108 protein-coding genes, 1 tRNA gene, 1 pseudogene and 1 riboswitch (2 of these 111 running past the window's edge) are annotated in these 113,615 nt (G+C 64.6%); of the genes and pseudogenes, 44 read left to right on the top strand and 66 right to left on the bottom strand.

Annotation, left to right across the window (positions count from 1 at the left end; translation table 11 throughout):
- Positions 1-746: the 3' portion of a flavin-containing monooxygenase gene (locus JN280_RS19935; protein WP_202304472.1), read on the top strand. It extends 463 nt beyond the left edge of the window; only the last 746 of its 1,209 coding nucleotides appear in the window; its start codon lies beyond the left edge, outside the window; its stop codon occupies positions 744-746.
- A 138-nt stretch (positions 747-884) separates the two neighbouring features.
- Positions 885-1,805 carry a bile acid:sodium symporter family protein gene (locus JN280_RS19930; protein ID WP_202304471.1) on the top strand — a complete coding sequence of 307 codons (921 nt, stop codon included), beginning with the start codon at positions 885-887 and terminating at the stop codon, positions 1,803-1,805.
- A 465-nt stretch (positions 1,806-2,270) separates the two neighbouring features.
- On the opposite strand, the gene JN280_RS19925 is transcribed toward JN280_RS19930, so the two are convergent.
- Together JN280_RS19925 and JN280_RS19920 are read right to left on the bottom strand one after the other, a co-directional pair.
- Positions 2,271-2,798: an invasion associated locus B family protein gene (locus tag JN280_RS19925; RefSeq protein WP_202304470.1), complete on the bottom strand. Its 528-nt coding sequence runs from the start codon at positions 2,796-2,798 to the stop codon at positions 2,271-2,273.
- A gap of 526 nt (positions 2,799-3,324) precedes the next feature.
- A complete protein-coding gene (locus tag JN280_RS19920; protein WP_202304469.1) occupies positions 3,325-10,371 on the bottom strand; it encodes an autotransporter outer membrane beta-barrel domain-containing protein in 7,047 nt (2,348 codons plus the stop codon).
- Between the two features lie 299 nt (positions 10,372-10,670).
- Between JN280_RS19920 and JN280_RS19915 the strand changes: the two genes are divergently transcribed.
- Positions 10,671-11,540, top strand: a complete 870-nt coding sequence (locus JN280_RS19915) for a helix-turn-helix transcriptional regulator (protein ID WP_202304468.1) — start codon at positions 10,671-10,673, stop codon at positions 11,538-11,540.
- 390 nt (positions 11,541-11,930) lie between these two features.
- On the opposite strand, the gene JN280_RS19910 is transcribed toward JN280_RS19915, so the two are convergent.
- The 8 genes and pseudogenes from JN280_RS19910 to napE form a co-directional block, all read right to left on the bottom strand.
- Positions 11,931-12,224: a YciI family protein gene (locus JN280_RS19910; RefSeq protein ID WP_202304467.1), complete on the bottom strand. Its 294-nt coding sequence runs from the start codon at positions 12,222-12,224 to the stop codon at positions 11,931-11,933.
- A gap of 13 nt (positions 12,225-12,237) precedes the next feature.
- Positions 12,238-12,819 (bottom strand): TetR/AcrR family transcriptional regulator, encoded by a 582-nt coding sequence (locus JN280_RS19905; RefSeq protein ID WP_202304466.1) that lies wholly within the window; start codon positions 12,817-12,819, stop codon positions 12,238-12,240.
- 339 nt (positions 12,820-13,158) lie between these two features.
- Positions 13,159-13,875 (bottom strand): cytochrome c3 family protein, encoded by a 717-nt coding sequence (locus JN280_RS19900; protein ID WP_202304464.1) that lies wholly within the window; start codon positions 13,873-13,875, stop codon positions 13,159-13,161.
- 4 nt (positions 13,876-13,879) lie between these two features.
- Positions 13,880-14,383 (bottom strand): nitrate reductase cytochrome c-type subunit, encoded by a 504-nt coding sequence (locus tag JN280_RS19895; RefSeq protein WP_202304463.1) that lies wholly within the window; start codon positions 14,381-14,383, stop codon positions 13,880-13,882.
- Positions 14,353-16,817 (bottom strand): annotated as a pseudogene (napA, locus tag JN280_RS19890) (periplasmic nitrate reductase subunit alpha). The gene JN280_RS19895 and the pseudogene napA overlap by 31 nt, the downstream one beginning before the upstream one ends.
- Entirely contained in the window at positions 16,814-17,080 is a 267-nt protein-coding gene (locus tag JN280_RS19885; RefSeq protein WP_202304462.1) for a chaperone NapD, read from the bottom strand. The pseudogene napA and the gene JN280_RS19885 overlap by 4 nt, the downstream one beginning before the upstream one ends.
- Entirely contained in the window at positions 17,073-17,576 is a 504-nt protein-coding gene (napF, locus tag JN280_RS19880) for a ferredoxin-type protein NapF (RefSeq protein ID WP_202304461.1), read from the bottom strand. The genes JN280_RS19885 and napF overlap by 8 nt, the downstream gene beginning before the upstream one ends.
- Before the next feature lie 4 nt (positions 17,577-17,580).
- Positions 17,581-17,772, bottom strand: coding sequence for a periplasmic nitrate reductase, NapE protein (napE, locus tag JN280_RS19875; RefSeq protein ID WP_202304460.1), 192 nt, complete (start codon positions 17,770-17,772; stop codon positions 17,581-17,583).
- A 539-nt stretch (positions 17,773-18,311) separates the two neighbouring features.
- Between napE and JN280_RS19870 the strand changes: the two genes are divergently transcribed.
- On the top strand, positions 18,312-19,073 hold the full coding sequence (locus JN280_RS19870) for a carbonic anhydrase (RefSeq protein WP_202304459.1): 762 nt from the start codon (positions 18,312-18,314) through the stop codon (positions 19,071-19,073).
- A 61-nt stretch (positions 19,074-19,134) separates the two neighbouring features.
- On the opposite strand, the gene hutC is transcribed toward JN280_RS19870, so the two are convergent.
- The 10 genes from hutC to JN280_RS19820 form a co-directional block, all read right to left on the bottom strand.
- Positions 19,135-19,902, bottom strand: a complete 768-nt coding sequence (gene hutC, locus JN280_RS19865) for a histidine utilization repressor (protein ID WP_244741775.1) — start codon at positions 19,900-19,902, stop codon at positions 19,135-19,137.
- Entirely contained in the window at positions 19,899-20,918 is a 1,020-nt protein-coding gene (locus JN280_RS19860) for a zinc-dependent alcohol dehydrogenase (protein ID WP_202304458.1), read from the bottom strand. Before JN280_RS19860 ends, hutC begins: the two co-directional genes overlap by 4 nt.
- Positions 20,919-21,272: 354 nt before the next feature.
- A complete protein-coding gene (gene hisD / locus JN280_RS19855) occupies positions 21,273-22,595 on the bottom strand; it encodes a histidinol dehydrogenase (RefSeq protein WP_202304457.1) in 1,323 nt (440 codons plus the stop codon).
- Between the two features lie 41 nt (positions 22,596-22,636).
- On the bottom strand, positions 22,637-23,437 hold the full coding sequence (locus JN280_RS19850; protein WP_202304456.1) for an ABC transporter permease: 801 nt from the start codon (positions 23,435-23,437) through the stop codon (positions 22,637-22,639).
- A complete protein-coding gene (locus tag JN280_RS19845) occupies positions 23,434-24,378 on the bottom strand; it encodes an ABC transporter permease (protein WP_202304454.1) in 945 nt (314 codons plus the stop codon). The genes JN280_RS19850 and JN280_RS19845 overlap by 4 nt, the downstream gene beginning before the upstream one ends.
- Before the next feature lie 68 nt (positions 24,379-24,446).
- Positions 24,447-25,562 (bottom strand): ABC transporter substrate-binding protein, encoded by a 1,116-nt coding sequence (locus tag JN280_RS19840; RefSeq protein ID WP_202304453.1) that lies wholly within the window; start codon positions 25,560-25,562, stop codon positions 24,447-24,449.
- 26 nt (positions 25,563-25,588) lie between these two features.
- Positions 25,589-26,767 carry an ABC transporter ATP-binding protein gene (locus JN280_RS19835; protein ID WP_202314906.1) on the bottom strand — a complete coding sequence of 393 codons (1,179 nt, stop codon included), beginning with the start codon at positions 26,765-26,767 and terminating at the stop codon, positions 25,589-25,591.
- A 78-nt stretch (positions 26,768-26,845) separates the two neighbouring features.
- Positions 26,846-27,619: an SDR family NAD(P)-dependent oxidoreductase gene (locus JN280_RS19830; protein ID WP_202304451.1), complete on the bottom strand. Its 774-nt coding sequence runs from the start codon at positions 27,617-27,619 to the stop codon at positions 26,846-26,848.
- Between the two features lie 129 nt (positions 27,620-27,748).
- Entirely contained in the window at positions 27,749-28,123 is a 375-nt protein-coding gene (locus tag JN280_RS19825) for an Atu4866 domain-containing protein (protein WP_202304448.1), read from the bottom strand.
- A 40-nt stretch (positions 28,124-28,163) separates the two neighbouring features.
- A complete protein-coding gene (locus JN280_RS19820) occupies positions 28,164-28,307 on the bottom strand; it encodes a hypothetical protein (protein ID WP_202304446.1) in 144 nt (47 codons plus the stop codon).
- Between the two features lie 220 nt (positions 28,308-28,527).
- Here JN280_RS19820 and JN280_RS19815 point away from each other — a divergent pair, with 220 nt between their 5' ends.
- Positions 28,528-29,430, top strand: coding sequence for an AraC family transcriptional regulator (locus JN280_RS19815; protein ID WP_202304444.1), 903 nt, complete (start codon positions 28,528-28,530; stop codon positions 29,428-29,430).
- Positions 29,431-29,579: 149 nt separating this feature from the next.
- Here JN280_RS19815 and JN280_RS19810 read toward each other — a convergent pair whose 3' ends face one another.
- Entirely contained in the window at positions 29,580-30,326 is a 747-nt protein-coding gene (locus tag JN280_RS19810; RefSeq protein ID WP_202314905.1) for an SDR family NAD(P)-dependent oxidoreductase, read from the bottom strand.
- 95 nt (positions 30,327-30,421) lie between these two features.
- Here JN280_RS19810 and JN280_RS19805 point away from each other — a divergent pair, with 95 nt between their 5' ends.
- Complete coding sequence (locus JN280_RS19805) at positions 30,422-31,030, top strand: TetR/AcrR family transcriptional regulator (protein WP_202304442.1); 609 nt, start codon at positions 30,422-30,424, stop codon at positions 31,028-31,030.
- Here JN280_RS19805 and JN280_RS19800 read toward each other — a convergent pair.
- Positions 31,014-31,724: a nitroreductase gene (locus tag JN280_RS19800; RefSeq protein ID WP_202304440.1), complete on the bottom strand. Its 711-nt coding sequence runs from the start codon at positions 31,722-31,724 to the stop codon at positions 31,014-31,016. The genes JN280_RS19805 and JN280_RS19800 overlap by 17 nt on opposite strands.
- 222 nt (positions 31,725-31,946) lie before the next feature.
- Here JN280_RS19800 and JN280_RS19795 point away from each other — a divergent pair, with 222 nt between their 5' ends.
- From JN280_RS19795 to JN280_RS19775, 5 genes are all read left to right on the top strand, one after another.
- Entirely contained in the window at positions 31,947-32,489 is a 543-nt protein-coding gene (locus tag JN280_RS19795; protein ID WP_202314904.1) for a helix-turn-helix domain-containing protein, read from the top strand.
- A gap of 46 nt (positions 32,490-32,535) precedes the next feature.
- Positions 32,536-34,986 (top strand): GcvT family protein, encoded by a 2,451-nt coding sequence (locus JN280_RS19790; RefSeq protein ID WP_202304437.1) that lies wholly within the window; start codon positions 32,536-32,538, stop codon positions 34,984-34,986.
- A gap of 228 nt (positions 34,987-35,214) precedes the next feature.
- The gene (locus JN280_RS19785; RefSeq protein WP_202304435.1) at positions 35,215-36,165 is read left to right on the top strand and encodes an IS110 family transposase; all 951 of its coding nucleotides are present in this window, start codon (positions 35,215-35,217) and stop codon (positions 36,163-36,165) included.
- 232 nt (positions 36,166-36,397) lie between these two features.
- Positions 36,398-37,579, top strand: coding sequence for a pyridoxal phosphate-dependent aminotransferase (locus tag JN280_RS19780; protein WP_202304434.1), 1,182 nt, complete (start codon positions 36,398-36,400; stop codon positions 37,577-37,579).
- Entirely contained in the window at positions 37,576-40,020 is a 2,445-nt protein-coding gene (locus JN280_RS19775; protein WP_202304433.1) for a GcvT family protein, read from the top strand. The genes JN280_RS19780 and JN280_RS19775 overlap by 4 nt, the downstream gene beginning before the upstream one ends.
- Positions 40,021-40,023: 3 nt before the next feature.
- Here the strand turns inward: JN280_RS19775 and JN280_RS19770 are convergent, their stop codons facing one another.
- Complete coding sequence (locus JN280_RS19770) at positions 40,024-40,827, bottom strand: creatininase family protein (protein ID WP_202304432.1); 804 nt, start codon at positions 40,825-40,827, stop codon at positions 40,024-40,026.
- A 135-nt stretch (positions 40,828-40,962) separates the two neighbouring features.
- On the opposite strand from JN280_RS19770, the gene JN280_RS19765 reads away from it, so the two are divergent.
- From JN280_RS19765 to JN280_RS19730, 8 genes are all read left to right on the top strand, one after another.
- Positions 40,963-41,199, top strand: a complete 237-nt coding sequence (locus JN280_RS19765; RefSeq protein WP_202304431.1) for a hypothetical protein — start codon at positions 40,963-40,965, stop codon at positions 41,197-41,199.
- 219 nt (positions 41,200-41,418) lie between these two features.
- Positions 41,419-42,423 carry an ABC transporter substrate-binding protein gene (locus JN280_RS19760; protein WP_202304430.1) on the top strand — a complete coding sequence of 335 codons (1,005 nt, stop codon included), beginning with the start codon at positions 41,419-41,421 and terminating at the stop codon, positions 42,421-42,423.
- A 40-nt stretch (positions 42,424-42,463) separates the two neighbouring features.
- A complete protein-coding gene (locus tag JN280_RS19755) occupies positions 42,464-43,246 on the top strand; it encodes an ABC transporter ATP-binding protein (RefSeq protein ID WP_446720784.1) in 783 nt (260 codons plus the stop codon).
- Positions 43,243-44,100 carry an ABC transporter permease gene (locus JN280_RS19750; RefSeq protein WP_202304428.1) on the top strand — a complete coding sequence of 286 codons (858 nt, stop codon included), beginning with the start codon at positions 43,243-43,245 and terminating at the stop codon, positions 44,098-44,100. The genes JN280_RS19755 and JN280_RS19750 overlap by 4 nt, the downstream gene beginning before the upstream one ends.
- 348 nt (positions 44,101-44,448) lie before the next feature.
- Positions 44,449-45,759 (top strand): cytosine deaminase, encoded by a 1,311-nt coding sequence (locus JN280_RS19745; protein ID WP_202304427.1) that lies wholly within the window; start codon positions 44,449-44,451, stop codon positions 45,757-45,759.
- 2 nt (positions 45,760-45,761) lie between these two features.
- Positions 45,762-47,165, top strand: coding sequence for an FAD-binding oxidoreductase (locus JN280_RS19740; RefSeq protein WP_202314903.1), 1,404 nt, complete (start codon positions 45,762-45,764; stop codon positions 47,163-47,165).
- Positions 47,166-47,221: 56 nt separating this feature from the next.
- Positions 47,222-47,803 (top strand): NAD(P)H-dependent oxidoreductase, encoded by a 582-nt coding sequence (locus tag JN280_RS19735; RefSeq protein ID WP_202304426.1) that lies wholly within the window; start codon positions 47,222-47,224, stop codon positions 47,801-47,803.
- On the top strand, positions 47,803-48,390 hold the full coding sequence (locus JN280_RS19730; protein ID WP_202304425.1) for an NAD(P)H-dependent oxidoreductase: 588 nt from the start codon (positions 47,803-47,805) through the stop codon (positions 48,388-48,390). The genes JN280_RS19735 and JN280_RS19730 overlap by 1 nt, the downstream gene beginning before the upstream one ends.
- A gap of 99 nt (positions 48,391-48,489) precedes the next feature.
- Here JN280_RS19730 and JN280_RS19725 read toward each other — a convergent pair whose 3' ends face one another.
- On the bottom strand, positions 48,490-49,695 hold the full coding sequence (locus JN280_RS19725; RefSeq protein WP_202304423.1) for a winged helix-turn-helix domain-containing protein: 1,206 nt from the start codon (positions 49,693-49,695) through the stop codon (positions 48,490-48,492).
- Between the two features lie 219 nt (positions 49,696-49,914).
- Positions 49,915-50,061: riboswitch (FMN riboswitch) on the top strand.
- A 78-nt stretch (positions 50,062-50,139) separates the two neighbouring features.
- Between JN280_RS19725 and JN280_RS19720 the strand changes: the two genes are divergently transcribed.
- A complete protein-coding gene (locus JN280_RS19720) occupies positions 50,140-50,613 on the top strand; it encodes a 6,7-dimethyl-8-ribityllumazine synthase (RefSeq protein ID WP_202304421.1) in 474 nt (157 codons plus the stop codon).
- 123 nt (positions 50,614-50,736) lie between these two features.
- Here the strand turns inward: JN280_RS19720 and JN280_RS19715 are convergent, their stop codons facing one another.
- The gene (locus JN280_RS19715) at positions 50,737-53,013 is read right to left on the bottom strand and encodes a beta strand repeat-containing protein (RefSeq protein ID WP_202304419.1); all 2,277 of its coding nucleotides are present in this window, start codon (positions 53,011-53,013) and stop codon (positions 50,737-50,739) included.
- A 1,234-nt stretch (positions 53,014-54,247) separates the two neighbouring features.
- On the opposite strand from JN280_RS19715, the gene JN280_RS19710 reads away from it, so the two are divergent.
- Entirely contained in the window at positions 54,248-54,730 is a 483-nt protein-coding gene (locus JN280_RS19710) for a hypothetical protein (RefSeq protein ID WP_202304417.1), read from the top strand.
- Between the two features lie 121 nt (positions 54,731-54,851).
- On the opposite strand, the gene JN280_RS19705 is transcribed toward JN280_RS19710, so the two are convergent.
- A complete protein-coding gene (locus tag JN280_RS19705; RefSeq protein WP_202304415.1) occupies positions 54,852-55,196 on the bottom strand; it encodes a YgiW/YdeI family stress tolerance OB fold protein in 345 nt (114 codons plus the stop codon).
- Between the two features lie 119 nt (positions 55,197-55,315).
- On the opposite strand from JN280_RS19705, the gene JN280_RS19700 reads away from it, so the two are divergent.
- Both JN280_RS19700 and JN280_RS19695 read left to right on the top strand, forming a co-directional pair.
- Positions 55,316-55,516, top strand: coding sequence for a hypothetical protein (locus tag JN280_RS19700; protein WP_202304413.1), 201 nt, complete (start codon positions 55,316-55,318; stop codon positions 55,514-55,516).
- Complete coding sequence (locus tag JN280_RS19695; RefSeq protein WP_202304411.1) at positions 55,513-55,713, top strand: hypothetical protein; 201 nt, start codon at positions 55,513-55,515, stop codon at positions 55,711-55,713. Before JN280_RS19700 ends, JN280_RS19695 begins: the two co-directional genes overlap by 4 nt.
- Before the next feature lie 825 nt (positions 55,714-56,538).
- Here the strand turns inward: JN280_RS19695 and JN280_RS19690 are convergent.
- The 3 genes from JN280_RS19690 to JN280_RS19680 form a co-directional block, all read right to left on the bottom strand.
- Positions 56,539-56,829: a hypothetical protein gene (locus JN280_RS19690; RefSeq protein WP_244741771.1), complete on the bottom strand. Its 291-nt coding sequence runs from the start codon at positions 56,827-56,829 to the stop codon at positions 56,539-56,541.
- A gap of 225 nt (positions 56,830-57,054) precedes the next feature.
- A tRNA-Lys gene (locus tag JN280_RS19685) sits at positions 57,055-57,130 on the bottom strand.
- A gap of 99 nt (positions 57,131-57,229) precedes the next feature.
- On the bottom strand, positions 57,230-58,147 hold the full coding sequence (locus tag JN280_RS19680) for a PhzF family phenazine biosynthesis protein (RefSeq protein WP_202304409.1): 918 nt from the start codon (positions 58,145-58,147) through the stop codon (positions 57,230-57,232).
- 126 nt (positions 58,148-58,273) lie between these two features.
- Between JN280_RS19680 and JN280_RS19675 the strand changes: the two genes are divergently transcribed.
- Genes JN280_RS19675 through JN280_RS19665 form a run of 3 tightly spaced genes read left to right on the top strand, consistent with a single transcriptional unit; the run spans position 58,274 to position 61,490 of the window.
- Positions 58,274-59,569: an efflux RND transporter periplasmic adaptor subunit gene (locus JN280_RS19675; protein WP_202304407.1), complete on the top strand. Its 1,296-nt coding sequence runs from the start codon at positions 58,274-58,276 to the stop codon at positions 59,567-59,569.
- Positions 59,569-60,279 carry an ABC transporter ATP-binding protein gene (locus JN280_RS19670; RefSeq protein WP_202304405.1) on the top strand — a complete coding sequence of 237 codons (711 nt, stop codon included), beginning with the start codon at positions 59,569-59,571 and terminating at the stop codon, positions 60,277-60,279. Before JN280_RS19675 ends, JN280_RS19670 begins: the two co-directional genes overlap by 1 nt.
- Positions 60,279-61,490: an ABC transporter permease gene (locus tag JN280_RS19665; RefSeq protein WP_202304403.1), complete on the top strand. Its 1,212-nt coding sequence runs from the start codon at positions 60,279-60,281 to the stop codon at positions 61,488-61,490. Before JN280_RS19670 ends, JN280_RS19665 begins: the two co-directional genes overlap by 1 nt.
- Before the next feature lie 262 nt (positions 61,491-61,752).
- On the opposite strand, the gene JN280_RS19660 is transcribed toward JN280_RS19665, so the two are convergent.
- The 3 genes from JN280_RS19660 to JN280_RS19650 form a co-directional block, all read right to left on the bottom strand.
- Positions 61,753-63,012: a cation:proton antiporter gene (locus tag JN280_RS19660; protein ID WP_202304401.1), complete on the bottom strand. Its 1,260-nt coding sequence runs from the start codon at positions 63,010-63,012 to the stop codon at positions 61,753-61,755.
- Between the two features lie 387 nt (positions 63,013-63,399).
- Complete coding sequence (locus JN280_RS19655) at positions 63,400-64,119, bottom strand: hypothetical protein (protein WP_202304399.1); 720 nt, start codon at positions 64,117-64,119, stop codon at positions 63,400-63,402.
- Positions 64,120-64,134: 15 nt separating this feature from the next.
- On the bottom strand, positions 64,135-65,247 hold the full coding sequence (locus tag JN280_RS19650) for an endonuclease/exonuclease/phosphatase family protein (RefSeq protein WP_202304397.1): 1,113 nt from the start codon (positions 65,245-65,247) through the stop codon (positions 64,135-64,137).
- A 162-nt stretch (positions 65,248-65,409) separates the two neighbouring features.
- Between JN280_RS19650 and JN280_RS19645 the strand changes: the two genes are divergently transcribed.
- On the top strand, positions 65,410-66,045 hold the full coding sequence (locus tag JN280_RS19645; RefSeq protein WP_244741768.1) for a BA14K family protein: 636 nt from the start codon (positions 65,410-65,412) through the stop codon (positions 66,043-66,045).
- Between the two features lie 187 nt (positions 66,046-66,232).
- On the top strand, positions 66,233-66,526 hold the full coding sequence (locus JN280_RS19640) for a PilZ domain-containing protein (RefSeq protein ID WP_202304395.1): 294 nt from the start codon (positions 66,233-66,235) through the stop codon (positions 66,524-66,526).
- A gap of 239 nt (positions 66,527-66,765) precedes the next feature.
- Here the strand turns inward: JN280_RS19640 and ilvC are convergent, their stop codons facing one another.
- From ilvC to JN280_RS19610, 6 genes are all read right to left on the bottom strand, one after another.
- The gene (gene ilvC / locus JN280_RS19635; RefSeq protein WP_446720668.1) at positions 66,766-67,872 is read right to left on the bottom strand and encodes a ketol-acid reductoisomerase; all 1,107 of its coding nucleotides are present in this window, start codon (positions 67,870-67,872) and stop codon (positions 66,766-66,768) included.
- Entirely contained in the window at positions 67,808-68,434 is a 627-nt protein-coding gene (locus JN280_RS19630) for a TetR/AcrR family transcriptional regulator (protein ID WP_202314901.1), read from the bottom strand. Before JN280_RS19630 ends, ilvC begins: the two co-directional genes overlap by 65 nt.
- 427 nt (positions 68,435-68,861) lie before the next feature.
- Positions 68,862-69,173, bottom strand: a complete 312-nt coding sequence (locus tag JN280_RS19625; protein WP_202304391.1) for a potassium channel family protein — start codon at positions 69,171-69,173, stop codon at positions 68,862-68,864.
- A gap of 474 nt (positions 69,174-69,647) precedes the next feature.
- Complete coding sequence (locus JN280_RS19620) at positions 69,648-70,058, bottom strand: hypothetical protein (RefSeq protein ID WP_202304389.1); 411 nt, start codon at positions 70,056-70,058, stop codon at positions 69,648-69,650.
- Between the two features lie 183 nt (positions 70,059-70,241).
- The gene (locus JN280_RS19615) at positions 70,242-72,176 is read right to left on the bottom strand and encodes a potassium transporter Kup (protein ID WP_202304387.1); all 1,935 of its coding nucleotides are present in this window, start codon (positions 72,174-72,176) and stop codon (positions 70,242-70,244) included.
- A gap of 252 nt (positions 72,177-72,428) precedes the next feature.
- On the bottom strand, positions 72,429-73,403 hold the full coding sequence (locus tag JN280_RS19610; protein ID WP_202304385.1) for an AraC-like ligand-binding domain-containing protein: 975 nt from the start codon (positions 73,401-73,403) through the stop codon (positions 72,429-72,431).
- 154 nt (positions 73,404-73,557) lie between these two features.
- Between JN280_RS19610 and JN280_RS19605 the strand changes: the two genes are divergently transcribed.
- Both JN280_RS19605 and JN280_RS19600 read left to right on the top strand, forming a co-directional pair.
- A complete protein-coding gene (locus JN280_RS19605; protein WP_202304383.1) occupies positions 73,558-74,619 on the top strand; it encodes a carbon-nitrogen hydrolase family protein in 1,062 nt (353 codons plus the stop codon).
- Entirely contained in the window at positions 74,619-75,677 is a 1,059-nt protein-coding gene (locus tag JN280_RS19600; RefSeq protein ID WP_202304381.1) for a phenylacetaldoxime dehydratase family protein, read from the top strand. Before JN280_RS19605 ends, JN280_RS19600 begins: the two co-directional genes overlap by 1 nt.
- A 51-nt stretch (positions 75,678-75,728) precedes the next feature.
- On the opposite strand, the gene JN280_RS19595 is transcribed toward JN280_RS19600, so the two are convergent.
- Complete coding sequence (locus JN280_RS19595; protein WP_202304379.1) at positions 75,729-76,469, bottom strand: pyridoxine 5'-phosphate synthase; 741 nt, start codon at positions 76,467-76,469, stop codon at positions 75,729-75,731.
- 118 nt (positions 76,470-76,587) lie between these two features.
- On the opposite strand from JN280_RS19595, the gene JN280_RS19590 reads away from it, so the two are divergent.
- Positions 76,588-76,983, top strand: a complete 396-nt coding sequence (locus tag JN280_RS19590) for an STAS/SEC14 domain-containing protein (RefSeq protein ID WP_202304377.1) — start codon at positions 76,588-76,590, stop codon at positions 76,981-76,983.
- Here the strand turns inward: JN280_RS19590 and JN280_RS19585 are convergent, their stop codons facing one another.
- The 3 genes from JN280_RS19585 to JN280_RS19575 all read right to left on the bottom strand — a co-directional run bounded on the left by JN280_RS19585 (position 76,984) and on the right by JN280_RS19575 (position 80,046).
- Positions 76,984-78,111, bottom strand: coding sequence for an ATP-dependent DNA helicase (locus JN280_RS19585; protein WP_202304375.1), 1,128 nt, complete (start codon positions 78,109-78,111; stop codon positions 76,984-76,986). It lies immediately after the preceding gene.
- Between the two features lie 174 nt (positions 78,112-78,285).
- Positions 78,286-79,203, bottom strand: a complete 918-nt coding sequence (gene sigJ / locus JN280_RS19580) for an RNA polymerase sigma factor SigJ (protein WP_244741763.1) — start codon at positions 79,201-79,203, stop codon at positions 78,286-78,288.
- Between the two features lie 231 nt (positions 79,204-79,434).
- The gene (locus JN280_RS19575; protein WP_202304373.1) at positions 79,435-80,046 is read right to left on the bottom strand and encodes a TetR/AcrR family transcriptional regulator; all 612 of its coding nucleotides are present in this window, start codon (positions 80,044-80,046) and stop codon (positions 79,435-79,437) included.
- A gap of 151 nt (positions 80,047-80,197) precedes the next feature.
- On the opposite strand from JN280_RS19575, the gene JN280_RS19570 reads away from it, so the two are divergent.
- A complete protein-coding gene (locus JN280_RS19570; RefSeq protein WP_202304371.1) occupies positions 80,198-80,740 on the top strand; it encodes an anthrone oxygenase family protein in 543 nt (180 codons plus the stop codon).
- On the opposite strand, the gene JN280_RS19565 is transcribed toward JN280_RS19570, so the two are convergent.
- The 10 genes from JN280_RS19565 to JN280_RS19520 all read right to left on the bottom strand — a co-directional run bounded on the left by JN280_RS19565 (position 80,720) and on the right by JN280_RS19520 (position 88,713).
- Positions 80,720-81,097, bottom strand: a complete 378-nt coding sequence (locus tag JN280_RS19565; protein ID WP_202304369.1) for a nitrile hydratase accessory protein — start codon at positions 81,095-81,097, stop codon at positions 80,720-80,722. The two genes, JN280_RS19570 and JN280_RS19565, sit on opposite strands and share 21 nt — an antisense overlap.
- A complete protein-coding gene (nthB, locus tag JN280_RS19560) occupies positions 81,084-81,743 on the bottom strand; it encodes a nitrile hydratase subunit beta (protein WP_202304368.1) in 660 nt (219 codons plus the stop codon). Before nthB ends, JN280_RS19565 begins: the two co-directional genes overlap by 14 nt.
- Positions 81,740-82,357 (bottom strand): nitrile hydratase subunit alpha, encoded by a 618-nt coding sequence (gene nthA, locus JN280_RS19555; protein ID WP_202314899.1) that lies wholly within the window; start codon positions 82,355-82,357, stop codon positions 81,740-81,742. Before nthA ends, nthB begins: the two co-directional genes overlap by 4 nt.
- Positions 82,358-82,396: 39 nt before the next feature.
- On the bottom strand, positions 82,397-82,993 hold the full coding sequence (locus JN280_RS19550) for a LysE family translocator (RefSeq protein WP_202304367.1): 597 nt from the start codon (positions 82,991-82,993) through the stop codon (positions 82,397-82,399).
- 232 nt (positions 82,994-83,225) lie between these two features.
- The gene (ilvN, locus tag JN280_RS19545) at positions 83,226-83,798 is read right to left on the bottom strand and encodes an acetolactate synthase small subunit (protein ID WP_202304366.1); all 573 of its coding nucleotides are present in this window, start codon (positions 83,796-83,798) and stop codon (positions 83,226-83,228) included.
- A 36-nt stretch (positions 83,799-83,834) separates the two neighbouring features.
- Complete coding sequence (locus tag JN280_RS19540; RefSeq protein WP_202304359.1) at positions 83,835-84,230, bottom strand: type II toxin-antitoxin system VapC family toxin; 396 nt, start codon at positions 84,228-84,230, stop codon at positions 83,835-83,837.
- The gene (locus tag JN280_RS19535) at positions 84,214-84,558 is read right to left on the bottom strand and encodes an AbrB/MazE/SpoVT family DNA-binding domain-containing protein (protein ID WP_202304358.1); all 345 of its coding nucleotides are present in this window, start codon (positions 84,556-84,558) and stop codon (positions 84,214-84,216) included. Before JN280_RS19535 ends, JN280_RS19540 begins: the two co-directional genes overlap by 17 nt.
- Before the next feature lie 7 nt (positions 84,559-84,565).
- Positions 84,566-86,347, bottom strand: coding sequence for an acetolactate synthase 3 large subunit (locus JN280_RS19530; protein ID WP_202304357.1), 1,782 nt, complete (start codon positions 86,345-86,347; stop codon positions 84,566-84,568).
- 221 nt (positions 86,348-86,568) lie between these two features.
- Positions 86,569-87,372, bottom strand: a complete 804-nt coding sequence (locus JN280_RS19525; protein ID WP_202304356.1) for a hypothetical protein — start codon at positions 87,370-87,372, stop codon at positions 86,569-86,571.
- A 6-nt stretch (positions 87,373-87,378) separates the two neighbouring features.
- Positions 87,379-88,713: an AAA family ATPase gene (locus JN280_RS19520; protein ID WP_202304355.1), complete on the bottom strand. Its 1,335-nt coding sequence runs from the start codon at positions 88,711-88,713 to the stop codon at positions 87,379-87,381.
- A gap of 288 nt (positions 88,714-89,001) precedes the next feature.
- On the opposite strand from JN280_RS19520, the gene JN280_RS19515 reads away from it, so the two are divergent.
- Together JN280_RS19515 and JN280_RS19510 are read left to right on the top strand one after the other, a co-directional pair.
- Entirely contained in the window at positions 89,002-90,804 is a 1,803-nt protein-coding gene (locus JN280_RS19515; protein ID WP_202304354.1) for an NAD(P)/FAD-dependent oxidoreductase, read from the top strand.
- 206 nt (positions 90,805-91,010) lie between these two features.
- Entirely contained in the window at positions 91,011-92,780 is a 1,770-nt protein-coding gene (locus JN280_RS19510) for a hypothetical protein (RefSeq protein ID WP_202304353.1), read from the top strand.
- On the opposite strand, the gene JN280_RS19505 is transcribed toward JN280_RS19510, so the two are convergent.
- Both JN280_RS19505 and JN280_RS19500 read right to left on the bottom strand, forming a co-directional pair.
- Entirely contained in the window at positions 92,777-93,082 is a 306-nt protein-coding gene (locus JN280_RS19505; protein WP_202304352.1) for a hypothetical protein, read from the bottom strand. The genes JN280_RS19510 and JN280_RS19505 overlap by 4 nt on opposite strands.
- The gene (locus JN280_RS19500; protein WP_202304350.1) at positions 93,079-93,654 is read right to left on the bottom strand and encodes a helix-turn-helix domain-containing protein; all 576 of its coding nucleotides are present in this window, start codon (positions 93,652-93,654) and stop codon (positions 93,079-93,081) included. The genes JN280_RS19505 and JN280_RS19500 overlap by 4 nt, the downstream gene beginning before the upstream one ends.
- 152 nt (positions 93,655-93,806) lie before the next feature.
- On the opposite strand from JN280_RS19500, the gene JN280_RS19495 reads away from it, so the two are divergent.
- Positions 93,807-95,657, top strand: a complete 1,851-nt coding sequence (locus tag JN280_RS19495; RefSeq protein ID WP_202304348.1) for an ATP-binding protein — start codon at positions 93,807-93,809, stop codon at positions 95,655-95,657.
- A gap of 136 nt (positions 95,658-95,793) precedes the next feature.
- Here the strand turns inward: JN280_RS19495 and JN280_RS19490 are convergent, their stop codons facing one another.
- Together JN280_RS19490 and miaA are read right to left on the bottom strand one after the other, a co-directional pair.
- Positions 95,794-96,585, bottom strand: coding sequence for a GGDEF domain-containing protein (locus JN280_RS19490; RefSeq protein ID WP_202304346.1), 792 nt, complete (start codon positions 96,583-96,585; stop codon positions 95,794-95,796).
- 116 nt (positions 96,586-96,701) lie between these two features.
- On the bottom strand, positions 96,702-97,616 hold the full coding sequence (gene miaA / locus JN280_RS19485) for a tRNA (adenosine(37)-N6)-dimethylallyltransferase MiaA (RefSeq protein ID WP_202314404.1): 915 nt from the start codon (positions 97,614-97,616) through the stop codon (positions 96,702-96,704).
- On the opposite strand from miaA, the gene serB reads away from it, so the two are divergent.
- Both serB and JN280_RS19475 read left to right on the top strand, forming a co-directional pair.
- Entirely contained in the window at positions 97,615-98,502 is an 888-nt protein-coding gene (gene serB / locus JN280_RS19480) for a phosphoserine phosphatase SerB (protein WP_202314403.1), read from the top strand. The two genes, miaA and serB, sit on opposite strands and share 2 nt — an antisense overlap.
- Entirely contained in the window at positions 98,499-99,074 is a 576-nt protein-coding gene (locus JN280_RS19475) for a GNAT family N-acetyltransferase (protein WP_202314401.1), read from the top strand. The genes serB and JN280_RS19475 overlap by 4 nt, the downstream gene beginning before the upstream one ends.
- A 16-nt stretch (positions 99,075-99,090) precedes the next feature.
- Here the strand turns inward: JN280_RS19475 and JN280_RS19470 are convergent, their stop codons facing one another.
- The 9 genes from JN280_RS19470 to JN280_RS19430 all read right to left on the bottom strand — a co-directional run bounded on the left by JN280_RS19470 (position 99,091) and on the right by JN280_RS19430 (position 106,516).
- Positions 99,091-99,354: a pilus assembly protein HicB gene (locus JN280_RS19470; RefSeq protein WP_202314399.1), complete on the bottom strand. Its 264-nt coding sequence runs from the start codon at positions 99,352-99,354 to the stop codon at positions 99,091-99,093.
- Positions 99,351-99,704, bottom strand: coding sequence for a PIN domain-containing protein (locus JN280_RS19465; RefSeq protein WP_244743441.1), 354 nt, complete (start codon positions 99,702-99,704; stop codon positions 99,351-99,353). The genes JN280_RS19470 and JN280_RS19465 overlap by 4 nt, the downstream gene beginning before the upstream one ends.
- A 61-nt stretch (positions 99,705-99,765) precedes the next feature.
- Positions 99,766-101,274, bottom strand: a complete 1,509-nt coding sequence (locus tag JN280_RS19460) for a DegQ family serine endoprotease (protein WP_202314397.1) — start codon at positions 101,272-101,274, stop codon at positions 99,766-99,768.
- A 118-nt stretch (positions 101,275-101,392) separates the two neighbouring features.
- On the bottom strand, positions 101,393-101,578 hold the full coding sequence (locus tag JN280_RS19455) for a DUF2065 domain-containing protein (protein WP_202314396.1): 186 nt from the start codon (positions 101,576-101,578) through the stop codon (positions 101,393-101,395).
- 8 nt (positions 101,579-101,586) lie between these two features.
- Positions 101,587-102,528 carry a protease modulator HflC gene (gene hflC, locus JN280_RS19450; RefSeq protein ID WP_202314395.1) on the bottom strand — a complete coding sequence of 314 codons (942 nt, stop codon included), beginning with the start codon at positions 102,526-102,528 and terminating at the stop codon, positions 101,587-101,589.
- Positions 102,528-103,622 carry an FtsH protease activity modulator HflK gene (gene hflK, locus JN280_RS19445; protein ID WP_202314897.1) on the bottom strand — a complete coding sequence of 365 codons (1,095 nt, stop codon included), beginning with the start codon at positions 103,620-103,622 and terminating at the stop codon, positions 102,528-102,530. Before hflK ends, hflC begins: the two co-directional genes overlap by 1 nt.
- Before the next feature lie 152 nt (positions 103,623-103,774).
- On the bottom strand, positions 103,775-104,296 hold the full coding sequence (locus JN280_RS19440; protein WP_202314394.1) for a dihydrofolate reductase: 522 nt from the start codon (positions 104,294-104,296) through the stop codon (positions 103,775-103,777).
- Positions 104,296-105,381, bottom strand: a complete 1,086-nt coding sequence (locus JN280_RS19435; RefSeq protein WP_446720667.1) for a DUF4424 domain-containing protein — start codon at positions 105,379-105,381, stop codon at positions 104,296-104,298. The genes JN280_RS19440 and JN280_RS19435 overlap by 1 nt, the downstream gene beginning before the upstream one ends.
- A gap of 322 nt (positions 105,382-105,703) precedes the next feature.
- A complete protein-coding gene (locus tag JN280_RS19430) occupies positions 105,704-106,516 on the bottom strand; it encodes an IS5 family transposase (RefSeq protein ID WP_202310785.1) in 813 nt (270 codons plus the stop codon).
- Between the two features lie 301 nt (positions 106,517-106,817).
- Here JN280_RS19430 and JN280_RS19425 point away from each other — a divergent pair, with 301 nt between their 5' ends.
- The 7 genes from JN280_RS19425 (at position 106,818) to JN280_RS19395 (ending at position 112,520) form a co-directional block, all read left to right on the top strand.
- Entirely contained in the window at positions 106,818-107,033 is a 216-nt protein-coding gene (locus JN280_RS19425) for a hypothetical protein (RefSeq protein ID WP_202314393.1), read from the top strand.
- A 202-nt stretch (positions 107,034-107,235) separates the two neighbouring features.
- Complete coding sequence (locus tag JN280_RS19420; RefSeq protein WP_202314392.1) at positions 107,236-108,027, top strand: magnesium transporter; 792 nt, start codon at positions 107,236-107,238, stop codon at positions 108,025-108,027.
- A 337-nt stretch (positions 108,028-108,364) separates the two neighbouring features.
- The gene (locus tag JN280_RS19415; RefSeq protein WP_202314391.1) at positions 108,365-108,838 is read left to right on the top strand and encodes a pyridoxamine 5'-phosphate oxidase family protein; all 474 of its coding nucleotides are present in this window, start codon (positions 108,365-108,367) and stop codon (positions 108,836-108,838) included.
- A gap of 325 nt (positions 108,839-109,163) precedes the next feature.
- A complete protein-coding gene (locus tag JN280_RS19410; RefSeq protein ID WP_202314389.1) occupies positions 109,164-110,675 on the top strand; it encodes a PAS domain-containing sensor histidine kinase in 1,512 nt (503 codons plus the stop codon).
- On the top strand, positions 110,668-111,321 hold the full coding sequence (gene fixJ / locus JN280_RS19405; RefSeq protein WP_202314895.1) for a response regulator FixJ: 654 nt from the start codon (positions 110,668-110,670) through the stop codon (positions 111,319-111,321). The genes JN280_RS19410 and fixJ overlap by 8 nt, the downstream gene beginning before the upstream one ends.
- A gap of 328 nt (positions 111,322-111,649) precedes the next feature.
- Positions 111,650-111,793, top strand: a complete 144-nt coding sequence (locus JN280_RS19400; protein ID WP_202314387.1) for a hypothetical protein — start codon at positions 111,650-111,652, stop codon at positions 111,791-111,793.
- Between the two features lie 88 nt (positions 111,794-111,881).
- Entirely contained in the window at positions 111,882-112,520 is a 639-nt protein-coding gene (locus JN280_RS19395; RefSeq protein ID WP_202314385.1) for a helix-turn-helix domain-containing protein, read from the top strand.
- 356 nt (positions 112,521-112,876) lie between these two features.
- Here the strand turns inward: JN280_RS19395 and JN280_RS19390 are convergent, their stop codons facing one another.
- A protein-coding gene (locus JN280_RS19390; RefSeq protein ID WP_202314383.1) for a universal stress protein crosses the window boundary here: on the bottom strand, positions 112,877-113,615 show its 3' portion. It continues 89 nt past the right edge of the window; 739 of the gene's 828 nt are visible here — the last part of the coding sequence; its start codon lies off the right edge, out of view — the gene reads right to left on this strand; it ends in the stop codon at positions 112,877-112,879.

Raw genomic sequence — 113,615 nt, 5'->3', positions numbered from 1 at the left:
GCCTGGAAACCAAGGACCGCGTTTGTGAGGCGGACCGCGTGGTTGTCGCGGCGGCAAGCTATCAGAAGCCGCGCCTGCCGGCCTTGGCCAACGATCTGGACCCGCAGGTTTTCCAGATGCACTCGCACGAATACCGTAACCCCGCCCAGCTTCCGAACGGCCCGGTGCTGCTGGTCGGCGCCGGCAACTCGGGCGCCGAGATCGCAATGGACCTGGCCAAGACGCACAAGGTCTATTTGTCCGGACGTGACGTCGGCCACATTCCGTTCGATCCCGTCGGCTTCCTTGGACGAAAACTGCTGGTTCGCCTCGTCATTCGCGGACTGTTTCATCGCATTCTGACGATGCGGACGCCGATGGGGCGCAAGTTCCGCTCCAGGATGCACGGTCACGGCATGCCGCTGATCCGGACACGGCCGGGTCAGCTGAAGCGCGCCGGGGTGCGGCGGATCGGGAAAATCGCCCGGATCAGAGACGGCAAGGCGGTCGCCGACGACGGCGCAGAAGTCGCTTTTGCGAGCGTGATCTGGTGCACCGGCTTCGATCCCGGCTTCGACTGGATCGACCTGCCGGTCCTGGACGGGCGCGGCGACCCTCGCCACCGGTTCGGCAAATCAACCGACGTGGCTGGGCTGTATTTCGCCGGGCTTCATTTCCAATATGCAGTGTCCTCGCCGTTGGTCTCAGGCGTCGGGCGCGACGCCCGCCGTGTCGTGGGCTGGATTGACGCTGCAAGAAATGGCTGATGCCGCGCCTCCCGGAGTCCCCGCTGAAACAAGCGTGGGCGATGGCGGCCACGATCGCGCGCCAGCGCCGCAAGCGCTTCCACCCCTCGCAAGTCGCGAACAGCCGGCTCCGCCCCCGCGCATTCAAAGGTGAAAGACATGGAATCGATCGATCAGGCTCTGTTCAACTTCAGCCCAAGGGCCGGGCTGGCCGTCGCTGTCATGGTTGGTTTTCTGGTCTTTGCCGTGGCGCTGGACCTGACCTGGGACCAGTTCCGCAGGGTTCTCAAGAGCCCCAGGGCGCCCGGCGTCGGACTGGCTGCCCAGTACCTCGTCCTGCCGGCGGCCGCCTCCGGCATCGGCATGCTGATGGCGGCGACGCCAAGCATCGCGCTCGGCTTGCTGCTCGTGTCCTGCTGTCCCGCCGGGGCGCTGTCGAACTACCTGACCGGAGTGGCGCGAGGGAGCGTGGCCACCTCGGTCAGCATGACGGCGATCTCCACATTGTTCAGCATCGTCGTCACACCCCTCTTGTTCGCGTTCTGGGCCTCGATGAACCCCGAGACCCGGGCGATGATCGAACGGATCGAAATCGAGCCGGTACGGGTGGTCATGGTGCTGCTCATCATGCTGATTGTCCCGGTCGCGGCGGGCATGATCATCCGCGCCAAGAGTCCCGCGACCACCGACAATATCCGGCATTGGGTACGCCGCATCGCCGGTCTTGTATTCGCCGTCGTTGTGGCGATTCTGCTGCTGGGCAACATGAGCGTCCTCGGCAGCTTCGCCAGCATCGCGCTCCCCCCGGTTCTCGTCACCTTCACCGTTGCCGTCTTGTTGGGCTGGGGTCTCGCTCGTGCTTCGGGCCTTGTGGCCGCCGACCGTCGGGCAGTCACCCTCGAAGTCGCGTTCCAGAACGTCGCGCTCGCGATCGGCCTGGCCGTCGCGTTCTTCCCCGAGCTGGCTGGCGTCGCAATCACGTCCATTCTCTGGGGCGTCGTCCACCTCACGGTAGGCTTTGCCATCGCGGCGATGTGGATGCGCATGCCCGTCGCCGACAATCCGCAGGCGGCGGAATGATCGCCCCCCGGTGTCGAAGAGGCCCAGAATACGGACGACAGCAGCTTCCGCACGAAGCTGTGGGGCGGGAATCTAGGCAACGAGTTCAGGATCGAGGGCGAGACCGATCGAGTTCGCTGGTCCGCGCATGGCCCCGCGGTCACCGCCTCGGAAGACTGTTCATTGCGCCCGAGCAGCCTGCGTCCGGGTGACTGACGCGGGCTGATTGCCAGCGCCTGTTCGGCGCGGCAGTGCAGACGCCGCGGCTCAGCAACTGACAAACGACCGCTTTGGGGATCGTCAGGTACGCGCCGGAATGACCGCTATTGGCGCGAAGCCGACATTTCGAATCGGCGGCGCGAACTTCTGCTTCCAGGCTCACAACGAGCCCTTTTCCCAATTCGGCTTGGCTGGCCGAAATGCCGAGTCGATATCCGTCCACGTTGTCAGCCGCGACCGCCGAGATGGCCAGCCAGCCCCCGCCCCCTAAGCCCCGACCAGCACCTTCAACCGATCCAGCGCCGCAGCCAGCCCCTTCAACGATACCGACAAGGCCACGTCCTTCTGGTCGAGGCTCTTGACGGTGACCTTGAGCGTCGTGCCTGCGCGCAGCGGCGCGGCAGCCTTGGCGTCGAAGCTGAGGGGCACAAGGCAGCCGGCGGGCAGGCAGGTGGAGAAAGGCAGCGGCTTGCCGGCTGCACCATCGTCGACCTGAAGCGTTGCGCCGGCGGCGAGTTGCAGGCCGAAGGGCAGGACGAGATTGCCCGCGACGCCACCCTCCTGCCCCTTGCCCAATTCGATCGCCAGCAAGCGCTGCCCGTTCTGCTGCGACTGCTGATGGGAAACCGCGCAGACCGGCTTCGGCGTCGCCTGGCAGGAGAGCTCCCAATCCTCATAGGTTTCCTTCAGCGAGGAGGCACCGCCCGGCAGGCCGGCTTCCTGGGCTACGGCCGACGCGCAAAGCGCCATGAGGGCGGCAGCGGTCACCGCACAAATCCTTGATGAACCCGACATCGGCCATAACCCCCTTTGTCGTGGAGCGCCGCGCGTGCCTTCGACGCGATAATGACGCCCTATCCGTTTGAAACGACGCGTCGGCCCGAAAACCGATGCCGATCTTCGGGCCGACGCATCTGCAACAATTGCCCGACCGCGATGCCGCAGGCAAGCGTTCCGATCCGGCAAGGCTGTGGAGACAGGGCCGGACCGGAGAGAAGGCATCATGCCAACGGCATTCCAGGGCATCTCAAACTCCGAGGGCGCGACGTCGAGGAGCGATTTTTGTGGCGTTTGCGCCGCTCCTCATCTGCCTGCCCGTCCTCCGCAGCAGCTGCGCTGCAGCTGCGGAGGGTGGACCGGCATCTCTCCCCGTGAAGGACGGGGAGAAGACAGAAGGCCGCAGCCGCTGACCCAATCGCCGGCGCGGCCCCTCCGGGCCGCTTGGCTTTCGCGCTACCGCATCGGCCCGAAATCGTACTCGGAAAGCACGGGCGTGGATCGCGCGGTCGCGCTCCAACGGTCGATGTTGCGGCCGTTGGCATCAGAAGTGGAAACCGACCCGCGCGCTGGCGGTCTGGCTCAGATAGGAATCACCGATGTCGGCGGTATATCCGGCCTTCACGTCGAAGCGGTTGCCGCTGTAGAGCTGCAGGCCGAGGTCGATCCGGCCGAGCACCTCCGGCGCCTCCAGGAAATCGGTGAAGGTTCCGCTGTCGACGGTTTCGTTGACGAAGCGGCCGTCGATCGTGCGGTTGTTGTCCGGCAGGTAGCTGACGCCGAAGGCGGCGTAGGGCCTGAGCGTCGTCTGCGGGTCCAGATCGACACGGCCGCCGAACTCCACCATCATCGAAAGCGCGACATTGGTCCTGCTGCTGCTGCCGAGATCCAGCGCATAGAGGGGAGAGCCCGTTTCCTGCACTCCCGGCATATGCGAATAGACCACGTCGAGATCGCCATAGGGCCGGATGTACCAGTCGTCGAAGGTGAACTGGTAGGCGGCGCGCAGCCGCGCGCCGGCGAGCAGGATGCTGGGATCGCTCTCCAGCGGCGCGATGAATGCAGGCAGATTGACCTGGCGGCTGACATCGTACGAGCCTTGGGCCAGCGCCACCGAACCGGCGAACAGCCAGGGGCCGGCCGTGTGCTTCAGCGCGATGGAGCCGTCGAAGGTCTGGCCGTCGCCGAAGGAGCCGCCATCCATCGTCGCCGAGGTGGTTCCATAGGCGAAGGAGCCGCCGAGAAACCAGTCTGGCGCAACCTCGTACTGGCCGCCGATGCGGTAGCTGGTGGTCGTGACGTCATAGCCCTGAACTTCGCCCGTCGCGTCCTGATCGCTCCAGCGGCCGGAGACGCTCAGCCAGAGGCAGGTGTCTTCCTCGAGCTGCACCTTCTGGTCGACGAAGACCGGGCAACTCATCGACGAGCCGAGAATGGTGCCCGCCGAATTGGCCAGGGCCATTGCCTGCGCATAGATATCCTTGCTCGAATATTCGTCGAGGGCGGCCGCATAGTCCTGCGCTCCATCGATGTGGGACAGGGTGGCGAAATGCCTGGCGAAGGCGGGGTCGGCGGCGTCCCACTTCCGGCCGAAGTGATCGGCGAGCGTCGCCTGGCTGGCGGTCAGGGAAACCCCGTCCGCCTTGAAGTTCGCGTGCGGCGTGATGACCAGTTGGTTGCCGGATTGCGCGGCATCCCACCGGAACAGCAGCGAATCCAATGCGTCGGCCGTGGTGTCGAGATCTCCTGATGTCGCCACGGCGAGCGAGCCGGGCAGAAGGGTCACCGCCGTCGGCACGACGAGGCCGTCGATGGAGGCGTAACCGTCGACCTTGAGGTGGCTGGCGGTGGCGTTGAGGGAATCGACGGTCACGCCGAGCCGGCCGTCACCGGTCTGGATGAAATCGCCGGTGACACTGGTGACACGCAGCTCGCCCGGCATCCCGACATTCACGGTGCCGCTGTTGCGAAGCGTTCCATCCATCACGGCGCCGGCGTGATAGGTACCGCGATTGTGCATGGTCACCGAGGGTCCGGACGCCGCCTTCAGGGCGAAGGCGGCGCTCGTGGCCGCGGAGACGGCACCCGAATCGGTCGAGCCATAGATCGAGCCGGTGATCGTGCCCTTGTTGGCAATGGTCACTGTCCCAGAAGCTGTCCCGGAAGTGGCCATGACGGCCGTGCCATCCGTTCCGTCCACTGTGGTGACAGTCCCGCTTACGGTGAGCTCATTGGACGAGCCGCCATCGAACCAAATGCCGGCGGCGCCGGCGCCACTCCCGCCGGTTACGGTGCCATCCACCTTGACGATGATCTGCCCGTTCGTCCCGTAACCCTGGCTTTGCGCGAAAACGCCGATGCCGTTCTCACCGGTAGCCGACACCGTGCTACCCACGTCCACCCACGCTGTGACGGCACCGCCGCTCCCGCAAGTTCCGATACAGACCTCGCGATAAGCTGCGTTGGAGGAGCCGGCAAACATCGAGTCGTCGTCGATGACCAGCCCGCCGCCGCCGCCGATCGACTGCGCCAGGATGCCGACCGCGCCTGCGCCGCTCACGGCAACGCTGCCACCGCCGCCGGCATAGACGTATACGAGGTCTCCGCCGCTTCCGCTTCCCTGATTCAGGCCCAGGTTGACCCCGTCCCAGGAGGTCGTCAGCGCAGGACTATCGTTGCTCGCATCCGCCACGCGAACGAGACCGCCGCCGCCGCCGATCGACTGCGCGACAATGCCATGCGCCGCGATACCATTGGTGACGACTGTGACGTTGGTGGCGAAGACTTGTACGGTTCCGCCGTCACCGCTCCCCGCCGTGCTGCCGAGTTCTGTCGTCACGGTCCCCGCGCTCGGCTGAACGGTCACGAGGCCGCCGCCGCCGCCGATCGACTGCGCCAGGATGCCGAAGGCGAAATCGCCGCCCGTCGAGATGTCGAGCGTGTTGTCGACGCTGAAGTAATTCTCCTCGAGCGTCACGTCGCCGCCGTCGCCACCCACGGCCGAACTGCCGCCCGCGGTAAGGGACAGCATCTGGTCGGACATCAGGAACGAGGGAATGAAGAGGCTGCTGCCCGCGCCCGCGATGCCGCCGCCGCCGCCGACCGATTGCAGGACGATGCCGTCGGCCGCGTCGCCCGTGGTGGTGATATGGGTGCCGCCGGCGTTTCCGTAATTCAGCGTCACCAACTGACCGTCGCCGCCCCCGCCGCCGCTGCCGCCATCGGAACCGCCCACGGACATCAGGCCCGCCGCACTGTCGGAGCCGTCGGCGCCCATCCCGCCGCCGCCGCCGATGCTCTGCGCGACCACTGCCGCCGCCGCGTAGCCGGCGGTGCCGATGGCCGTATCGCCCTCACTCAGATTGACGGTCACCTGGCCGCCGTCACCACCGGCGCCACCGCTGCCCCCCAGGGCCACGTCGGCGTTGATGGTGATCTCGGGGATCCCGCCCGTGCCGCTTGCGGCGGCAGTGCCGCCCTTGCCACCACCGCCGCCGATCGACTGCGCAACGATGCCGTTGGCCCAGTCGCCGGCCGTCGCGATGGCCGCGGAAAGGTCGACAGAAACGGTGCCGCCGATGCCGCCAGCGCCGCCCGAGCCGCCTATCGTAAGCGAGAAAGTGGCGTCGACCGTCGGAAGGGATTGATCATCGCCGCTGAAATAGTTCTTAAGGAAGCCGGCAACCTCGCTCGTCCCCTCGCGCGCAGCAAGGCCGGGAACGATCGGATTGTCTGCCGACGCATCGGCACCGGCCGAGCCGCTGAGCCCGCCGCCGCCGCCAATCGACTGCGCCAGCACGCCGGTCGCGTCGCCGCCATGGGTCGCGATGGGGGCCGCCACGGTGACCGAAACGTTGTCGCCTGCGCCGCCGCCAGCGCCGGTGGTGCCCATCTCGATGTTCAGGCTGGGCTTGTAGTCCTGGCCGCCTGCCGTGAAGCTCTGGGCAACGCTGAGGGAGCCACCCTGGGATGAGCCGCCACCGCCACCGACCGACAGCGCCGCAATGCCGATTGCGCCCGAGCCATAGGTCGTGATGCCGTTTCCGGCAAAGAGATAGGCATCCACCTCGTCGCCATCGCCGCCGCTCCCACCGCTCGAGCCCTGGACAACGCCGATTGACGTGCTGGTGCCGGTGCCGAAGGACTGCGTATTGCCGCTGCCATAACCGGCATCGCCGCCGCCGCCGCCGATCGATTGCGCCGTCACGCCGTTCGCATAGTCGCCATAGGTGACGATGGTGGTCGCGGCACTGCCGGCCGGATCCTGCGAGGGGGTACCATCCGACGCGATCGTGCCACCGAGCACCACCAGCACCTCACCGCCATTGCCGGCGACGCCGCCATCGCCACCCGTCGCGAAGGTTGCCGTGACGGCGAGCGACGTGGCGTTCTCGGGCGTGTAGTCATATCCAATCACGGTGGCGAGCGCAGAGGCATTGCCACCGACGCCACCGCCGCCGCCGACGCTCTGCACCAGCACGGCCGTGGAGCCCTGGCCGCTGGTGGCGATCGCGCTGCCGTCCGACAGGGCGAACTGAGCCGTCCCGCCAACGCCGCCGCCGCCGCCCGTCCCGCCGACCGCAGAGCCCGCGGCAACACCGACCTGGACATCCTCCGACACCGGAATCGCAAGCGCGACCGCCTCCGCCAGCGCCGAGCCGCCGAACCCGCCGCCGCCGCCGATGCTCTGCACCACGACGCCGTAGCTGTTGACCGGAAGCGTGTTGCAGTACGACGACGAGGTGCAGGAACCTTGTCCCGTCGCGATCAGGCTGCCGCCCGAAACGGTAGCTGCCGCCGTGTAGGCGCGGCCGCCGTCGCCGCCGCTGCCGCCGACCGAGATCGCGTACGCGACGCCCGGGCCAACCGCGCCGGACAACGCCTGGCCGCCGACGCCGCCACCGCCACCGATCGACTGCACCAAAAGGCCGGCCGACGTCGACCCGCTGGTCACGATCGTCGTTCCGTCAGCGCTGATCGTGGCATCGCCGCCGACGCCGCCGCTGCCGCCGCTGCCGCCGATGGCGACCGTCTTGAAGAGCCCGTCGCTGCTGGCGTTGCCGGCGTTGCCGCCGCCGCCGCCGATCGACTGCATTAGGACGGCCGCCGAGGCGTCGCCCTCCGTGACGATCTGCGTGCCAGTGCCGAGCGTTGCCGTGACCGTCCCGCCGTCGCCGCCGGCGCCGCCGCTGCCGCCCACGCTGACCAAGATGCTCGAGGCACCGCCGCCGTCACCGCCGCCACCGCCGATGGACTGGCCCATTACCCCGGTCGCGGAGATGCCGGTCGTCAGGATGCTGCCGCCGTCCGACGTGAAGGTGACGCTGTTGCCGTCGGCAGCAAGCGGATTGGTGTCGGCGTTGCCGCCGACCGAGTCGAACAGGCCGCTGGCCTGTCCGCCGGCACCGCCGCTGCCGCCGATCGATTGCAGCAGGATGCCCTGCGCATTCGATCCACTGGTGGCGATCGAGCCGCTGTTCGTCACACTGACGGCGCCGACGCTACCACCGGCACCGCCTGTCCCGCCGCCGCTGTGAAAGATGGACCACACAGAGCCCCCTGTTCCGCCCGCGCCCGCGAGCGATTGAGCAAGGATGCCGCGGGCAGTCGCTCCGGCCGTGGTGATCGCGCCGTCGTTCTCCACAGTCACGTTGCCACCGGCACCGCCGGAGCCACCGTCGCCGCCGGTGCTGGTGTCCTCGCCGTTGGCGGTGCCGGCATTGCCGCCGGCACCGGCGACGCTCTGTGCCAGGATTCCAATCGAATCGGCACCCTGCGTGGTGATCGATGAGGCGCTGTCGAGCGTAACCGTCACGGCGCCGCCGTTGCCGCCGTTGCCGCCTCCTCCGCCCTTCGCGCTGTTACTGCCGGTGACCGAGCCTCCCTCCGCGCCTGTCCCTCCGATGGACTGAGCGACGATGCCTGGCGAAGAGGTAGCCCCGTTTGTGGCAATCGAGGCGGCCGTCAGCGCGATAGTGATGTCGCCGGCCGATCCGCCGGAACCTGCGATGCCGCCGCTGTTCGTGCCACCGGATCCGGCATGAAAGAAGCCGCCCAACCCTCCGTTGCCGCCGAGGCTGGCGACATTAATACCGGGCGAGCTGTCGCCCGCCGTCGTAACCGTGACGAGGTTCTGCCCGGTGCCGCCAAGCGTGACGGTGGCCTGCCCGTAGACCACGCCGCCATTGCCGCCATTGCCGGCGTCCTGGTCGTTTGAGAGGGCATTGTCGGAGCCGCCGTTACCGCCGTCGCCACCCAACAGGAACATCTGGATCGCTGCGGACTGATCGCCAGTGGTCGATACCGTGACCGGCTGCGACTGCGCACCGACCGTGATGGAGCCTGCGCCGAGGACATGCCCGGCATAGCCGGCGTTTTCCTCGCCATGAGTATCGCTGTATTCGCAGTCCTTGCCGTCCTGGCAGCCGCCGGCCCCGCCGGCACCGGATTGGAGCAGCGCGAAGATGCCGGGCAGCAGGTCGCCGGTGGTAACCACACTCGCATCCGTGACCGATATCTGGGCAGGCCCGCCGGCCGCCGCGCCGTTGCCGCCGCTGTAGTGCTTGCCGCCAGCTCCCGCTGCGCCGTCGCCGCCGATGACCGCCGCCAGGACGCCGGCGCTGTACGGCGCACTGGAGCTTGGCGGCGTGTCGCTCACATTGACGGTAACATCGCCGCCCTCAGTGAGCGTGACCGACGCCGAACCGCCGCTGCCGCCGGTACCGCCGGCGCCGTCGTCGTTGCTGCCACCATTGCCGCCCTGGGAAAGCGCCTGGAGACCGTAGACGCCGTTGTTGATGCTCCCGACATCCTGCCAGGTCCAGGTGACGTCCACCGCCGCCGAGTTGACGATCGAGGCCGTGCCCGCGGACCCGCCCTGTTCGCTGGGGCCAGCGTCGCCACCGAGCGAAACCGCCTGGATGCCGGCAAAACCCTGCTGCCCGGACATCGTGGCGGTGATCGCGCCGCTGTTGGTGACCGCCGCACCGGTGGAGGCTCCAAGCGATGTGCCTCCCTGGTCCGTTGCCCGGATGGCGGCGCCGCCCCATGCCTGAACACCCGAAAGGTTCATGTCGATCGCGGCGGAGTTTGTGAGGGTGACACCGCTCTCGGAGGAGCCGCCGACATCGGCCGCCTGCAGCACGTAGATGCCGAAAATATAGTTGTCGACCCCCGTCGCAGTGCCCGGTGTAAGGCCGATCGCACCCTGATTGGAGATGGTCATTCCGTAGGTGTCGCCGTTGCTGACCTGCCCTAAGAAGACCCCATTGGCAGTAGCTGACAAGGCAGCGATGCCCCAGGCCCCGGCGGGTTCCGATGACGATATTATGTTTATGCCGCCCAAATTCGTGACGGTCATGCTCTGCTTTTGAATGACGCTGTCAAACGGTTCAACGACGCTGACCGGGGAGGTATAGGTTCCCGCTGGTATGTTGCAGCCATAGACGTTGTTCTGGACGCTGCAGTAGTTTTCCTGCGCCAGGGTCTGGCCGGGAAGCGCGAACCAGGCCGCGGTGCCGAGCAGGCCGGTGACCAGGCTCCCCAGAACCGCGGACTGCCGTCCAGCCGTCGCCGGCCGGCCGGCCTGCACGGGCCTTGCCGCTCCGGGATCGCACCTTTCGTTGGATGCCGTTCTGGAACGCGCCTCCGCTTTCCGCCGCAACGGCGATCCGGTTGTCGAGCGGCAATACGAGCTGCGCTTCATCATTTGCTCACGTCCCATTGGTCCGGCTCAGCAACGCGTGTTCCTTGTGCCGGGTAGCGGACAAGAAACTGCCGCCTCCGGTTGCAAAGGAGCATTGCGTTCGCAGCGCCCATTCGTAAGATCGCTTCAACCGAATGGATAAGGGTATCCACCATTCGAGGTAGGCCAAATTGACCGGAAGGTAGATGACAGTTCTCCAGCCGCCTATTACCCCGAAGGGTAAGATCGCCGACGAAGCGCTCAGCCAGGAGATCATCCGTCTCTATGAAAACGAGCCTGATCTGCGCGAACTGCCGCGGCTGCTGTTCGACGGCGTCGGCCGGCTCGTCGACGCCGAGGTCGTCGCCTATGCCGAATTCCATCCCCCGAGTCGCGACCTCCGCGCCCTGGTCTCGGTGGGCGATGATCCCGAGGCGAGAGCAAGGAGCATGGCGGCCTTCAGCCGCCATGCGCACACGCATCCTTTCTGGCAGGGCGATCCCGGCTTCTTCGGCGAGAAGGCGCTGCGCGAATCGGATTTCTTCGACGAGGAGACCTATCTCGGCCTGCCCATGGCCAGGGAAGTGTTCCTGCCCTCAGGCGCGCGCCGCATCATCTCGATCGTGATCGAGAACGAGGGCTATGTGGTCAGGCTGTCCGGCTACCGGCTATTGGGCCGGCCGGCCTTCAGCGACGAGGAGCGTGACCGTCTCGAAGCATTCCGCCCGCATATCCTGCGTGCCTACCGGCATGCCCAGCAACGGACCCTTGCGAAACTCAAGCCGGGCGATCGCCTGCGCTTTGCGTTTCCCGAATTGACGGGCCGGCAGGTCGAGGTCGCAGCGTGGCTTGCGGAGGGAAAGTCGAACGAGGATATAGCGGCGATCCTCGATGTCGGCATCGACACCGTCAAGGCGCATGTCAAGGCGCTCTACAGCAAGCTGGGCGCGGAGGGCCGGCTGGCAGTGGCCGTCATTGCCCATACCATCCCGCCCTTTACCCGGCTTCCGCCGCTGTGGAAACTGACGACGGAGGCATGGGGCACGCGGCCGAAGGCCGAGCAGCCTGCGGAATGAGACTGTGAGACGGATGATTTGCTCGGAGTTATGGCAGCGAGATCGGCGTCCCCGACGACCTCGAAGCCGTGTTGTCCCTACCACGAGAGTAACGCCAAAAAACTTTTCGCTTCAGTTGGATAAGGGATTCGGCGACGCCGCGAAAAGCCCCTCATCCGCCTGCCCGTCCTCCGCAGCAGCTGCTGCGGAGGACGGGCAGGCGGATGAGGGGCAGCGCGGCGGCGTCCGGCGACGATACCCTGCGCTTCCTACGCGCCATCGGTTCAACAATCATCGGATGGCGTCTTAAGCTCAGCTACGTGCAATCCGGGCGCCTCAATCCAGCGCCATGACCCTTCGCCGGCAGTCCGCCATGCGCCGGACGACCATCCGGACCGGGAGCGGTCGAACTCATACCGTCGCTTTCAGGAAATCCAACGCGGCAACGGTGCGCTTGGGATCGATCTCGTAGGTTTCGGCCGTCACGATCCTCCGCTCGACGAAAGGATCGGCGGAGATGCGCGCGTCGTGATCCTCCCGGCTTTCTCCCTGGGCGAGAATGGCGCCTCCGGCGGCAGGCTGCAGCGAGCCGACGCAGAGAAACGCACCATCGGCAAAGCCCTGCGCTATCCAGTCATTGTGCGCCGCCATGAATTCTGGCGCGGCAGCGCGATTCTCCGCAAATTTCAGGAAGGTGACAAACATGGGCGCTCCTTGGTCAGTTGGATGAGGAAATATCCGGCAACGTCGCCAGCCAATGCTCGATGCCGGCCACCTCGCTGCGGATGAAGGTTTCGTCGCGGAAAGCCGTAGCCATGACCGCCACCCCTTGCGACCTCGACAAGAGATGCAGCGCCAGCGCCTCCGCCCTGTCACCGGCACCAAGCGCCTGGAATTGCCCGGCGAGCCAATCGCGGAACAGCCCGAAGATATCGGAAGCACGGTCCTGTGCTGCATGATCGAGCTTGGCGAGTTCGGAACAGAGGGTGCCGACCGGGCAGCCAAAGGCCATGATCTTCGCCTGGTTGGCGATCAGCATATGGGCGAAGCTCAGGATGCGCTCGCGCGGCCCGTCGCCATCGGCCTCCCAGCCGTCGAGCATGGCGCGCGTGCATTCCATGCGACGCACGATCACCGCATCCAGTATGTCATCCTTGGTCTTGAAATGATGATAGAAATTGCCGCGCGAAATGCCCACGGCGGCCGCGATGTCGGCAAAGGACGTGGCCTCGAAGCCGCCTTCGTAAAAGAGTGCGTCCGCCTTTTCGACGATCAGTTCGCGAGTGGATGGCGCCGGCATGTCAGGTCAATTGTCCCCAGCATTCCGCTTTGACGATTTGTCTTTACGCAATTCCGGACGCAAGACCGCTGCGCGCTCTTGCTGGAATTGCCCCTGGATGGCGGAACACCACTAGGACAATTGACCTAGTTTGTCAAAGCCTCGCATTGGCGCTGCCCTGCTGGCCGCATTTCCGGCTACGCCGGAACCACGCCTGGCGCGTTTGCGCAATTCGCTTCAAGCGCCAGCTTAAGGGCCGCCGCGGGTTCGCGAGCACTCCGCTATCGACGAGGCTCACAAAGGGCTGGGCCTGTCGCCATCCGGCCGGCACCTGCGAGGGAACATCACACGGGTAACGCTTCAATCGAACGCCATGACTTGCGCCGGCAGGCCCGCATGCGCCGCCCTGACGAAACTGTCGAGCGCGTCGATCGCCGAGGATTGCGGCAGCGTCTCGCCCTGCAATTCGGGCGGCACCTGCCAGCCCGGCGGAATGCCCTGCATATTGGGCAGCTCATGGGCGATGCCCTTGTGGCAGTCTATGCAGGTCGCCTTTCCCGTCAGCAGGTAGCGCGTATGGATCTCGGCCGCGCGCTCGGTCTGGCGCGTGAGGTCCATGGCCACCGACGAGTGGCAGTTGCGGCATTCGAGGCTGTCATTGGCCTTCAGCCGCGCCCATTCGTGCTGGGCGAGCTCCAGCCGCTTGTCCAGGAATTTGCGGCGGGTATCGATGGTGCCGAAGATCTTGCCCCAGACCTCCTTGGACGCCTGCATCTTTCGGGCGATCTTGTCGGTCCAGTCGTGGGGCACGTGGCAATCGGGGCATGAGGCGCGAACGCCGGAACGATTGGCGAAATGTATGGTGTGGGTGAGCTCCTGATAGACGTTGTCACGCATCTCGTGGCATGACGTGCAGAACGCCTCGGTGTTGGTGACCTCCAGCGCGGTGTTGAAAGCGCCCCAGAACATCACGCCGCCGACGAACCCTCCGAGCGTCAGGAAGCCGAGGCTCAGCGTCGCGGCCGGCGTGCTTATGATGCGCCAGGCCCAGAGCAACCACTTCTTCAATCGCTGCATGGGCCTACTCGCTGCCGGCGGGCTTCACGCCCAGTTCGCTCATGTCCTTGAAGCGGTTCTCGACCAGGGGCTGGACCTGCGCCTGAGGCACATGGCACTCGGTGCAGAAATACCGGCGCGGCGAGACGTCGGCGAGCATCTGGCCGTCCCGCGTCATGAAATGCGTGACGCTGATCATCGGCGCGCCCGAACTCTGCGTGAATTCGCGCTTGTGGCAGGACAGGCAGCGATTGGTGTTGACCGATAGCTGGTAACCTTCGATCGAATGCGGGATGACCGGTGGCTGTTCGGGATAGGCACGCATCTGGCGCACATCGTCGGTGACCCATTTCGGAACCGACGGCGCGGGTATCTCTTCCATCGGCGACGGCGGACCGACGAGTTCGGGCGAGGTCTTCGCCGCCATCTGGGCAAGCGCCGTGGTGCCAGCGCAAAACAGGGTGAGCAGGACAAGCGCGGGAACGGTGCGCCGCAAGGTCATGCGACCGGAACGATCTTGACTGCGCATTTCTTGAAATCCGTCTGCTTGGAGATGGGGTCAGTGGCGTCGAGCGTGACCTTGTTGATCAACTGGCTGGCGTCGAACCAGGGCACGAAGATCACGCCGCTCGGCATGCGATTGCGGCCGCGCGTCTCGATGCGCGACCGGATTTCGCCGCGCCGCGAAATGACACGCACCTCCGCCCCCTGGTTGATGCCGCGCTTGCGGGCGTCGTCGGCATTCATGAAGCAGCGCGCGCCCGGGAAGGCCCGGTAGAGCTCGGGCACGCGCAGCGTCATCGAACCCGAATGCCAATGTTCGAGCACCCGGCCGGTAACCAGCCACAGGTCGAACTCGCTGTCGGGGGATTCGGCAGGCGGTTCATAGGGCACGGCGAGGACGACCGCTTTCCCGTCCGGGCGCCCATAGAATTTGACGCCCTCCCCCGCCTTCACATAGGGATCCAACCCTTCCCGGTAACGCCAAAGCGTCTCCTTGCCGTCGACCACCGGCCATCTGAGGCCGCGCACCTCATGGTAGGTGTCGTATGGCGCGAGGTCGTGGCCATGGCCGCGCCCGAAGGCGGCATATTCCTCGAACAACCCTTTCTGGATGTAGAAGCCGAACTCCGTCGCTTCGTTGTTGGGATAGTCGGGATCGATCTCGCTGCGCGGGAACTTGTCGACAGTGCCGTTGCGATAGAGCACGTCGAAGAGCGTCTTGCCGCGATAGGCCGGATTGGCGTCGAGGATCTCCTTCGGCCACACCTCGTCCGTGGTGAAGTGTTTGGAGAACTCGGTGAGCTGCCAGAGGTCGGAACGGGCCTCGCCGGGCGCCTGCACCAGCTGGTGCCAGACATGGGTGCGGCGCTCGGCGTTGCCATAGGCGCCCTCCTTCTCGACCCACATCGCCGCCGGAAGGATGATATCGGCCGACATGCCGGTGACCGTCGGATAGGCGTCGGAGACGACGACGAAATTGTCCGGGTTGCGATAACCGGGATAAGCCTCGTTGCTGCTGTTGGGCGATGCCTGGATGTTGTTGTTGACCTGCACCCAGTAGAAGTTGAGCTTGCCGTCCTTCAGCATCCGGTCCTGCTCGACCGCATGGAACCCGGGCTTCTCGGGCAAGAGCCCGGCCGGCAGCTTCCAGATCTCCTCGGCATGCTTGCGGTGCTCCGGATTGGTCACCACCATGTCGGCGGGCAGGCGATGCGCGAAGGTTCCCACCTCCCGCGCCGTGCCGCAAGCCGACGGCTGACCGGTCAGCGAGAACGGGCTGTTGCCGGGCTCCGAGATTTTCCCGGTCAGGAGGTGGATGTTGTAGACCATGTGGTTGGCCCAGACGCCGCGCACATGCTGGTTGAAGCCCATCGTCCAGAGCGACATGACCTTGCGCGCCGGATCGGCGTAGAGCTCGGCGAGTTCCTCCAGGAACCCCTTCTCGACACCGCTGAGCTCGGCGACCTTCTCGAGCGTATATTCCGACACAAGCGCCTTGAACGCCTCGAAGTCGATCGGCTCCATCCTAGCGGCGTTGGCCGCGCCCTTTGCGGAGGTCTCGCGCGGGTCCTCCGCTCTCAGGCCGTAGCCGATGTCGGTCTCGCCGCGCATGAACACGGTATGGTTCCTGACGAAGTCCTCGTTGACCCGGCCCGTGGCGATGATGTGGTTGGCGATGTAGTTGAGGATCGCAAGGTCGGTGCCGGGCCTGAACACGACGGGAATGTCGGCGAGGTCCATGCTGCGGTGGGTGAAGGTCGACAGCACCGCAACCTTGACATGCTCATGCCCGAGCCGGCGGTCGGCCAGCCGCGTCCACAGGATCGGATGCATCTCGGCCATGTTCGAGCCCCACAGCACGAAGGCATCGGCGTGCTCGTGCGCATGAAGGCGTAGGCGGCCGAGGCCATGCAATGGCGCGCATTGGGATCGAGATTGTTGGAGCGGAAGCCGGCCCGCATCAGCTTGGTCGCGGCGTAACCCTCGAAGATCGTCCATTGGCCGGAGCCGAACATGCCCACGGCCGTCGGCCCCTTCTCCTTCAGCACCTTCTTGACCCGCTCGGCCATCAGGCCGAAGGCCTCGTCCCAGCTCACCGGCTCGAACTCGCCGTCCTTGTCGTAGACGCCGTCGCGCTTGCGCATCAGCGGCGTGGTCAGACGGTCCGCGCCATACATGATCTTGGAGAGGAAGTACCCTTTCACGCAGTTGAGACCGCGGTTGACCTCGGCCTGCGTGTCGCCGTGAGTGGCGACCACCTGGCCGTCCTTCACACCCACCATCACGCCGCAGCCGGTGCCGCAGAACCGGCACGGCGCCTTGGACCATTTTATCTCGAGGGCACTCACCCCGCCGGGGATCGGCTGGGCGGAAGCCGGCAGGGCAATGCCTGCCGTCGCAGCCGCGACGGCGGCCGCCTGCGCCTTCAACAATTCGCGCCGGTTCAACTCTGCCGTCATGGCCCGGAGCCCTCCAATTCCTCGATATGTTCGAAAACCATGTTGGCCGCGACCACCCCGTCGAGGGCGCCGAGAGCCGTGAGTTGCGCGCCGAGTTCTCCGGCGCTCTCGCCTTCCATGACGACCACGATGCGGTTGTTGCCCTGCGCCCGGATTTCCGGGCCGTTCATGCCGACGATCGCCTCGGCCACCTCATCGAGACGGCCGGGCATGACGGATATCACGGCGCTCGATATGTGATGATAGCGGCGGCCGTCAGCCATGGCCGGCCTCACGGGATCCTGGCGCGACCGCGATCGCCCGGACGGGGCATGTCGCGATGCAGGCGCCGCAGCCGGTACAGCTGTCCTCCGCCAGTACGGGCACGAAAGGCCCGCCGACACGGGGTCGGAAAGAGATCGCCGCCTCAGGACACGCGTCGCGGCAGCTCATGCAGGACACGCCGTTGCGGGCAAGGCAGGTGTCGGAGACGGCAACGACGTGCGTGAACGCAGGCTTTGCGGCGCGGTCGAACACGGGCTCGGGACATGCCTCGGCGCAGTCGCCGCAGAACAGGCATTCACCGGCGGAGAAATCGAGCGACGGCCTGCCGTCGCGCATCAGGATGACCCCGGTCGGACACGCGCCCGCACAAGCGCCGCACCCGCTGCAGGCAGCCGTCCAGCCCTCGACCACCCCGGGCGGCGCTATGTCAGGCACCGGCTGCGCGGCGCGGCCGGTAAGGAATGACCTGCGGCTGATGCTGGCCGGATGCGCCATCGGCTCAGCTTCCCGGAGGTCCGGGCGGCCCGAAGACCAATTGCCACATCCAGACAAGGAAACCGTAGCCGCCGACGACACCGACCGCGACGACCGGCCAGATTCCGAACGCCAGGACGAGAAAAGCGATAAGTTCCCTACGGCGTGTCGAAGCGTCCGGCTTTGCAGCAACGGAACTTCCCTCGTCCTGGGTCATGATCCCCTCATGTGCCTTGGACACGCAAATCATACTCGCAATGGCGAGGTTACTCTAACCGATCGGCTTTGCAACTCTGCGACAGCATTGAACCTGTTCCTCGCCGTGTCGCTGGCGAGCATGCAGCCATGACGCGACGACCTTGCCGGACCGCTCCTGGCACCGGTTGCCCTGCACATCGCGCTGGCGGTCTGTTTACGATTCTTGTCTGGCTTCCGCGTGATCGAGCCGCGACTGCAACGCTGCTGCCGTGCCGGCCGGCTCGTCGGGGTCGGTCCTGGCGCCCGTCGACGGCTACGGCCAGAATCACGGCGGTCACGCAGCGCCAAGACGCATTGGGCACCCCATATCGTGCCCCTTGCCGATGTTCTTCATCAACATCGCGAGTGCCTTCCTATTCAGCTTGTTGCTCGATCTCGTATAGAATAAGGTAAAATTTTCACAATCGTCTAAATAGACTTTCAAAGAAATCTAAGTATGGCGTATATTTTCGCACAGACAGTCTTTCGACAGCGGCGTGCAAACAGGAGGAGACGGATATGCAACCCGAGAACGGTTTTGTCCGGCATGTCGGCGTGGCGTGCGGTTGCGACAGCTGCTCGACAGCGCAAGGCGGTGCCGAGAAGGATGGCGCGCTGTCCCGGCGCGGCTTTCTGGCCAGCGCGGTCGGCGGCACGGCCGCGGTGCTGGCTGGCGCCACAGTCTCCACCACCCGGCCGGCCTTGGCCCAGAGCACGTTGACGCCGGACGCTGCGCTCAAGGAGCTGATGGACGGCAACCAACGCTATGTCGGCGGTCAGCTCCAGTCGCTCAATGAGGACCTGTCGATCCTGAAGGCAAAAACGGCCGAGAAGCAGGAGCCCTTTGCCGCCCTGCTGTCCTGCGCGGATTCCCGGGTGCCGGTGGAGTTCGTCTTCGACCAGAGCATCGGCCGTCTCTTTGTGGTGCGTGTGGCCGGGAACATCACCACACCGGAGATCACGGCGAGCCTGGAATATGGTGTCGCCGTTCTGGGCACCAAAGTGATCATGGTGATGGGGCACAGCAATTGCGGCGCGGTGAAAGCAACCATCGAAGGCAAGGCCGTGCCAGGCCAGATCGGCGCCCTCTACGCCCCCATCTGGCCAGCCGTGAACGCCGCAGGCCCAGACCTCGATGCCGCCATCGACGCCAATGCTCGGATCCAGGCGACACTGCTCAGCGAAGCTTCCCCGATCCTCGCCGCGGCAATCAAGGAGGGAAAGCTGAAGGTCGTGGCCGCCCGCTATGACATAGCGACTGGCAAGGTCACATTGCTATGAATCGCGACAACTGTCGGCTTGCAGGAATCTCCTCCTGCCGGCGGGTGACGACAACCGCCCCTCACCCCAGCATGCCGGGCGCGTAGCGGCTGCCGAGCGAGTAGCGGCTGCCGGCATAGATGAACTTGTTGACCGTCGCGACCGCCGCGCCCGACCAGGTGCGGCGGTGGAGAAGCAGGCAGGGTTCGCCCGCCGCGATCGCCAGATGGCCGGCGGTGGCATCGTCGGCGGCGACGGCCGAGATCACATGCTCGACCTCGGTCAGCGGCATCGCCCGGGTCAGATAGTCGTAGGTGGTGGTCGCCTGCACGAAATCCTGCCGGTGATAGTCGGGCGCAAGGTCGGCATTGACGAAGCGCTCCTCGAGCAGAACGGGGACGTCGTTCTCGCAGTGGACGACGATCGAATGGGAGATCGGGCGGCTCCCGTCGAATTCGAAAGCCGCGATCAACCCGGCCGACGGCTCGGCAATCTTCTCAATGAGCACGACCTTCGCCGAATAACGGCTGCCGCGCGCACGGATCTCGTCGGCAATGTCGATGATCTCGATCAGCGCCGATTGCGGCTTGGGCGGCGCGACGAAGGTGCCAACGCCCTGGATGCGCAGGAGATAGCCCTCGGACGTCAGTTCGCGCAGAGCGCGGTTGACCGTCATGCGCGAGACGCCGAGCGCGGTGACCAACTCGTTTTCTGAAGGCAGCCGCTGGTCCTTCGACCATTCGCCGCTGCCGATGTTCTTCAAGACATAGTCCTTGACCTGCTCGTAGAGCGGGCTCGCCGCCTCCGGCAGGCCGTTGGCGGGTCGTCTCGGCCGGTCGTCCATGGTCATTCGGGCCCTCCGATGCGGACGATCGTCTTCAGGCCCCTGCTCTCTCCGGCGATCAGCCGCTGATAGGCTTCCGGTATGTCTTCGATGCCGATCTCGCGATCGATCAGCGGACGCAGCACCGGCGCCAGCGGGCCGAGCATCGCGACGGCCTCGGGCAGTTCGTCCTGGAAGACGTGGCAGCCGAGCAAGGCGATCTCGCGCTCGACCAGCAAATTGGGGTCGAGGTCGAGCCGGCCGTGCGCGATGCCGACGAGCGCGAGCGACCCGCCGCCCGCGATCAGGTCGAGCAGCGTGGTGACCACACCGACGCTTCCCGTGGCGTCGATCGCGTGAAGAAGCGCCTTGCCGGACAATGCCTTGCCGATCGGAGCGGCGTCGAGGTCCACGATCGTTGCGTCCGTCGCCTCGGCCACCCTGGCGGCACGCTCCCGGTTGCGGTCGGCGACCAGCAGGGGCCCCTCATGCAATCGAGAGAGCAGCACCGCCGCCAGGCCGCCGATCGGCCCGCAGCCGGCCACCAGCACCGGTTCGCCTTTGCTGGGAGCGAGGCGGCGCACGGCGTGCAGCGCCACCGCCAGCGGCTCGGCCATCGCGGCAACGGCCGGATCGAGGCCGGGATCGTGCCGCAGCACGAGACGCGCCGGCAATTCGACCTCCTCCGCGAAACCGCCGTCGCAGACCTCGCCGACGAAACCGAGCTTCGCGCAGACATTCCGGCGGCCGCCCCGGCATGCCGGGCAAACGCCGCACCAGAAGCGGGAATCGGCGACGACGGTATCGCCTATCGCGAGATCGGTGACACCGGGGGCGAGCGCCGCGACGACGCCGGCGAATTCGTGGCCGGCAACGCTGGGCGCACGGCTGATCCATTGGCCCGTACGGAAATTGTGAATGTCGGAACCGCAGATACCGGCTGCCGTCACACGCAGGCGCACATTGCCGGGCTCGGGTTCGCCCGGGGCCGGGATATGCTCGACGCGCAGATCGCCCGCCGCATGGAGACGCGCGGCTTTCATGGGGAGGTTTCCTGGTGACTATGGTTGAGGTGGAAGCGGAGGGTACCCCTCATCCGTCCGCGCTTCGCGCGGCCACCTTCTCCCACAAGGGGAGAAGGGAACGCCCGCAGCAAGGCCTCGGCCAATCGCCGACGGTGGTGATTTGCAGGGCCGGCGAAGCCAGGCTCCGGCCTTCTCCCCTTGTGGGAAAAGGTGGCCTCGCGAAGCGAGGTCGGATGAGGGGTAAGATGGCGCCGGTTGCCCCGATCTGGGCACCCATCCAGCAACGGCGGCGACCAACACCCGGAACGCAACGCCCAGCCCACCCGAGACACCTGCCTTGTCCTCCCACCCGACCGTCGCGCCATCGCCCCCTCACCTCCCCAGATACGCATCCCGCACCGGCGACACCGCGTGTTCGTGGGAAGAGAACCCCTCATAACGCGCCAGCGTATGGGCGTGCCGCGCAAACTCCGGATAGGCGGATGCCGTCACATAGCCGATCGAGGAGCGCTTGACGAAGTCGGTGACCGACAGCGGCCCGTAGGTCCGCGCCCAGCGGCTGGTCGGCAGCACCGCGTTCGGCCCGAGACCGAAATTGCCGATGGCGACAGGCGTGTGCGGGCCCATCAGGATCTCGGCGGCTTCGGTGATGCGGCCGAGATGAGCGAAGGGATCGGTCGAGAGGATCTCCAGATGCTCCGGCGCATAGTCGTTGACGAAGCGATAGCTCTCCTCCAGCGACGGCGTCAGCACGATGCCGCCGAACTTGCCGGTCAGGACCGCCGTCGAGAAGGCCACGCGCTGCTCGGTCATGCGCGCCCAGTGTTCGGGCAGAGCCGCGAGCGCCTCCTCGGCGACACGCCTGACGTGGGTGACCAGATAGGCGGATGAATCCGGCCCGTGCTCGGCCTCGATCAAAAGGTCGAGCGCGGCAAGGCCGCCATGGACGCTGTCGTCGGCGAAGATGATCGCCTCGGAGGGGCCGGCCGGAAGGCCCGGATCGATCACGCCGGACAGCAGCCGCTTGGCCGCCACCACCCAAGGGCTGCCGGGGCCGACGATCTTGAGCGCAGGCTTCACCGTCTCGGTGCCATAGGCGACGGCGGCGACGGCCTGGGCGCCGCCGCATTTATAGACGGTCTCGACCCCGGCAAGACGCGCGGCGACCAGCGTCGCGGCATCGACCGTCCCGTCGGGTGCGGGCGGCGTGACGATGGCGATATCAGGGACGCCGGCCACCACGGCCGGCACCGCGGTCATCATCGTCACCGAGGGAAAGGCGCCCTTGCCGCGCGGAATATAGAGCGCGACGGAGCGGATCGGCGTGAAGCGGTCGCCGGCGAAGGCGCCGGGCCGCATCTCCTTCAGCCACATGGCTTCCGGCTTCTGCTCCTCGTGGAAACGCCTGATATTGTCGATGCCGAAGCGGATGGCCTCGATCACTTGCGCGTCGACCGCCTTGAAGGCGGCGTCGAACTCGGCCGGCGTCGCCTTCAGGCCGCCCGCCTTCAGGTCGGCCTTGTCGAGTTCGCGGCCGAAGCGCACGAGTGCGGCGTCGCCTTCGCTGCGCACGGCCTCGATGATCGGCCCGACCTTCTCGATGAAGCCGGAAAGGTCGGTCTCGGAGCGTTTCAGAAGGGTGGCGCGTTGGCCCTCATCCAGCTTTTCGAGTTCATGGAACGATACGTCTGCCATGGGAGGCTCCTTTCCGCCCGGCCGCGGCGGACACGCGGCCGTCATTTCGATTTGAGGAAGATGTCGAGGCCGACCAGCCGGTCGAGCAGGAAGATCGCCGCCGCGGCGGAGGCGATGAAGACGACAGAGATCGCGGCGAGGTCGGGCGTGATGATCGACCGGATGGAGTTGTAGATCTGGACCGGCAGGGTGACAATGCGCGCGTCGACCAGGAGCAGGCTGACCAGGAATTCGTTGAGCGCCAGGATGAACATCAGCAGCGACCCGCTGATGACGCCGGGCATGACCGCCGGCAGCGTGACCGAGAAGAAGGTCTGCAAGGGCGGCGCTCCGCAATTGGCGGCGGCGAGCTCGAGATCGGGATCCAATGCCGAGGCGCTCGCCGTGACCGCCCAGATCATGAAGGGCAGGTTGATGACGCAGCAGGCGATGCCGACGGGCCAGAGCTGGCCGAGCACGCCGGCATTGCCGAACACCAGCATCAGGCCGATGCCCGAGCCGATCAACGGAATGGTGAAGGGAAGCAGGAGGTAGATCTGGAACGTCTTTTCGAAGCGGACCGCATATTTGGCGAGCGCGATGCCGGCCAGCGTGCCGACGGGGATCGCGACGATGGTGCAGACGGAAGCCACGAACAGTGTGCGCAGGAAGGCGTCGCGCAGATCGGTCGCCTGCGAGATCGCCGCATACCATTTCAGCGAGAACCCCTCGGGCGGGAAGGTGATGATGTTGCCTGCGGTGAAGGACGCGCCCAGCACGACGATGGTCGGCGCTGAGAGCGTGATCAGCGCGATCGCGACGAATATCCAGAGCGTGACGGTCTTGCTCAACGGGGCGTTCATCGGCGCGCCCTCCCCATGGCCAGCGTGCCGGCGCCGAAGAGCGTGAAGACCAGCCCGACCACCAGCGAACCGAGCGCCACCAGCATCAATGTCAGCGTGGCGCCGAGCCCCTGGTCGGAGGTGCGGAAGAACTGGTCGTAGATGGCGTTGGCGATGAAGTCCTGCGAGCCGCCGCCGAGGATGGCGGGGACGGCGAAGTCGGTGAGCGACAGCGTCACCACCACGAGCCCGGCACCGACGAAGCCAGGCCGCGCGAGCGGCAGCACGACATGGATGAAGGTTTTCACCCAGTTGGCGCCGAGCGAACCGGCCGCCGCCTCCAGTTCCTCCGGGATCGCCGTCAATGCCGGGGCGAGCATCAGCACGGCGAAGGGCAGCATGTACTGGACGAGGCCGAACAGCACGGCAGGATAGTTGTAGATCAGCCGCATCGGAGGAATGCCGACAAGCCCGAGGGCTTCGTTGACCATGCCCTGGTTGCCGAGGATGATCAGCCAGCCATAGGCGCGCACCACCTGGCCGATGAAGAAGGGCAGGAAGAGCGCGATGAGCAGGAATTTGCGCAGGCCGGGCGACGGCGTTCGCACCATCAGATAGGCATAGGGAAAAGCAAAGATCAGCGTCACTACCGTGACGATCACGGCGGCCATGAGGCTGCGGCCGGCGACGGCGGTGAAGAGCGGCTCCGACAGGGCCCTGCGATAATTGGCGAGCGAATAGTCCTCGGAGAAGAGGAAGGTCGTGGTGTCGAGCGTGCGCAGGCTGGCGTCGCCGATCTGGAAGAGGCCGAGCACGAGCAGGCCGACGAGAAGCACAGCCGGCGCGAGCAAGAGGTAAGGAACGGCCCCCTTGAAGGTGCCCGGCCAGATGAAGGCCGCGAAGCTCTCAAGCGCGTCCATGACGCGCCAGGTCAGGGGATAGGCAGTTCTGGCCGCACGCATGCCGAATTCCCGAGGTGCAAGGTCGATGACGGAGGGGCCGCCGCGGGCGGCGGCCCCTTTGCGATGGATCAGCCCTGCATGATGGCCTTGAATTTGGAGAACCAGTCGCTCTCGTTTTCGACCTGGATCTTCGAGGAGATGCGGATGAGGTGCTCGAAGTCCTCGGGCTTGGTCGGATAAGAGGGGTCGCCGACGAGGTCGGCCGGCGGCGTCAGCCCCGGCACCACGCCAGGCAGGCCGAGGCCGTCGAGCCAGACCTGCTGCGCTTCCTTCGTCAGTGCGTGATTGATGTATTGCTTGGCCCAGAACAACTCGTTCTCGGGAAGGCCCTTCGGGATCCACAACCCGTCCGTGTCGAACTTGGCGCCCTCCTCCGGCACGACCCATCTGATGTCGATGCCGTTCTTGCGCGCTTCGCGGGCGTTGGTCGAGATGGTGCAGGCCGCGTCGATCTCGCCCTTCTGGAACCAGGTGGTGAAATCCGGATCCTCGCCGAGCAGCGGCTGCTGCTCCTTCATCTTGGCGATGAAATCCCAGGCCGGCTGCATGTTGGCGGGAATGTCCTCGAGCTTGCCGCCGCCGGCCACCTGCGCCGGGAAATGGAAGCCGATGCCGTCATTGTAGAAGGCCAGCCGCCCCTTGAATTTCGGGTCGAGCAGGTCCTTCCAGGATTTCGGCGCGCCGTCCGGGAAGGCCTCGGGACGGTAGGCCAGCACATAGACATAGCCGTAGGTGTTGACGATCGGAAAGCCGTCGAGCCCGACCGGCTTGGCGAGATCGGTGACATTGGCGAGGTTGGGCAGATCGGACAGGTCCTCGGTGACGCCGCGCAGCGCCGATTTGGTGGCGTTGGTGGTGGTGTCCCAGTTGATGTGGATCGGGGGCACGCGCTTCTGCGCGACGGCGGCCCAGACCTTGGGCTGGATCTCATTGTCCTCGGTGAGGTCGTGACGGATGGCGATGCCGGTTTCCTTGGTGAAGCTGTCGGAGACCCCTGCCTTGAGGCTGTCGACCCAGCTTCCGCCCCAGGCGCGCACGATCAGTTCCTTCGGCTTTTCCGGCTCGGCGGCGTAGCCGCGCGAAACACCGAGCGCCGACAGGCCGGCGGCTCCTCCGAACGCGGCCGCTGCTTGCAGGAAGCTGCGGCGATCGAGTGACGGCATCGGGAATTTCGGGCCCTTCATCGTGATTCTCCTCTGGTTGGTCTCGGCTAGTTGTTGAAAATAAAAACATCCCGGGCGTTCCAGCCGACGAACACCCTGGCGCCGATGTCATGTTGCGTATGCCCCGCCGGGTCGTGATCGAAGACCCTCAGCACGTCGCCATCAAGCGCCGGCACGGCGATCTCATAGACGACGCGCTCGCCTTCGAAGATCGCGTCGGTCACCTCGCCGGCGAGCACGGTGGCGAGACCCGCCAGACGGCTCTCGTCCCCTGCAATGCGGATCTGCTCGGCACGGATCGCGCCCGATGCCTCCCGCCCTTCGACCGGCGGAGCGCGCCCGTCGCCGACCACCCCTGAAATCTCGACACCGCGGCTGGCCATCGAGACCGCGCCGCCGGAAACGGTGTCGACGATGCCCGGGATAAAATTGGTGACGCCGATGAAATTGGCGACGAAGGCGTTGCTCGGCTGGCGATAGGTCACGGCCGGCTGCGCCTTCTGCTGGATTTCGCCCTGATCCATGACGATGATCTCGTCGGAGACGACGAGCGCCTCGCGCTGATCGTGGGTGACGTTGATTGTGGTGACGCCGAGCTCGCGCTGGATACGCCGGAATTCCAGCTGCATTTCCTCGCGCAGCTTGCGGTCGAGGGCCGCGAGCGGTTCGTCGAGCAGCAGGAGATCTGGCTCGAAGACCAGGGCGCGGGCGATGGCGACGCGCTGCTGCTGGCCGCCGGAAAGTTCGTGGATGCGGCGGCCGCCATAGCCGCCGAGCTTCACGAGGTCGAGATAGCGGTCCACGCGCTCCGGAATGGCACGGGCATCCTGGCGGCGCATCCTCAGCGGAAAGGCGACGTTCTCCGCCGCCGTCATATGCGGGAACAGCGCCAGCTTCTGGAACACCATGCCGATCGAGCGCTTGTGCGGCGGCACCGCGCTGACCGCCTGGCCGTTGATGAAGATCTCGCCGGCGGAGGGTTTCTGGAAGCCGGCGATCATGCGCAGCAGGGTCGTCTTGCCGGAACCGGACGGGCCGAGGATGGTCAGGAAACGGCCCCTCGGCAGGTCGAAGGAGGCGTCCTTCACCGCATGGAAACCGTTGAACTCCATGCCGACGCCGCGTGCGGACACCGCTACGTCATGTGTGGAAACCGCCCGGTCACGTGCCGCGACCACCACGTCGCGCGCCGTGCCCGTCGCGTCGGGCTCGCCAGCACGTTCCATTGAGGCGGCAACCCTGGAAGCATCCGGCATTCGTTTCCCCTCGCCGACCATCGGGCGATGCCCTCGTTTCCAAACAGATCAGATCGAGGCGAGATAGCCGCCATCGATCGGAATGCAATGGCCGGTCACATAGGACGACGCCGCGCTCGCCAGGAAGACCACCGCACCGCCGATATCCTCCATGGCGCCGAAGCGGCGCTGCGGGATCTTGGCCAGCATGGTCTGCTGCCATTCGGGATCGCGGTAGAAGGCGTCGGTCATGCCGGTGTGGAAATAGCCGGGCGCGATCGCATTCACGCGGATGCCGTGCTGGGCCCACTCGGCGGCGAGCGCCCTCGTCATGCCCATCAGTCCCGATTTCGACGAGCCATAGGGCGTGGCGGTGGGAATGCCGACATAGGAGGTGAGCGAGCAGAGATTGATGATGGCGCCGCCCTGGCCGGCTTCCGTCATGCGCCGCGCGGCGGCCTGGGCGCAGAAGAAGGCGCCCTTGAGGTTGGTCGAGACGACCCGATCCCACAGACCTTCGTCGACATCGAGCGAGGGGCGGACCTCCTCATGTCCGGCATTGTTGACGAGTATGTCGAGCCCGCCCAGCGCCTCGGCGCAGGCTGCGATCACGACGCCGCAGCGTGCGGTATCGGTGACGTCGAGCGCCGCGGTCACCGCCTTGCGACCCAACGCCGTCAGGCGCGACACGGTCTCATTGAGCGTGCCCTCGTCACGGGCGGTGATCGCCACGTCGGCGCCTGCGCCGGCGAGCGCCTCGGCGATCGCCTGGCCGATGCCGCGGTTGCCGCCCGTCACCAGCGCCTTGCGGCCCGTCAGATCGAAGATGGACGGCGCTGTCATGCCGGCGTCCCCCAATGGCTGCGCTTGGCCGCCGGAACGCGGCCGGCAGAGACTGGAACATGTTTGCCGGCAGTTGTCTATACATCCCTATACAATTTCGGATTCCGGAAGGACGGAGCCTCTGGACGATCAGCGGGGGGCTGGCCGACGAGGTTCCCGGTAAAACACCATGCCGGCGTGATGAAGCACGCCGTCGCGGAAATCGCCATCGGCGGTGAAGCCGGTGTCGTCGGCATATTCGATATGGTCGCCCTCCAGCCAGTAGCGCCCCCGATAGGAGCTTTTCCATTTGCCGCGTGTCTCCTCGTAGCGTCCATCGGGCAACAACTCGTGACGGACCTGGCCGTCCGCCGTCACCCAGACGCCGACATGGGAACGGACTTTCGCGTGCAAGCCCGTTCGGCCCGTCTCCTGGATTGAACGGGAAGCGCCGCGGTCCGTATCCGGACCGACGGCGAACGCAGCCACGGTGATGAACGCCGCGACGAAAGCGATCCAAGGCATCGCCCTCGCTGCCAGGGACGGAAAACGTCCGGGCATATTACTAACCGTTCATCGTCCGCTTGGGATCGGTGCGTCCGCGCAGCACGCGTTCGATCGCGGAAAGCACGGCCCGCGCGGAACGGCGGCGTGGTGTCGGGGCGCTCGGAACGACACGCCTGACGATTTGGGTTGGATAGAGATTCATGATGTCGCTCCCATGTTGGAGCCGCCTCTGGGACCGGCTCGATTGGAACGAGGCGACAATGCCTCGCCAAGGTCCGGGAGCGGTAGACCAGACCTCCGGGATGATTGCACAAAAATCCGAAAGATGCAGATTGACCGTTGTCTGGGACGGCACCTTGCATATCTGACGGACAAGGGCGGAACCCCAGGGGTGACGCCGACATCCGGTCGGAGAAAACGATATGCAGCAGATCGCGGAACTCGCCCAGATCATCGATCAATGGACCGAAGGGGACGGCGTCACTCCGACGGCGGTCCCGCGCCTCTCGATGGCCCGCGCATCCAAGATCACCGAGCCGATGCACGGCATGCACCAGCCTGCCTTCTGCGTGATCGCGCAGGGCAGAAAGCAGGTTATGGTCGGCGATCGCGTCTATGTCTATGGACCCTCGCATCATCTTGTGGTGACGGTCGATGTGCCCGTCGTCGGCCAGGTGATCGAGGCCAGTCCCGAAGAGCCCTATCTCAGCCTCAAGCTCGAACTCGATACTTCCATCGTTGCGGAACTGATGCTCGCCATGGGCATGTCCGACGAGGCCGCACGACCGGAACGTCTCTGCATGGCGCTGAATCCGACTGCGCCGGAGCTGATCGACGCCGTGCTGCGGCTAGCACGATTGCTCGATAGTCCACGCGACATCGCGGTGCTGGCGCCGATGGCGGAACGCGAGATCCTCTACCGCCTGCTTCTTGGCGATCAGGCGGCCCTGCTGCGGCAGATCGCGACCGGTGACAGCAGCACGAGACAGGTCAGCCGCGCGATCGGCTGGATCAAGCAGAATTTCAAGAAGCCGTTCAGCATCGAGGCCGTGGCGATGGAGGCACGCATGAGCACGTCGTCGCTGCACGCGCATTTCAAGGACGTTACCGGCTTGAGCCCGCTGCAGTACCAGAAGCAACTCCGGCTCCAGGAAGCAAGGCGACTGATTCTCAGCCAGTCGCTCGATGCCGCCATTGCCGGTCATTCCGTCGGCTATGACAGCCCTTCCCAGTTCAGCCGGGAATACAGCCGACTGTTCGGAGCCCCGCCGCTGAAGGACATCCAGCGGCTGAGGCAATCACCCGAACGCTACGCGGAGGGGTGAGCGTCCGCTCGCCTTCCGACAGCCGCCGGGCCTAAGGGATTCCGAAAAATAAGCGAAACGACGCCATGAGGGACCGTCTGGATCGCATGCTCTTCCGAGTTTCCCAAGTTGGCCCGGCATTCGTCGCGGCGACGCTTGGCCGGAACCGCTCAGGCGTTGGCGCCGCCGTCGATCGTGAACTCGGCTCCGGTGATGCCGCCCGCTTCCGCGCCGGACAGATAGGCGACCATGGCGGCGACGTCGCCGGTATCGCCGAAATGCGGGATCGCCATCAGTGAGCGCTGGCCATCCGCCATCGGGCCGCGGGCCGGGTTCATCTCGGTATCCGTCGGGCCGGGATGGATCACGTTGACGGTTATCCCCCGGGAGCCCAGATCCCGCGCCAGCCCTTTCGTCATGCCGATCAGCGCGGCCTTGCTCAGCGAATAGAGGCTCAAGCCGGGGCCTGGCACGCGCACGGCGAGGTTGCTGCCGATCGAGACGATGCGGCCGCCCTTTCCCATATGCCGGGCCGCCGCCCGTGCCGCGAGGAACGGCGCACGCAGATTGACGGCAACCGTTTCCTCGAAGTCCGCCCGTGTCAGTTCATCGATCGGACCGACCTGGAAGACACCGGCATTGTTGACCAGGATATCGAGCCGGCCGAGCCTCTCGACCGTCGTCGCGACTGCGGCCTCGACGGCGTCGGCGTCGAGATTGTCCGCCTTGATCGCCAGGCCGCGCCGGCCGGCGGCCTCGATGTCGCCCACCACCTGCCCGGCCCGCTCCGGCGAGCGCGCATAGGTGATCGCCACATCGGCGCCCTCGGTCGCCAACCGATGCGCAGTCGCCGCGCCGATGCCGCGGCTGCCGCCGGTCACAAGGGCCACTTTTCCGTCCAGACGAGACATGTCCATCTCCATTTATGTATCGGTTGATACATATTTCATGACAGCCTTGTCGGATGGGGTCAACAGGTTTATTTATCAGTCACTACAAAAAAGAGAGAGCCATGGCGGAAAGAGGCAGGCCGCGAAGCTTCGACCGGGATATGGCGCTGCGGCGCGCGATGGAAGTGTTCTGGGCGAAAGGATACGACAACACGTCGCTGGCGGATCTGACGGCGGCGATGGGCATCAATGCGCCCAGCCTCTATGCGGCCTTCGGCTCAAAAGAGGAACTTTTCAACGAGGCGGTCGTGCTCTACGGCAAGACCGAAGGCACGGAGATCTGGGACGCCCTCACCGTGGCGCCGACGGCCAGGGAGGCGATATCGGGCTATCTGCACGCGACCGCCATGTCCTTCACGCAACCGGGCAAGCCGCAAGGCTGCCTGATCGTGCTCGGCGCCCTCCACATGTCAGGCAGCAATGCCGGCATCTGCGACGCGCTGAAGCGCATCCGCTCCGAGAACGTCGAGAGCTTGCGGGAAAGGCTCGACAAGGCGATCGCGGCAGGCGAACTGCCAGACGGGATCGACAGCGCCGCGGTGGCGCAGTTCTACGCGACGGTGCAGCAGGGCATGTCGATCCAGGCACGCGACGGCGCGAGCCGCGATATGCTCGATGCCGTTGCCGACGGCGCCATGGCCGCCTGGGACCGGCTCACTTCAGGAACTTGACCCACTCTTCCTGGGGCGCCCGCTCCGTGCGGAAATTGTTCTCGGGCTTGGAGGTGTCCTCATAGCCGAGCGCCATGCCGCACACCAGGATCTCCTCCTCGGCCATGCCGAGCACGGGGCGGATCTGGTTGTGATAGGGCGCGAAGGCAGCCTGCGGGCAGGTGTGCAGGCCCCTGCCCCGCGCGGCGATCATTATGTTTTCGAGGAACATGCCGAGATCGATCCAGGATCCCTGGTTCAGCCGGCGGTCGATGGTGAAGATCATGCCGACCGGCGCGTCGAAAAACAGGAAGTTCCGGTCGTGCTGCTCGCGCATCCGGTCGACCTCGCGCCGGCCGATGCCGAGGGAGGAATAAAGGCCGAAACCGACGGAGCGCCGGCGCGTCAGATAGGGCTCGAAGAACTGGTCGGGATAATATTTGTACTCATCCCAGGCTGCCTTTTCGGCCCGGATGCCCGAATTGAGGATCGCGTCGGAGATCTGGTCCTTGACCTGCCCCGTCGTCACGTAGACCCGCCACGGCTGCATGTTGGTGCCCGAGGGCGCGCGCGACGCCACATCCAGAATGTCGCGAATCATCGCTTCGTCGACAGGGTCCGGCAGGAAGGCGCGCACCGACCGCCGCGACGTGATCGCTTCATCGACGATCGCCGTCTCATCAGGGATTTCGTTCTTTCTGTCCGGTGCCAGCATGGGCGGCGACTTTCCTCGGTCCGAGCCTGACATGGCTTTCGGCGGGCGAGCATTTGCATAAGCCGCTTTCGTCCCGCAAGCAAATCTTGCGCGACTCCATGAAATTCTGCTTGAAATTTTCACGAAACTGTCACAGATGAAATTCTATTCGTGTTTTTCATGGGACATGACGTGGCAGCCGACGCCATCCGGATCGATCATGAAGAGGCCCCGTCGGGCGCGATGCTGGCGGGCGACATCCGCGCATTGCGCAAGGCGCGCGGCCTGACGCTTTCGAAGATCGCGCTCAGGCTCGGCCGGTCGGTGGGATGGGTCAGCCAGGTGGAGCGCGGCCTCTCGGTGCCTTCCCTCGGCGACCTGCGCGCCTTCGCCGATCTTTTCGCGGTGCCCGTCAGCCTGTTCTTCGGCCACGAGGTTGCGAACGAGGCGGAACGCGGCGCGGTCGTTCGGGCCGGACGCCGCCGCTCGCTCGGCACGAGCGAATCCGGCCTGGTGGAAGAACTGCTCTCGCCGGATCTCGGCGGCAGTTTCGAATTGCTGCGCTCGGTGTTCGCGCCTGGCGCCGAACTGACGGAACCTGCCAACCGCCCCACCGAGGAGGCCGGCTACGTCGTTTCGGGACATTTCGACATCGAGATCGCGGGGACCTGGCATCGGCTGTCGGAAGGCGACAGCTTCCGATTCAGCGGCAAACCCTTCCGCTGGCGCAACCCCGGCGCGGAGCCGGCGGTCGTCATCTGGGTCGTATCGCCGCCGGTGTACTGAGAACAGGCGGCGCCGCCCGGCGGCGACGCAACGGGAGGAGGACATCATGGCCGGTTTGCCCGCCACAGCACGCGTGGTGATCATCGGCGGCGGCGCCGTCGGCGTCTCGTCGCTCTACCATCTGGCCAAGGCGGGCTGGACCGACTGCGTGCTTCTGGAGAAGAACGAACTCACCTCGGGCTCGACCTGGCATGCGGCCGGCAATGTGCCGACCTTCTCCTCATCGTGGTCGCTCATGAACATGCAACGCTATTCGGCCGAGCTCTATCGCGGGCTGGCACAGGCGGTCGACTATCCGATGAACTATCACGTCACCGGCTCGATCCGCCTCGCCCACACGGCGGAGCGGATGCAGGAATTCGAGCGCGTCGGGGGCATGGGCCGCTATCAGGGCATGGCGATCGACGTGATTGGGGTGGACGAGATCCGGCCGCGCTATCCCTTCATCGAGACGCATGACCTGAAGGGCGCGCTTTACGATCCGAGCGACGGCGACATCGACCCCGCCCAGCTCACCCAGGCGCTCGCCAAGGGCGCCCGCGACATGGGCGCCCGCATCGTGCGCTTCTGTCCGGTGACGGCGGTGAGACGCGACCGCGACGAGTGGGTCGTCACGACGCCGCAAGGCGAAATACGCTGCGAATATGTGGTCAATGCCGCAGGCTACCGCGCCGCCGAAGTCGGCAGGATGTTCGGCCGCGACGTACCCATGATGGTGATGAGCCATCAATACATCCTGTTCGACGAGATTCCCGAGCTCGCGGCCTGGACCCGCGAGAGCGGCCGGAAGCTGCCGCTGCTGCGCGACGTCGACACCTCATACTATCTGCGCCAGGAAAAGAACGGCATGAATCTCGGCCCCTATGAGCGCAACTGCCGCGCCCATTGGGCCGACCCCGGCGATCCGATGCCGGACGATTTCTCCTTCCAGCTCTTCCCCGACGATCTGGAGCGGCTGGAGCATTATCTCGCCGACGCCGCCGCGCGCGTCCCGATCCTCGGCACGGCCGGCCTGTCGAAGGTGATCAACGGGCCGATCCCCTACGCGCCCGACGGCAATCCCCTGATCGGCCCGATGCCCGGCGTGCCCAACGCCTTCGAAGCCTGCGTCTTCACCTTCGGCATCGCCCAGGCCGGCGGCGCCGGCAAGGTGCTGGCCGAGTGGGTGACCGAGGGCCGCACGGAATGGGACATGTGGAGCTGCGATCCGCGCCGCTTCACAGGCTTCGCCTCGGCCAAGGACTATGCGGTGGCCAAGGGCATGGAGGTCTATGGCCACGAATATGCGATCCATTTCCCGCGCCACGCCTGGCCGGCCGGCCGGAACCGGAAACTGTCGCCGATCCATGACCGCATCGCCGCACTTAACGCCCAGTTCAACGCCTATAACGGCTGGGAGCGCGCCACCTGGTATGCGCATTCCGGCGACGACGTCTCGGAAGCCTCGATCCAGACCTTCGCCCGCTCCGGTCCGTGGGAGAAGCGTATCCGCGAGGAATGCCTCGCGGTGCGCGACGCCGCCGGCATCCTCGACCTCCCGGGTTTTTCACGGTTCCGGCTGCAGGGCGACGGCGCGCGCGACTGGCTCTCCACCATGATCACCGGCGTCGTGCCGAAGCCAGGCCGCATCGGCCTCGGCTATTTCGCCGACGACCTGGGACGCATTGTCACCGAAATGTCGATCATGGCGGCCGACGAGGACTTCTTCTTCCTGATCACGGCCGCGGTCGCCGAATGGCACGATTTCGAATGGCTGAAGAACCATTTGCCCGAGGGCTCCGCGATCACGCTGGAGAATGCCACCGAAGCCTTCGCCTGCCAGATCCTGTCGGGGCCGAAATCGCGCGACATACTGGCCGAGGTGAGCGAGGCCGACCTGGCTCGGCCCTGGCTGTCGCACCAGTCAGTGCAGATTTCGGGGCGCTGGTGCCAGCTCGTGCGTATCTCCTTCGCCGGCGAGTTGGGCTGGGAAATCCACAGCAAGGTCGGTGACACCGCCGCGATATTCGACGCGGTCTGGGCGGCCGGGCAGAAACACGGGTTGAAGCCCTTCGGCATGTTCGCGCTCGACGCGCTGCGCCTGGAAAAGGGCTACCGCGCATGGAAACAGGACCTTTCGACCGACTACACGGTTCTGCAGGGCGGGCTCGACCGCTTCGTGAGGTGGGACAAACCCGCCTTCAAGGGCAAGGCGGCGCTGCTCAACGAAAGGCAGCAGGGCGTCGCAAAACGTTTCGTCACGCTGTTGGTCGAAGCCGGCGACTACGACGCGCCCTATATGTCGACGCTCTGGCACGATGGAAAAGTGGTCGGAGAGACGACATCGGGCGGCTGGGGTTACCGCATCGACCGCTCGATTGCGCTCGGCATGCTGCGCGCCGACCTGGCGACGCCGGGAACGGCAGTCGAAGTCGAGATCTTCGGCGTGCGCCATCCGGCGATCGTCCAGGAGGACAAGCCGCTGTGGGACCCGGAGAATCGGAGGCTGAGAAGCTGAGATGTTGTCGCGCGCTGGAGCACCCCTTGTATGAGGAAATCCTGCTATGGATGAGGAGTTGGCTCTGCAGGGGTGGCCACCCCTGCAGAGCCGGTCGATTGTCGGATCGGAAACCCCTGAGCCGTTGCTGGCTGAGGATGAGCGTGATCGCAGTCGACTTTCTTCATCGGACCCGGATGGTTGCTTGAACACCCTGGTTCGCATTAACGCAAGGTTGGGTCGACGAAGATGAACGATACTAGCATGAAATGCGCCGGTGTGGATGTCTCCAAGGCCAAGCTCGACGTTGCCGTTTTCGACGGGCAGCGTTTTGTGGAGACCAACGACGCCGCCGGCCACCGCCGGCTGGCGGCGCGGCTGACGGCGGCCGGGGTCGAACGGGTCGGCATGGAGGCGAGCGGCAACTACGAAGCCGCCGTCAGAGCGGCGCTCGAAGTGGTGGGCTTCGCGGTCAAGGTCTTCGATCCGCGTCAGGTCCACGGCTATCGCATCTTTCGCGGTCGCCGTGCCAAGAATGATGCGATCGATGCCCATCTGATCCTCGCCGCCACGGCGGCGCTGGGCAGCGGCGGCGCGGCGGCCGATCCGCGGCTGGCGGCCTTTCAGGAGCACATGACGCTGATCGACGCCCTCACCGACGACATTGCCCGGCACGAGACCCGGCGTGACCGCTTCAGCGATCCGGCGCATCGGCGCTACCTCGAGGCCGAGATCCGGCGGTTGAGCAAGCGCAAGTCCAAGGAGCTCGCCAAGCTCATTGCAAAGGTGAAGGCCCATGCCGATCTGGCCAAGCGGTTCGCCCTGCTGCTGAGCATCCCCGGCCTGGGCGAGATCACCGCCCTGGTCTTCGTCGTGCGCATGCCTGAACTCGGCCGCTTGAGCCGAGCCGAGGCGGCGGCGCTCGTCGGCGTGGCCCCCTTCGACCACGACAGTGGAACCCATGCCGGACAGCGCCGCATCGCGGGTGGACGCCGGCGGCTGCGCAAGGCCGTCTACATGGCGGCCTTCTCGGCCGCCAACCACTGGAACCCGATCCTCGTGGCCTTCAGGAAACGCCTGGTCGACGCGGGCAAGACCTACAAACAGGCGATCGTCGCTTGCGCCAGAAAGCTGGTCCACATGGCCAACGCTGTCCTCGCCAGAGGAACGCCGTGGAACCCTCAAAATGCCAGCGCCTGAATCATGGTTGCTCATCCGACCGCGCTTGCGCGCGGCCACCTTCTCCCACAAGGGGAGAAGGGAACGCCGGCGGCAACGTCTCGGTCAATCACAAACACTGGCGACTTGCAGCGGCGGCTAAGCTGGGCTCCAGCCTTCTCCCCTTGTGGGAGAAGGTGGCCTCGCCCGCAAGGGCGAGGTCGGATGAGGGGTAAGCCGCCGCCCACGAACTCCACCCATCAGGAACATCAACATGCCTCGCCTCTCCTCCCGCATCACCGGCATCATTCCTTCCGGCAAGGACGGATGGGAAGTGCATTTCACTGCCATGACGCGCAGGCATGCCGGCGAGGACATCATCATGCTGTCGGTCGGCGACCATGATTTCTCGACGCCGCAAGAGACCGTCGAGGCGTGTGTGAGCGCCCTGCATGGTGGCTTCCATCACTATACGCAGCTTCCCGGAATACCCGAGCTGCGCGTGGCCATGGCCAAGGTTTCGACCCAAGCCACCGGGGTCGCGACCACGCCAGCCGAGGTCATCGCCACGCCGGGCGGTCAGGCCGCCCTCTACGCCGCGGTACAGGCCGTGCTCGATCCCGGCGACCACGCCATCGTGGTCGCGCCCTACTACGCGACCTATCCCGGCACGTTCCGTGCCGCCGGCGCGGGCTACACCGTTGTCGAGACGCGCGCCGAAGACGGCTTCCAGCCCGATGCCGCCGCGATCGAACGGGCGCTCCGGCCCGATAGCCGCGCGATCCTGATCAATACGCCCAACAACCCGACCGGCGCCGTCTATTCGAAAGCGTCGCTGGAGGACATCGCAGCTCTCTGCCGCGAGCGCGACCTCTGGCTTCTGTCGGACGAGGTCTATTGGACGCTGGGCAGCGGCGAGCATGTCTCGCCGCGCGCCCTGCCCGGCATGGCCAAGCGCACACTGGTCATCAACTCCATGTCGAAGAGCCACGGCATGACCGGCTGGCGCATCGGCTGGCTGACCGCGCCGAAGGACGTGATCCGGCAACTGATCGACCTCAATCTCGTCACGACCTACGGCCTCACCGACTTCGTCTCCCACGCCGCGGCCGAGGCGCTGGAGAAGGAATACGGCGTCAGGGAGATCGCGGAGCGTTATGCCGCGCGCCGACTGATCCTGCTCGATGCGATCCTGGGCATGAACGACGTCGTGGTGCGCGGCTCCGAAGGGGGCATGTATGTCATGCTCGACATCCGCGCGATCGAACCCGACTGCGAGAAATTCGCCTTCGCCCTGCTGGACGCGGAGAAGGTCAGCGTCATGCCCGGCGCCAGCTTCGGCGAGGCGGCCGCCGGCCATATCCGCCTCAGCCTCTGCCAGCCCGACGCCATCCTCGAGGAAGCCGTGACGCGTCTGCGCCGCTTCGTTTCGCAATACAGGAGCAAGGCCGCATGAGTTCGCTACCCGCCAAGGCGCGCGCCGTCGTCATCGGCGGTGGCGTTTCGGGCTGTTCCGTCGCCTATCACCTGGCGAAGCTCGGCTGGAGCGACATCGTGCTGCTCGAGCGCAAGCAACTCACGTCGGGCACGACCTGGCACGCCGCCGGGCTGATCGGCCAGTTGCGCGCCTCCCAGAACATGACGCGGCTCGCGAAATACTCCGCCGACCTCTATGTGCAGCTGGAAGCCGAGACCGGCGTCGCCACCGGCATGCGCCAGGTCGGCTCGATCACCGTGGCGCTGACGGAGGAGCGCAAGCACGAGATCTACCGGCAAGCCTCGCTGGCGCGCGCCTTCGACGTCGATGTCCGCGAGATCTCGCCGGCCGAGGTGAAGCAGATGTATCCGCATCTCAACACCTCCGATGTCGTCGGCGCCGTGCATCTGCCGCTCGACGGCCAATGCGATCCCGCCAACATCGCCATGGCGCTCGCCAAGGGCGCCCGGCAGCGCGGCGCCCGCATCGTCGAGAATGTGAAAGTGACGAAGGTCCACGCCGCCAAGGGGCGTGTCACCGGGGTATCCTGGGAGAAGGACGGCGAACGGGGGACGATCGACAGCGACATCGTCGTCAACTGTGCCGGCATGTGGGCACGCGAGCTTGCCGCCTCGAGCGGCGTGACCGTGCCGCTGCACGCTTGCGAGCATTTCTATCTGGTCACCGAGCCGATCCCCGGCCTCAGCCGGCTGCCGGTGCTGCGTGTGCCCGACGAATGCGCCTACTACAAGGAGGACGCCGGCAAGATGATGCTCGGCGCCTTCGAGCCGGTCGCCAAACCCTGGGGCACGGCCGGCATCCCGGAGGACTTCTGTTTCGACCAGTTGCCGGAGGATTTCGCGCATTTCGAGCCGATCCTGGAAAAGGGCGTCAATCGCATGCCCATGCTCGGCACGGCCGGCATCCACACATTCTTCAACGGCCCGGAGAGCTTCACGCCGGACGACCGCTATTATCTCGGCGAGGCGCCCGAACTCGGCGGCTACTGGGTCGCGGCCGGCTACAATTCGATCGGCATCGTCTCGTCGGGCGGCGCCGGCATGGCGCTGGCGCAATGGATAAACGACGGCGAAGCGCCCTTCGACCTCTGGGAGGTGGATATCCGCCGCGCCCAGCCCTTCCAGAAGAACCGCCGCTACCTGAAGGAGCGCGTCTCCGAGACGCTCGGCCTTCTCTATGCCGACCACTTCCCATATCGCCAGGTCGTGACCTCGCGCGGCGTGCGGCGCTCGCCCCTGCATGAGCACCTCAAGGCGCGCGGCGCCGTCTTCGGCGAGGTTGCCGGCTGGGAGCGCGCCAACTGGTTCGCCCGCGACGGACAGGAGCGGGAATACCGCTATTCCTGGAAACGCCAGAACTGGTTCGACAACCAGCGAGACGAGCACCTCGCCGTCCGCAACGGCGTCGGCCTCTTCGACATGACCTCCTTCGGCAAGATCAGGGTGGAAGGCCGCGATGCGGCGGCGTTCCTGCAGAAGCTCTGCGCCAACGATGTGGACGTCGCTCCCGGCCGCATCGTCTACACCCAGATGCTCAACGCCAAAGGCGGTATCGAAAGCGACCTCACCGTCGCCCGGCTTTCGGATACCGCCTTCCTGCTGGTGGTGCCCGGGGCGACGCTCCAGCGCGACCTCGCCTGGCTGCGCCGGCATCTCGGCGACGAATTCGTCGTGGTCACCGACGTGACGGCTGCCGAAAGCGTTCTTTGCCTGATGGGGCCGCGGTCTCGCGGCTTGATTCAAAAGGTGAGCCCGAACGATTTCTCCAATGAGAACAATCCGTTCGGAACGTTTCAGGAAGTCGAGATCGGGATGGGGCTGGCCCGGGCCCACCGCGTCACCTATGTCGGCGAACTGGGCTGGGAGCTCTATGTGCCGACCGACCAGGCGGCCCATGTCTTCGAGGCGATCGAGGACGCCGGCGCCGGGACGGGGCTGAGACTCTGCGGCCTGCACACGCTGGACTCCTGCCGCATCGAAAAGGCGTTCCGCCATTTCGGACACGACATCACCGAAGAGGACCATGTCCTGGAAGCCGGCCTCGGCTTTGCCGTGAAGCCATCCAAGGGCGACTTCATCGGCCGCGACGCGGTGCTGCGGAAAAAAGAGGCAGGGCTTTCACGCCGGCTCGTCCAGTTCCGCCTCGCAGATCCCGAGCCCCTGCTCTTCCACAATGAGGCGATCGTGCGCGACGGCAGGATCGTCGGCACGATCACATCGGGCAATTACGGCCACCATCTCGGCGGCGCCATCGGGCTCGGTTATGTGCCCTGCGCCGGCGAGACCGAGGCGGATGTGCTCGCGTCGTCCTACGAGATCGAGATCGCCGGCGAGCGCTTCGCCGCCGAAGCCGCACTCAAGCCGCTTTACGATCCGAAGGCGGAACGCGTGCGTATGTAGCCTCTATGCGAGATAGTCTGCCAGCCTGGCCTTGCGGATGTCCCTGAGCAGCCGGATGAAACCGTCGGCCTGGAACTCCGCCGTCAGCCTGCCCTTCTCGGCGGTCGCGACCGAAGCATCGCCGACCACGCCATGCGGGTTGAGATCGGACGCGATCCAGGCGAAGGCGTGGGTTCCGGTATGGCGCAGAAGCTCGAAATCCTGTTCGGCGCGCGCCACACCCGAAATGAAATTCTCGGCCTTGGTCATGTCGACGAGATCGGGCCGGAAATGCAGCATCAGCGAGGTTTCGACGTCCCCGCCGTGAATGCCGTGGCGATCCTCCAGCTCGGGATACATGCCGGCCGGCCGGCCGAAGCGCTGCCAGCTCGTCTTCACCGCCATCATGGAAAAGCGCACGCGCAACTCGCGCGTGACGATGCCCATGATCTCCTCGTTACCGCCATGCGAATTGACCACGACCAGCTTGCGCAGACCGGCGCGCGCGATCGAGACGCCAAGCTCGGTCCAGGCATCGATCAACGTCGTCGCCGGCAGGGTAAGCGTGCCGGCGGCATGGAGATGCTCGTTGGACTTTCCGACCGCCTGTACCGGCAGGATGCGGACGTCGAGATCGTCGGGCAGCCGCGCGATGACGGTTTCCAGCATGCCGTTCATGATCGTGGTGTCGGTCGAAACCGGCAGATGCGGCCCGTGCTGCTCGATCGCGGCGACGGGCAGCACCGCGATCGTCGCCTCCGGATCGATCGAGGCATATTCGGTCGTCCGGAAATCGCCCCACCAGACCCGTCTTCTGTTCTCTGTCACCTCTGCCTCGCCTGATTTGCCAGCGTTATGTTGTCCATAGTTCAGACCGGCGCCTTTTGTAAGGTCGCTGGCGCGTTGCCGCCACCGCTTGCCACACTAGATAGCAGCCAAGATCGATGCGTTCCGGAGGCAAGGATGCTGACCATATGGCTCGGCGTGCTTCTTGTGATTGCCGGCCTGCTCTATCTTGCCAGGCAGAGCATCTGGCGGGGCCGGATGAGCGATCCGACGACATCCCAGGTGGAATCTCGAAGCCCCACGCTCGAGCCGGCGCGGCGCGGGGTGAGATTCCTCGGCCTGGGGACGAACTGGCCAGGCCTGGCCATGATGGTTGTGGGCGCAATCCTTCTGCTATCCCAAGCCATTCTCTGATCCGCAGAAGGTGGTTGTGCGCAGCGCCTGCCCGCTGTGGACAGCGGCCCAAAAAATGGGCACGATGCTTTTCGGGCAGCGGCATGACCCGTCCGGCCACACCACCCGCCGACGGCCCGGCCGACGGTTCCAAGAGTGCGAGCCGATGGCATGCGATTTGCTTCTTGGTTCTCCAGTGTCGGACCCGGCGAAGAGCACGGGCAACAAGAGGTGGTGTCGATGAACAGGAACTTCAGCATCTCCGTCGCGACGGCCGCGTTGGTGGCGGCGTCGGCCTTCGGCGCGGCGGCCGCCGAAAAGGTCACCTACATGACCAACTGGTTCGCGCAGGCCGAGCACGGCGGCTACTATCAGGCCGTGGCAGACGGGACCTATGCGGCCTGCGGCCTCGACGTCACCATCACGCAGGGCGGCCCCCAGGTCACCGGCCGACCGCTGCTTATGGCCGGCAAGATCGACTTCTACATGGGCGGCAACCTGCTGCAGGCCTTCGACGCCGTGCAGCAGAACATTCCGCTGAGGATCGTCGCCGCCTCGTTCCAGAAGGAGCCCCAGGTGGTGATGTCGCACCCCGGCCAGGGCCTCGACAAATGGGAGGACCTGAAGAACGCAGAACAGTTCATCATCGGCGATGAAGGATTCCAGAGCTTCTTCCAGTGGATGATCACTGACTTCGGCTTCGATGCAGCCAAGCGCATTCCTTACGTCTACAACCCGGCACCCTTCATCGCCAATCCGAAGTCGATCCAGCAAGGCTACGTCACGTCGGAGCCTTTCGCCGTCGAAAAAGAGGGCGGCTTCAAGCCGAACATTTTCCTGCTCGCGGATTACGGCTTCGGCACCTATGCCACCACCATCGAGACGATGCAGAAGACGATCGACGAGCGGCCTGACGTGGTGAAGTGCTTCGTCGATGGCTCGGCCAAGGGCTGGTACAACTACCTCTACAGCGACAACAAGGCCGCCAACGAAATGATCAAGAAGGACAATCCCGATATCACCGACGAGCAGATCGCCTTCTCGATCATGCAGATGAAAGAGTTCGGCATCGTCGATTCCGGCGATGCGGAAAAACTCGGCATCGGCGCGATGACCGACGAGCACATCAAGAGCTTCTACGACACGATGGTGAAGGCCAAGGTCGTTCCCGAAGGGCTCGACATCAAGAAGGCCTACACGCTGGAGTTCGTGAACAAGGGCGTCGGGCTGGAGCTGAAGAAGTAAGGCCGGCCAATCCGGAATGCTTCAGGAGCAGGCATCGCCAATGGCGGCGGATACCGAGAGCGGCGCGCCGCTGCTGTTGCTGCGCGCCGTCGGCAAGACCTTCTCCAATGGCGTGAAGGCCCTTGCCGATGTCGACCTTACGATCCGGGAGGGCGACTTCCTGAGCCTCGTCGGACCGTCGGGTTGCGGCAAGTCGACGGCGTTGCGCATCATCGCCGGCCTGTCGATGCCCACATCGGGCACGCTTCAATGGCACAAGGTTCCGGGAGACGACCGCGTGGGCTTCGTCTTCCAGGAACCGACGCTGCTGCCCTGGGCGAGCGTGTTCGACAATGTCTGGCTGCCGCTCCGCCTGCGCGGCGTCTCGCGCCGCCAGGCCGATCATGCCGTGCGGATGATGCTGGAGCGCGTTCATCTCGCCGGCTTCGAGCACGCCGTGCCACGCGAACTCTCCGGCGGAATGAAGATGCGCGTCTCGATCGCCCGCGCTCTGATCACCAAGCCGCGGGTCCTCCTGATGGACGAGCCCTTCGCGGCGCTCGACGAAATCACCCGCTTCAAGCTGAACGACGACCTCCTGGAATTGTGGCAGGAGGAGCGCTTCACAGCGGTCTTCGTCACCCACAGCGTGTTCGAGAGCGTCTTTTTGTCGAACCGCATCGTTGTGATGGCGGCCCGCCCCGGACGCGTCCACAAGGAGCTTGCGGTCACGGCTCCCTATCCGCGGAGCGAAGCCTTCCGGACGTCGGCCGACTATGCGGCGCTATGCCGCCGGGCATCCGGCATGCTGGCGGAAGCGATCGATGCGGGGACGCGGCGATGACGGCTCTGGAAGAGAATGCGCGGCCGCAGATGCTCGACGCGGAGGAGGCGCGCCGCGTCCGCAACGCGCGGCTGGAGCGGGTCGGCCGCTGGCTGTTGCCGCTGGTCATCATGATCGTGGCGATCTGGCTATGGGACCGCATCTGCGTCTGGAACGAGATCCCGCAATATATCCTGCCTCGCCCCGGCGTGGTGCTCCAGACGCTCAGGACCGACGCCCCCCTGCTGTTCTCGTCGCTGCTCGTCACGCTGAAGATCACCTTCCTCAGCCTCGCATTGGCGGTCGTCGGCGGCGTCGGCCTGGCCGTGCTTTTCGCGCAGTCCAAATGGGTGGAGATGTCGTTCTTCCCCTTCGCGGTCGTGCTCCAGGTCACGCCCATCGTGGCGATCTTTCCGCTGATCAACATCTATGTCGACAACCAGACGGCCAAGCTGCTGCTGTGCGCCTGGATCGTCGCCTTCTTCCCGATCCTGTCGAACACGACGCTCGGCCTGAATTCGGTCGACCGCAACCTGCGCGACCTGTTCCAGCTCAACGGCGCGACGCGCTGGCAGCAACTGCGCCTGCTGCGCCTGCCAGCGGCCATGCCCTATTTCCTCGGCGGACTGAAGATCGCCGGCGGCCTGTCGCTGATCGGCGCCGTGGTGGCCGAGTTCGTCGCCGGCGCAAGCGGCCAGTCGTCGGGCCTTGCCTCGCGCATCATCGAGGCCGGCTACCGGCTGAACGCCCCGCGCCTCTTCGCCGCGCTGATCCTCATCTCGCTCACCGGCATCCTGATCTTCCTCGTGCTTAGCCTGGTCTCGCATCTTATCCTCAGGCGCTGGCACGAAAGCGCGTTGAAGCAGGAGCGGTAGGGTGGAGGTTTGTCGAAGCCTTGCCGCGCTTTCCGACGAGACTCTCGATCGTCGCGAGAGACCCCTGCCATGAAAGCAGCGCTGAAATCCGTTTTGCTTCAATCGGAAGGCAGTCGGCGACGCCGCGAAGTGCCCCTCATCCGCCTGCCGGCACCTTCTCCCCGCATCGCGGGGAGAAGACCGATGTCGCCACCGGCTTCGCCAATCGTCAGCGTTGCAGGCCGAGCGCCGTCATCGCGGCACGTGGTCTTCTCCCCGTCCTTCACGGGGAGAAGATGCCGGCAGGCAGATGAGGGGCGGCACCGGGTGTCAATTTGGCGCCAATGGTCGCAAGCATGAAGGACTGGAATGACTGATATCGAACTTCCCGCATCCGGCGCCTATGTGCTCGCCGGCGCACGTGTCCACGCCTCGCTCACGCCGGGCCTGAGGGCCGATTTCGATTCCGACGGTTTCGCCCTTGTCGACATCGGCGTAGCTGCAGGGAAGATAGCGGGAATTACAGCCGCGCGTCATCGGGCACCGGAGCCCGGCACCCTCGACCTCAACGGCCGCATCGTGCTGCCGGCTTTCGTCGACTGCCACACCCATCTCGACAAGGGCCATATCTGGGCCCGCAGCCCCAATCCGGACGGCTCCTTTCCCGGCGCCCTCTCCGCCGTCGGCACCGACCGTGCCGCACGCTGGAATGCCGACGACGTCGCCCGACGCATGGAGTTCTCGCTGCGTTGCGCCTATGCCCACGGCACAAGGGCGATCAGGACGCATCTCGACAGCAGCCCGCCCCAGGATGCGATCTCCTGGCCGGTGTTCGAGACCATGCGCGAGCGCTGGAAAGGCAGGATCGAATTGCAGGCGTCCTGCCTGTTCGGCATCGATGCCATCCGCGACGAGGCCTGGTTCGACACAATGGTCAAGCGGGTCGCGGCGGCAGGCGGGGTGCTCGGCGCGGTGACCTATATGGTCCCGGACCTCGACGAGCTTCTCGACCGCATCTTCCGCGCCGCGATCGAACATGGACTCGATCTCGACTTCCATGCCGACGAGACCGACGACGTCTCCGCCGTCTCGCTGCGCAAGATCGCCGAAGCGTCGCTGTGGAGCGGCTTTGAGGGCAAGGTCCTGGTCGGCCATTGCTGCTCGCTCGCCCGCCAGCCCGACAGGGAGGTGGCCGACACGCTCGCCAAGGTGGCCAAGGCCGGCCTCTCTGTCGTGTCGCTGCCGATGTGCAATCTCTATCTCCAGGACCGCCGCCCGGACCTGACCACGCCACGCTGGCGCGGGGTCACTCTGCTGCACGAAATGAAGGCGCACGGCATTCCCGTCGCCGTCGCCTCGGACAACACACGCGATCCCTTCTACGCCTATGGCGATCTCGACATGCTCGAGGTGTACCGCATGGCGACCCGCATCCTGCATTTCGACCATCCGGTCGCCGACTGGCCGAAAGCGGTGGCCGAGACGCCCGGCGACATCATGCGGTTACAGAGCCCCGGAACACTCGGCGCCGGTGCGGCGGCCGACTTCGTCGTCTTTCGCGGACGAAGCTGGACGGAACTGCTGTCGCGCCCCGAATCGGATCGGCTCGTCGTGCGCGGCGGCAAGGCGATCGATACGAGGCTGCCGGACTATTCGGAACTGGATGAACTGATGGCATGACGATCGATCTCGCCACACTGAAACGGGACCTCGACGGGCTGAAGATCGAGGACAACCCCAAGATCGTCCAGCAGAAAAGCCGCGACTTCTACTGGTACAGCCCGGTGCTGAAGCGCCAGCTCGACCATGTCACGGCCGATATCGTCGTGTCGCCGCGAAACGAGGCCGAGGTGGTGCGCGTCCTGGCGACCTGCCACCGGCTCGGCATCCCAGTCACCCCGCGCGGCACCGGCACGGGCAATTACGGCCAGGCGATGCCGCTGTCCGGCGGCGTCGTATTGAGCCTCGCCGAGATGAACGCAGTCACCGCGATCGCACCCGGCCGCGTCGTCTGCGGCCCCGGAGCCGTGCTCGCCGATATCGATCGCGCCACGCGCGCGCATTCGGGCCAGGAATTGCGGCTACATCCCTCGACCTACAACACAGCCTCGATCGGCGGTTTCATCGCCGGCGGCTCCGGCGGCGTCGGATCGATCAATTTCGGCGGCTTGCGCGATTTCGGCAATGTGCTGCGGCTGCGCGTCGTCACCATGGAAGCCGAACCGCGCGTGCTCGAACTCACCGGCGAAGATCTGCACAAGGTGACCCATGCCTACGGCACCAACGGCATCATCACGGAGGTGGAGATGCCGCTGACATCAGCCTATGACTGGGTGGACGTCGTCGTGGGCTTCGACAGCTTCATGGACGCGGCCCGCTACGGCAACGCGCTGGCCTGCCAGGACGGGCTCCTGACCAAGCTGATCACGCCGATCGCGGCCCCCGTTCCATGGCTCTATTTCAAGCGGCACCAGAAATTCCTGCGCGAGGGCCAGAGCATCTGCCTGGTCATGGTCGCGCCGCATTCTCTCGACGCCTTCCTGGCCTTCACCCGCCGCGAAGGCGGCGAGATCGCCTACAACGCCGCGACCATGGAGGCGGAAGACAGGAAGGGCCTTCCGCCTGCATTCGAGCTCGCCTGGAACCATACGACGTTGCGGGCACTGCGCGTCGATCCCTCCATCACCTATCTGCAATCGCTCTACCCCTTCCCGAACCATCTGGCGCTGGTCGAGAAGATGGACGCCATGTTTCCCGGCGAGGTCTTTTCGCATCTCGAATTCGTGCGCTTCGACGGCAACATCACCTGCTTCGGCCTTCCGCTGGTGCGTTTCACGACCGAAGAACGCCTGGACGAGATCGTGCGCCTCCATGAGGAGAACGGCTGCCCGATCTTCAACCCGCACCGCTACACGCTCGAGGAAGGCGGGATGAAGCAGACCGACGACATCCAGCTCGCCTTCAAGCAGGAAGCCGATCCGCAGGGCCTGCTCAACCCCGGCAAGATGATCGCCTGGGAGGACCCTGCCTACGACTACCGGTCAAGCAAGACCTTCCTGTTCAGGGGTTTGCAGAAGGTCGGCTGAATGCGCGGGTGCCGAACTCCAGCACGATATGATCGCGCAGCTTCGCGGTGGGACGCATGAATGTCCTCGTTCTTTATGCCCATCCGGTCGAGACCAGCTTCAACGCGGCACTCCATCGGCTGATCGTCGAGCGGCTGATCGCCAGGGGCCATACAGTCGACGACTGCGACCTTTATGCCGAGGATTTCGATCCGCGCCTCACCCGCGCCGAGCGGATCGCCTATCACGACGTGCCCGGCAATATCGAGACGGTGCGGACCTATGTGGAGAGGCTGCGCTGGGCACAGGCGCTGGTGCTTTGCTTTCCCGTCTGGAACTACGGCTATCCCGCGATCCTGAAGGGCTTCCTCGACCGCGTCTTCCTGCCCGGCGTTTCCTTTGTGCTGGTCGACGGCAAGGCCAGGCCATCGCTCCACAACATACGCAAGGCCGTCGCGGTGACCACCTATGGCGGCGACAGGCTCCGGGCCTGGCTGATGGGTGACCCGCCGCGCAAGCTGATAAGGCGGCTCCTGCGCGCCACGGTGCGGCCAGGCGCGCCGGTTTCCTACCTCGCGCATTATTCGATGAACCTTTCCACCGACGAATCGCGGCGCAGATTCATGGACAAAGTCGCGGCCGAGATGGACACGTTCTGATGCGCGTCCTGGTGGTCTATTGCCATCCGGTGCCGGAGAGCTTCTGTGCTGCCATACGCGACACGGCGATCGAGGCCATCGTCCAGAAGGGATGCGAGGCGCGGGTCATCGACCTTTACGCCGAAAAATTCGATCCGGTGATGCCCGTCGACGAACGCCGCAGCTACAACGAGTGCGCTCCGAAGGACCCGGCGCTCGAGGCTCACATCGCTCATCTCGCCTGGGCGGAAGCCATACTCTTCATCTATCCGACCTGGTGGTACGGCCTGCCCGCCATGCTGAAGGGCTGGCTGGACCGCGTCTGGGCCAAGGATGTCGCCTTCGCCATGGGCGACAGCCGCCGCAGGATCACACCGCTGATGGGACATATCCGCAAGCTGGGCGTCATCACCACTTGCGGGGCGCCGCGCTGGTGGTCGTTCGTGATCGGTCAGCCGGGTCGAGAGACCTTGCTGCGCGGTATGCGCGCGCTCTGCGCCTGGCGCTGCAAGACGCTCTACACGGCGCATTACATGATGGACAGCTCGACCCCGGAAAGCCGCGCGGCCTTCCTCGCGAAGGTCCGGAGAAAGCTCGCGCGGTTCTAAGCAGACATTCCTTGGCAAGCCAACGAATGGTCTGCTTAGGCCTTTGTTTTGTCGCAGATTCTTGTCGGAAAACCGTGGGACACTTTTCCGGAATCTGCTTTAGACCGATGCGACGGCTGCCGCGAGTTCCGGCGCCAGATCTCCGCTCGGCAGCACCTCGACCTTCGCCAGCCCCAGCCATCCAGCCATGCCGCGAAGCTCTGTTGCGAGTGCCTCCGCGACATGCGCTCCCGCCTGTTCTTCGCGATGCGCCGCCGCCACCTTGAGCACGCCCTCCTGCCGGTCGGCCTTGAGATCGACGCGGGCGGCGATCGTATCGCCGAGCAGGAAAGGCAGCACGTAATAGCCATGGACCCGCTTGTGCACGGGCGTGTAGATCTCGATCCGGTAACGGAAACCGAAAAGGCGTTCGGCCCTCGACCGCTCCCACACCACAGGATCGAAAGGCGACAGAAGCGCCTGCGCCTCGATCCGTCGGGGCATCCGAGCCTCGCGATGCAGGAATGCCTGCTGGCTCCAGCCGTCGACCTTCACCGGCAGCAGGTCGCCCGCTTCGACCAGTTCGGGAAGCCGCGCCTTCACGTCCTCGGGCGGCAGGCGGAAATAGTCGCGCAGGTCAGTCGCCGTGGCGATGCCAAGGGCGCGCGCGGAAACGCGTAGCAGTTCACGTACGGCATCTTCGGCCGACGGCGTCGGCTGCGCCAGGACTGCGGCCGGCAACACCCGTTCCGGCACGTCATAGACGCGCTCGAAGCTGGCGCGGCGTTCGGCCGTGGTCACCCGGCCGGTCCAGAACAGCCATTCCAGCGCATGCTTGGCCTCGCTCCAGCCCCACCAGCCGCCCTGCCCCCGTTGTCCGTCGAAGTCGGAAGCCGCGACCGGCCCGCGCGCCACGATCTCCTTGTGGATGCCATCGATATAGTCGGCTCGCTCCCGTCCGTAGCGGACGAGCCCGCCATAGACCCGCTCGCCGCGCGCGGCACGCTCCATGCGCCAGCGCATCAGCGGTTGCAGTTCGATCGGCAGGAGCGAGGCCTCGTGCGCCCAATATTCGAACATCATGCGCTTGCGGCCGCGCGCATTGTCGTCGATGAGGCCGAGCGGGTATGCCCCGAGTCGCGAATAGAGCGGCATATAATGCGCCCGCACCAGCACGTTGACCGAATCCATCTGCAGCAGGCCGTTGTGGGCGAGGAAGCGCTTGAGATGTCGCCGGTCGATCGGACCTGCCGGGCGGCGTTCCCCGAATCCCTGCGCCGCCAATGCCGTGCGGCGCGCCATGGCCAGAGAGAGCTTTTCCTTCATTCCGTCCCGATCCTTCGCGCCGGTTCCCCGACTACGTCCACTACACGACAGAGGTAACGGGGCAATGGCCGTGCCAGCAAGATGCCCAGGCGTCCGTCACAGCAAGACGACGCCGCTTCTCCTGACACTGTCCTGTCAGGATCGCCGCATTTGCTCCCAAGCGTCCGAGATCATCGCGTCGGTTGACAGGCAAGATCAGCTCTTCCATAGCTTCGCCGTCAATGTTCTCAGGGCGGGGTGGAAGTCCCCACCGGCGGTAAGGGCTTCTCGCCCGAGCCCGCGAGCGCCTTCCGGGCCTCGGAAGGGTCAGCAGATCCGGTGCGATTCCGGAGCCGACGGTTACAGTCCGGATGGAAGAGAACGAGCGGGACTACGGTCGCCTGTCGGCGGCTGCGCTTCCGTATCGTGCGTCCTGATTCTGGTTCGAAACGGAAGGAAGGACCCATGAATCAGCAATCCCCCAAAGACTTCGCTGGAAGCCGCGTCGCCGTCATCCGCGCCCGATGGCATGCCGACATCGTCGATCAGTGCGTCACGGCCTTTGCCTCGGACGTCGCGACGCTGTCATCAGGACGCCTTGCGGTCGACATCTTCGACGTGCCCGGCGCCTATGAGATTCCGCTGCATGCCAGGACGCTTGCCGGGACCGGCCGTTATGCCGCGATCCTCGGCTGCGCCTTCGTCGTCAATGGCGGCATATACCGGCACGAATTCGTGGCGCAGGCGGTGCTGGACGGCATGATGTCGGTGCAACTCGCGACAGGCGTTCCGGTGCTGTCGGCCGTTCTCACGCCGCACAACTATCACGACGGCGCGGAGCATCACCGCTTCTTCTTCGAGCATTTCACGGTGAAGGGGAAGGAAGCGGCACGGGCGTGCGTGGAGATCCTCGCGGCGCGGGAGAAAATTGCAGCTTAGCGAATAGCGAATAGCGAGTAGCGAATAGGGATCAAGAAGTGCCGAGGAGACCACCTCCCCTTTCTTCCCTATTCGCTATTGGCTATTCGCTATTCGCTATCGCGTTAACCGCTGCCAATCCGTTCAGAACACAACGAAATCCGCATTGGTGAGGGCGAGGTTCGGCGCCAGCGTCGCGAAGTGGACGGCACCGCCGGAGCCATTGCCGTTGGCGTCGTAGAACAGTTTTCCCGTATCGGTCTCGTAGATGATCCGGTCGTCGGCGTCGTGGGCGAGCCCGGTCGTACTCTTCCAGAATTTGGCGGCGGCCAGCGTACCCAGCGTCGCCCCCAGCCCCGGCATCACCGCATTGTCGAGCCGGATCGTGTCGGCCGTGACGTTGAAATCGGTGATGCGGTCGACATTGGTTGCGGCATTGAGCGCTGTGTCGAACACGAAATTGTCGAAGCCGGCACCACCGGCCAAGGTATCGTTGCCGGCGCCCCCCTTCAGCCAGTCATGGCCGCCATAGCCGGCCAGGACGTCGTTGCCGGCAAGGCCGTTGAGACCGTTGTTGCCATTGTTGCCGTTGATGCGTTGACCGAGTTCATTGCCCGTGAGGTGGATCGCGCCGGTGCCTGCCAGCAGTGTCGTAGCAAGCGTTTCGATATGCTGGCCGGAAGCCAGGACGTAGTTGACCGCGCTGTAGACAGTGTCGGTGCCGCCGCCCGCCTCCTCGATCGTCCTGTCGCCGATATTGTCGACATAATAGACATCGTTCCCCGCCTCACCCGCCATCCGGTCGGCTCCGCCGCCGCCATGGATGACGTCGTTTCGCACCGAGCCGGTCAAATGGCTGACGTCGGCAGTGCCGAAGAGCGTGATTCGGTCGGTCGCGTCGTTCCAGCCTGAAAACAGCACCGTCGAGAGATCGAGCAGATTGCCCTTCACGATCACCGCATCGCTGCCGGCGCCGCCCGTCACCCGCTCGATCCCAGAGCCGCCAATCTGATCTCCCTTGAACGTGACGGACGAGTTGCCGGACGCGAACTGCAGCCGCTCCAGTCCGGAAAGCGTGACTGCGGAAAAGCCGATCGCGCCGGTGTTGAAAAGCTGGATCGTGTCGTTGACGCCCCCTGCCCCGAGGACAACCTCGCCCGACGCCGCGTCGGCCCCTGAGAAGTAGCGAAAGTAGTCGTCCCCATTGCCGCCGATCAGGGAATCGGCGCCCCCGCCGCCGGTCACGATCATATCGTTGAAGGCGGCGCTTGCATCGACCGTGTCGACCTGACTGCCGCCGACATAGACGATCGAACCGACCAGATCGGTGCCGGTCATGTTTCCGACCTGCAGGCTGTTCGAACCGCTGCCGGCATTGAGCACGAGCAGTTCGACATCGTCGAGGTCCATGGTGACGGCGGCAACATCGCGGAACAGTCGCGCGCGACCGCCATTGGCGCTGAGAGTGAAGTTCTCGGTCGCCGCGGAGCCGTTGAACTCGAGCGTATCGGTCTGCCCCTGGCCTTCGATCGTGTCGCTGCCGTCGCCGGGATTCCAGATCGCGCGATCGGATCCGGCGCCAAGGAAAATGATGTCGTTGCCCGCACTGCCCGTGACCACGTCGTTGCCGGCGCTCCCGAGCAGGACGTCTGTAGCCGCGCTGCCGATGACGGTATCGTTGCCGAGACCAGCATCGATAGTCAGGCTTGCCAGGGTAGTGCCCAATCCTGCGGCGGAAATCGTGTCGTTGCCGCCGCCGCCATTGACGACCAGCCTGTCGAAGGCATCTGCCGCGCTGACGGCAGCCGTCCACGGAAGGCCGGCGATGGCGATGCTACCGCCGACTCCTGAGATCGTGATGGAATTGCTGGTGTCGGTCCCGTTGAAGACGACGATATCGGCCACCGCGTCGCCGCTGCCGGAACCGAGCACGCCTTCCAGATTGATCACGACCTGCGTGACATCCGTTCCGGAGAGGTCGCCGACAGTGATCGAGTCGGTTCCGCCAAAGGCGTGAAACACGACCTTCTCCATGGCGTCGACATCCAGGGTGACGCTGCCCACATCGCGGCTAAGCCGGAGGTGGCCGGCATTGCTGGAAAGCGCCACTATTTCGCTGGCGTTGCTGGCAAAGAAGTCCAACGTGTCGAAACCGGCGCCGCCGTCAATTGTGTCGCTGCCGTCACCCGGGTTCCACAGAGCCGTGTCGTTGCCGTCGCCAAGCCGAATGATGTCATTGCCCTGCTGGCCGGCGACCGTATCGTTGCCGCCGCCGGAATCGATGGTGTCCGCGCCCGCGCCGGCGTTGATGATGTCATTGGCATTGCTTGGCTTGGTTCCCGCCGGAACCACAACCACGCCTGATGTGACCAGACCTGGTGTAATGGTGTCGTCGCCGGTCGTGCCGGTAAAAGTTGCCATCCTCGTCCTCCTTTTTTCGACGGCTCATGAAGAACTCACATAGAGACTTTCAAGGTCGGCACCGTCATGGAAAGACGATCTCGGCGCAGAGACTATTGTCTCTTCAACCCCCACGGCCCACGGCAAGAAAGATCACCAGCCGAAAAGGTGCCACAGAAAGTAGATTGTCTCAATGACCACAATCTCCGGCAGTGGCAGCGCCGGGTCAAACGTCGCAGTTCTGTTTCGGAAGAAATGAAAAAGCCCGCTGCCGGGAGGAGGAGGCAGCGGGCTTTGATCTCAAATGCGGCATGGGAGGAGGTATGCCGCATTCGGCGTCGGACATCCGGGAGGAGGAGTAGATGACCGACAGACATTTATTTAGGCCGGGCCATCCGATGTTGCAATGCACAATTTTTCATATCGCGCTTGCGCAATTGCTGGACCACCCGCACGCCCGGCCAGGACCAATTTGCCCTCGGCCGATCGAACCCGGAGGGTTCGCAAGGGCGACCGCCCGTCAGCCGGTCAGGCCGCCCCATCGGAACTGCGAGCGTTGAGAACCGGCGCGAGATCAAGAAATGGTGTGCCTGAGCGGCATGGAAAACGAAAAAGCCCGCTGCCGGGAGGAGGAGGCAGCGGGCTCTGATTTCAAATGCGGCATGGGAGGAGGTATGCCGCATTCGGCGTCGGACATCCGGGAGGAGGAGTAGATGACCGACAGGGGTGTATTTAGCCCGGGCCATTCGATGTTGCAATGCACAATTTTTCATATCGCGCTTGCGTGATTGCTGGACCACCCGCACGCTGCCGCCAGGACCAATTTGCCCTCAGCCGATCGAACCCGGAGGGTCGCAAGGGCGACCGCCCGTCGGCCGGTCAGACCGCCCCATCGGAACTGAGAGCGAAGCGAACCGGCGTGAGATCAAGAAATGGTGAGCCTGAGCGGCAAAGGAAAACGAAAAAGCCCGCTGCCGGGAGGAGGAGGCAGCGGGCTTTGATTTCAAATGCGGCGTGGGAGGAGGTACGCCGCATTCGGCGTCGGACATCCGGGAGGAGGAGTAGATGACCGACAGGTTCAGATTTAGTTCGGGCCATCCGATATTGCAACGCACAATTTTTCATATCGCCTTTGCGAAGATGGCGGATCGGGCAAGGCGCCCCTTCCCGCGCGGCCCTTTATGCCCACATTGGCAATGCTCGTCGCGGTGCGCTACGGACTTGCCAGTACGAATCAAGCGGCATTGGAATCGGCATGGGCAAGACACTCGCCTCCTTCGCCTTCGTGGCCGTCATGGCCGCCCTGCTCATGGCACTCAGCCTGGCGGTGTCGCGGCACGGCTATCCGTTCGGCGCCATAGGCGTGAAGCGGCTGGATATGATCGCCGATGCCGGCACGTTCCTGCCGCTGGCGGCGGTCTACTTCCTGGCCGCGCTGCTCATGATGCTCCTGCCGATCCGGGCTGCCGGCTTCGTCTTCACCGCTGCGGAGGCGATCCACTGGACCGCCTTGGTTCTGTTCGCGACCATCGTCGGCGGCCTGGCCGCGCGCTGGGCCTTCGGCCAGGGCGACGCCTTGTGGGCGCTGTGGAACTGGCGCTTCCTGTTCGTCGCGGCGATCGTCGGCTGCCACCTTGCGATGGACGATTTCCGGCGCAATGTCCTGCTGCGCAGCCTGTTCGTGGTCGTCTTTGCAGGGGCAACGCTTGCCTGCCTGTTCTGGTCGTTTACGATCTGACGACCGTCACAGCTCCACGTATCGGTAAGGACGCGGGGCGAAGCAGCGTTCAAAGGATCGCGATCGGCGTATCTCACAATTTCTGAGCACAACCGGTCGTCCGGAATGTGAGGGAGTTCCCTTATTTCAGAACGTCCACGCGACCGACGTTGATGTAAAGCTCCCGGAAATCGCGGTCGATCCTGCCGGTCAGCCGTACAGGGGTCTTGGATGTAACCCTGCGGTCCCGCCATCGAAGCCGCTCGACTTTGACGCGTATCTCCCCGGTTGCGTCGCGAAACAGGTAATAGCGATCGCGCAGGTGCTTGACGACGAAACCCTTCACGGTGACATCCTGCCCTCGGCGCGCCGTCAGGGCTTGTTCAACCGTAGTGATTTGCTGGGAAATGCTCGGCCCCGCGAACTGCGCGGATGCGCTGCTCGCCAGCAAAGCCGACAGGAAGAACATCACGAGAATTTTTTTCATTGCCGATGCTCCAAAGCCCGCAATCCCATACCGCCAAAAGATGAGCAGGCAGCATCTATACAACAGCGGATTGCCGGTTCAGTGTCTAGCATTCGATTCGCTATCGAGGGAAGGCGATCGTGACCACCGCGGAACTCATCTTTCTATTCCTGCAGTTCACGATACCGACGGCGATTGCGAACTATGTCGCCCACCTATGGCTCAAGAAGAGCAGCGGCGACGCTCTCCTTGCCTATGTGATCGGCGGAGCGGTGGCAGCCGTGGTATATGTGGCGATGAGCATGTATTGGAACTCCCTCAGCGCAGGCGGCCAGCCATGATGCGGCTTGATTTCAGACGCCTTCTTCTAAGCAGCGTTTACGGCTGTATCATTGCCGTGGTGGCCGCCTGGGTCGGCTATATGCTCGACGGCCAGTATTCGCTCATGGCCATCATTGGCGGTGCCGCGTATGGCCTGACAGTTGCCTTCGTCGTGGAAGGCGGCGGGCGCCCCAGGGCACCAACCGCCCGCGGGTGAACGCAGCTGCTTCATCCTCTTCGGATGGATCGTCCTGAATTGCCGCGACGCGTCGACCTTCATCGCGTCCCTGGAGAACCACCGGGCGCGCATCCACTGCAACAACAACTCGACCGCCCCGGGGACGCCTACCGTATGAGCAACGTGTGGCAGACGATCTTCTGGGACTGGGAGCCAATCGGCCTGCGCTAACTACGTGTTCGCCTACCCAATTCACTATGAGAGGCAAGAAGAAAATGCTGTGACGTATCGTTCGACACGGTTGCGAAAATCGCAACAAGGGGCCACTGTGCTGAGAACGGGAGGTGGTTGCAGCCACCTCCCGCCCTTCCGGGGAGCCAACTGGTACGCGAGGGCCTGCCGCCTAGAGTCGTTGTTGGCGACGCGGCGGGTCCTCATCTAGCACCAAGGAACTTACATCAGAGCAGAGAGCGCTGCGCCGCGCATTCACGGGAAACGTGCTCCTGTCCACAACTAGTTCTGTTCCTGGTGCGTTCTCTTTGGCGGGCTACAACCAGTTCTTCCGACCCATCGGCGGCGCTTTGACGCCTTCACATCGCAATTGGTCGCTGCCTGATTCGAAACGCTTACGGTTTCCGTGACGCATGTCGCGGTGGCGCGGACAGGCACCGTTCGTCTTATGCGGTTTGCAAAGCCCACATGCCGCGATCCGCGGGCGCTTTCGCTTGTGATGCACTCGAACCTCCGAAAGTCGGTGCGCCCCGATGGCGCACGCGCATCCGCGGAAGGTGGAGGAAGAGGAACGCCATGGGCTAGACTAGCGAGACGGGGTTGCGGTGGGGTCAAGGTTGAGGCGAGGTCAATCTAAGCGCCCGTGCATTTTGCGATGCGTTGGGCGTTCTGGATCGCGATGACCTCGCCCTTATGCTGCGCGACCACGCCTTCCTTGTCGGCGCCGGACAGGCTGCTCATGGGAACGCCGATCAGGAAGACACCTACAGCATCTCCGATGACGGCTTGGCGCTGCTGCGCTTCGGCCGCCGCCAACGCAGTCGATGACTTCTGCTTCTCGGCGGCGAGGTGGCGGTAAGTCAGCCCGGAATAGGCATCACCGGCATCGTCATCGGCGTATTGCTTTCCGGGTTCTTGGCGCATCCGACAAGTGCCGCAGCTACGACACCAAACTTAACAATCCTGAGTTTCATGGAAGCCACCCTACACCCGGAGAGATTAAATCAAATCAAACGACCGGTTGAACTGTCGAGAGGGCATCACCGGCAAGCTAGAGAGCCCTACCATTGATGATGTTGGACTGGATTTCACAAGGCGTGGCGACTCGCCATCGGAGCCACCAACTCAACTACCAGCCCTTGAAAAGATTGGTGGGTGTGCACAGGATCGAACTGTGGACCCGCTGATTAAGAGTCAGCTGCTCTACCAACTGAGCTACACACCCACGGCCGCTTTGAAACGGCGAATGGCGGGCATATAGCCATAGCCGTCCGGCCTGTCTAGCCACGACGTGCTGTTTTTTCACAAGGCGCCGAACAGCGCTTCACACGAACAGGCTGCCCTCCGCTGTCCTGACGGCGTTGCCGCCGATGCGCGCCGCGGCGATGCCGCCGCCCTCGATGTCGAGTTCCAGCCGGATGCGCGAGGGGCGCCCCATCTCGATGCCTTGTTCGATCCAGTAGCGCGCCGGCCCGTCCACCGGCCGGTCGAAATGATGGATCACGCCCGCAAAGGCCGCGGCCGCGGAACCGGTCGCCGGGTCCTCGTAGCCGGGACTGCCCGGTACGAACATGCGGGCATGGAACGCACTGTCCTTCCCCACCGTCTCACGCGTGTAGACATAGGCGCAGGCCGGCGCGCCATTGTCGCGGGTGGGCGCGAGGTCGAGCCAGGCGCTGCCGTCGAGGACCGCGCGGCCGGCCGCCGCGAGAGAGGCGACCGGCACGGTGATGTAGGGCACGCCGCCGGACCAGAGGCCGACGCGGTGATTCTCGAAGCCGATCTCCTGCGAATCGAGGCCGAGTGCCGCTCCGATCGCATCGGGCTCGGCCGAAAGCGGCAACTGCTCCGGCAGGCGGGGCAGGTCGAACTCGGCAAAGGCCGGGCCGCCATCCTGTTTCACCGCGCAACGGATCGGCCCGACCTTCTCCTCCAGCACCAGGATGCCTGTACCGCGCTCTCCCGCCTCGGCAGCCGCTTCGGCGAGTGCGATCGCCGTCCCGACGGTCGGATGGCCGGCGAAGGGCATCTCGTAGTGCGGGGTGAATATCCTGACATTGGCCCGGTGTCGCGGATTGACAGGCGGCAGGACGAAGCTTGTCTCGGAAAGGTTGAACTCTCCCGCGATGCGCTGCATAGCCGCATCGTCCAGCCCCTCGGCTTCAAACACCACGGCAAGAGGGTTTCCGGCCAGCACCTTGTCGGTGAAAACGTCGTAGACCGCGTATCTGCGCTTCGGCATCGTGATTTCTCCTTCGCCCCCATCATGCCGCAAAGAGAACATGGGCGAAATTTAATTTGAATTCGGCTGCGTCAGACATGATGTGTCCCTTATAGGGATTCTATTGAGCGCTTGGGGAGGTCCACAATGGACCAGGTCGTCAATCGCCCGCGCACAGAGAGCGTCGCGGCCATGGAGGCGGCGCTCGGGCTCGACCACAAAGGGCGCGGGCGCAAGCACCGTCGCTTGTGGCACTGGCTGGCCGCCGGCGTGCTGGTCGTTGGCGCCGCCTATGGCGGTTATCACTATTTCGGCAGGCCCTCGCCGGTGCCGGCCTTCGCAACAGTGCCTGCCGAGCGCGGCAGCCTCACCGTCGAGGTCTCGGCCACCGGCACGCTCCAGCCCCTCACCCAGGTCGACATTTCGAGCGAACTGTCGGGTGTCGTCCGCTCGGTGGCCGTCAACGAGAATCAACGGGTGAGCAAAGGCGACGTGCTCGCCGCACTCGATACGACCCGCCTCGCCGCCCAGGTCGAGCGTGGCGAGGCCTCGGTCAAGGCGGCCGAAGCCAAAGTCACGGACGCGAAGACGACGCTGCAGGAGACCGAGCAGGCCTTCGTCAGGACGAACCAGCTCACCGGACGCGGCATGGCCACCACCCAGGCCCTCGACGCGGCGACCGCGGCACGCGACCGCGCGGCGAGCGCCGTCGCCAGCGCCGAGGCCAATCTCGCCATTGCCGTGGCCGAGCTGAAACTGCAGCAGGCCGACCTCGCCAAGAGCACGATCTACGCACCGATCGACGGTGTCGTCCTGACCCGCTCGGTCGATCCCGGCCAGACCGTCGCTTCGTCGCTGCAGGCGCCGGTGCTCTTCGTCATCGCCGCCGATCTCGCGAAGATGGAGCTGAAGGCTGCCATCGACGAGGCCGACATCGGCACGGTGAAACCGGGCCAGACGGCGAGCTTCACCGTCGACGCCTTCCCCGGCCGCATCTTCGACGCCGACATCCGCGACATCGCCTATGCCTCCGTGACCACCGAGGGCGTGGTGACCTATGACGCGCGGCTCGATGTCGACAATGAGGAGTTGCTCCTGCGTCCGGGCATGACCGCGACCGTCTCCGTGGTCACCAAACAGGCGAACGACGTCATCACCGTGCCGAGCGCCGCCTTCCGCTATCGCCCGCCCGTGACCGAGCGCCGCTCCGGCTGGAGCCTGCAAAACCTTTTCATGCCGCGCATGCCGCGCGGCATGGGCCAGCGCCAGCGCGACACCGCGCCGGCAGGGATGCGCACGCTTTACGTCCTGGAGGACGGACAGCCCAAGCCAGTGCGGGTCAAGACCGGCTCGACCGACGGCGAACTGACCGAGATCGTTTCGGGTCTCGAAGCCGGCGATCCCGTCATCACCGGCAACACGCCGGCAGCCGCTGCACGCTGATGCCGGCCGCCGCGGAGCCGCTCGTCACCTTCGACAAGGTCTGGAAGACCTATGGCGACGGTGAAGCCAGGGTCCAGGCGCTTGCCGGCGTCGACCTTGCCATCGGGCGCGGGGAGTTCGTCGCCATCATGGGGCCGTCCGGATCCGGCAAGTCGACGGCCATGAACATCATCGGCTGCCTCGACACACCGACGGCGGGCCGTCACGGCTTCCTGGGCATCGACGCGGGGCGGCTGGATCGCGGCCGCCGCGCCACGCTGCGCAACCTGCACATCGGCTTCGTCTTCCAGGGCTACAATCTACTTGCGCGCACGACGGCGGTCGAGAATGTCGAGCTGCCGCTGATCTATCGCGGGGTCGGCGCCGCCGAGCGCCGGTCGCGCGCCCTGGAGGCGCTGGCCCAGGTCGGGCTTTCCGGCCGCGCCGATCACACGCCGGCGGAACTTTCCGGCGGCCAGCAGCAGCGTGTCGCGATCGCCCGCGCGATCGTGACGAAGCCCACCCTGCTCGTCGCGGACGAGCCGACCGGCAATCTCGACACGGCCCGCAGCCATGAGATCATGGACCTGCTGACGGGTCTCAACCGAGATCTCGGCCTGACTGTGGTGATGGTCACCCATGAGCCCGACATCGCCGCCTATGCCGGGCGCACCGTCGGCTTCCTGGACGGACATGTCGAATCCGATACCGCCGACAGCGAGGCGGCCTGATGCTTTACGAGACCGTCAAGCTCGCCCTCGGTTCGGTCAGGCGCAATGTGCTGCGCTCGATCCTGACGCTGCTCGGCATCGTCATCGGCGTGGCGGCGGTCATCGCCATGATCACCATCGGCAGCGGCACGACCGAGAAGGTGAAGTCGGATATCTCCAAGCTCGGCAGCAACCTGCTCGTCGTGCGCGCCGGGCGGCCGCCGCAGCCCGGCTCGCCGCCGGAGCGCGCCATCCGTGCGCTGGACGAGAAGGATGTCGCAGCGCTTGCGCATGGGTTGGAAGGGGCCCGCGCCGTTTCGGCGGCGTCGCAGAAGACGGTGCGCGTCGTCTACGGCACGGAAAGCCTTTCGGTCTCCGTCACCGGCACCGACCTCGATTATTTCGACGCGCGGGACTGGACGGTGGCCTCCGGCCGCGCCTTCACCGAATCCGAGGTCCGTGGCGGAACGGGCCTGTGCCTGCTCGGCGAAACCGTGCGCCGGCAGTTCTTCGGCGCGGGCGACCCGGAAGGCATGACGATCCGGGTCGGCAAGATGAGCTGCAAGGTCATCGGGCTTCTGGGACCGAAAGGCTTCTCCGGATTCGGCCAGGACCAGGACAATGTGGTGCTGATGCCGCTGACGGCTTTCCAGCGCCGCGTCGCCGGCAACCGCGACATCGAGACGATCTATGTCTCGGCCGACGAGGCCACGCCCACGAGCATGCTGCAGGACCGCGTGGAGGACATATTGCGGGACTCGCGGCGCATCGCGCCCGACCGGGAAGACGATTTCTCGGTGCGCGACATGACCCAGGTCGCAGACGCCATGGCGAGCGCGACCGGCGTGATGACCGGCATGCTGGGCGCCGTCGCTGCCGTCAGCCTCCTGGTCGGCGGCATCGGCATCATGAACATCATGCTCGTCTCGGTCACCGAACGCACGCGCGAGATCGGGATCAGGCTGGCCATCGGCGCCCATGAAAGGCACATCCTCGTCCAGTTCCTGGTCGAAGCGACGGTGCTGTCGCTGTTCGGCGGCCTCATCGGCATCGCGCTCGGCCTCCTCATCGCCGGCCTCGCGAGCTGGACGCTGACGATCCCGTTCAGCCCGAGCCTTGCCGTGATCCTGCTCGCGGTCGGCTTCTCCGCCCTCATCGGCATGGTGTTCGGCTTCTTCCCGGCGCTGCGCGGCGCGCGCCTCGACCCGATCGAGGCGCTGCGTCACGAATAGTACCAGCGGTCGACAGGATCGACCGCTGGAGCGCGCGACCGCGTGGCCCACGCCCGTCAGAGCGCCGCGCGTCCACTTGCACGCGGAAAGGACGCTCCGCCACTATTAGGAGGCGCATCGTGCTTTCCGAACCGAAGGTCAGCGCAGCAAAAATCGAGTACGATTTTCGGGCCGATGCGGCAGCGCGAAAGCCAAGCGGGCCGGATGCGCCGCGCCGACGATCGAGGCCGGGTGGGTGCGCAGCATCCGCCCACTGGATATGTCAGGCGGGTTTCAGGGTCCGCGCCACCAGGTGCTTGACCGTCAGCCCCTGGACGATGATCGAGAAGAGCACCACGCCATAGGTCACGGCCAGAATGGTCGGCTTGGCCTCGCTGTCGGGCAAGGACAAGGCGAGCGCGACCGAGACGCCTCCGCGCAGGCCGCCCCATGTCAGGATGGGGATCGCCCCGGCCGCGAATTTCTGCCGGAACGACAGAAGCGAAATCGGCACCGTCACGGAAACCAGCCTGCCGAACAGGACGATCGGAATTGCCGCCAGGACCAGGAGGAGATGGCCGCCCTGGAAATGCAGCACCAGAACCTCGAGGCCGATCAGCAGGAAGAGCACCGAGTTGAGGATCTCGTCGATCACTTCCCAGAAGGCGAACAGATGGTCCTTCGCCTTCATGCTTATCCCACCTCCTGCGCGGCTGCCGATCAGCAGGCCAGCGACGACCACCGCGATCGGTCCCGACATGCCGTAACGCAGACAGACGGCATAGGTCGCGACACAGACGCCGAGCGAGATCAGGATCTCGACGATACGGTCGTTTATCGCAGCCATGGCGCGGCAGGCGATCCAGCCTGTGGCGAGGCCGAACAGCGCCGCGCCCGGAGCCTGCTCCGCCAGGACTTCCGACACGGTGTCGAAGCTGAGGTCCTGCGGAACCTGGTCCGGCGAACCGAGCGCGAACGCCAGCAGCGCGCTGAAGGCCACGACGGCCACGCCGTCGTTGAACAGGGATTCACCTGCGATCTTGGCTTCGATCGATTCGGGCACGTCGGCGGATTTGAGCAGGCTGAGTACGGCCACCGGGTCCGTAGGCGAGATCAGCGCCCCGAAGACCAGGGCCCAGGGCATCGAGAGTTGGAAACCGAGTGCCCGGGCGGCCAGCCAAAGGCAGACGGCGATCACGACGGTCGAGATGACGACCCCGATGCTCGCCATCAGCGCGATCGCCCACTTCTGGTTCTTCAGCGGGCGCAGGTCGACATGCAATGCTCCGGCGAAGAGCAGGAAGGCGAGCATGCCGTCCATGATGGTCGAGTAGAAGTCGATGCTGCCGATGGCATGGGTCATCCGCGCTCCGATCCCGAGATCCGGCAGGAGGCGGTGCATGCCCAGAAGGAATATCGACGAGGCTAGCCCCATCAGCAGCAGACCGATCGTATGCGGCAGCTTGAAGAAGCGCAGATTGATCCAGCCGAAAATGGCGGACAATGTGAGCAGGAGGGCTGCAATCTCGAAAATCGAAACCATGGGCGTCGTCGGGCTCGCGTGGGACGGGGACGCAACGCTGCCGCTGCGCCCAAAGCATGTATCCCGAAAGCAGCGCTTTCGGGGAAAAGACATGCGCCAAATCAAGAACCTACAGCGTGTCGCGTAAACGTGAACCCTTTTTCACGCGACATGCTGGAGGGCATGCGCCGCTGCCCAGATCAGGACACTGGCTCCTCGCCCCGCATGAGAGGGCGGCCATGCCGCGCTGTCTGGCGGCGGCCGGCCGGTGCGGCCGAAACCACGACCCCGGCGACGGCGCAAGCCTGCGAAACGGAGCATATCGTGTAGGAAACGGGCATTCCACACTCCGGCATTCTGGTGGAGGCGCGATCTTGCCGCCGCGAAAGCGGTGGCAATGTGAAGGCGTTAGCCGGAATGCGGATTGGCGAAATGCCAGGCGACCAGCGGCACCATATGGGGCGAAAGCCCGGCGGGCAGGTCCGTGGCATTGCGTATGATCACCGGTCCCTCGATCTCCGGTTCCGCTTCGGTCGCTACGAATTCACGGATCTGAGCGGCCAGGGTCTCGGCTTCATAGTCGAGGAAGTAGCGCCGGAAGATCACCGTGCCGCTTTCGAGCGAGATGAAATAATGCTGGTCCTCGCGTCGGGCGCCGTCGATCGAAAGCCCTGTTTCCTCACTGAGTTCACGCGCCATGTTGAAGTGAAGATCGACCTTGCCTTCCGGAAAATCCTTGGGCTCGAACGAACCCGCGGCGAAATAGACGCTGCCGGGGCTCGCGGTGTGAGCGCCCATGCGGATCGCCACCAGCGCATTGTCGGCGGCGACCAGCATGGCATGGGCAAAGGCGTGCTGCGCCGTGTCGATCGAGCGGCGGCGGCGCCAGTGCATGAAGGTGGCGAAGCGGATCGCATGGCATTTGCCGACCATGCGCCGTCCCGAATAGGACAGGGATGAAAGCAGGACCATCGTGCCGTCGAACAGTGCCGGATTGGCGGCGACCTCGGTCCGCCAGTTATCCTCGATGGCATCGAGGTTCTGCGCCTCGTAAGGATGCGGCTCGGCGTCGAGGCGCACATCGACGGCGTCGACGGGCAGGATCGCGTCCATGGGAATGTCGAACATGAGAAGACCCCGTTGTCAGGCGATGTCGAGGGTGACGGCGACCGGGCAATGATCCGAGGCCTTGGGACGATCCCAGCCGGCGCGTGGATAACGCTCCACTTCCTGCCCCGGAGGAAAGACGGTGCGCCAGGGCTGGCCGCCGCGGACGATGTCGGGAACCGCAGCCTCGTTCCGTCGCGCCATCGCGGGCGACAGGAGGATGTAGTCGAGCTGGCACAGATGCCGCTCCTGCGGGCCGCGTGTGTGGTAGAGCGTCCAGCGGTCGATCTCGGGGCGCCGTTCCACCACATTCTCGCAGAACCCGTCGGCCAGGAGCACATCCAGGCATGACCGGGTTTCGTTCACCACATCGAAGCGATGGCCGGAATAGGCATCGCCGCCGATCACGACACGCTGCCGATAGTCGTTCAAGTCGCCACAGATCATCCAGCGCTTGCCGGCGGCATGATCCCTGCCGAACCGGTTCTCGATTATCCTGCGCACGGCCGTCGCCTCGGCGACGCGGATCGGCATGGTGGCCTCGCGTCCCGGCACGCCGTCGCGCGGCCCTCCCATGGACTTGAAGTGCACGGCATAGATCGTCAGAGGCGCGCCGCCGACCCGCAGGTCGATCTCCAGGCAATCGCGGCGGAAGATGCGTTCATAGGCCTCGTTGCCCAGTGCCGCGAGCTCGGGCGTGTGCAGGCCGAACTCCTCGTAGGTGACGTGCGCATGGCTGGTCATGCGCACGAACTCGATCGGTTGGCCGTGGGCGGTCTCTTCGCGCATCATCACGGCGACGTCGATGCCGCGGCTGTCATTTCCGGTCGAGACATATTTGTAGCGATAGCCCTGCCCCACCATCTTGAAGAGGTAGCCATATTCGAAGGCGTTCAGGGCCTCGAGATTGTCGACCTCCTGAAGGCAGACGAAGTCGGCGCGGGTTTCCGCGATGGCGAGCGCCGTCAATTGCCTGGTATCGTCGGTGTGGGCTATGGCGCGCGCCTGTTCGAGCTGCTTGTATTCGGCCTCGTTCCTGATCTCGAACAGCGACAGCGTCCTGTCCTGATTGAGCTGGTTGCGAAAGCCCGAGAAATCGAACCGGCGCATGAGGTTTTCGACATTGAAGGTGGCGAGGCGCAAGGACATGGCGGCGAAGCTTTGCCTGCAACCGGCGCCAAATGCAATGCATGTGGCCCGCGCCTGCAACCCGTCCGTTCATTGGACGTTCACTGAAGGGTTCATATCATGCCTTGATGAGGGTGCATCGTCGCCTTCCGACACACGCGTTTCAGCGCGAGGAGACGGAACATGAAACGGATCTTGTCGCGTCTTGCCCTTCTGGGCATGGTCGCGGCCGGCACGCTCGGCGCCGGCGTGTCGACATCCTGGAGTTGCGCGCCGGGCAGCACGGACTGCTCCATGACCGAGAACGGATGGCGCGGGGATTGGTCCGGCCGGCCTGATGTCGGCGGCGGACGCCCCGACCGGGGACCGGGTCCGGGCGCGGGCCGACCAGATTGGAGACCGGACCCGGGCGGCGGCAGACCCGATTGGAGACCGGATCCGCGCCCCGGCCGGCGACATGAGTGGAAGCAGGACAATCGTCCTGGCCGGCCCGACTGGCGCCCGGACCGCGGCCACGTTCCGCGCTACGACCGGCATCGCCGGCCCGGGGATGATTCCGGCCGCTGGCGCGAACGCGAGTGGCGGCGCGACGATTGGCGCTACCAGCCGAACGTCGGCGTGTATTTCGACTACTATGTCGACCGCTGGCCCGGCTACGACGACGGCTATTATCAAGACCCCCGGCCGCGCTATCGGATAAGAATGTCCCAGGCGCATATCGAATGGTGTTCCGCGCGATATAGGACCTATCGCGTCTCCGACAACAGCTTCGCGCCGACGCGGCACACGCGCCGCCAGTGCATCTCGCCCTACCGCTGATTCGTCGGTCGACGAGACCGGCCGTTGGAGCCCGCGACTGCATGGGATCCGACGACGTGCAAATCCCGGCGCCGACCCCTGCCGGAGCCGCGCTCGTTTCGGTCTCGAACAAAGTCTTTACCAGTCGCGCCGCATGGTGACGGCGGCGGGTCGCTGCAGCTTGCGGTTGGCCGGGGAGAAAGGACCGATGACCGCTCCGGTGGAAAACGAAAGCAGGCGCGAACACAGGCAGCGTGTCCTCAAGGGCGCCTCGATCCTCAACGGGATCTCGTTCTCCGAAGTCAAGTGCACGGTGCGTAACCAGCACGCCAACGGAGCCGAGCTACGGGTGCCGGTCGACGCCCGGGTGCCGCAGGAGTTCCTGCTCTATGTGCCGGTCGACGGGACCGGCTACAAATGCGCGCTGCGCTGGCGCAAGGCTGACCGCGTCGGCGTCAAGTTCCTGGGCACCGAGCCCAAGCCGCACTGGCATTACGGGTAATGGTCCAGCAGCGGACGGATGCTGCGCGGGTCTGCGGCAGCTATGTGCTGCCTTTCCAAGGCAGCACATAGTAGCCGGGGCCGCAAGGAAAGTCCGCGCCGCCACGCCCGAAGGGCGGCAGGGCGGCGCGCCAGATCCTAAGCAGACTTTCGTTGGCAAGCCAACGAATCGCCTGCTTAGATTCCTGTTTTGCCGCAGTCTCTCGCCGCAAAACCGCGGAACACTTTTGCGGAACCTGCTTAGTTCTTGGCCTTGTCGACCAGCTTGTTCTTGGCGATCCACGGCATCATGCCGCGCAGCTTCTCGCCGACCTGCTCGATCTGGTGGCTGTCGTTCAGGCGGCGGATGCCCTTGAAGCGGGCGAGGCCCGAACGGTATTCCTGCATCCATTCCGAGGTGAACTTGCCCGTCTGGATGTCCTTCAGCACGCGCTTCATCTCGGCCTTGGTCTCGGCGGTGATGATGCGCGGGCCGGAGACATATTCGCCCCATTCGGCGGTGTTCGAGATCGAGTAGTTCATATTGGCGATGCCGCCCTCATAGATGAGGTCGACGATCAGCTTCACCTCGTGCAAGCACTCGAAATAGGCCATCTCGGGCGCGTAGCCGGCTTCCACCAGCGTCTCGAAGCCGGCGCGGATCAGCTCGACGAGGCCGCCGCAGAGCACGACCTGCTCGCCGAACAGGTCGGTCTCGCATTCCTCGCGGAAGTTCGTCTCGATGATGCCGGAACGGCCGCCGCCGACGCCGCAGGCGTAGGAGAGCGCGAGGTCGAGCGCATTGCCGGACGGGTCCTGGTTGACCGCGACAAGGCACGGCACGCCGCCGCCCTTCTGGTACTCGCCGCGCACGGTGTGGCCCGGGCCCTTCGGCGCGACCATCAGCACGTCGACGGTGGCCTTCGGCTCGATCAGGCCGAAATGGACGTTGAGGCCGTGGGCGAAGGCGATCGCCGCGCCGTCACGGATGTTGGGGGCAATCTCGTTCTTGTAGATGTCGGCCTGCAGCTCGTCGGGCGTGGCCATCATCATCAGGTCGGCCCATTTCGCGGCATCCGCGACCGACAGCACCTTGAGTCCGTCGGCTTCGACCTTCTTGGCGGTCGGCGAACCGGCCTTGAGACCGATTGCGATCTCCTTCACGCCGGAATCCTTGAGGTTCAGCGCATGCGCCCGGCCCTGGCTGCCATAGCCGATGATGGCGACCTTCTTGCCCTTGATGAGATTGAGATCGGCGTCGCGATCGTAATAGACACGCATCCTGATGTTCCTTCCTTGATGATCAGAGGCCGGTGTCCGCCGGCCCTTCTTTTGCTCCGCAAAGAGCGAGGAACTGCTTCGTCGCAAGGGCCGCGTCGCGACCGATCTCCGCCGCAGTCATCTTCAGCCGGTCGCCGAGAAGCAACCGGATCTGCACGTCCCGGGCGACGAGCCCGAAGAATGTGCGGAATGCCGTTTCGGTATCCTCGAAGCGGAGCAGGCCCGCCTCGCGCCCCGCTTCCAGCACGGGTTTCAGCCGCCGCCCCATGGCCAGGCGGCCATTTTCGAGCACGATCGCGCCGAGATTGGTTCGCCCGGAGCCGGCATGGCTGACGGCAAGCCTGTTGAGCGCGATCGACGTCTCGCTCGAAATGACCGACAGCCAGCCCGCCGCGAACTGTTCCAGGCTGACGGTCAGCGACGCGAGATCTATTCGCGACCGGTCGAGCGGCGGCACGCGCACCTTCGAGGCCTGCCACTGCACGGTCGCCGTCAGCAGTCCGTCGCGGTCGCCGAACCATTTGTAGAGCGTCTCCTTGGAGCAGCTGGCGCGCCTGGCGACCGCCGCCATGGTGACGCCGTCGCCTTCCTCGACCATGACGGCGAGGGTGGCGTCGAGCACGTCCTGCTGGCGCGCCGACAGTTCCATCCCTTGCCCTTCCAGAACCGTCTGCACGGCTGCCCATCCGATCTGCGACGTTGGCCAGCACGGCGCCTTGTTGCCGTACCGTACGTTACGGTTCGGTAATGACGCAATTTCGCGCCGCATGCAAGGAGTTCCGACAAAATTGCCGGTCGTCAGTCTACCGCTTTCGCGGCCGAGCTCGCCGGCATCGGTCCCACCCTTGCCGGTATCAAGGCTTCCCGGCGGCCGGCTCCGGGTCTTCGTGTTCCGCTACCGTGTGGGGATCCTGTCGCGGGCGGATCACGTTATTCGGGCTTTGCAGATCCAGACGCCTGCCCTCCCATGATAGCCGCAGCCTGCCAGTCACCTCCGACGCCTGCTCAGTTCCGACGGCGAACATGCCGGAACCCATGTTGGAGCGCGGCTTGCGCAACCGTCGCCGCGATTCCGCTCATTCTGCATGATTGTGGTCCGCCGCCCTCAGCGCCTGCACGCTGACGGCAGCCACGAGGCCGGTCAGCACAATTCCGGCGAAGCCGATCACCAATGCCAACAGCCGCGCGGAGAGATGTTGCGGCGCAAAGTCGCCATAGCCGATGGTAAGTCCGGTGACGAAGGTGAAGTAGAGAGATTCATCGATCCGCCAATTCTCTATGCGGCCGATGATGAGCCCGCATCCGACCATGGTCAGGAGGATTCCCGAGATGATCGGCCATACCACGCGGATCTGCCTTACGAGAGCAAAGAAGAACATGCGCCGCATCTGCCTTGACCCGGACCTGTTGCCTGCTTCTTCCGGCACACACTTTCCCTTTCTCCGGTCCAGCGACAAATCCGCCGTCGTAAGTTCGACCGCTTTGCCGTCGAAGGCGGCACCGCCGCCATCTGCTGCATCTCCAAGTCGTTGATGGCGAAACTCATCCTCGAGAAGGGTGACACCATAGCGCTCGGCATGCCGATCTTCACGCTCTATATCGAACTCGCCGAGCTCGAATCGACCCGGCGACCCTGAGGAAGCTCGCCGGGTCCCGAGCGAGAAGCGTACCGACCTCATTCTCCTCACCGAAGACATCCACGACACTTGTTCCGGGCTTCAGGTCGCTGATGGCGGAGAGCCACACAATACCATCGGCGCCAGTCCTACCCGAAGTATCTCAGCCTTGGGGGCCGTTGAAACCTGGGGAGCTCGGGAACAATCGGGCCAATATGTCTGTCGCCTGCGGCTGTCTGGAGACGTCTAGAGCTCGCATTTGGAGTAAGTCACGAAGACCTCGGGGAAATCGGACACGAAACGCTTGAACTTGGTGGCGTCGATCGGCTGGAAGGATACCGACATGTCGCTGAACATGACCGCGTCGACGCAGCTCATATAGGCCGAGAAATATTCTTTCTCCTCCCGGATTCGCTCCACGCTGCAGGTCGCCATCGGCCCCATGATCTTGTTGCCTCTGATGATGAGCCCGGTCGTGAGCGACGATCCGCGATCCTTGAATTCGATCGTGCCGTCCACTTTCTTGAATGTATCTGCGCAATTGGTGCCGCCTGTGATCCATGCGCCCTGCAAGGCGTCCAACTGGCCCGCGACCGCCTGCTCGACGGCGCCGAAGGAAAGCATCAAGAATGCTGCCGCACGCGCGAACCGATTCATGGTCATCACCTCTGCTGTGAGTTGTTCTCCGCCTATCCTTACGTCAACCCGGCCTCAAGGCAACGTCCGGTTCCGGACAATCCTAACAGCCACGGTTAACAAAAAAGCCGGCACGCTCAGGAACTCAACCGGGCAGGCTCCGCCGATTGCGATATCGATGGATGTCCCCGGCCGGGCGGCGGTTCAGATCGCCACCTGCGTCCCGATCTCGACCACGCGGCCGGTCGGTATCTGGAAATACTCTGTCGCATCGGCGGCCGTGCGGGCCAGGCCGATGAACAGCCGGTCCTGCCAGGCCGGCATGCCCGAGTTCGGCGCGGATTTGAGCGAGCGCCGCGACAGGAAGAAGGAGGTGGTCATGATGTCGAATTTCCAGCCCTGTTTGCGGCAGATCGCCAGCGCACTGGGGATATGCGGCTGCTCCATATAGCCGAAGGTCAGCGTCACCCGCATGAACAGGTCGTTGATCGGCTCCATCTTGACCCGTTCGTTATCAGGCACTTTCGGCTGTTGCGCCGTCACGACGGAGAGGATGACGTTGTGCTCATGCAGCACCTTGTAGTGCTTCAGCGAATGCATCAGCGCGGTCGGCGCGCTGAACGGGTCGCTGGTGAGGAAGACGGCAGTTCCGGGCACCAGTTGCGGCGGTTTCTTGGTCATCTGGGCCGCGAGGAAGTCGAGGGGGATCTCGTTCTTGCGGGTCTTGTCGAACAGCATGCGGGAGCCGCGCACCCAGGTGGCCATGACGAGGCCCATGGCGCCGGCCACCGCGATCGAGACCCAGCCGCCTTCCATCACCTTCACGGCATTGGCCAGGAAGAAGCCGGTGTCGATGCTGGCGAACAGGGCGGTCAGCGCGATCGCCAAAGGCAGCTTCCATTTCCACAGGCGCACCATGACCACGAAAAGCAGGGCCGTCGTCACCAGCATCTCGCCGGTGACCGAGATGCCATAGGCGGCTGCCAGCGCGCTGGACTCGCCGAAACCGACCACGAGCAGCATGACGCCGAGCGCGAGCAGGAAGTTGACGCGCGGCATGTAGATCTGCCCCTGCTGCGTCTCGGATGTGTGCTGGATCTCGATGCGCGGCAGGATGTTCAATTGCACCGCCTGGCGTGTCAGCGAATAGGCGCCCGAAATCACCGCCTGGCTGGCGATGACGGTCGCGGCGGTGGCAAGCCCCACCATCGGCAGCAACGCCCAGCCCGGCAGCATCTCGAAGAACGGATTCTGCGGGGTCCCGCCATGCGACAGGACGAACGCACCCTGCCCGAAATAATTGAGCAGCAGGCTCGGAAAGACGATCATGATCCAGGCGAGCACGATCGGGCGCCGGCCGAAATGGCCGAGGTCGACATAGAGCGCCTCGGCGCCGGTCACCGCCAGGAAAACCGCCCCGATCGTGACAAACGCTATCTCCGGCTGGGCAGACAGATAGGCCACGGCATAGAAAGGATTGACCGCCAGCAGGATCGACGGGTCGTCGAAGATGTGCAGAAGGCCGAAACCGCCGAGCGCAAGGAACCATACAGCCGTCACCGGGCCGAAGACGGAGGCGACGCTCGCCGTGCCGAAACGCTGGACGCCGAAAAGCACGGCCAGGATGACGAGCGTGATCGGCACGACATAGGGGTCGAAGGTCGGCGTGACGACCTTCAGGCCCTCCACCGCCGACAGAACCGAAATCGCCGGCGTGATGATGGCGTCGCCGAAGAAAAGCGCCGCGCCGCAGATGCCGATCCCCAGAATCGCCGCCGGCCGTGTGACGAAGCTGCCGCGCGCCAGCGCCATCAGCGACAGGGTGCCGCCCTCGCCCTTGTTGTCGGCGCGCAGCACGAAGACGACATATTTGATGGTGACGATCACCGTCAGCGCCCAGACGATCAATGAAAGCACGCCGAATATCTCTGCCCGCGTGGCCACATTGCCGACGGAAGACACATGGAGCGCCTCGCGGAACGCGTAGATCGGGCTGGTGCCGATGTCGCCGAACACCACCCCCAGTGCTCCGAGCATCAGGATGCTGAGGTTCTGATGCGTATGGTCGTCGACCGCCTTCGACTTCGCCGCAACCTGGCTGGTCGCTTCAGCCTGGCCGCCTGCTCCGGCTTCCGCCATGGAAAACCTACTCCACAATCAAAGGACGGCGTCCGACGGGAGCGCCGCGCGCCCTCCTGGGCGCGCATAGTCGCTCGACCACACCTGGCTTGCGCATCGTGCCTTCCGAAATCGGTCCGATTTCCGGGCCGATGCGGTAGTCCCGTTGCGCGGCAAAAGCAAGCCCGGCCGCCGCGCGGGCCTCGACCACGCCATGCGTATTCGGCAGGTCTAGGGAGAATAGTTCTCGGGAGGACCTCGGCAAGCCTGTCGTCAGCGGGCGGTGGTCCCGCCTGAGAGGCAATTGAGGCGCAACTCGCGTGGCGAGCAGCCGAAGCGCGCCCGGAAGGCGCGGCTGAAATGGGCAGCGTCGTTGAAGCCCCAGCCGAAAGCCAGTTCGCTGACGCTGCGGGCGGCGAGCGAGGGATCGCAGAGGTCGCGCTTCACACTGTCCAGGCGCTGCGACCAGATCCAGTTGGTGATCGTTTCCGGCTCTCCGGCGAAGACCCGATGCACGGTGCTCGCGGACAGGCGCAGATGGGCGGCGATCTCCGCCGCCGAAAGGCGCGGGTCGCGCAGCCGTTGCCGGGCATAGGCCTTTATCTGCTCGCGGTGAAAGGCGGTGAGGCCGGACACCGGAGGCTCGCTGGCGCCCGGCAGCGAGCACAGACCCGCGATCAATATGTGTTCCACACTTTCGGCGACTGCCGCGACGGATGCCGGCTCGAGCGTTTCGATGTCGGCCGCGAGCGACCGGATCATGCTGATCATCAGGTGCCCCGCCCCGCGGCTGCCGGAGACGACCTGCGCCGTCAATGCCTCCGCGCGCTTGAGCCTGGAGCGAAGGCCGGGCCCGGGCAGGCGCAGCACATATTGCTGGAAGTCGCCCTCGAAGATCAGTTCGTAGGGCCGGGTGGAATCGTAAAGCGTGAAATCGCCGGGGCTGAGCGTCGCCGCCCGGCCGTCCTGGACCAGCGTCCCCTGCCCCGCCGTCTGGATGCTGACCAGGAAGAAGTCCTCGACCGCATGCGAGATCTTGGCCGGGGTGCGCTTCACCCGCTGCGTGGTCGAGGTGACGCGCGACAGGCCGAGCGTCGCGAGTTGCTCGACCGCGATCTCGCCGTGGAACGGCCTCCCGTCGCGAGGGCCTTCGCAATCGAGCTGGACGTAGGTATCGCAGACGGCATCGATCCAGTAGGACAGCCGCTCCACGGCCTTGAGCTCTTCGGTGGACCATACCTTGGTCATTGCGTCAGGCTAGCACTCGGCCCCGCCATGTCCATCGGAATCGGCAGGCTGCGATCCCCAGTCAAGAATGGCGCGCCGATCGGACAAGCGACCATTCGCCGGGCGCCTATAATTCCGCCATGGAGGCGATATCGCCATCACAGGAGGAGCAAGCATGTCCATCGTTCACCCCAAATTCCGTGCAGCGGCCGTCCAGGCGGCGCCTGTCTTCCTCGACCTCGATGCGACGGTCGACAAGACGGAAGCCTTGATCGCGGAAGCGGCGCGCGGCGGCGCCGAACTCGTCGCTTTCCCCGAGACGTGGATCCCCGGTTATCCCTGGTTCGTCTGGCTGGACGCCCCCGCGTGGAGCATGCAGTTCATCCAGCGCTATCATGACAATTCGCTGGTCTACGGCTCGCCGCAGGCCGAGCGCATCGCCAAGGCGGCCAGGGACAACGGCATCATGGTCGTGCTGGGGCACAGCGAGAAGCAGGGTGGCAGCCTCTATATGGGCCAGTGGATCATCGATGCCGACGGCAGGACAATCGCGATGCGCCGCAAGCTCAAGCCCACCCATGTCGAGCGCACCGTGTTCGGCGAGGGCGACGGTTCCGACCTGTCGGTCTTCGACACAAGGCTCGGCCGGGTCGGCGCGCTGTGCTGCTGGGAGCACCTCCAGCCCCTCTCGAAATACGCCATGTATGCGCAGAACGAGCAGGTTCATATCGCCGCCTGGCCGAGCTTCTCGCTCTATCGCGGCGGCGCCTATGCGCTCGGCCACGAGGTCAACAATGCGGCGAGCCGCATCTATGCGGTCGAAGGCTCCTGCTTCGTGCTCGCTCCCTGCAACACCGTGTCGAAGGAAATGGTCGAGCTGATGTGCACCGACGACACGAAACGGGCCCTGCTCCAGGCGGGCGGCGGTTTCGCCCGGATCTATGCGCCAGATGGCCAGTTGATGCACGAACCGCTGCCGGAGGACGCCGAGGGCCTCGTCTATGCCGACATCGATCTCGGCATGATCTCGCTCGCCAAGGCGGCGGCCGATCCGGCGGGCCACTATTCGCGGCCGGACGTGACGCGCCTGCTGCTCGACAAGACGCCGGGCGACCGGGTCGTGTCGAAACGGAGGGCGGCGGCGGAGGTGACGCGCGACGGGGAGGAAGCGGCTTCCGCTCCGGCCATGCGCGCGGACGTCATCGCCCTCATCGGCCAGGATGACGAGGCCGCGTGATGGAAGCGGCCATTCCCCAACATCTCAGGGTGGTGCGTTCGCACCATCCCGGCGTGGCACGAACACGCCACCCAAGGGTGCGTGACGATTATCAACCGCCCTACCCGTCTTACGTCGCGCGTCACAAGCCGGACGTGAAGCGCGTGGTCATGGCCTATTTCGGCCTCCAGTCCCGGACGATCGACGACGACGTCGTGAGAGTGCCGCTCGCGGCCATCGCCGAAGCTTTCAGTGCCGAGGACGGTCCCGGCCATTGGGACCGCGCCTCCTATATCGATGAAGCCAACTTCCCGACCGTCGTCTCGATCGCATATTGGGACGATCCGCATCGCTTCGATCGCTGGTTCGCGCGCCACGGCGTGAACTGGGCCGGCAGCGAAAGACCGGACACCCCGCTCGGCTTCTTCACCGAAGTGCTCCGGCCATCGATCGACCGATACGCGACGCTGTTCTCGTCGACCGGCCGGCCGGAAGGCGTCGGCGCACTGGCGGATGGGCTCAGCGGCATGGTGCGGGAACATGCCTATTGGGGCGGCATGCGCGACCGCATCCCGCTGTCCCAGACCGACGACATGGCGCCTCGCGGGGCTCCGCGCGTCGACGGCTCCAAGAAGCATCGGCGGGTGACGCCGCATCGGAACATCTGCCTGATCCGCTCCGGCCAGGACTGGACCGACACGGATGACGAAGAGCGGCGCCTCTACCTGCAGGATGTCGAGCCGGTGCTGCGCGCCGGCATGGATTTCCTGCGTGACGAGGGCCTGGCATGCGGCTGCTTCGCCAACCGCTATATGCAGGTTCTGGCGTCCGACGGACGGCCAGTGGAAAAGAGCTTCGGCATGAGTTGGTGGCACAGCCTCGACGCGCTCGAACGCTGGTCGGAATCGCATCCGACCCATGTGGCCATCTTCGGCGCAGCGATGAAATATCTGTCACGGCTCGGCCCTGCGGCCAAGCTCAGGCTCTACCATGAGGTGACGGTCGCGGCAGAGGAGGAGCAGTTCTTCGAATATTTCAACTGCCACCCGAGCACGGGGATGCTGCGCTCGGCAAACTGAGAGCTGGGGCGGCTTCGCCGACACGATCGGCTCGCCGCCCCGCTTTTCCCATTACCAGCCGCAGGCCTTCAGGAACCGGCCGACCGTCCCGGCCATGCCATATTCCAGAGCGTCGGCGGTCAGGCCATGGCCGATCGAGACTTCGGCCAGATGGGGGATGCGCCTGGCGAGCGCCGGCAGGTTGGCGACCGTCAGATCGTGCCCGGCATTGACGTCCAGCCCCGCAGCCCTCGCGGCCTCGGCTGTTTTTCCGAGCTTTTCCAGCTCCCTGGCGGCCTTTGCTGAATCGTCGTGGAAGCTTCCGTAGGGACCCGTATAGAGCTCGATGCGGTCGGCGCCGGTGTCCCGCGCGGCCGCGACGCCGTCCGGATCGGGGTCGGAGAACAGCGAGACCCGGAAGCCGCCCTTCTTCAGGCGCTTCACGACCGGCGTGAGGAACGCCGACAATTTCTTGAAATCCCAACCATGGTCCGAGGTCGCCTGTGCCGGGTCGTCGGGCACCAGCGTCACCTGGTCGGGCTGGTTCTTCTCGACCAGGCGCAGGAAATCCTCGGTCGGATAGCCTTCGATGTTGAATTCGGCGGTCGGGAATTCGTCGTCGATCAGCGCGCGGATTTCGGGCAGGTCCGAATGGCGCGTGTGACGTTCGTCGGGCCGCGGATGCACGGTCAGGCCATGAGCTCCGGCCGAAAGCGCGATGCGGCCGAGCCCGGTGACGCTCGGCCATGGCAGGTCGCGCCGGTTTCTCAGCATGGCGATCGCGTTGAGATTGACGGAAAGCTTGGCGGGCATGAAATTCCCTCGTCGTCGGCATTGCGCGGGCAAGCTATAATGGCTTCTTCGGGAACAGACAGGGAATTTCTGTGTTCCAGAGAAATTCCCTCGAGTTCCCCTTCGGAAAGGTCCGGCCATGCAGACGACGGAGCCCCTGCCCTCCATTCGCCGCATCGATACCGATCGCCCCGACCTCTGCGCACTCGAAGTCGTCGGGCATTTCACGGCCGCAGATCTCGAGAACGCCTACGGTCTGCTCGAGGCCGCCTATGAGGAGCACGAGAAGATCGATCTTCTCGTGCGGCTCTCGCAATATGAGGGGTTCGACTGGGGCGCCGCCTTCGATCAGTCGACGATCCGCGGCAAGACCAAGGCGCTGCGCCGCATCCGCAAATATGCCGTCGTCGGCGGACCCGCCTGGATACGCATCGTGCTCGGCATATTCGGGCCGCTGACGCCGGTCCAGACGCGCCATTTCGACACTGACGCCGGGGCCTGGGAGTGGATCGGCGGCCAGCCCCTGGATCGCTGATCAGCGCACCACGGTCAGCCGGTTCGCGGCGCGGGTGATCGCCGTGTAGAGCCAGCGCTGACGTGTCTCCTTGAAAGCATAGCTCTCGTCGAACAGCACCACATTGTCCCACTGCGAGCCCTGTGCCTTGTGCACGGTGAGCGCGTATCCGTAGTCGAAATCGTCGTAGCGCTTCCTGGTGCTCCACGGTATCTCGCCGTCGGGGTCTTCGAAGGCCGCCTTCAGCAGCTTGATCTTGGCGACGCCGCGGTCCGGATCGTCCTCCTCGGGAGAAACCAGCAGATTGATGCCCGGCTTCACCGTCTCGCGCGACGACGTCATCACCTTCCACAATGACCCGTTGAGCAGGCCCTTGCTGGGGTCGTTCCTCAGGCAGACCAGCTTGTCGCCCGCCTGCGGATAGTCCGCGGTGAAGCCTTTCAATTCGCGCAGGCGGTGATTGTAGCGCCGCCGCGTGCGATTGACGCCGACCAGCACCTGATCGGCGGCCAGCACCAGATCCTGATTGACCTGCTCGCGGCTGATGACCTGCGCGGTGCCGTAGTCGCCGTGCATGAATTCGCGGCCTTCGCGAACGTCGAGCGCCAGCCGGATGATCGGATTGTCGCGCGCCTGCCGGTGGATCTCGGTCAGCAGAAAATCCGGCTCGTGCTCGGTGAAGAAGCCGCCGCCCGAGATCGGCGGCAACTGGCCGGGATCGCCGAGCACAAGGATCGGGGTGCCGAAGGACTGGAGGTCGCGACCGAGCGGCTCGTCCACCATGGAGCATTCGTCGATGATGATCAGCTTGGCCTTGGCCACCGGGCTCTGCCGGTTGAGCGTGAAGGTCGGCGACATCGAGGTCTTGCCGGTCGCCTCGTCCTCGACGGCCTCCTCGCCGCGCGGCCGATAGATCAGCGAGTGGATGGTGCGGGCGTTGGTGGCGCCCTTCGATCGCAGAACCTGCGCGGCCTTGCCGGTGAAGGCCGCGAACTGCACCTGGCCGTCGACATGTTCGGCGAAATGCCGCGCGAGCGTCGTCTTGCCCGTTCCCGCATAACCGAACAGGCGGAAGATCTGGGGGCGGCCGGATTTCAGCCAGCGCGCCACCGCCTTCAGCGCGTCGTCCTGCTGAGGAGAGAATTCCATCGCACCGACAGACAGGATTCTCGCTCAAAGGGCAAGAGCCACGACACCCCTCGATCGCCAGTCACGACCCCGGCAGTTTGGGCGCCTTCGCCAGGAAATCGAACATTCCCTGCCGCGAGGCGCGTGCATCGCCCGAGGCATTGCCGCCGATCGGCCGCGGCTGCCGACCGTTGCCTAGTGGATCGACACCGCGTCGAGGCGGCTGAGCTTGTCGGGGTTGCGCATGATGAAGATGTCGGTCGCCTTGCCTTCTTCATCATAGGCGAAACTCACTGTCGCCGCGGTCGCGCCGCCCAGGCGGAGCACGATGCCGCGGCCGCCGTTGATGTCGGCGATCGTCCAGTCGTACGCGGCCCAGAAGTCATGCAGCCGCTCCGTCGCGAACGCGACCACCGCCGCCCTGCCGATCAGCGTGCCTGAGACCGTCGGCACCTTGCCGCCGCCGTCGGCGCTGAGCCGGATATCGTCGGAGAGCAGCATTGCGAGTTTTCCAGGAACACCTTCCGTGATGGCCGCCTGGAAGGCGGCAAGCAGTTCCTCCTGGCGGTCGACCGGCGTCGCATGCCGTACCTTGGCCTGGTCGATGCTGGCCTTGGCGCGCGATACGAGCTTTCGGCCAGCGGCCTCCTGGATGCCGAGCGTTTCGGCGATCTCCGGATAGGAAACGTCGAAGATCTCGTGCAGGAGATAGGCCGCGCGTTCCTTCGGCGTCAGCCGTTCCAGCATCAGCAGGAATGCGGTGGCAAGCGACCCCGCGAGGTCGAGTCTTGCATCGGCTTCGTTGTCGATCGGCGTATGGATCGGTTCCGGCAGCCAGGCGCCGACATAGTCGACGCGGCTGCGATGGGCGGAACGCAGAAGGTCGAGGCAACGCCGGGTGCAGATCGTCGTCAGCCATGACGCCGGGTTCTGGATCGCGGACCGGTCGGCCAGCCGCCATTTGACATAGCTGTCCTGCACCGCGTCCTCGGCATCGGCTCGCGAGCCGAGAATGCGATAGGCCAGCCCGAGCAGCCTTGGCCGGGCCTCCTCGAATATGCCGTCCTCGTCACGAGGGTCTGTTGCGGGCCCTGTCGCCTTGCTGTGCATCATCTTTCGCGCCCTTCGCGTCAGTCAGTTCGACCAGATGACGATCGGGCCCTTCGGTCTGTGACACCGGGACCGGAGTTTTTGCAGATTCCGGACGGCGGCATCACCCATTGGCGATCATACATCGGCGGATCGGCCTCCACGGAACCGCGGAAGACGGCATTGTCAGGTCTGCGCCGACGGGCGACGGACAGGGCCGCGGCGCTTCTCCATCGCGCCCCGAATGAAATGAGGTCATGCCGTGGGTGTGGAGGCAGGAAAGAGCAACTTCAGCCGCGCAACGGCTTCGGCCGCGATGGACCGGAACTCGCCGCCCGACGGCCGCGCGCCGCGATCGCCGAGCAGTATCCTGATCTGCCTGTCGCCGACCAACAATCCGTAGAAGGACTTGAAGACGAAAGCGGCATCCGCGGCTCCGATGCCGCCGGCCGCCTGCAGCCTCGCGATCAGTTGGGCAAAGAGCGGCGCAGTGCGGCCACGTCCCTGCTCGAGCAGGAGTTGGCCGAGCTCGCCCGTCGCGTCCGCCATGGCGGCCTTGTTGATCGCCGCGGAGGCGTCACCGGTCAGGAGATCCAACAGGGCGGCGCCGGCATCGACAAGTGTTCGTTCGGGATCGCCGACGCTGGCGAGTTCGCGGCCGAGCATCTCGTTGACCGAGCGCGACTGCTCCGAGATCAGCGCTTTCAATATGCCGGCGCGGCTACCGAACAACGCATAGAGCGTCGACTTGGAGCACCGCGCCTCGGCGGCCAGCGCCGCCGTCGACAAACCAGCCACGCCGTCCCTTTTGAGGATGTCGAGCACCGCAACAAGAATTTCGCGCCGTCTGAGGTCGTCACTCTCCATGGCAAAGCCCTCCGAAACCGCGAGCGCGGCACCCGCCAGCGATAGTCGCCGATGCTTAGCTCAACGGGGGTTGCGAGACAAGGTACTACGTGGTACTCAACCAGTACCAACCGGTACTCATTATCGTTTTCAACGTGGAGGTACGGATAATATGACGACACCTGCCTTGCCCGCTGGCTCCCCGGACTTCGCCATACCGTATCGCTCCAGCGTGCTGGCGGCGATTTCGCTGCTGCTGACCGGCGCGATCTTCGGCTTCTTTTATGCCTATTCGGTCTCGGTGATGTGGGGTCTCGACGCATCGGACGGCTCCTCGGCCATCGCGGCCATGCAAGGCATAAACCGCGTCGTGCGCAATGCCGCCTTCGCACCGGCCTTCTTCGGCGCTCCGCTCCTGCTTCTGCTGACGGCCGGGTCGGCCTTGCGCGCAAGCCGGCGCGGCGCATCCGCCGCCTTCGCGCTCGCCGCCCTCGCCTATCTCATGGGCGCGTTCCTGCCGACCTATTTCGTCAACATCCCGATGAACCAGGCGCTCGCTTCACTCGCCACGCCCGCCGAAAGCGGCGAGGCTGCCCTGGCATGGCACGCCTATTCCGATCCCTGGACATTGTGGAACCATATCAGGACCGCCGCCAGCGGCGTGGCATTGCTGGCGGCCGGTTCAGGAATTCTTCTACTCGGACGGCGGAACTGACATCGCCGCGCCCTCGGGATCGTTCTCGAGCAGGATGGGCTTGCCGTGTGGTGTCGCATGGGCGGCGCGCTGCCACGCAGCGGCCAGCGTCTCTACGTGATGCGGCGACGCCAGACTCTTGGCGGCGAGGAGCGCCTCCAGCGCACGCAGCCAGCAATCGTAATAGTCGCTGCCGTCGGCCGCGACGCCGGGCTTCTTCAGTTGCGACGACAATGTGTCGGCCCATTCACCCCAGGAAAAAAGCCCCTTCTCATGAAGGGCCAGCACCATGGCGAAGGCCTCGGCCTGCCAGGGCTCGGCAAAGACCGGATCATCGAGATCAGGCGAGACCCTCGCTGCGGCATCAGGCCGGCTCAAGATAGCTCTCCCAGGCGTCGATCGAGACGCTCAGCGTGGGATCGCAACCCTCGCCCCAGATCTCTCCGGCATCGAAGACCACAGTATAGACCCATTGCGGGTTCTCGCCCTTGCCATGCGCATTGCCGTCGGGGAAAACGAAACCGTCCCGCACCGCCTCGACAACGCCCAGCTTGGCGCGCGCATAGCGTGGCAGCCGCGTGTGTCCTTCAGGATGGAAGTTCCGCGTACGCACACGGTCTCCGGCCTTGAAGCGGGCCGGTACGCCCACGGGCCGGTCGCACGGGCCGCCCTTGGCCAGCACGGCCGGCACGTCCGATGCCTTCAAGATACGCTTCGGGCGCGCGCCTTCAGCCAACGATCGGCCCTCGGCCAGTTCCTGCGCGGTCAAGAAGCCGTGGCGCTGCAGCAGCACCTCCAGCGCCTTGATCCAGATCTCGTAATAGCTGGACGAATAATAGTCTGCGGGACGCAGGCTTTCGCGCGCATGCCTGCTCTCGTCGATCGTCCAGGCGCCCATGGCGCCGGCCGAGAGCGTCACGCCGAGCGCGCGCTTCTCCCAGGCCGCGTGGAAGAGCGGCTCGTCCTTCTCGGGTGCGACCGGGCCGAAGCCCATCTGTCCGCCGAGGTCATGAGGTCCGTTCATACCGCCGCAGGCTCCCGTGCCAGTCCGGTGCCGATCATCGAATCGCGCGTCACCAAGTCCGCGAGTTCCGCTTCGCCGAGCCCTTCCGTGCCCGATGGCCGCAGCGGCACCACCAGGTAGCGCAGTTCAGCCGTCGAATCCCATACCCGGATCTTCATGTCGGCGGGCAGTGTCAGCCCGAACTCGGCAAGCACCCCGCGCGGGTCGAGCACCGCGCGGCTGCGATAGGGCGGCGCCTTGTACCAGACCGGCGGCAGGCCGAGCACCGACCACGGATAGCAGGAGCAGAGCGTGCAGACGACGAGGTTGTGCGTGTCGGAGGAATTGAACACCGCCTGCATATGCTCGCCCTGTCGCCCTGTGAAACCGAGCGAGGCGATCGCCGCGGTCGCATCGCGCTTCAGCCAGTCGGCGAAATCAGGGTCGGTCCAGGCCCTGGCGACGACCTTGGCGCCGTTGCGCGGCCCGACCCTGGTTTCGTAGGTTTCCACGATGGCGTCGATCGCCGCGGGATCGATCAGGCCTTTGGCGACAAGGATCGTCTCCAGCGCCCGAACCCGGGCAGCCATGGGATCGAGTTCGTTGTCGTGGTCGTGATGATGATCGTGGGACATGCCGGCGAGATTAGGCCCTGCCCTCGAAAGCGGCAAGGCTCAGCTCAGCATGGGCCACAAGGTGACCGCGAGCAGCAGGCCCATGCCGATATTGAACCATTTCAGGCACGCCGGATCGGCCAGGAAGCCGCGCATTGCCGAACCGAATGCGGCCCAGGTCGAAACGCTCGGCAGGTTCACGGCGGCGAAGGCGAAGGCCACGATCAGCATCGATGACAGCGGTGCCTCGGGCTGGGTGTAGACGGCCATGCCGGTCAGCGCGATCATCCAGGCCTTGGGATTGACCCATTGGAAAGCCGCCGCCTCCAGGAAGCTCATCGGCCGCGCCTTCTCGCCCTTGCCGTCGCTGAGCGAGCGCGACATGGCGATGCGCCAGGCGAGATAGAGCAGATAGGCACCGCCCGCGATCTTCAGCGCGAGATGAAGCGCGGGATAGGTCGACAGCAACGCGCCAAGGCCGAGTCCGATCGCCAGGAGCAGCACAAGGAACCCTGCGCCGATCCCCAGCATATGCGGCACAGTGCGCTGGAAACCGAAATTCACGCCGGAGGCGAGCAGCATGAAATTGTTGGGGCCCGGCGTGACCGAGGTCACGAAGGCATAGACCAACAGGGCAAGAAAAGCTTCCGACGGCATTGCAGGCGCGTTTCCCAGGAAATGTTATGACAGCGACATTGACCTATATTGTCTGGAAGTCACGCCTATTGTTGTCCCTGTGACAATTTCGGGCGGCGGACGGGGGCCCCGCAAGCGGCCGCCCTGCTGCTGCCTGAAGCGCGTCGCGATCTTTCAGATCAGCTCTACGCGCTTCAGGTGCTTGTTCTTACGCATGTCCCGAAAACCGGTCCCCAGTTTCGGGAGACATGCATTACATTCCCTGCGGGCCGCGGTTCATGGCGGCGACGCCGGTGCGGCAGATCTCGACCAGGCCGAGCGGCTTCATGATGTTGATGAACTGATCGATCTTGGATCCCTTGCCGGTGATCTCGAAGATGAAATGCTCGGTGTTGGCGTCGATCACCTTGGCGCGGAAGGCTTCGGCAAGCCGCAGCGCTTCGACGCGGGCGTCGCCGGTACCGGTGACCTTGACGAGGGCAAGTTCGCGCTCCAGCGGCGTGCCGTTGCCCAGTTCATCCGCCAGCACGGTCAGGTCGACCACCCGATGCACGGGAACGATGCGTTCCAGCTGGTGCTTGATCTGCTCGAGCACATGGGCCGTCCCGCTGGTCACTATGGTGATGCGCGACAAATGTTTCTCGTGTTCGGTCTCCGAGACGGTCAGGCTTTCGATATTGTAGCCGCGGCCGGAGAACAGGCCGATCACCCGGGCAAGGACGCCCGGTTCGTTGTCCACCAGCACCGATAGCGTGTGCTGTTCCGGCTTCTCGGTCTCCTTGGCGATGAAATAGGCGGAGCCGGTGGGTTGAAGTTGGGCGTTCATCTGACTTTGCCTTATCTGATGCAGTTCGAACCGTGGCTACGGTTTCCTGACGGGGGTTGCGCCGGCGATCTTCCGGGAACGCCGAATGAATTCTTCGTCATAGGTAAGCATGGCATCACAGCCTTTGGCCGAATGAAGGTGCAACGCATCGGCGAAATCCAGGCCCTCTTTATGCGCGACGACCACATCCGCCATCCTGCGCTTGTTCTCGAACGTGGTAGACGGCACGGAAAGCAGCCCCGCGAACAGCGCGTTGATTTCCTCCCGGGAGAGCTTCAGGCGACTTCGCAGAACCCACTCCGTCTCGAGAAGCACCGAGTCCGGAACATAGATCTCGTTGGCGATCATGCATCGTCGGGATTCCGCTGCCTGCTCGGATCCGTCGTCGACCAGTGCCCGCGCGAGAACATTCGTGTCAACGGCGAGTGGCATCAAACCGCCTTGCCGCTTCCGTCACGAGCGTCTCCTCTATCTCGCCGTCCGTCGGAAAAGGTCGGTCGATCCTGATACGCAGTTTCAGGAACTCTTCCATGGTCATCGGCGGGAAGCGCGGATCCAACGCTTCCACGGCCTTCAGCGTCACGCCCTTGCCTGATTCCACGAACTCCAACTCCGTTCCTTCGGACCAGCCATGGGCGAGCCGTATCGATTTCGGCACCACGATCTGGCCTTTACTCGACATTCGCGCCCGGGCGCTCATACTCTTTTCTCCAAGAAGTAAGACGCGGTAAGATGTAACACTCACCGCGCTTTGCTTCAACGCGTCCTCACACCAGTTCCCTGCCCTTGGCGTCGATGGCGTTAGCGACCGCTTCGTCGGTCGCCTCGTCGGGAAGGAGCATCTCGTTATGCGCCTTGCCCGACGGGATCATCGGGAAGCAGTTGGCGAGATTGGCCACGCGGCAATCGAAGATGACGGGTTTCTTCACCGAGATCATCTCGCGGATCGCATCGTCGAGTTCATCAGGCTTCTCGCAGCGAATGCCGTGACCGCCATAGGCCTCCGCCAGCTTCACGAAATCAGGCAGGGCCTCGGTATAGGAATGCGACAGGCGGTTGCCGTGCAGGAGCTGCTGCCACTGCCTGACCATGCCCATATACTGGTTGTTGAGGATGAAGATCTTTATCGGCGCCTCGTACTGCACCGCCGAGCTCATCTCCTGCATGGTCATCAGCACCGACGCGTCGCCGGCGATGTCGACGACGAGCGCATCCGGATGCGCGATCTGCACCCCGAGTGCAGCCGGCAGGCCATAGCCCATCGTGCCGAGCCCGCCCGAGGTCATCCAGCGGTTCGGCTTCTCGAAGCCGTAGTGCTGGGCAGCCCACATCTGGTGCTGGCCGACCTCGGTCGTGATATAGGTGTCCATGTCCTTGGTCAGCGCGTAGAGGCGCTGGATGGCATACTGGGGCATGATCACGTCGTCATTGGGCTTGTAGGCCAGCGAGTCGCGGGCCCGCCACCTGGCGATCTGCTCCCACCAGGGATGAAGCGCTTTCTTGTCGGCGCGTCCGGAGGCGCGCCACAGCCGGACCAGATCCTCGAGCACATGGCCGACATCGCCCAGGATCGGTATGTCGACGCGCACATTCTTGTTGAGCGAGGACGGATCGATGTCGATGTGGATCTTCTTCGAGTCCGGCGAGAAGGCGTTGAGCCGGCCCGTGATGCGGTCGTCGAAGCGCGCGCCGATGCAGATCATGACGTCGCAGTCGTGCATGGCCATGTTGGCTTCATAGGTGCCGTGCATCCCCAGCATGCCGAGCCAGTTCTTGCCCGAAGCCGGATAGGCGCCGAGGCCCATCAGGGTGGAGGTGATGGGGAAGCCGGTCAGTTCGACCAGTTCGCGCAGCAGATGGCTGGCCTCGGGCCCCGAATTGACGACGCCGCCGCCCGAATAGATGATCGGCTGCCTCGCTTCGGCCATCAGCGCGACCGCGGCCTTGATCTTGTCCAGGTCGCCCTGGACCTTCGGCTGGTAGCTGGTGCGAGGCGCCGTCTGCGGCGACACATAGATGCCCTTGGCGAACTGGACGTCCTTCGGGATGTCGACCACGACCGGGCCGGGCCGGCCCGTCGTCGCGACATGGAAGGCCTCGTGCAGGACGGCGGCCAGCTCGTTGACGTCCCTCACCAGCCAGTTGTGCTTCGTGCAAGGGCGGGTGATGCCCACAGTGTCGCATTCCTGGAACGCGTCGGAGCCGATCAGCGTGGTCGGCACCTGGCCTGTGATGCAGACCAGCGGGATCGAATCCATCAGCGCGTCCTGCAACGGCGTGACAGCGTTGGTGGCGCCGGGGCCCGAAGTCACCAGCATGACGCCAGCCTTGCCGGTCGAGCGGGCATATCCCTCGGCGGCGTGTCCGGCGCCCTGCTCGTGGCGGACGAGGATATGCTGCACGTCCTCCTGCTGGAAGAGCTCGTCATAGATCGGAAGGACGGCTCCGCCCGGATAGCCGAAGATGTGCTCGACGCCGTTGTCCTTCAGCGCCTGCACCACCATTTCGGCGCCCGTCATCTCGCGCCGCTCGCTCGTTGCGTTGATCATCTTTCCGGTCCCGTCTTTCCTTCGCTATCCGCGACTTGCTGCTCGTCAGTGATGATGTTTGGGTAATAAAAAAAGGCCCCCGAGGGAGCCTGCTTTCTGCGCATGGTCGGCTGTCGCCCGGCGGCTACACCGCCTTGCCCATGCGCCTTCCTACGAGAATGAGTACCGTTTTCATGGGCGCGGAGACTACGCGGGTCCCCCGTGCGGTGTCAACGGAAGAATCACCATTGAAGCGCCTCGGGGATTGTTCCAAACAGCACCGTCAACTCCGGTACGTCCAGATGGCTACGCTGCATCTCGGCAAAAACAGTCGGATGCGGCATAGCTTTGAGCCCCTTGATCAAAGTATCGAGTTCCACTGCGCCAGCTCCGCCGTCGCGCTTGTGACGATATTCGAAAAGCCGCGCTCTATATGAACCGTAAGCCGTTCGTCGCGCTTCCAGGAGCACGTCGCGGTTGAGATCAAGGAGATCGAGCGTAAAATCCGCGCGGGCTCGATTTGTCGCGTCGAGGTTCTCCTTCGGAAGCAGGACGAACGTATCGATCAAATCCAGATCGAACAGAAGTGCGGGATTGTCGATTCGCGGATTGATGAGACCGGGTCTTCCTGAGATCGGCGGTACAACCGGTCCACCCGACCTGCGGGTGACCTCAATGAGTGAGCCGTTCGAGCCGAACACCGCATATCTGTTGTTCTTCGGCCCGTTGCATGGTCCGCAGGCATAGACATAGTTGTCCCACACGAAAACGAACTCGGGATAGAGATCCTTGGGCGCTATATGCTCAACCTCGTCCGCAACCGAGTCTTCGCAATAGACACAACGTCTCGCTCCAGAGCACATCGCTGTCAGAGCCGCTTTCACTTTCTGAAAAGTTGCGTTGGTCCTCGTGTTCCGTTGCTTGAATTTGGCCTTTGCTGCGTCCACTCTTTCAGAATAGGTCGGCTTCGCGTCGATCTCCGCCTGCCATGTTCTCAACCTTGCGCTGGCCGCGGCATCCGGCATGGTCGTCGGGAGGAGCAACATCGGCGGCTATGCCTCGTCCGCGACCTTCGCAGAGGTGGAAGGCAGCATTGCGCGAAGCTTCTCGAGCTTGGACCGCTCTTCCCGCTCGAGATCCTGATTGAGGCTTTTACGATTCAGGCGTGCAAGTTCGACCAGCATTTCCTTGGAGGTGGCGGATCGGGTGACGCCCACGCCAAAATACTGCGTACCAAACGCGTCCAGGATCGATCCGTAGATCAGCTTGTTGAGATCGTCGCCGGTAATGCGGCCGGCAACTTCGGCGGTTCCAGGTGTCGGCAGGCGCCATACCGAGCCCTTGGCGGCCGCTTGGCAGATGATTGGGCTATGAGTAGTCACGAAAAACTGGAGTTGGGGGAATCGTTCAACAAACCATTGGCCTATTCGTTTCTGCCATGCCGGATGGAGATGTGCGTCAATCTCGTCAACTGCGACGACGCCCGGCAGGTCGATCTTTCCGGCGGCCTCGTCGATGTGATCGAGAACAGTTTGGGCGCCATACTGGAGCGTCATTTGACGTAGCAGTTCGAATGTCAGGCTAAGGATCGAACGGTAGCCGTCACTCATCTGATCGACACCGATTGCATTGCCGTCTCCGTCACGGAGGAGCACCCGCTCGGAGGTGATCTCTTGGATTCTAGCACCATGCGGTAGAAAATCCGTGGAGTTCGCAAAGCTGATGACCGCGTTTTTCAGCTTTCCTTCAAACCCAGCCGGGCTCTCGAGCGAACGGACGTGAAGCTGCTGCAGCCATCGGAGGGCTTCCGTCAGAGCGACATCTTCGCCGAATGCCGACAGATGGGCAGCAGCCTTCGGGTTGGACGAAAACACCCTCTCCAAGGCTGAGTCGCCACCGGAAAATCGCCGGAATGGCCCAAATGATGCGGCGAACCACCCGCTTGCATTGGCCCAGACCGTTCTGTTGATGGTACTGGCTTTCGAAAAGATCGGCGGACTCGCCGGGCGCGTGCCAGTCTCCGATTCAAATGGTGGCACATTCTCGTCACCCGCCTCGATTGCTACTGAAGCTTTGATCGAGGCTCCGATTGCTGGTTTCGACGCCTTTATGCCAGTGAGCCGAATGTCGATGCCATCCGCCTGGAAATCAGCTTCAATACCTCCTCGCGACTGTCCGTGCTGAAGCCAGTTCGACCAATTCTGACGCAAGGCTGGCGCATCGAGGGGGCCGATTGCGGACAAGGCGATCGACCTTATGACGCTGGACTTTCCGGAGCCGTTGTCTCCGAGGATCACATGCCATCCAGTTCGCTCGCCTTGGCCGAGCTTGATTTCGAAATCGGTAATGGAGCGGATGTTGCGTATTCGCAGGCGTGAGATGTGCATTTCAATAACCTACTCGAAGCGGTAGGGCACCATCTTAGGAGAACGTACCTTCCGAAAACAGTGGTATCGGCAGATTGCCTCCCACCACGGATGCGACGGCAATCGACCCGCCTCCTGCATATGCGATCGCCCTATACCTCCGATAACCTTCTGAAAAAGCTGCAAACTATCGTCGGGAATGACGTGGAGCGCGATCTCTGCCGATATTCTTGCCGGCGGGATGCAAAAGCCCAAGCGGACCCGGCCGTGGCCGCAACGATCAACGAACAGACCAGTGGAGGAAATTCGATGCTCGAAAAGGCACCCAGCGAGAAACTGTCGGACGTGCTCGCGACATTCGGCGATGCGCTCGCCGCCAATGACATCGAGACGGCGGTCGGACTGTTCCAAGAAGACTGCTACTGGCGCGACCTTGTGGCCTTCACCTGGAACATCAAGACCATGGAAGGCCGCGACCAGATTCGCGACATGCTGAAATCGCAGCTCGCCGCGACCAGGCCTGGCGGCTGGGCCATGGCCGAAGGCGAGGAGGCGACCGAAAGCAACGGCATCATCGAAGGCTGGATCAGCTTCGAGACATCAGTCGCGCGCGGCTTCGGCCATATCCGGCTCAAGGACGGCCGCATCTGGACGCTGCTCACCACCATGGCGGAATTGAAGGGCCATGAAGAGAAAGCGGGCTTCGACCGGCCGATGGGCGCCAAGCACGGCTCGGGAAAGAACCGCAAGACCTGGAAGGAAGAACGCGAGCAGGAGGCCGCCGAACTCGGCTTCGCCACTCAACCCTATTGCGTCATTGTCGGCGGCGGCCAGGGCGGCATCGCGCTCGGTGCGCGGCTCAGGCAGCTCGGCGTTCCCACAATAATCGTCGAGAAGAACGAGCGGGCGGGCGACAGCTGGCGCAAGCGCTACAAGTCGCTCTGCCTGCATGACCCCGTCTGGTACGACCATCTGCCTTACATCGATTTCCCCAAGAACTGGCCGGTATTCTCGCCGAAGGACAAGATCGGCGACTGGCTGGAAATGTACGCCAAGGTCATGGAGCTGAACTACTGGACGTCGACCGAGGCCAGGAGCGCAACCTATGACGACGAGAAGAAGGAATGGACGGTCGTCGTGCGGCGCGACGGCAAGGACATCGTGCTGAAGCCCAGGCAGCTCGTGCTCGCCACCGGCATGTCCGGGCGGCCGAACATGCCGAAGATCAAGGGAATGGAGACCTTCAAGGGCGATCAGCACCACTCTTCCCGCCACCCGGGGCCTGATGCCTATGCCGGCAAGAAGGCTGTCGTCATCGGTTCCAACAACTCCGCCCACGACATCTGCGCGGCACTCTGGGAGGCCGGCGCCGACGTCACCATGGTTCAGCGCTCCACGACGCATATCGTGCGCTCCGATACGCTGATGGAGATCGGGCTCGGCGCGCTCTATTCAGAGCAGGCCGTGCGCAGCGGCATGACCACCGCGAAGGCCGATCTGATCTTCGCCTCGATCCCCTACCGCATCCTGCACGAATTCCAGATTCCGCTCTACCAGCAGATGAAGGAGCGCGACGCGGCCTTCTATGACGGATTGGAAAAGGCCGGCTTCATGCTGGACTGGGGCGACGACGGGTCGGGCCTGTTCATGAAATATCTGCGGCGCGGCTCCGGCTACTATATCGATGTCGGCGCCTCGCAGCTCGTCATCGACGGGCAGATCAAGCTGAAAAGTGGCTCCGACGTCGAAGAGATCAAGGAGCATTCGGTCCTGCTGAACGACGGCACGGAACTGCCGGCCGATCTCATCGTCTACGCCACCGGCTACGGCTCGATGAACGGCTGGGCAGCGGAGCTGATCTCCAAGGAGGTGGCCGACAAGGTCGGCAAATGCTGGGGCCTCGGTTCGGCCACGACCAAGGATCCCGGACCATGGGAAGGTGAACAGCGCAATATGTGGAAGCCGACCCGGCAGGAGGCGCTGTGGTTCCACGGCGGCAACCTGCACCAGTCGCGTCACTATTCGCAGTTCCTGTCCCTGCAGTTGAAGGCGCGCCAGGAGGGCATTCCGACACCGGTCTACGCCCTGCAGGAAGTTCACCACCAGGGCTGACGAAAGCCTGCCGGCGGGTGGGGAGACCACCGTCGTTTTCAGCAGATGCCCGTCACAACCGGGCATTGAAAGGGGGCGGCCCGGCCGCCCTTCTTGCTGGCCGGAGGCCTCTCCTCGGTCTGCCCCCGCAGGTAGTCAATACCTTGTCAATTCTCCCATGTTCACAGATAGTAACAATCGGGACAAATCGGCAATGAGAGGGGGACATGAAAATCCCGTCGCTTACACCCTTCATGATTGCGATCCCGTTACTTTGTTTTGCTGGACTAGGTCCGGCATTTTCCTCCTGCGGCATAGAAAACGCACCGCGCGGCATCAGCCTGAGCGAGGAAAGCTGCAAATCCTGGCCCAATGCCGAAATCCCTGAGACAGGCGACTACTACGCGGCACTGCAGTTCAGCTTCGAGCTTCTGGACAATCCGCAATCCTCGGCGAACTCGAAGGGGTTCCTGCAAGCTGTCAGCAACGTGTTCACGGCAGCCGATACCGACGAGGTCATGCTCACGATCAAGCCCAAGCTCGGCGGGACCTTCACCACGGAGGTGCCGGTCTACAGCTACAAGCTCGACGGGAAGGCTCGAACGGGGTCGCTGGATGCACGCTACGACTTCGCCACGCCCTATGTCCGCTACGACCAGGATGCCCTGGGTTTCAAGATCGTGCTGCGCGGCGGCTCGAAGGTGAAGACCGACGTCGGCGGCGTGCTGACGCGCCTGACCCCGTTGCTCGGCGCCGCTGGTGCATCCCCTCTCCTGTCTGCGGCCTCGAAGGGCGCGATCGATGCCGGGGCGGCAATCGTCGACGAACTGCTGACCAGCATGTATTCGGCCTTCGACAAGGACGAGGTCGAATTCGAGATGGCGTCCGAAACCTCGGCGGGTGCCGTGGAGCGGACGATCCTCATGAGTTCGCCGGGCAATCCCGCGCAAAAGATCGGGCGTCTCGTGGTCAGGCTGAAGCTGAAACGATCGTTGCGCGGCACCCCGGCCATGCTGCCGAATGACAACCTGTCGAAAGCGACCACGAATTTCAGTCCAGGGCAGAACCTGATCGGCTTTCCGCTGCCGTCGATCGACTCCCGGGACCGGACCATCCTTTCGGGCCTGACCTCGGAGGAAGTCGGCCTCAAGGCGGTCGCCACGGTGCAGTTGCAGGACGAGCCCGGGGACGATCTTCGCTCGGCTTGCTCCGACCTGAAAGCCTCGAGCTATTCGCGTTTCGGTCTCAACAACGTCGACAGCCTGCGCCTGCTCTACGAGTTGCTCGATCGCGGCAACCGCCGGGCTGCCCTCGTGGAAGACGCCCCGGATTGCTTCGGGCGGGAGGACTGGGCCCTGATAAAGGGGCACACCGTCTTCGAGGTGGAAGAGCGGCCTTCGCGGGCAGATAAGCCGAGCGACGATACGCTCAATTATTTCGCGACCGCCCTGCGTTCCGGCTTCGCCGCCAACCCGATCTACGCCGCCCAACTCGCCGACAGTGTGGAAATCTCAGGGACCGCCGCGGTCGAGGGCCTGGGCGGGGAATGCGATGCGGACGAACTCGACAAGCCAACCGCGCTCGTCTGTCTCGACAAACTCAAGGTCAATCGCTGGGAACGCGACGACCTGCCCAGCGGACGGACGAGCATACTCGTCACAACAAGAGCGCAGATTACCGAGGCCATCGGATACGAGCGCGAACGGCGCATCGCCGGCGCGAATTTGACATCGGGCGCGCCGGACGCCGACCTCGCCAGGGACAGAGCCGTCGCAAGGGCCGCGACCGAACATGTCGACCACGCTATCCGAATTACGCTCTATGTCGACGACAAGAAAAAGATCAACCGCATCAAGCTCGAAAAGGAGACGAAAGAGGAAATCGGGACCAATGTGCTCTCCCGGATTGCCCTCTCCTGCTGGGCGAACGGTCCGAACGAGACCACGGCATTCTGCATGAGGAACAATATCGGCTACGAAGCACCCGGGACCATCTAACCGGACGTATCTTTGCTGCGCCGTCGCCTGGCCCGGATCTGTGCGGCCCGGTCGCCGTCCTCGGCCTGCAGATGCCTGCCCCGTTCGAGGATCTCAAGCGTGTATTCCTCATAGGTCAGCCCCAGCCGTTCGGCCTTCGACAGCCGCATCAGCGCCACCTCCCGGCTCGGCGCCTTCCAGGCGTTATTGTGCGCCTTGCGCCAGACCAGGAATTTGTAGGCATCGCCCTTGCCCCAGGGCGGCCCGGCATAATCGTCGAGCGGGGGGCCGCCATTGTGGCCGCGTTTCGGTCGTCCCCTCACGCTCCGCGGCTCCGAACCAGGGCGACCAGATAGACGGCACGCTCGGGCCCCGGCGCATGGAACACGCAATCCGAGGGCGCACCGAGCGCAAGGCAGTCGCCCGCCTCCATGGCATGGACCACATCGCCTTCCGTGAAATCCAGCCTGCCCTCGATCAGCCAGACCTGCTGCCGAATGAAGGCATAGGATGCGGCCGGAAAGCCCACTTTGGCGCCGGCAGGCAGTTCCACCTTGACGAGTTCGAGCGGCATGTCGGTCGGCGGCGAAAGATGACGGCGAACATAGCCGGTCTCGGGGTCGACCCAGACCGGTTGCCCGCTCATGCGGGCGAGCCCGCCCGCCCCCTGTTCGGCCCGGGCGATCAAAGCCGACAATGTCATGCCGAAAGCCGAGGCGATCCGCACGAGCAGCGTGGCCGTCGGGCTTGCCGCGCCGCGCTCGATCGCGCTCAGCATCGCCTTCGACACGCCCGATTTCTCGCCGAGTTCGGCAAGAGACCAGCCGCGCGCCGTGCGCTCCAGCCTGATGCGGCGGGCGATGCCTTCCGAAAGATCGTCTTCTATATTGGACATTCGAACATCATAGAAGATGCCATGCGCCTGCCAAGGGCGGATCGATAGAAATCGACAAATGGCCTTAACCGGCACGTGACCATCTCCCCACACCGGCCCTTAACGCCGGCGTCCTAATGTCGCTGCCTTGGGAAGGGCGGGGATGGCGATTGATGTATGTCGACCGGAATGCGGCGGGCGAAACGACGCCGCAGGAACGCCGCGACGAAGCCCAACCGGACAGCCGGGTCCTGGGGCGCGTGGTCCAATGCGACGGCGCACGCGCCACGATCGCGGCCTTCGCCGACGGCAGCGACGGCGCCGTCACCGGATTGTGGACCGTCGGCCGGCTGATCTCCATCAGTCTCGGCTCGGCACGAACCGTCGGCCTCGTCTATTCGATCGCCAAGGCCGAGAGGGTCTGGAACGTGGACCGGCAGAACGCGATCGAAGTGAGCGTCGAACTGATCGGCGAGGTACGCGACACCCCGCCGGCGAGCACGCCCGTCTTCGACCGCGGCATCACCGTCTATCCCCATATCGGCGCGATCTCTCACCGCATCCGTTCCCGGGATCTCCAGGCGATCTACGACCTCGCCGGCCGCCAGGCGATCAGGATCGGGTCCCTGTCGCAGGACGACAAGATCGATGCCTGCATCGCCATCGACGATACGCTGAACAGGCACTTCGCGGTCGTCGGCACCACCGGCGTCGGGAAGTCGACCGCCGTTTCGCTGCTGCTGCGCAAGGCACTCGTTGCACGGCCCGACCTGCGCGTCCTCATTCTCGACCCGCACAACGAATTCGCACCCTCCCTCGCCGATCATGCGGTGCGCATCGACGCTGCCTCGCTCGATCTGCCCTTCTGGCTGTTCCGCCTCGAGGAACTGACGGAGGTGCTGTTTCGCGGACGCGAAGCCGCGGCCGAGGAAGTGGACCTGCTGCGCGACCTGATCCCGATCGCGAAGAACCACTACAGGAACCCCGGTTCCGGCATCTACATCAAGCGGGGCGCCGACGCGCTGACCGCGGACACGCCCGTGCCCTACAGGATGGCCGACCTGCTGCGACTGATCGACGAGCGCATGGGCCTGCTTGAGACCAAGAACGACCGGCCGATCTATCGTTCCTTGAAGACCCGCATCGAGGCCGCTGTCAGCGATCCGCGCTATCGCTTCATGTTCAACTCGCGACTGATCGAGGACACGATCCACGAGACTGTCGGCAAGATCTTCCGGGTGCCGCATCATGGCCGCCCGGTGACGTGCTTCGAGATGGCGGGGCTGCCCTCCGAGGTGGTCAATTCCGTGTGCTCGGTGCTCGCCCGCCTCGCCTTCGACCTCGCCTTGTGGAGCGAGGGCCGGCTGCGCCTTCTCATGCTGTGCGAGGAGGCGCACCGCTATATGCCGGCCGACCCGCGAATGGGCTTCGCACCCACCCGCCACGCCTTGTCGCGCATCGCCAAGGAAGGCCGCAAATATGGCTGCTATCTGGGCGTCGTCACCCAGCGCCCCGGGGAACTCGACCCGACCGTGCTATCGCAATGTTCGACGGTTTTCGCCATGCGTCTCGCCAACGAGCAGGACCAGGCGATCATCCGCTCGGCGATCGCCGACTCGTCCGCCTCCACCCTGTCGTTCCTGTCCTCGATGGGCCAGCGCGAGGCGATCGCCTTCGGCGAAGGGGTGGCCACGACGATGCGGCTGAAATTCGAGAAGCTCGACCCCGCCTTCATACCCGGCTCGGCCGGCAAACGTGACGAGAAGGAACCCGCCGAGGACGGGGAGATCGATCTCGCAGGGATCGTCGACCGGCTTCGCAACGTGTCGAAGGCCTCCCAATCCTTATCGATATCGGGCGAACCGGTCAGCCCGCTGCGCCAGGCGGGGGAGCCCGCGCCCGAACCGCGTCAGCCGGGCCAGTCCGACGAACGGCCGCCGGCCGCAACGCGCGAGGATGACCCACTCGATCTTGGTTACGGTCTCAGGCCGGGAACTTTCGGCATGCGTCCGCAAAGAAGCTGAATCGGATGATGGCGACCATCGATGCGGTCATTCACGCCACAGGGTGTCTCGACCGAAGCCTTCGGCTTGACATGGAGCCGGCAGCGTCCCGCCCGGAACGGGAAGGAACGTCCGGCGATCATCCCCTCACCACGGACTATGCGCAGATCCGGTTGCGGCCGAGGCGCTTGGCCTCATAGAGCAGCTTGTCGGCGCGGCGATAGAAACCCTCGGCCGTCTCCTCGCCGTCCCACACCGCAAGGCCCATGCTGGTCGTGATCCTCAGCCGTACATTGCCGGACAGAACCGCCATGCCGGCGATCGCCTTCCTGATGCGCTCGGCAAGCTTGGCGAGCTGATCGGTGTCCATGTTGGGCGCCACGACCGCGAACTCCTCGCCGCCGACCCTGGCGACGACGTCGTGGTAACGTGTCAGGTCCTTCAGGCAGCCTGCCACGGCGCGCAGCACCTCGTCGCCCACGTCATGGCCATGCGTATCGTTCACCTGCTTGAAATGGTCGAGATCGAGAACCATCAGCCCGACAGGCCGGTCGATGCGGCGGAACTCCGCGATGTATTCGCGCAGCGCATCGTCGAAATAGCGGCGGTTGTGCATGCCCGTCAGGCTGTCGGTCAGGGCCGCATGCTGCAGCGTTTCCGAGCGCTGGCTGAGCGTCATCGTCATTTCCCGCAGCTTGCCCTCTTCCTTCACCTGTGTGCGGATCAGCGGGTAGATGAAGAAGATGCCGAAGAACAGGGCCGTAGCGAGCAGTACACCGGTAGCGAAAAGCAGCTTCTCCAACTGGCCTATCCCCGTGGCGGCCCGCGTATCGGACACGGTGACCGCCGTGGTCTCCAGCACGCCATAGGCCTGGAACGTCACGACGCCCGCCGCGAGGATCACGACGATGAAGACGAAGAACGCTGATTCCGCTTTGTGCAAGCGCATTTGCCGACCCCGGAAACGGGGGTCGTTATCGCACCATCGGGCTTACGTGAAGTTAACTTGAGCGATCACGAGGCGTTTCTTCGCCGAACCGCCATCACCGATTGCGGCCGGCTCGATCACCTAAGGGCGATACGCTGCCACTCCGGCCCGAGCTGATGGCGGAACCACGTCGCCTGGCGCTTGGCATATTGCCTCGTGGCGATCTTGGCGCGTTCGATCGCTTCGGTCATGCCGATCCTGCCGTCGAGCGCCGCCTCGAGTTCGCGGAAACCGATGGCCTTGGTCGCCGGCAGGGCCGGATCGAGTTTCAGGGCCGAAAGCTCGGCGACTTCGGCCAGGGCACCCGCATCGATCATCCTGTCGAAACGCTGCTCGATGCGCGCGACGAGGAAGGCGCGCTCGGGCTCGATCAGGAAGAATCGAGCGCTCGCCCGGTCGATCAGCGGCTTGCCGCGTTCGGCCTGCCAGGTGAGGATCGAACGGCCCGAGGCTTGCAGCACTTCGAGCGCGCGCACCAGCCGCTGCCCGTCGCTCGGCCGGATGACCGCGGCCGCCCCGGGGTCCTCCTGGCGCAGGATGCGATGAAGCCGCTCCGCCCCCCTCTCATTCAGCTCCCAGCGCCATCGGTCACGAATGTTCTTCGGAATGTCGGGCATCTCCGACAGGCCTTCGACAAGGGCCCGGAAATAGAGGCCGGTGCCGCCGACGAAGACCGGAACCCGTCCTGCCAGCACGCCGTCCTCATTGAGCCTCATCACGTCGCGCAGCCAGGCCCCGGTCGAATAGGCGCGACTCGGATGAATATGGCCATAGAGCTCATGCCGCGCACGGGCTAGCTCGGCCGCACCCGGTCGCGCCGTCAGGACGTTCAGGATGGAATAGCCCTGCATGGAATCGGCGTTGACGACGATGCCGCCTTCGCGCTCGGCGAAGTCGAGCGCCATGGCGGACTTGCCGCTCGCGGTGGGCCCGGCTATCAGGATCGCGTTTTCAACAAGGCCTTCGGCCTCTTCCGCCGCGGATCGTTCCATGCCTCTCGTCGCCACCTTGATCGCCCGTCCGGAACGCCGTTCCCTGTCCCTCGCCCTTGCGAATAGGGCCACCGCTGCCGCCGGCGCAAGCGCAATCGACTGGCTGGACGAGGCTGTCGCCTGTGACCTGGCACTTCCGGACGACGCGGTGGCGACGGATGTCGAGCGTCGCCTGCGCGACAGCCTGGCCGGCGAGCAGGTCGACATCGTCGTGCAGGATATCGCCACGCGCCGCAAGAAGATCCTGATCGCCGACATGGACTCTACCATGATCGACCAGGAATGCATCGACGAACTGGCCGACGAAATCGGCATCAAGGACCATGTGGCGGCGATCACAGCCCGCTCGATGAATGGCGAAATCGCATTCGAGCCGGCATTGCGCGAACGTGTCGCATTGCTGAAAGGGCTTGACGCGACGGTCGTCGATACGATCATCGCCAAACGCATCACGCTTGCGTCGGGCGGGCGCGCTCTGGTTGCCACCATGCGCGCCGCCGGCGGCTGGACGGCGCTGGTCTCGGGAGGCTTCGACGTCTTCACCTCCCGCATCGGTGCCATGCTCGGCTTCGACGAGAACCGGGCCAACCGGCTGATCGAGGCCGACGGAAAGCTGAGCGGCACCGTCGCGGAGCCGATCCTCGGCCGGGCCGCGAAGGCCCAGGCGTTGCAGGAGATCTCCGGCAGGCTCGGCCTGACGCCGGCCGACGCCATCGCCGTCGGCGACGGCGCCAACGATCTCGACATGATCCGCATGGCCGGCGCGGGCGTCGCGCTGCATGCGAAACCCGCAGTCGCGGCGGAGGCTCGCATCCGCATCGATCACGGCGATCTCACCGCCCTGCTCTACATGCAGGGGTACCGTCGCGGCGAGTTCGCGACTTGACGCCGCTCCGCACCGAACGGCTCATCCTGCGCAACTGGGAGGAGCGCGACCGCCCGCTCTTCCATCGGATCAACTCCGACGAGCGCGTGATGGAATTCTTCCCGTTCCGCCGCGACCGGGCGCAGTCGGACGCCTTGTTCGATGGTTTGCGCGACGGCATTGCCCGACGTGGTTTCGGCTTCGCCGCCGTCGAGATCGACATGACGGGGGAGTGCATCGGCTTCGTCGGTCTCCACCCCGCCGAGTATCTGGAGCCGTTCCTGCCGAAAGACACGATCGAGATCGGCTGGCGCCTCGCGCCGGAGTTCTGGGGAAAAGGCTACGTCACCGAAGCGGCAGAGACGCATCTCGCGCACGGCTTCGAGGTGTTCGGCTTCGACGAGATCGTGTCCTTTGCCGTGACGGGCAACGGCCGCTCGACCGCCATCATGGAACGTATCGGCATGCGCCGTGACGCGGCGGGCGACTTCGATCATCCCCGCGTCCCCCACACCCATCCGCATCTCAAGCGGCACGTGCTTTATCGGCTTGCCCGCGCCGATTGGGAGGATAGAAAAAGGGCGGCCGGATAGCCTCAGATGCGGTGGATCAGTGCTCTCCCGCAAACGGCAATTCGTCCCCCTCCTCGGGCTTCGAGGACGGCACTCTTTCGAGGACGGCGGAGAAATCATCGCCTGACCTCGAACCCGCCCGCTTTCGCAGAAAGTCTGCCGCGGTCTCGACTGCTCCGACCTTCTGGGCGACCGCCGACGCGATCCACTGATTCAGCGAAACGCCATCGGCCTTCGCGAGCCTCACAGCCGCTTCCTTCACCGAAAGTGGAAGCTTGAGCGGATATGTTGCCTTGCTCATGGTCGAAACCTTTCCAGAAGGACCGCCGGCGTCACAACTCGCACATCGAAGCGTTCTGCCGCAGTCAAGAAATCCCGACGATTGTGCGTCGCTAAAGCGTAGGCACGGCCATTGATCGCTGCTTCGAGCACCATCTCGTCCTTGGGATCCGTCAATTGCGGACGCCAGAGATAGTGGACATCGACAGGCTCTGCCAACGCCGCGAAGCCCGACATCAGGCGCTCCAACTCGCCATCCGACAGCCCGTGAGCCAAGCGGTGGTTGGGACGCCTGATCACATCCTCATACTCAGGGAATAGCGCCGTGGTCACCAACGGCCGCAAACGCCGGCGTGCAACCAATGACAGCACAGCAAAAGACGCACATCCTATGGGATGTTCAAACGACGCGTCGTCGCAAGTTCGACGGCGCTCAGTCCATGCGGATCGTGACGAAGCGCAGCTCGCCGGTCTTCGAGGCCAGCATCAGCAGCGCGTTCTTGCGCCCCTGATCCTTCAGCGCCTTGATGCGGTCCAGCACTTCCTGCGGCGAGGAAACCGATTCCTGGGCGATCTCGGTGATCACTTCGCCCGCCGATATTCCGCGTTCGGCCGCCGGCGAATCCTTGGCGACTTCGGTGATCACGACGCCGGAGACATCCGCGCCGATGTCGAAATTGGCGCGCGTATCGTCGTCGAGCTCGGCGATCGTCATGCCGAGCACCGACGCGGCCGAGACCGCCTCCGGCGTGTCCTGCTGGGGCTGTTCCCCTTCAGCGCCGGCGAGCTTCTCGCCGTCTTCGAGCCGTCCAAGCGTGACCTTGACCGTCTGCTCCACGCCCTTGCGGATGATGACGACGTCGACCGCCTTGCCGACCGGGCTGTCGGCCACGACGCGCGGCAGGTCGCGCATCTCCCGAACGTCCTTGCCGTCGAAGGTGACGATCACGTCGCCCGGCTGGATCACGCCGTTGTCGACCGGTCCGCCCTTGATGACGCCCGCGACGAGCGCGCCCTTTGGCGACTGCATGCCGAGGCTCTCGGCGATCTCGTCCGTCACCGGCTGGATACGCACGCCGAGCCAGCCGCGACGGGTCTCGCCGAACTGCCGCAACTGGTCGACGACGCCGATCGCGAGCTTCGAGGGGATCGAGAAGCCGATGCCGATCGAGCCCCCCGAAGGCGAGATGATGGCCGTGTTGATGCCGATAACCTCGCCGTCCATGTTGAACAGCGGACCGCCCGAATTGCCGCGGTTGATGGCGGCGTCGGTCTGGATGAAATCGTCATAGGGTCCGGACTGGATGTCGCGGTTGCGGGCAGACACGATGCCGACGGTCACGGTGCCGCCCAGCCCGAACGGGTTTCCGACCGCCATCACCCAGTCGCCGATCCGCATCCTGTCGGAATCGCCGAACTTGACCGCCGTCAGCTTCTTGAGCTTCGGATCGACCTTGAGCACCGCGATATCCGTCTTGGTGTCCTTGCCGACGAGCTCGGCCTTGAGCTTCGAACCGTCGGAGAAGTTGACCTCGATCTCGTCCGCGTCGGCGATGACATGGTTGTTGGTGACGACGATTCCTTGCTCGGCATCCACGACGAAGCCCGAGCCCAGCGACTGCACCTTCTGCGAGTTCGGACCCCGGCCCTGGCCCTCGCGGTCCTTGTTGAAGAAGTCGTCGAAGAATTCCTGGAACGGCGAGCCGGGCGGAAGTTGCGGCGCCGGGACGGCGCCCTCGCCTTCGGAGCCCTTGACGGTCTGCGACGTCGAGATGTTGACCACCGCTTCGAGCAGCCCGGCAGCCAGGTCGGCAACCGAATCGGGTCCCTTCGCCTCGGCCACGCCCACGAAGTTTGGCGCCGCGGTGGCGCCGACGAAGAGCACGGCAGCCGCCGCGAGCATCGTCTTGCGCAGGGCAGGCAAAAGGGTGCTTGGTCTCATCAGCTGTCTCCCGGCTCTGCTGGAAAGTCCCGGCCCCGCAACCGGGCCACCGGCGCCTTGTCCTTTGAAAATAGGGCTTGTTTGCGGCCTTTGCTATCGCGGAAGGAAAAAACCTTCGTTACCCGCGAACGAGCCAGACGATCCCGACGCCCGCCGCGATCGCCACCAGGCCGCCGATCCGAAGCACATGTTCCGGTGTCGCCAGCACTTCCGTCGCGAGCCTCCGGGCGAGGCCCGGAAAGCCTCCATAGACGAGGCCCTCGACGACGAGCACCAGGCCTATGGCGGCCAGGAAGTCGGCCACAGGGCGCCTTACTGGCTGGCGCCCGCGGCCTGGCCGGAAGCGGCAGGCGCCGTGCCGGGCGCTGCCGGGGCGGCCGGCGCCGAGTTGCCGAAGAAGCGGAAGAATTCCGAATTGGGCGACAGCACCATGGTTGTGCTGTTCGGGTCGAGCGACTGGATATAGGCGTTCATCGACCGGTAGAATTCGAAGAACTCCGGATCCCGCTGGAAGGCGTCGGCGAAGATCGCGTTGCGTTGCGCCTCGCCCTCGCCGCGCAGGATCTCCGATTCCCTGCGGGCTTCGGCGACGGTCTCCACCACTTCGCGGTCGGCGCGGGCGCGGATGCGCTGCGCCGCCTCGCGGCCACGGGCACGCAGCCTTTCGGCCTCTGCGAGACGTTCGGCCTTCATGCGGTCGAATGTCTGCTGCGAAACCTCTGCTGTGAGATCGGTCCGGCGGATGCGCACGTCTTCGATCTCGAGACCGAGCGAGGTCGCATCGGGCCTCAACTGGTCGCGCACCTCGCGCATCATCGAGGCGCGCTCCTCCGAGAGCGCCGCCTCGAAGCCGCGCAGGCCGTAGACGCGCCGGAGGGCGGCGTCGAGTCGGGTCCGCAGACGCTGCTCCGCGAGCAGCACCTGGCCCGAAACCGCGGCCCGGAAGCGCCGCGGGTCCGAGATGCGGAAGGCGACGAAGGCATCGACCTCGTAGAACTTGCCGCCCGAGACCTGGACGCGGATGTCGTCTAGGTCGAAGCGCATGACGCGATCCTCGATGATCTGCACATTGTCGGCCTCGAAGAAGCCGAAAGGCGCCTTGAAATAGATGCCGGGCTCGGTCTTCACATCGACGATCTCTCCGAACCGCAGCACGATGGCCTGCTCGCGCTCGTTGACCACGAAGATCGACGAATAGACGAGGAAGAGGATGACGGCGGCGATGACGCCGATGACGGGGAGACGGTTGGACATCACTTGTTCTCTTCAGCCGGCGCGGCGCGCTTCTGCAGTTCGGGCAGCGGCAGATAGGGTATGACGCCCTGCCCGTTCTTCTCGTCGACGATGACCTTGTTGGACCCCTTCAGCACGCGCTCCATAGTCTCCAGGAACAGCCGCTTGCGGGTCACGTCGGGCGCCTTGGCATATTCGTCGTAGACGGAGATGAAGCGCTGCGCCTCACCTTCGGCTTCCTGGACGACGCGGTTCTTGTAGGCGGCGGCCTCTTCACGGATCTGGGCCGCCTCGCCGCGAGCCTGACCGAGCCGCTGGTTGGAATACTGGTTGGATTCCTCGACGAAGCGATCCTCGTCCTGCTCTGCGCGCTGCACTTCGTCGAAGGCGTCGGCCACTTCGCGCGGCGGCGCCGCGTCTTCGATCGAGATCGCGTTGATGGTCAGTCCAGCGCCATAGGTATCGAGCGTCTGCTGGATGATGCCGAGCACCGCATCTGCGATGCCCTGGCGGTCGTCGCGGAAGATGTCCTGCGCCGGACGGCGGCCGACCGCCTCACGCATCGCGCTTTCGGCAACCTGGCGCACCATGTCGTCGGGCTGGGCGACATTGAACAGATAGGCCTTCGGATCGGAGACCTGGTAAGCGACGGAGAATTTCACGTCGACGATGTTCTGGTCGCCGGACAGCATCAGTCCGGACGAACTGCTGCCGCGCGCCTCGCCGATATTGATGAGTTTCTCGGCGGTGTTGGCCTTTTCGACGGTCTCGATCGGCCACCAATGGAAGTGAAGACCCGGTTCGGACAACTCCTGCTTGGGCTTGCCGAAGCGCAGCTCGACGGCGAGTTCATCGGGCTGGACAGTGTAGATCGACTGGAAAAGCCAGAATGCGACAAGCGCCAGGCCGATCAGGCCGATTACCGCGGGGTTCATCCCCCCGCCGCCCGGCAAGGCCCGCTTCAGCCGGTCCTGGCCGCGGCGGATGATATCCTCGAGGTCGGGCGGCGATCCGTGCGGTCCGCCGGGGCCGCGGGGTCCCTGCCCCCATGGGCCGCCATTGCCGCCGCCGCCCCAAGGGCCGCCGCCACCGCCGCTCTGATTGTTCCAGGGCATGAAATTCCTTTCGGTCTCGAAATGCCGCGCGGGCCTTGCGGCCGCGCCCATTTCTTTATTCTTAGCACTCTATAGGGATGGACCGCAGCGCTTTCAACGCAGCCGCCCTGCCCGTGTGCCGTTTTGGCTTCATTTGTATGAACCTGCCGCCCTCAATGCATGGTTCGCCGGCGATCGTAAACAGCATAGCGTGTCGCATGGCTGTCCTTCTCGCCGGCCGGATGATCCTCGCTGTGGACGAGTTCCCATTCGGCGGGGTCGATGGCCGGGAAGCGGGTATCGCCGCCGACGCTCGCGAGCACATGTGTCACATAGAGCCGGTCTGCCAGCGGCAGCGCCTGCCGATAGACCTCGCCGCCTCCCAGGATGCAGATTTCATCTGCTCCGGGCATATTCCGGCCCCGCTCCCGCGCCAGCTCGAGCGCATCGTCCAGCGCCGCCACGACCTCTGCCCCGTCGGCCTGGAAGCCGGGAGCCCGCGTGAGCACGATGTTCAGACGCCCGGGCAACGGCCGGCGCGGAAAGCTCTCCCAGGTCTTGCGACCCATGACGACCGGCTTTCCCATCGTCATTTCCTTGAATCGCTTCATGTCCGACGACAGGCGCCACGGCAGCCCGTTGTCGCGTCCGATGACATGGTTCTCGGCAATCGCCACATGGATGACGATTTTCATCAGCCGCCGCTCTCCGGTTTCGATGCACCCGGCTTCGCCGGTGCCGGCGATTGCGCCTCTCGCCCGGCACCGCCTGCTTCGCCTTCACCCATGCCGACGGGCGAGAGGATCAGTATGTCGAGATCACGCTCGGGATAGAAATCTTCGGCCGTCATCTCGAAGGTGGTCGGTCCGGTCTTCCTGACGTTGCGGCCGCAGAAGCTGACCAGGTTCTTCGGATCGCCCTTGTCGACCGTCAGCTTGAAGGCGCCGATCGTGCCGTTCGCCCAGTTGCCGCCCGTCGTCAGTATGTAGGCGATCCGGTTCTCCATGAGGTGCGCATAGCCGTCCGACGATCTCCTGGCCGCCTTCAGCACGGCGTTCTCGAAGCTCTTGTCGAAGCAATATCTATGCTTGTACTCGGCATAGCTATCGCCCTCGAACCTGCCGTCGACGAGGAAGCTGAGATCGGTTGTGGCGCCCACGCTCGGCCGGTAACTGTGCTGGACCGTGACCTCGCCGTTGGCGGGAAACATCGCGCGCCACCAATAGGTCGTCTTCAACTGCCAGAAGGGCGTGCGCACGCGCTTCCAGCCCGAGCCGTCGTCATACTCGTCGATGACGATCATGCCGCGCTCCTGCCATTTGTCGGCGACCTCCTGCGGCAGGGCTGCGAGCGCCTTCAGGACGGCTTCCCCGTAAGGATAGAGCGGAACGCCGCGCGCCCGCAGTTCCTCGGAGATGTCGATGCCGAGCGCGAAGGCCTTCTGCTCCAGTTCCGGCGCTACCGCATTGCCGTCGACGGTCACCGCGAAATCGAGGAAATTGTCCTTCTCGTCGTCGGGGATCGACGTCATGCGATAGGGATTGCCCTCGATGTCAGGCATCGGAAACGCCACGATCGTTTCGATGTCCTTGTCGGAACTGTTGCGGAAGACATAGTCGACGGTGACATTGTCGAGCGAGATCGACAGGTCCTCCCGCTCCATGGCGATGACGTCGCTGCGCGACAGGATCAGGCCGCCGGTTCCGAGTTCGGCGGTAGAATCGTTGGCCAGCGCCGGCAACGGCATGGCGAGCGCGACGAGAAGCGTTAGGCGACGCAACTTTCTTCCTCCAGGCAATGGCTCTTGTCGTCGGGAGCAGGACTCTCGAGCCGCATGGGGCGGCGAAGATTCCCTTATACCGAGATCACCGCGCGGATTGTGGCGTCGGCCTCGTCGTCGTCAAGCCGGAAATCCGCAAACCCTGAACGTAAACACACCGACCACTTCAGCGTCGATCCGAATCGTCGGCAGCCTCCTTGGGCTCGCGGCCCGGTTGCTCCTGCCCCGGCTCTCGCCGAGCGCGACGCCGGTCGTCCCCAGTCACGAAACCCACTCGGTTTGATCTCTCTCAAGGAACTCCCGTGAGAGTCCGTTTCGAAACTCATGACGTGCGTGCCAATCGGCGGATGAGCAACATGGCGGAAGCGGCGTAGAGGAAGGCGGCTGCGGAATCGATGGTCGCCTCGAAGTCCTTTGCGAGCCGCCTGTTGCGGTTGATCCATGCGAAGAAGCGCTCGACCACCCATCGGCGCGGCAGGACGACGAAGCCGACTTGATCCGGCTGCTTCTTGACGATTTCGACAAGGATGTTCGTGGCTGTTGTCACACGCTCATGATTGTATCCGCCATCGGCCCAGACGTGCTTGATGAAGGGGAATAGCGGGCGCGACACCTGCAGCAGCGGTCCGCCGCCGTCACGATCCTGAATGTTGGCCGGATGCGGTTCGACAAGCAGCGCCCGTCCGTCGGTGTCGACCAGCGCGTGGCGCTTGCGGCCGTTGATCTTCTTGCCGGCATCATAGCCGCGCGGCCCGCCGGCCTCGGTGGTTTTGACGCTCTGGCTGTCGATGATCGCCGCCGATGGGCTGGCGTCGCGGCCAACGCGTTCGCGATCCGCCATGACCAGGGCGTGATTGATCTTCTCGAACACCGAGCCGTCGCGAAAGGCCGCAAACCAGCGATAGACGGTCGGCCAGGGTGGAAAATCCGATGGCAGCAGTCGCCAGGCGATGCCACCGCGCAGCACGTAGAAAATCGCGTTGATGATCTCCCGCATGGGCCAGGCGCGAGACCGCCCGGTCTTTCGCGCGGCGGGAAGATAGGGCTCGATCAGCAGCCACTCCTTATCGGTCAAATCGGTCTGGTAACGCGCCGCGGGACGGCTATGCTGTTCACGGGTGGTCGGGGTCCACATGACAATCTCCAGGAAGCTCGCAACTCCTTGGAATCATCTGAACCTCGGTCACTCAACCCCTTCCGAAACGGCCTCTGAGAGCGGCACTATTCTCTACAAGAACAGTTGGGGATGGCCCAAAACCCTGGAAGCAGGCGCTACTTGGCCGCAGCAGAGACGCAAGCAATCGGGGCATTGCGCGTAACAGTGTCGGACGCATCAGCCTGGGCCGCGTAAATCATGAGCAGCCTTGACGCAGAACAATGACACGCTGGCGCAAAACAAGCCATTGATCCATCCGTTGCATTGCACGAGGCGAGCCATGCTTCCCAACCTTCGCTATAGTGGAATTCACTTGGGCCTGCAGTCAAACCACGCAACGGATCACAAGATCGCAATCAGAGCCAGCCGCCAGGATCTCACGCCCTTCGTCTGGTTCGACCTCGGAGAAATCGTCGATTCAGGCGACACCAACCAGATACTCCTAGCGCCCAGGATCGAGCGTTGCCAGCATCTCGTGACCGGTCACTATGGCTGATAACCACACAGGCACGGCAGCCGTCGGCACGAGCAGGTTCTCCGGCCCGAACACAATCGATCGGCTGGTCGTTTCAGTCCCGATCGGCCGCGCGGACGAGAAGGCAGGCGCATTCAGGGAACGCGCCCTGCGCGAGCCGCACGACTGCTACGACGCAGCAATGATAGTCGACGGCCAAGGCCGTTATGTCGGAGCCGCGGCGATGCGCGACATCGCGGCCACATCCCCGGACACCATGCTGTCGGCGCTGATTCGGCCCGCCTGGCCGACCGTCCCGCCCGCCGAGGATCAGGAGCGGGCCGCAGAGATCGCAACGCGCGCCGCCGCAGCCGTCTTGCCGGTCGTCGGCGCAGAAGCCGTGCTGCGCGGCGGCGTGCCAGCGGTGAAGCTGCTGCAGGTTCTCACGCGCGAGCACCACGAGGACCTTCACCGGCTGGCCGGCATTGTGAAGGAAAGCTCCGCGGCCGTGCACGCCCTCGAGGATCCGCCGCTCAGCCGCGTGTCGCGGCGATTGCCATGGCTTGTCGTAGGCCTGGGGCTCAGCAGCATCACCGCGTTGCTGATGACCCGCTTCGAACAATTCCTCGAGGCGGATATCGTGGTGGCGACGTTTCTGCCTTCCCTCGTCTACCTCGCCGACGCGATAGGTACCCAGACGGAAGCGATCGCGGTGCGTGGACTGGCAACGCGACGCAATAGCCTGCCGGTCCTTCTCCTGAACGAACTGGCCACCGGCCTTTTGATCGGCACGATCCTGGGTGCTTTGGCCCTGGTCGGTATCTGGCTGGTCTACAACGATGCCAGCCTGGCTCTGGGAGCCGGCATTTCCCTGGCCGCCGCGGGCACGATCGCGAGTTCAACGGGGCTGCTGCTGCCTTGGCTGTTGTCGCGCCTCGGTATCGATCCCGCTTTCGGCTCCGGTCCTGTGGGTACCGTCATCCAGGACGCCCTGTCGATCCTGATCTATCTCGCCGTGATGACGTTGCTGCGGTGAAGTGGCCGCTGGCGTAGCTGTGGCGGAATGCGACCGCCGTCACCGCTTCTTGATCTCGGCGGCTCGCCCCGCGCGCGGACGACGCGGGTGGAGACTGGCGTGATTGGGCCATTCGTTGGCAAGGCAAAAATGACATCTCCTTGATGCCGAACTTGATCCGGCTCAAAGCGTACTTGCCTTGGATAGCCAAAATGAAAAGATGTCCAGCAACCGCGATGAGCGGATCGGCAGTCGGCCTTCGACGGCGGATAATTGCCCGACGCATATGACAGGCGCGTCACTATGCCGATGGACGACCAGTCCGCGCGCAACTGTACCAAACCGAGGGAGGCAAACGATGTGGATCAGGGATTTGTCAGCGCTCGAATGCTCCAAGATTCTCGCGTCAGAAAGGCTTGCCCATCTCGCCTGCGTGGACGGCAGGCAGCCTTACCTCGTGCCGATCTATTTCGTCTACTCGGACCACCATCTCTACTCATTCTCGATGCCGGGCCACAAGATCGATTGCATGCGCTCCAACCCTCACATCTGCCTGCAAGTCGACGAGCGCGGCCAAGGCCCGGGATGGAAAAGCGTCATAGTTCAGGGCCGCTATCAGGAGTTGGATGTCTCCCCGGAACTTGTACGGGAGCGGGAACATGCCTGGTCTCTGCTCAGCAAGCATCCATTCTGGTGGGAGCCGGGCAGCCTGAAACCGATCGGGCAGGCCGTTCCCCGCTCCGCTGACCATTACGAGCACATCTACTTCCGTGTCCTGATCGACAGCGTCACTGGCCGAGAGGCCAAGGACCCGGGAACGCAAGTGCCGTAACGGGCCGGGCCTCCAAGCAAAGCCACGATTCATATGCCCATCGTCGGGCAGCCGGACGATTGTCAAAAACGTCCGGCCGGCTCGCACGCGGCATTCTCGATCGACCCGCGCCACCTTCGTCAAGGTTCGGATTAGACCAAAAGAACGGTTGGGAATCGTCGGCACGGCGTAGTATGACGTGGCCGGGTCGGCTGGGTCCCGGAGGCACCGTTGCGCCCAAGGCAGGTTTCGGAAAAGCGTCCCACCGTTTTCCGAACCTGCGTCAGGAGAAGAGGCTGAGCAGGTGAAGCGTGGGCGAGCACGTGGGGCCGCTTTGGGTCAGGCCATGCCCGGAAGCGAAGATACCGGACTGAGAGGACACTTTCTGAAGGCCGTGATTTCATCCCGCTTCGACGGGGCTGCGGGATATTTGCTTGCGGCCGCAATGGTGGTGCCTGTCTTTGTCGTCAGGCTCTTGCTGATTCCCGCGCTCGGAAACACCGCGGTTTTCATTCTCTTCGTCCCGGTCATTCTCGTTTCGGCGATCGCAGGTGGCATTGGTCCCGGCATCTTCGCATTGGTGCTCTCTCTCGCCGGCACCATCTACATCGTGGATGCCGCGCAGGCGATGTGGATCCAGGCTCTCGTCTTCGCGCTGGTCGGCCTGATGATCGCGTGGATAGGCGAGATGCTGCACCGGGCACGCCGCGCCGTCGGCAAGACCGAGGCTGCTCTGAAAGCGCGAGAAGCCCATCTCCGTTCGATTCTTGACACCGTCCCGGATGCAACGGTGGTGATTGACGACGGCGGCATCATCACATCCTTCAGCGCCGCGGCCGTCCGACAGTTCGGCTTTACGGAAGCGGAAGCGATCGGCCGGAATGTGAACCTGTTGATGCCGGAGCCCTACCACAGCGAGCACGACGGCTACATCCAGCGATATCTGACGACCGACGAGAAGCGCATCATTGGTGTCGACCGCGTGGTGGTCGGGCGCAGGAAGGACGGCTCGACCTTTCCGATGAAGCTGTCGGTCGGCGAAATGAGGTCGGGCGACCGGAAATTCTTCACTGGCTTCATCCGCGACCTCACCGAAAGGGAGGAAAGCGCAGCGAGGCTGCAAGAGATACAGGACGAACTGGCGCGGCTTGCCCGCCTCAACGAACTTGGCGAAATGGCATCGACCCTGGCCCACGAGCTCAACCAGCCGCTCGCAGCCATCGCCAACTATTCGCAGGGCTGCGCTCGTTTCCTGGCGCAACTCGACGGGCCTGCGGCCAACCGGATCAGGGAAGCGCTCGAGGAGACTGCGAAACAGTCGCTCCGCGCCGGCGGCATCATTCGCCATCTGCGCGAGTTCGTAACTCGCGGCGAGACGGAGAAATCAGCGGAAGATCTGCGCAAACTGATTGAAGAAGCCGGTGCGCTGGCGCTTGTCGGCGCCCGCGAGCAAGGCGTGAGGTCGGTCTTCGATTTTGCGCCCGACACCGGCGAAGTCCTCGTGGATCGCATTCAGGTGCAGCAAGTCCTGATCAACCTCATGCGCAACGCCATGGAGGCCATGCGAGAAAGCGAGCGGCGTGAGCTGTCGGTGCGCACGGCCTCCGACCGTGACGGGTTTGTGGCTGTGGAGATCGCGGATACAGGTCCGGGGATCCCCGAGGACATAGCGACACGCCTGTTCCAGCCCTTCGTCACCAGCAAGGCGAGCGGTATGGGCATCGGCCTGTCGATCTCCAAGCGGATCGTGGAAGCGCATGGCGGCAGCATAACTTTGGAGCGCAACGGCAAAGGTGGGGCGACATTCCGCTTCTTATTGCCTACGGCAACGCAAGAGGCAGCAGATGCAGATCCATGAATATGTCGTCCACGTCGTCGACGACGAGGAGCCGGTCCGCAAATCGCTCGCATTCCTTTTGACTATGGCCGGCTTCACGGTTCGCGTGCACGACTCCGCTTCCAGTTTTCTTGTCGCGGCGCCGACCATCGGAAAGGCCTGTCTCGTCACCGATCTGAGAATGCCCGATATCAGCGGCGTCGAACTGCTCGCCAAGCTCAACGAGATCGGCGTCGCTATTCCGGCGATCGTCATCACCGGCCACGGCGATGTCCCGATGGCGGTCGCGGCCATGAAGGCCGGCGCGAGCGATTTCATCGAAAAGCCTTTTGAAGACGTCGTTCTGATTGAAGCCATCAAGCGAGCGGCGAGCCGCCTCGACACCGTCACCGAGATGGAGGACGTGTCGGCGATCCGCTCGCGCCTCGGCCAACTGTCGGAGCGGGAGCGCCAGGTCCTCGCCGCCGTGGTGGCCGGACTCCCGAACAAGACGATCGCCTATGATCTGAACATCAGTCCCCGAACGGTCGAAGTCCATCGCGCCAACATCATGTCCAAGATGCGTGCCGGCAGTTTGCCTGAGCTGGTGCGTATGGCGATTGCCCTGGAGCTTGCAGACAAGGAAAATCCGGTAAGCCGGGGCCGTAGCGGCGGCTCGCGCGCGTGACCTGAGCGATGAGAGGGGTGAGCCAAATCACGATGAACTGGCTTTGATCTGCCGCAATGCGCCAGGTTCCCGAATATGCGACGCAGGATGGCCGAGGCGAAACGGTGCCCGGCGGAGATCCAGCGTGGCCAGATCCGAGATTGTAATCACCGCTGCTCCCGATGACGGCTTGCGACGCTCTCTTGAATTCGCGCTCGAGAGCAGTGGCTTCCGGGTCGACGCACATTCATATGCGACCGACGCCTTTGCATCCCGATACGCACGGCGCGCCGCTTGCGCCGTCATCGATGATCGGGCCGTGGATTGGAAGATTGCCCCAGGGCAATTCTTGATCTTTGCCAGGCCGGTCATACTGCTTGTGAGCCTGTTCCGGGCCGCTCCTGAACTGCAGAAGGTGACACTCGTGACGAAGCCGTTCCTCGGTGGGCCGCTCATCGAGGCGGTGCGGAACGCCATCACCGCAGCGGACTGACGGCTCTACGTGGTTTCCCCTAGGGATATGACCGAATTTCGCGATCATCGGATCTGCGCAATTCTCGCCTCAGCAGCTGGAGGTGATCATGTCGGTCTTCGAATTGTCCCGGAATTCAGTCCATCCGCAGGGGGCGGCGTTTGCCCGCGACTTCGGTGTGATGAACATGCCCAGCCTTTTCCCGGCCGGCGCCGAAATCTACGCCCAGGGCGAGAAAAGCGGCAATCTCTACAAGGTCGAGTTCGGAGCAGTCCGCATATACCGCTTGCTCGCGGACGGCCGCCGGCAGATTTCGGCTTTCCACCTCCCCGGCGAAGTCTTCGGTTTCGAGGCGGATAGGACGCACCATTTCTTTGCGGATGCCGTCGGCGCCACCGGCATCAGTATCTTGCGTGCGAATGCCTCGGGCGGCGATGCCGCGAGCGAACTGCTGCCCTTGGCGCTTCTGAGCCTGGTCCGGGCCCAGGAGCATCTGCTCGTGCTGGGCCGCCAGAATGCGACGGAACGGATCGCCGCCTTCCTGACGGATATGTCCGCGCGACAAGGAGGCCTGCGACAGATCGATCTGCCCATGTCCCGCGCGGACATCGCCGACTATCTCGGCTTGACCATCGAGACGGTCTCCCGCGTGTTCTCCAAACTCAAGCAGAGAGGCATCATCAAGCTGGCGAGCTTACGCAGAATCGAGATCGCCAGGTGGCAGACCCTGCACGAAATGGCGGCTTGACAGCGTCGAGTTTTGGAGGCGGTTGCGTTGCTTCCGACCAGGGGATGATGTGGCACCCGATTTCGACGGCACCCTTCAATCATGACCTGCAGCTGGCCGTCATGGATTGGGATGGCCCCCACGCCCTCGTGTTCCCCTGCAAGCGCGTGCTGACCGGATGGGTCAAATCGGACTCCAACGAGCGGGTGGACGTGTCACCCACCCATTGGCGCATGTGGGGGCATCATCCGATCCACTCCGCGTGACCTGCCCCCCCGTCGCGGTTGCCGTGTTTCGTCACGGCTCGCACACTGCTGAAAACACCCCAGCGCATCGCATAACGGCAATCGTCCTCGTCCGGCAGCGTGTCACTGTCGTCAGTTCGACAGCAGCCGGTGCATCGATCCGGCCGACAGCATGGAGCGCGTCACGCCGCCGAACGCCCATTCCAGAAGCCTGCTGTGGCCATAGCCGCCCGCAACGACGACATCCGCTCCGATCTCCCCGGCTTTCGCTATGAGAACCTCAGCGATCTTCGCCCCATCGGGCTCCAGTATCTGCGAGCTCGCCCTCACGCCGTGCCTCATCAGGAAACGGACCACATCCGCGGCGCCCTCCCGTACGGCCGGCTGATCTCCTTCGGCAATGGCGGCCACGGTGACCTCCTTGGCGTGCGTCAGGAAAGGCATCGCATCAGCCACTGCGCGACGCGATTCACGTGCATCCTTCCAGGCGATGAGAATCCGTTCGCCGCGCAAGGGGCGCAGATCGTCCGCCGCGAACAGGACCGGCCGTCCCACCGACAGGATTAGCGCACCCGCGTCGATCGTCCGGTGGAAATCGCCCCCCGCCTCGGCCGCCGGAGTTCCGGTTACCACCAGGTCGGCGGCGCGGGCATGCAAGGCCAAAGTCCGCGTAGGGTCGTCCAGCTCGGTGCGCCATGAGGCGCGCTCATTGTTGCCTGAAAAGGCCAGGAATTCCTCCTTGAGCACCTTCAGACGATCCTCGATCTCGCGCCTTCGCTGACGCAACAGCTCCCGCGTCACAAGACCGTTTTCATCCGGGGGTACGAGCGCGCGCGCTTCGACCGCGACGACGGCAATCAAATCCGCCTCG

Origin of the sequence: Mesorhizobium sp. L-8-10 (assembly GCF_016756635.1) — a bacterium.
Taxonomy (GTDB): Bacteria; Pseudomonadota; Alphaproteobacteria; order Rhizobiales; family Rhizobiaceae.
The sequence above is the reverse complement of the archived record's forward strand: the minus strand, read 5'-3'. Positions and strand labels throughout refer to the sequence as shown.

Bases quoted from the DNA above. Each gene is read 5' to 3' on its own strand.
- JN280_RS19530 (WP_202304357.1), bottom strand. From the start codon at position 86,347: ATGATCAACGCAACGAGCGAGCGGCGCGAGATGACGGGCGCCGAAATG.
- JN280_RS19520 (WP_202304355.1), bottom strand. From the start codon at position 88,713: ATGCACATCTCACGCCTGCGAATACGCAACATCCGCTCCATTACCGAT.
- JN280_RS19510 (WP_202304353.1), top strand. From the start codon at position 91,011: ATGAAAATCCCGTCGCTTACACCCTTCATGATTGCGATCCCGTTACTT.
- JN280_RS19550 (WP_202304367.1), bottom strand. From the start codon at position 82,993: ATGCCGTCGGAAGCTTTTCTTGCCCTGTTGGTCTATGCCTTCGTGACC.
- JN280_RS19410 (WP_202314389.1), top strand. From the start codon at position 109,164: ATGCCCGGAAGCGAAGATACCGGACTGAGAGGACACTTTCTGAAGGCC.
- JN280_RS19780 (WP_202304434.1), top strand. From the start codon at position 36,398: ATGCCTCGCCTCTCCTCCCGCATCACCGGCATCATTCCTTCCGGCAAG.
- JN280_RS19425 (WP_202314393.1), top strand. From the start codon at position 106,818: ATGCTTCCCAACCTTCGCTATAGTGGAATTCACTTGGGCCTGCAGTCA.
- JN280_RS19655 (WP_202304399.1), bottom strand. From the start codon at position 64,119: ATGTTCGACATTCCCATGGACGCGATCCTGCCCGTCGACGCCGTCGAT.
- napF (WP_202304461.1), bottom strand. From the start codon at position 17,576: ATGGCGCATCCGGCCAGCATCAGCCGCAGGTCATTCCTTACCGGCCGC.
- JN280_RS19395 (WP_202314385.1), top strand. From the start codon at position 111,882: ATGTCGGTCTTCGAATTGTCCCGGAATTCAGTCCATCCGCAGGGGGCG.
- miaA (WP_202314404.1), bottom strand. From the start codon at position 97,616: ATGGAACGATCCGCGGCGGAAGAGGCCGAAGGCCTTGTTGAAAACGCG.
- JN280_RS19710 (WP_202304417.1), top strand. From the start codon at position 54,248: ATGGGCAAGACACTCGCCTCCTTCGCCTTCGTGGCCGTCATGGCCGCC.
- JN280_RS19885 (WP_202304462.1), bottom strand. From the start codon at position 17,080: ATGGCTGACGGCCGCCGCTATCATCACATATCGAGCGCCGTGATATCC.
- JN280_RS19695 (WP_202304411.1), top strand. From the start codon at position 55,513: ATGATGCGGCTTGATTTCAGACGCCTTCTTCTAAGCAGCGTTTACGGC.
- JN280_RS19605 (WP_202304383.1), top strand. From the start codon at position 73,558: ATGTCCATCGTTCACCCCAAATTCCGTGCAGCGGCCGTCCAGGCGGCG.
- JN280_RS19420 (WP_202314392.1), top strand. From the start codon at position 107,236: ATGCGCGACATCGCGGCCACATCCCCGGACACCATGCTGTCGGCGCTG.
- JN280_RS19705 (WP_202304415.1), bottom strand. From the start codon at position 55,196: ATGAAAAAAATTCTCGTGATGTTCTTCCTGTCGGCTTTGCTGGCGAGC.
- JN280_RS19575 (WP_202304373.1), bottom strand. From the start codon at position 80,046: ATGGAGAGTGACGACCTCAGACGGCGCGAAATTCTTGTTGCGGTGCTC.
- nthA (WP_202314899.1), bottom strand. From the start codon at position 82,357: ATGTCCCACGATCATCATCACGACCACGACAACGAACTCGATCCCATG.
- JN280_RS19720 (WP_202304421.1), top strand. From the start codon at position 50,140: ATGAATCAGCAATCCCCCAAAGACTTCGCTGGAAGCCGCGTCGCCGTC.
- JN280_RS19895 (WP_202304463.1), bottom strand. From the start codon at position 14,383: ATGCGCAGTCAAGATCGTTCCGGTCGCATGACCTTGCGGCGCACCGTT.
- hflC (WP_202314395.1), bottom strand. From the start codon at position 102,528: ATGTCCAACCGTCTCCCCGTCATCGGCGTCATCGCCGCCGTCATCCTC.
- JN280_RS19660 (WP_202304401.1), bottom strand. From the start codon at position 63,012: ATGGTTTCGATTTTCGAGATTGCAGCCCTCCTGCTCACATTGTCCGCC.
- JN280_RS19745 (WP_202304427.1), top strand. From the start codon at position 44,449: ATGACTGATATCGAACTTCCCGCATCCGGCGCCTATGTGCTCGCCGGC.
- JN280_RS19630 (WP_202314901.1), bottom strand. From the start codon at position 68,434: ATGGAACTGTCGGCGCGCCAGCAGGACGTGCTCGACGCCACCCTCGCC.
- JN280_RS19490 (WP_202304346.1), bottom strand. From the start codon at position 96,585: ATGCGCTTGCACAAAGCGGAATCAGCGTTCTTCGTCTTCATCGTCGTG.
- hutC (WP_244741775.1), bottom strand. From the start codon at position 19,902: ATGACCATGGACGACCGGCCGAGACGACCCGCCAACGGCCTGCCGGAG.
- JN280_RS19795 (WP_202314904.1), top strand. From the start codon at position 31,947: ATGCTGGCGGGCGACATCCGCGCATTGCGCAAGGCGCGCGGCCTGACG.
- JN280_RS19765 (WP_202304431.1), top strand. From the start codon at position 40,963: ATGCTGACCATATGGCTCGGCGTGCTTCTTGTGATTGCCGGCCTGCTC.
- JN280_RS19755 (WP_446720784.1), top strand. From the start codon at position 42,464: ATGGCGGCGGATACCGAGAGCGGCGCGCCGCTGCTGTTGCTGCGCGCC.
- JN280_RS19820 (WP_202304446.1), bottom strand. From the start codon at position 28,307: ATGAATCTCTATCCAACCCAAATCGTCAGGCGTGTCGTTCCGAGCGCC.
- sigJ (WP_244741763.1), bottom strand. From the start codon at position 79,203: ATGATGCACAGCAAGGCGACAGGGCCCGCAACAGACCCTCGTGACGAG.
- JN280_RS19860 (WP_202304458.1), bottom strand. From the start codon at position 20,918: ATGAAAGCCGCGCGTCTCCATGCGGCGGGCGATCTGCGCGTCGAGCAT.
- JN280_RS19590 (WP_202304377.1), top strand. From the start codon at position 76,588: ATGCAGACGACGGAGCCCCTGCCCTCCATTCGCCGCATCGATACCGAT.
- JN280_RS19470 (WP_202314399.1), bottom strand. From the start codon at position 99,354: ATGAGCAAGGCAACATATCCGCTCAAGCTTCCACTTTCGGTGAAGGAA.
- JN280_RS19925 (WP_202304470.1), bottom strand. From the start codon at position 2,798: ATGTCGGGTTCATCAAGGATTTGTGCGGTGACCGCTGCCGCCCTCATG.
- JN280_RS19750 (WP_202304428.1), top strand. From the start codon at position 43,243: ATGACGGCTCTGGAAGAGAATGCGCGGCCGCAGATGCTCGACGCGGAG.
- JN280_RS19785 (WP_202304435.1), top strand. From the start codon at position 35,215: ATGAACGATACTAGCATGAAATGCGCCGGTGTGGATGTCTCCAAGGCC.
- JN280_RS19775 (WP_202304433.1), top strand. From the start codon at position 37,576: ATGAGTTCGCTACCCGCCAAGGCGCGCGCCGTCGTCATCGGCGGTGGC.
- JN280_RS19730 (WP_202304425.1), top strand. From the start codon at position 47,803: ATGCGCGTCCTGGTGGTCTATTGCCATCCGGTGCCGGAGAGCTTCTGT.
- JN280_RS19585 (WP_202304375.1), bottom strand. From the start codon at position 78,111: ATGGAATTCTCTCCTCAGCAGGACGACGCGCTGAAGGCGGTGGCGCGC.
- JN280_RS19670 (WP_202304405.1), top strand. From the start codon at position 59,569: ATGCCGGCCGCCGCGGAGCCGCTCGTCACCTTCGACAAGGTCTGGAAG.
- JN280_RS19430 (WP_202310785.1), bottom strand. From the start codon at position 106,516: ATGTGGACCCCGACCACCCGTGAACAGCATAGCCGTCCCGCGGCGCGT.
- JN280_RS19800 (WP_202304440.1), bottom strand. From the start codon at position 31,724: ATGCTGGCACCGGACAGAAAGAACGAAATCCCTGATGAGACGGCGATC.
- JN280_RS19830 (WP_202304451.1), bottom strand. From the start codon at position 27,619: ATGACAGCGCCGTCCATCTTCGATCTGACGGGCCGCAAGGCGCTGGTG.
- JN280_RS19910 (WP_202304467.1), bottom strand. From the start codon at position 12,224: ATGTTTGTCACCTTCCTGAAATTTGCGGAGAATCGCGCTGCCGCGCCA.
- hisD (WP_202304457.1), bottom strand. From the start codon at position 22,595: ATGGCAGACGTATCGTTCCATGAACTCGAAAAGCTGGATGAGGGCCAA.
- hflK (WP_202314897.1), bottom strand. From the start codon at position 103,622: ATGCCCTGGAACAATCAGAGCGGCGGTGGCGGCGGCCCTTGGGGCGGC.
- JN280_RS19640 (WP_202304395.1), top strand. From the start codon at position 66,233: ATGACCGCTCCGGTGGAAAACGAAAGCAGGCGCGAACACAGGCAGCGT.
- JN280_RS19595 (WP_202304379.1), bottom strand. From the start codon at position 76,469: ATGCCCGCCAAGCTTTCCGTCAATCTCAACGCGATCGCCATGCTGAGA.
- JN280_RS19675 (WP_202304407.1), top strand. From the start codon at position 58,274: ATGGACCAGGTCGTCAATCGCCCGCGCACAGAGAGCGTCGCGGCCATG.
- JN280_RS19900 (WP_202304464.1), bottom strand. From the start codon at position 13,875: ATGCAGCGATTGAAGAAGTGGTTGCTCTGGGCCTGGCGCATCATAAGC.
- JN280_RS19625 (WP_202304391.1), bottom strand. From the start codon at position 69,173: ATGCGGCGCATGTTCTTCTTTGCTCTCGTAAGGCAGATCCGCGTGGTA.
- JN280_RS19525 (WP_202304356.1), bottom strand. From the start codon at position 87,372: ATGTTGCTCCTCCCGACGACCATGCCGGATGCCGCGGCCAGCGCAAGG.
- serB (WP_202314403.1), top strand. From the start codon at position 97,615: ATGCCTCTCGTCGCCACCTTGATCGCCCGTCCGGAACGCCGTTCCCTG.
- JN280_RS19810 (WP_202314905.1), bottom strand. From the start codon at position 30,326: ATGGACATGTCTCGTCTGGACGGAAAAGTGGCCCTTGTGACCGGCGGC.
- JN280_RS19840 (WP_202304453.1), bottom strand. From the start codon at position 25,562: ATGAAGGGCCCGAAATTCCCGATGCCGTCACTCGATCGCCGCAGCTTC.
- JN280_RS19930 (WP_202304471.1), top strand. From the start codon at position 885: ATGGAATCGATCGATCAGGCTCTGTTCAACTTCAGCCCAAGGGCCGGG.
- JN280_RS19845 (WP_202304454.1), bottom strand. From the start codon at position 24,378: ATGCGTGCGGCCAGAACTGCCTATCCCCTGACCTGGCGCGTCATGGAC.
- JN280_RS19805 (WP_202304442.1), top strand. From the start codon at position 30,422: ATGGCGGAAAGAGGCAGGCCGCGAAGCTTCGACCGGGATATGGCGCTG.
- JN280_RS19680 (WP_202304409.1), bottom strand. From the start codon at position 58,147: ATGCCGAAGCGCAGATACGCGGTCTACGACGTTTTCACCGACAAGGTG.
- ilvN (WP_202304366.1), bottom strand. From the start codon at position 83,798: ATGAACGCCCAACTTCAACCCACCGGCTCCGCCTATTTCATCGCCAAG.
- JN280_RS19790 (WP_202304437.1), top strand. From the start codon at position 32,536: ATGGCCGGTTTGCCCGCCACAGCACGCGTGGTGATCATCGGCGGCGGC.
- JN280_RS19725 (WP_202304423.1), bottom strand. From the start codon at position 49,695: ATGAAGGAAAAGCTCTCTCTGGCCATGGCGCGCCGCACGGCATTGGCG.
- JN280_RS19715 (WP_202304419.1), bottom strand. From the start codon at position 53,013: ATGGCAACTTTTACCGGCACGACCGGCGACGACACCATTACACCAGGT.
- JN280_RS19905 (WP_202304466.1), bottom strand. From the start codon at position 12,819: ATGCCGGCGCCATCCACTCGCGAACTGATCGTCGAAAAGGCGGACGCA.
- JN280_RS19915 (WP_202304468.1), top strand. From the start codon at position 10,671: ATGACAGTTCTCCAGCCGCCTATTACCCCGAAGGGTAAGATCGCCGAC.
- nthB (WP_202304368.1), bottom strand. From the start codon at position 81,743: ATGAACGGACCTCATGACCTCGGCGGACAGATGGGCTTCGGCCCGGTC.
- JN280_RS19835 (WP_202314906.1), bottom strand. From the start codon at position 26,767: ATGGAACGTGCTGGCGAGCCCGACGCGACGGGCACGGCGCGCGACGTG.
- JN280_RS19500 (WP_202304350.1), bottom strand. From the start codon at position 93,654: ATGTCCAATATAGAAGACGATCTTTCGGAAGGCATCGCCCGCCGCATC.
- JN280_RS19645 (WP_244741768.1), top strand. From the start codon at position 65,410: ATGAAACGGATCTTGTCGCGTCTTGCCCTTCTGGGCATGGTCGCGGCC.
- JN280_RS19850 (WP_202304456.1), bottom strand. From the start codon at position 23,437: ATGAACGCCCCGTTGAGCAAGACCGTCACGCTCTGGATATTCGTCGCG.
- JN280_RS19515 (WP_202304354.1), top strand. From the start codon at position 89,002: ATGCTCGAAAAGGCACCCAGCGAGAAACTGTCGGACGTGCTCGCGACA.
- JN280_RS19570 (WP_202304371.1), top strand. From the start codon at position 80,198: ATGACGACACCTGCCTTGCCCGCTGGCTCCCCGGACTTCGCCATACCG.
- JN280_RS19460 (WP_202314397.1), bottom strand. From the start codon at position 101,274: ATGAGACCAAGCACCCTTTTGCCTGCCCTGCGCAAGACGATGCTCGCG.
- JN280_RS19650 (WP_202304397.1), bottom strand. From the start codon at position 65,247: ATGTCCTTGCGCCTCGCCACCTTCAATGTCGAAAACCTCATGCGCCGG.
- JN280_RS19495 (WP_202304348.1), top strand. From the start codon at position 93,807: ATGTATGTCGACCGGAATGCGGCGGGCGAAACGACGCCGCAGGAACGC.
- JN280_RS19665 (WP_202304403.1), top strand. From the start codon at position 60,279: ATGCTTTACGAGACCGTCAAGCTCGCCCTCGGTTCGGTCAGGCGCAAT.
- JN280_RS19540 (WP_202304359.1), bottom strand. From the start codon at position 84,230: ATGCCACTCGCCGTTGACACGAATGTTCTCGCGCGGGCACTGGTCGAC.
- JN280_RS19610 (WP_202304385.1), bottom strand. From the start codon at position 73,403: ATGACCAAGGTATGGTCCACCGAAGAGCTCAAGGCCGTGGAGCGGCTG.
- JN280_RS19815 (WP_202304444.1), top strand. From the start codon at position 28,528: ATGCAGCAGATCGCGGAACTCGCCCAGATCATCGATCAATGGACCGAA.
- JN280_RS19825 (WP_202304448.1), bottom strand. From the start codon at position 28,123: ATGCCTTGGATCGCTTTCGTCGCGGCGTTCATCACCGTGGCTGCGTTC.
- JN280_RS19735 (WP_202304426.1), top strand. From the start codon at position 47,222: ATGAATGTCCTCGTTCTTTATGCCCATCCGGTCGAGACCAGCTTCAAC.
- JN280_RS19600 (WP_202304381.1), top strand. From the start codon at position 74,619: ATGGAAGCGGCCATTCCCCAACATCTCAGGGTGGTGCGTTCGCACCAT.
- JN280_RS19620 (WP_202304389.1), bottom strand. From the start codon at position 70,058: ATGAATCGGTTCGCGCGTGCGGCAGCATTCTTGATGCTTTCCTTCGGC.
- JN280_RS19690 (WP_244741771.1), bottom strand. From the start codon at position 56,829: ATGCGCCAAGAACCCGGAAAGCAATACGCCGATGACGATGCCGGTGAT.
- JN280_RS19415 (WP_202314391.1), top strand. From the start codon at position 108,365: ATGTGGATCAGGGATTTGTCAGCGCTCGAATGCTCCAAGATTCTCGCG.
- JN280_RS19615 (WP_202304387.1), bottom strand. From the start codon at position 72,176: ATGGCGGAAGCCGGAGCAGGCGGCCAGGCTGAAGCGACCAGCCAGGTT.
- JN280_RS19760 (WP_202304430.1), top strand. From the start codon at position 41,419: ATGAACAGGAACTTCAGCATCTCCGTCGCGACGGCCGCGTTGGTGGCG.
- JN280_RS19870 (WP_202304459.1), top strand. From the start codon at position 18,312: ATGCAACCCGAGAACGGTTTTGTCCGGCATGTCGGCGTGGCGTGCGGT.
- JN280_RS19440 (WP_202314394.1), bottom strand. From the start codon at position 104,296: ATGAAAATCGTCATCCATGTGGCGATTGCCGAGAACCATGTCATCGGA.
- napE (WP_202304460.1), bottom strand. From the start codon at position 17,772: ATGACCCAGGACGAGGGAAGTTCCGTTGCTGCAAAGCCGGACGCTTCG.